At 71.7% G+C, this 111,466-nt stretch carries 104 protein-coding genes and 10 pseudogenes (1 of these 114 cut by a window edge); 63 read left to right on the top strand and 51 right to left on the bottom strand.

The features are described from left to right. The 10 genes from ACWC91_RS16585 to ACWC91_RS16540 all read right to left on the bottom strand — a co-directional run. Positions 1-639, bottom strand: the 5' portion of a protein-coding gene (locus ACWC91_RS16585) for a DUF2470 domain-containing protein (RefSeq protein WP_450641643.1). 87 nt of this gene lie to the left of the window's left edge; 639 of the gene's 726 nt are visible here — the first part of the coding sequence; its start codon is at positions 637-639; its stop codon lies beyond the left edge, outside the window. Between the two features lie 166 nt (positions 640-805). Beyond that, the gene (locus ACWC91_RS16580; RefSeq protein ID WP_225076680.1) at positions 806-1,654 is read right to left on the bottom strand and encodes a pentapeptide repeat-containing protein; all 849 of its coding nucleotides are present in this window, start codon (positions 1,652-1,654) and stop codon (positions 806-808) included. Between the two features lie 46 nt (positions 1,655-1,700). Continuing rightward, positions 1,701-2,540 carry an alpha/beta fold hydrolase gene (locus tag ACWC91_RS16575; protein ID WP_450641645.1) on the bottom strand — a complete coding sequence of 280 codons (840 nt, stop codon included), beginning with the start codon at positions 2,538-2,540 and terminating at the stop codon, positions 1,701-1,703. A gap of 60 nt (positions 2,541-2,600) precedes the next feature. Beyond that, positions 2,601-3,506 (bottom strand): RNA polymerase sigma factor SigJ, encoded by a 906-nt coding sequence (gene sigJ / locus ACWC91_RS16570; protein ID WP_225076682.1) that lies wholly within the window; start codon positions 3,504-3,506, stop codon positions 2,601-2,603. A 110-nt stretch (positions 3,507-3,616) separates the two neighbouring features. Continuing rightward, on the bottom strand, positions 3,617-4,918 hold the full coding sequence (locus tag ACWC91_RS16565; protein ID WP_450641647.1) for an alpha/beta fold hydrolase: 1,302 nt from the start codon (positions 4,916-4,918) through the stop codon (positions 3,617-3,619). A 108-nt stretch (positions 4,919-5,026) separates the two neighbouring features. Next, positions 5,027-6,067 (bottom strand): LacI family DNA-binding transcriptional regulator, encoded by a 1,041-nt coding sequence (locus ACWC91_RS16560; protein WP_225076684.1) that lies wholly within the window; start codon positions 6,065-6,067, stop codon positions 5,027-5,029. 333 nt (positions 6,068-6,400) lie between these two features. Beyond that, complete coding sequence (gene rhaS / locus ACWC91_RS16555) at positions 6,401-7,486, bottom strand: rhamnose ABC transporter substrate-binding protein (protein ID WP_450641649.1); 1,086 nt, start codon at positions 7,484-7,486, stop codon at positions 6,401-6,403. Positions 7,487-7,528: 42 nt separating this feature from the next. Then, positions 7,529-8,542 (bottom strand): ABC transporter permease, encoded by a 1,014-nt coding sequence (locus ACWC91_RS16550; RefSeq protein ID WP_450641650.1) that lies wholly within the window; start codon positions 8,540-8,542, stop codon positions 7,529-7,531. Next, the gene (locus ACWC91_RS16545) at positions 8,535-9,575 is read right to left on the bottom strand and encodes an ABC transporter permease (protein ID WP_450641652.1); all 1,041 of its coding nucleotides are present in this window, start codon (positions 9,573-9,575) and stop codon (positions 8,535-8,537) included. Before ACWC91_RS16545 ends, ACWC91_RS16550 begins: the two co-directional genes overlap by 8 nt. Beyond that, positions 9,572-11,086, bottom strand: a complete 1,515-nt coding sequence (locus ACWC91_RS16540) for a sugar ABC transporter ATP-binding protein (RefSeq protein WP_450641654.1) — start codon at positions 11,084-11,086, stop codon at positions 9,572-9,574. Before ACWC91_RS16540 ends, ACWC91_RS16545 begins: the two co-directional genes overlap by 4 nt. Positions 11,087-11,374: 288 nt before the next feature. Between ACWC91_RS16540 and rhaI the strand changes: the two genes are divergently transcribed. The 6 genes from rhaI (at position 11,375) to ACWC91_RS16510 (ending at position 19,188) form a co-directional block, all read left to right on the top strand. Beyond that, positions 11,375-12,535, top strand: coding sequence for an L-rhamnose isomerase (gene rhaI, locus ACWC91_RS16535; RefSeq protein WP_450641655.1), 1,161 nt, complete (start codon positions 11,375-11,377; stop codon positions 12,533-12,535). Between the two features lie 66 nt (positions 12,536-12,601). Then, positions 12,602-14,641, top strand: a complete 2,040-nt coding sequence (locus ACWC91_RS16530) for a bifunctional aldolase/short-chain dehydrogenase (RefSeq protein WP_376500366.1) — start codon at positions 12,602-12,604, stop codon at positions 14,639-14,641. Next, positions 14,638-16,101 carry a rhamnulokinase gene (locus tag ACWC91_RS16525; protein WP_450641657.1) on the top strand — a complete coding sequence of 488 codons (1,464 nt, stop codon included), beginning with the start codon at positions 14,638-14,640 and terminating at the stop codon, positions 16,099-16,101. Before ACWC91_RS16530 ends, ACWC91_RS16525 begins: the two co-directional genes overlap by 4 nt. A 155-nt stretch (positions 16,102-16,256) precedes the next feature. Next, positions 16,257-17,009, top strand: a complete 753-nt coding sequence (locus ACWC91_RS16520) for a (Fe-S)-binding protein (RefSeq protein ID WP_225076692.1) — start codon at positions 16,257-16,259, stop codon at positions 17,007-17,009. Then, positions 17,006-18,508 carry a lactate utilization protein B gene (locus ACWC91_RS16515; RefSeq protein ID WP_450641659.1) on the top strand — a complete coding sequence of 501 codons (1,503 nt, stop codon included), beginning with the start codon at positions 17,006-17,008 and terminating at the stop codon, positions 18,506-18,508. The genes ACWC91_RS16520 and ACWC91_RS16515 overlap by 4 nt, the downstream gene beginning before the upstream one ends. After that, on the top strand, positions 18,505-19,188 hold the full coding sequence (locus ACWC91_RS16510; protein ID WP_376500363.1) for a LutC/YkgG family protein: 684 nt from the start codon (positions 18,505-18,507) through the stop codon (positions 19,186-19,188). The genes ACWC91_RS16515 and ACWC91_RS16510 overlap by 4 nt, the downstream gene beginning before the upstream one ends. Positions 19,189-19,221: 33 nt before the next feature. Here ACWC91_RS16510 and ACWC91_RS16505 read toward each other — a convergent pair whose 3' ends face one another. Then, complete coding sequence (locus ACWC91_RS16505; protein ID WP_141355574.1) at positions 19,222-19,587, bottom strand: cupin domain-containing protein; 366 nt, start codon at positions 19,585-19,587, stop codon at positions 19,222-19,224. A 224-nt stretch (positions 19,588-19,811) separates the two neighbouring features. Between ACWC91_RS16505 and ACWC91_RS16500 the strand changes: the two genes are divergently transcribed. Next, the gene (locus tag ACWC91_RS16500) at positions 19,812-20,729 is read left to right on the top strand and encodes an aminoglycoside phosphotransferase family protein (RefSeq protein ID WP_450641661.1); all 918 of its coding nucleotides are present in this window, start codon (positions 19,812-19,814) and stop codon (positions 20,727-20,729) included. A 249-nt stretch (positions 20,730-20,978) separates the two neighbouring features. Here the strand turns inward: ACWC91_RS16500 and ACWC91_RS16495 are convergent, their stop codons facing one another. Beyond that, a complete protein-coding gene (locus ACWC91_RS16495; protein WP_450641662.1) occupies positions 20,979-21,659 on the bottom strand; it encodes an ABC transporter ATP-binding protein in 681 nt (226 codons plus the stop codon). After that, entirely contained in the window at positions 21,656-22,774 is a 1,119-nt protein-coding gene (locus ACWC91_RS16490) for an FtsX-like permease family protein (RefSeq protein WP_450641663.1), read from the bottom strand. Before ACWC91_RS16490 ends, ACWC91_RS16495 begins: the two co-directional genes overlap by 4 nt. Before the next feature lie 117 nt (positions 22,775-22,891). On the opposite strand from ACWC91_RS16490, the gene ACWC91_RS16485 reads away from it, so the two are divergent. Further along, positions 22,892-23,479, top strand: a complete 588-nt coding sequence (locus tag ACWC91_RS16485) for a TetR/AcrR family transcriptional regulator (RefSeq protein WP_225076699.1) — start codon at positions 22,892-22,894, stop codon at positions 23,477-23,479. 56 nt (positions 23,480-23,535) lie between these two features. Here ACWC91_RS16485 and ACWC91_RS16480 read toward each other — a convergent pair whose 3' ends face one another. Further along, positions 23,536-24,561: a cytochrome c oxidase assembly protein gene (locus tag ACWC91_RS16480; protein ID WP_450641664.1), complete on the bottom strand. Its 1,026-nt coding sequence runs from the start codon at positions 24,559-24,561 to the stop codon at positions 23,536-23,538. Positions 24,562-25,011: 450 nt separating this feature from the next. On the opposite strand from ACWC91_RS16480, the gene ACWC91_RS16475 reads away from it, so the two are divergent. The 6 genes from ACWC91_RS16475 to ACWC91_RS16450 all read left to right on the top strand — a co-directional run bounded on the left by ACWC91_RS16475 (position 25,012) and on the right by ACWC91_RS16450 (position 31,427). Then, entirely contained in the window at positions 25,012-26,805 is a 1,794-nt protein-coding gene (locus ACWC91_RS16475; RefSeq protein ID WP_450641666.1) for a bifunctional metallophosphatase/5'-nucleotidase, read from the top strand. Between the two features lie 418 nt (positions 26,806-27,223). Then, entirely contained in the window at positions 27,224-29,533 is a 2,310-nt protein-coding gene (locus ACWC91_RS16470; protein WP_450644753.1) for a heavy metal translocating P-type ATPase, read from the top strand. A gap of 143 nt (positions 29,534-29,676) precedes the next feature. Then, positions 29,677-29,934 (top strand): DUF1876 domain-containing protein, encoded by a 258-nt coding sequence (locus ACWC91_RS16465; protein WP_225076702.1) that lies wholly within the window; start codon positions 29,677-29,679, stop codon positions 29,932-29,934. Positions 29,935-30,104: 170 nt separating this feature from the next. Beyond that, positions 30,105-30,269 (top strand): hypothetical protein, encoded by a 165-nt coding sequence (locus ACWC91_RS16460; protein WP_225076703.1) that lies wholly within the window; start codon positions 30,105-30,107, stop codon positions 30,267-30,269. Next, the gene (locus ACWC91_RS16455; RefSeq protein WP_450644751.1) at positions 30,266-30,721 is read left to right on the top strand and encodes a cyclic nucleotide-binding domain-containing protein; all 456 of its coding nucleotides are present in this window, start codon (positions 30,266-30,268) and stop codon (positions 30,719-30,721) included. Before ACWC91_RS16460 ends, ACWC91_RS16455 begins: the two co-directional genes overlap by 4 nt. Before the next feature lie 40 nt (positions 30,722-30,761). Continuing rightward, the gene (locus tag ACWC91_RS16450; protein WP_225076705.1) at positions 30,762-31,427 is read left to right on the top strand and encodes a CBS domain-containing protein; all 666 of its coding nucleotides are present in this window, start codon (positions 30,762-30,764) and stop codon (positions 31,425-31,427) included. Positions 31,428-31,604: 177 nt separating this feature from the next. Here ACWC91_RS16450 and ACWC91_RS16445 read toward each other — a convergent pair whose 3' ends face one another. Beyond that, complete coding sequence (locus ACWC91_RS16445; protein WP_225076706.1) at positions 31,605-32,498, bottom strand: universal stress protein; 894 nt, start codon at positions 32,496-32,498, stop codon at positions 31,605-31,607. A 494-nt stretch (positions 32,499-32,992) separates the two neighbouring features. Here ACWC91_RS16445 and ACWC91_RS16440 point away from each other — a divergent pair, with 494 nt between their 5' ends. Next, entirely contained in the window at positions 32,993-33,574 is a 582-nt protein-coding gene (locus ACWC91_RS16440; protein ID WP_376500352.1) for an Rv1733c family protein, read from the top strand. A 3-nt stretch (positions 33,575-33,577) separates the two neighbouring features. Here the strand turns inward: ACWC91_RS16440 and ACWC91_RS16435 are convergent, their stop codons facing one another. Further along, a complete protein-coding gene (locus ACWC91_RS16435) occupies positions 33,578-34,705 on the bottom strand; it encodes a baeRF2 domain-containing protein (protein ID WP_450642690.1) in 1,128 nt (375 codons plus the stop codon). Between the two features lie 55 nt (positions 34,706-34,760). Further along, the gene (locus tag ACWC91_RS16430; RefSeq protein WP_450642692.1) at positions 34,761-34,973 is read right to left on the bottom strand and encodes a hypothetical protein; all 213 of its coding nucleotides are present in this window, start codon (positions 34,971-34,973) and stop codon (positions 34,761-34,763) included. 294 nt (positions 34,974-35,267) lie between these two features. Between ACWC91_RS16430 and ACWC91_RS16425 the strand changes: the two genes are divergently transcribed. Then, positions 35,268-36,008: a PP2C family protein-serine/threonine phosphatase gene (locus tag ACWC91_RS16425; protein ID WP_225076709.1), complete on the top strand. Its 741-nt coding sequence runs from the start codon at positions 35,268-35,270 to the stop codon at positions 36,006-36,008. A 28-nt stretch (positions 36,009-36,036) separates the two neighbouring features. Here ACWC91_RS16425 and ACWC91_RS16420 read toward each other — a convergent pair whose 3' ends face one another. Continuing rightward, positions 36,037-36,681, bottom strand: coding sequence for a protein-L-isoaspartate(D-aspartate) O-methyltransferase (locus ACWC91_RS16420; protein WP_281156086.1), 645 nt, complete (start codon positions 36,679-36,681; stop codon positions 36,037-36,039). Positions 36,682-36,790: 109 nt separating this feature from the next. Here ACWC91_RS16420 and polX point away from each other — a divergent pair, with 109 nt between their 5' ends. Beyond that, entirely contained in the window at positions 36,791-38,518 is a 1,728-nt protein-coding gene (gene polX, locus ACWC91_RS16415; protein ID WP_450642694.1) for a DNA polymerase/3'-5' exonuclease PolX, read from the top strand. A gap of 121 nt (positions 38,519-38,639) precedes the next feature. Here the strand turns inward: polX and ACWC91_RS16410 are convergent, their stop codons facing one another. Further along, positions 38,640-39,455: an SAM-dependent methyltransferase gene (locus ACWC91_RS16410; RefSeq protein ID WP_225076712.1), complete on the bottom strand. Its 816-nt coding sequence runs from the start codon at positions 39,453-39,455 to the stop codon at positions 38,640-38,642. 165 nt (positions 39,456-39,620) lie between these two features. Then, positions 39,621-41,084 carry a PucR family transcriptional regulator gene (locus ACWC91_RS16405; RefSeq protein ID WP_450642696.1) on the bottom strand — a complete coding sequence of 488 codons (1,464 nt, stop codon included), beginning with the start codon at positions 41,082-41,084 and terminating at the stop codon, positions 39,621-39,623. Between the two features lie 139 nt (positions 41,085-41,223). Between ACWC91_RS16405 and ACWC91_RS16400 the strand changes: the two genes are divergently transcribed. The 10 genes from ACWC91_RS16400 to ACWC91_RS16355 all read left to right on the top strand — a co-directional run bounded on the left by ACWC91_RS16400 (position 41,224) and on the right by ACWC91_RS16355 (position 51,269). Further along, the gene (locus ACWC91_RS16400) at positions 41,224-42,381 is read left to right on the top strand and encodes a CaiB/BaiF CoA transferase family protein (RefSeq protein ID WP_225076714.1); all 1,158 of its coding nucleotides are present in this window, start codon (positions 41,224-41,226) and stop codon (positions 42,379-42,381) included. Between the two features lie 21 nt (positions 42,382-42,402). Next, entirely contained in the window at positions 42,403-43,593 is a 1,191-nt protein-coding gene (locus tag ACWC91_RS16395; protein WP_225076715.1) for an acyl-CoA dehydrogenase family protein, read from the top strand. 201 nt (positions 43,594-43,794) lie between these two features. Then, positions 43,795-44,097 (top strand): urease subunit gamma, encoded by a 303-nt coding sequence (locus tag ACWC91_RS16390; protein WP_225076716.1) that lies wholly within the window; start codon positions 43,795-43,797, stop codon positions 44,095-44,097. Then, positions 44,094-44,414, top strand: a complete 321-nt coding sequence (gene ureB, locus ACWC91_RS16385; RefSeq protein ID WP_225076717.1) for an urease subunit beta — start codon at positions 44,094-44,096, stop codon at positions 44,412-44,414. Before ACWC91_RS16390 ends, ureB begins: the two co-directional genes overlap by 4 nt. 1 nt (position 44,415) lies before the next feature. Continuing rightward, the gene (locus ACWC91_RS16380) at positions 44,416-46,119 is read left to right on the top strand and encodes an urease subunit alpha (RefSeq protein ID WP_225076718.1); all 1,704 of its coding nucleotides are present in this window, start codon (positions 44,416-44,418) and stop codon (positions 46,117-46,119) included. Further along, on the top strand, positions 46,119-46,784 hold the full coding sequence (locus tag ACWC91_RS16375) for an urease accessory protein UreF (protein ID WP_225076719.1): 666 nt from the start codon (positions 46,119-46,121) through the stop codon (positions 46,782-46,784). Before ACWC91_RS16380 ends, ACWC91_RS16375 begins: the two co-directional genes overlap by 1 nt. Then, positions 46,777-47,502: an urease accessory protein UreG gene (gene ureG, locus ACWC91_RS16370; RefSeq protein ID WP_225076720.1), complete on the top strand. Its 726-nt coding sequence runs from the start codon at positions 46,777-46,779 to the stop codon at positions 47,500-47,502. The genes ACWC91_RS16375 and ureG overlap by 8 nt, the downstream gene beginning before the upstream one ends. Then, entirely contained in the window at positions 47,499-48,245 is a 747-nt protein-coding gene (locus ACWC91_RS16365; protein WP_225076721.1) for an urease accessory protein UreD, read from the top strand. The genes ureG and ACWC91_RS16365 overlap by 4 nt, the downstream gene beginning before the upstream one ends. Before the next feature lie 378 nt (positions 48,246-48,623). After that, the gene (locus ACWC91_RS16360; RefSeq protein WP_225076722.1) at positions 48,624-49,886 is read left to right on the top strand and encodes a MalY/PatB family protein; all 1,263 of its coding nucleotides are present in this window, start codon (positions 48,624-48,626) and stop codon (positions 49,884-49,886) included. A 261-nt stretch (positions 49,887-50,147) separates the two neighbouring features. Then, positions 50,148-51,269 (top strand): FAD-dependent oxidoreductase, encoded by a 1,122-nt coding sequence (locus ACWC91_RS16355; protein WP_225076723.1) that lies wholly within the window; start codon positions 50,148-50,150, stop codon positions 51,267-51,269. A 58-nt stretch (positions 51,270-51,327) separates the two neighbouring features. Here ACWC91_RS16355 and ACWC91_RS16350 read toward each other — a convergent pair whose 3' ends face one another. The 5 genes from ACWC91_RS16350 to ACWC91_RS16330 all read right to left on the bottom strand — a co-directional run bounded on the left by ACWC91_RS16350 (position 51,328) and on the right by ACWC91_RS16330 (position 56,490). Then, positions 51,328-51,951 (bottom strand): DUF305 domain-containing protein, encoded by a 624-nt coding sequence (locus tag ACWC91_RS16350; RefSeq protein ID WP_450642699.1) that lies wholly within the window; start codon positions 51,949-51,951, stop codon positions 51,328-51,330. A 102-nt stretch (positions 51,952-52,053) separates the two neighbouring features. Continuing rightward, positions 52,054-52,458 (bottom strand): DUF6153 family protein, encoded by a 405-nt coding sequence (locus ACWC91_RS16345; RefSeq protein ID WP_225076725.1) that lies wholly within the window; start codon positions 52,456-52,458, stop codon positions 52,054-52,056. 367 nt (positions 52,459-52,825) lie between these two features. After that, positions 52,826-55,099 carry a heavy metal translocating P-type ATPase gene (locus ACWC91_RS16340; protein ID WP_225076726.1) on the bottom strand — a complete coding sequence of 758 codons (2,274 nt, stop codon included), beginning with the start codon at positions 55,097-55,099 and terminating at the stop codon, positions 52,826-52,828. An 88-nt stretch (positions 55,100-55,187) separates the two neighbouring features. Beyond that, the gene (locus ACWC91_RS16335) at positions 55,188-55,460 is read right to left on the bottom strand and encodes a heavy-metal-associated domain-containing protein (protein ID WP_225076727.1); all 273 of its coding nucleotides are present in this window, start codon (positions 55,458-55,460) and stop codon (positions 55,188-55,190) included. Positions 55,461-55,770: 310 nt separating this feature from the next. Further along, positions 55,771-56,490, bottom strand: a complete 720-nt coding sequence (locus ACWC91_RS16330) for an FAD binding domain-containing protein (protein WP_450642700.1) — start codon at positions 56,488-56,490, stop codon at positions 55,771-55,773. Between the two features lie 427 nt (positions 56,491-56,917). Here ACWC91_RS16330 and ACWC91_RS16325 point away from each other — a divergent pair, with 427 nt between their 5' ends. Then, positions 56,918-57,952, top strand: a complete 1,035-nt coding sequence (locus ACWC91_RS16325; protein ID WP_450642701.1) for an alpha/beta hydrolase — start codon at positions 56,918-56,920, stop codon at positions 57,950-57,952. 112 nt (positions 57,953-58,064) lie between these two features. On the opposite strand, the gene ACWC91_RS16320 is transcribed toward ACWC91_RS16325, so the two are convergent. Continuing rightward, positions 58,065-58,715 carry a TetR/AcrR family transcriptional regulator C-terminal domain-containing protein gene (locus ACWC91_RS16320; RefSeq protein ID WP_225076730.1) on the bottom strand — a complete coding sequence of 217 codons (651 nt, stop codon included), beginning with the start codon at positions 58,713-58,715 and terminating at the stop codon, positions 58,065-58,067. Positions 58,716-58,788: 73 nt separating this feature from the next. Between ACWC91_RS16320 and ACWC91_RS16315 the strand changes: the two genes are divergently transcribed. The 9 genes and pseudogenes from ACWC91_RS16315 (at position 58,789) to ACWC91_RS16275 (ending at position 66,420) form a co-directional block, all read left to right on the top strand. Then, on the top strand, positions 58,789-60,174 hold the full coding sequence (locus ACWC91_RS16315) for an FAD-dependent oxidoreductase (RefSeq protein ID WP_450642702.1): 1,386 nt from the start codon (positions 58,789-58,791) through the stop codon (positions 60,172-60,174). Positions 60,175-60,269: 95 nt separating this feature from the next. After that, positions 60,270-60,516 (top strand): annotated as a pseudogene (locus tag ACWC91_RS16310) (hypothetical protein); the annotation flags it as partial. Positions 60,517-60,579: 63 nt separating this feature from the next. Further along, the gene (locus ACWC91_RS16305) at positions 60,580-62,163 is read left to right on the top strand and encodes an ABC transporter substrate-binding protein (protein ID WP_450642703.1); all 1,584 of its coding nucleotides are present in this window, start codon (positions 60,580-60,582) and stop codon (positions 62,161-62,163) included. Between the two features lie 20 nt (positions 62,164-62,183). Next, positions 62,184-63,152: an ABC transporter permease gene (locus ACWC91_RS16300; protein WP_225076858.1), complete on the top strand. Its 969-nt coding sequence runs from the start codon at positions 62,184-62,186 to the stop codon at positions 63,150-63,152. Continuing rightward, entirely contained in the window at positions 63,142-64,029 is an 888-nt protein-coding gene (locus ACWC91_RS16295; RefSeq protein WP_376500331.1) for an ABC transporter permease, read from the top strand. The genes ACWC91_RS16300 and ACWC91_RS16295 overlap by 11 nt, the downstream gene beginning before the upstream one ends. Then, on the top strand, positions 64,026-65,045 hold the full coding sequence (locus ACWC91_RS16290) for an ABC transporter ATP-binding protein (RefSeq protein ID WP_225076734.1): 1,020 nt from the start codon (positions 64,026-64,028) through the stop codon (positions 65,043-65,045). The genes ACWC91_RS16295 and ACWC91_RS16290 overlap by 4 nt, the downstream gene beginning before the upstream one ends. Then, complete coding sequence (locus tag ACWC91_RS16285; protein ID WP_376500327.1) at positions 65,038-65,709, top strand: ABC transporter ATP-binding protein; 672 nt, start codon at positions 65,038-65,040, stop codon at positions 65,707-65,709. Before ACWC91_RS16290 ends, ACWC91_RS16285 begins: the two co-directional genes overlap by 8 nt. A 98-nt stretch (positions 65,710-65,807) precedes the next feature. Next, positions 65,808-65,978, top strand: coding sequence for a hypothetical protein (locus ACWC91_RS16280; RefSeq protein WP_450642705.1), 171 nt, complete (start codon positions 65,808-65,810; stop codon positions 65,976-65,978). Between the two features lie 52 nt (positions 65,979-66,030). Then, positions 66,031-66,420, top strand: coding sequence for a roadblock/LC7 domain-containing protein (locus ACWC91_RS16275; RefSeq protein WP_225076737.1), 390 nt, complete (start codon positions 66,031-66,033; stop codon positions 66,418-66,420). Positions 66,421-66,689: 269 nt separating this feature from the next. Here the strand turns inward: ACWC91_RS16275 and ACWC91_RS16270 are convergent, their stop codons facing one another. After that, positions 66,690-67,307: a TOPRIM nucleotidyl transferase/hydrolase domain-containing protein gene (locus ACWC91_RS16270; RefSeq protein WP_225076738.1), complete on the bottom strand. Its 618-nt coding sequence runs from the start codon at positions 67,305-67,307 to the stop codon at positions 66,690-66,692. 702 nt (positions 67,308-68,009) lie between these two features. Between ACWC91_RS16270 and ACWC91_RS16265 the strand changes: the two genes are divergently transcribed. Both ACWC91_RS16265 and ACWC91_RS16260 read left to right on the top strand, forming a co-directional pair. Continuing rightward, entirely contained in the window at positions 68,010-68,690 is a 681-nt protein-coding gene (locus tag ACWC91_RS16265) for a hypothetical protein (protein WP_450725933.1), read from the top strand. 104 nt (positions 68,691-68,794) lie between these two features. Next, positions 68,795-69,286, top strand: coding sequence for a hypothetical protein (locus tag ACWC91_RS16260; protein ID WP_450642145.1), 492 nt, complete (start codon positions 68,795-68,797; stop codon positions 69,284-69,286). A 65-nt stretch (positions 69,287-69,351) separates the two neighbouring features. On the opposite strand, the gene ACWC91_RS16255 is transcribed toward ACWC91_RS16260, so the two are convergent. Then, positions 69,352-70,035 (bottom strand): PepSY domain-containing protein, encoded by a 684-nt coding sequence (locus ACWC91_RS16255; protein ID WP_450642147.1) that lies wholly within the window; start codon positions 70,033-70,035, stop codon positions 69,352-69,354. A 145-nt stretch (positions 70,036-70,180) separates the two neighbouring features. Between ACWC91_RS16255 and ACWC91_RS16250 the strand changes: the two genes are divergently transcribed. Both ACWC91_RS16250 and ACWC91_RS16245 read left to right on the top strand, forming a co-directional pair. Next, positions 70,181-70,867, top strand: coding sequence for a response regulator (locus ACWC91_RS16250; protein ID WP_225076742.1), 687 nt, complete (start codon positions 70,181-70,183; stop codon positions 70,865-70,867). After that, on the top strand, positions 70,860-72,317 hold the full coding sequence (locus tag ACWC91_RS16245; RefSeq protein ID WP_450642149.1) for a sensor histidine kinase: 1,458 nt from the start codon (positions 70,860-70,862) through the stop codon (positions 72,315-72,317). Before ACWC91_RS16250 ends, ACWC91_RS16245 begins: the two co-directional genes overlap by 8 nt. A 602-nt stretch (positions 72,318-72,919) precedes the next feature. On the opposite strand, the gene ACWC91_RS16240 is transcribed toward ACWC91_RS16245, so the two are convergent. Then, positions 72,920-73,516 carry a TetR family transcriptional regulator gene (locus ACWC91_RS16240; protein WP_225076744.1) on the bottom strand — a complete coding sequence of 199 codons (597 nt, stop codon included), beginning with the start codon at positions 73,514-73,516 and terminating at the stop codon, positions 72,920-72,922. A gap of 193 nt (positions 73,517-73,709) precedes the next feature. On the opposite strand from ACWC91_RS16240, the gene ACWC91_RS16235 reads away from it, so the two are divergent. The 3 genes from ACWC91_RS16235 (at position 73,710) to ACWC91_RS16225 (ending at position 77,922) form a co-directional block, all read left to right on the top strand. Continuing rightward, complete coding sequence (locus ACWC91_RS16235; protein WP_450642151.1) at positions 73,710-75,278, top strand: MDR family MFS transporter; 1,569 nt, start codon at positions 73,710-73,712, stop codon at positions 75,276-75,278. A 267-nt stretch (positions 75,279-75,545) separates the two neighbouring features. Continuing rightward, positions 75,546-77,147 (top strand): hypothetical protein, encoded by a 1,602-nt coding sequence (locus tag ACWC91_RS16230; protein ID WP_450642152.1) that lies wholly within the window; start codon positions 75,546-75,548, stop codon positions 77,145-77,147. A gap of 370 nt (positions 77,148-77,517) precedes the next feature. Beyond that, entirely contained in the window at positions 77,518-77,922 is a 405-nt protein-coding gene (locus tag ACWC91_RS16225) for a cupin domain-containing protein (protein ID WP_225076746.1), read from the top strand. Positions 77,923-78,015: 93 nt separating this feature from the next. On the opposite strand, the gene ACWC91_RS16220 is transcribed toward ACWC91_RS16225, so the two are convergent. Together ACWC91_RS16220 and ACWC91_RS16215 are read right to left on the bottom strand one after the other, a co-directional pair. Beyond that, entirely contained in the window at positions 78,016-79,131 is a 1,116-nt protein-coding gene (locus ACWC91_RS16220; protein ID WP_450642153.1) for a sensor histidine kinase, read from the bottom strand. Further along, complete coding sequence (locus ACWC91_RS16215) at positions 79,124-79,819, bottom strand: response regulator transcription factor (RefSeq protein ID WP_225076748.1); 696 nt, start codon at positions 79,817-79,819, stop codon at positions 79,124-79,126. The genes ACWC91_RS16220 and ACWC91_RS16215 overlap by 8 nt, the downstream gene beginning before the upstream one ends. 87 nt (positions 79,820-79,906) lie before the next feature. Between ACWC91_RS16215 and ACWC91_RS16210 the strand changes: the two genes are divergently transcribed. Beyond that, on the top strand, positions 79,907-80,974 hold the full coding sequence (locus ACWC91_RS16210) for an endonuclease/exonuclease/phosphatase family protein (RefSeq protein ID WP_281156422.1): 1,068 nt from the start codon (positions 79,907-79,909) through the stop codon (positions 80,972-80,974). 110 nt (positions 80,975-81,084) lie between these two features. On the opposite strand, the gene ACWC91_RS16205 is transcribed toward ACWC91_RS16210, so the two are convergent. Then, the gene (locus tag ACWC91_RS16205) at positions 81,085-81,462 is read right to left on the bottom strand and encodes a hypothetical protein (RefSeq protein WP_225076750.1); all 378 of its coding nucleotides are present in this window, start codon (positions 81,460-81,462) and stop codon (positions 81,085-81,087) included. A 386-nt stretch (positions 81,463-81,848) separates the two neighbouring features. Between ACWC91_RS16205 and ctaD the strand changes: the two genes are divergently transcribed. After that, complete coding sequence (gene ctaD / locus ACWC91_RS16200; RefSeq protein WP_450642156.1) at positions 81,849-83,546, top strand: aa3-type cytochrome oxidase subunit I; 1,698 nt, start codon at positions 81,849-81,851, stop codon at positions 83,544-83,546. 39 nt (positions 83,547-83,585) lie between these two features. After that, positions 83,586-83,939, top strand: a complete 354-nt coding sequence (locus tag ACWC91_RS16195; RefSeq protein ID WP_450642157.1) for a hypothetical protein — start codon at positions 83,586-83,588, stop codon at positions 83,937-83,939. An 18-nt stretch (positions 83,940-83,957) separates the two neighbouring features. On the opposite strand, the gene ACWC91_RS16190 is transcribed toward ACWC91_RS16195, so the two are convergent. Continuing rightward, entirely contained in the window at positions 83,958-84,500 is a 543-nt protein-coding gene (locus ACWC91_RS16190; protein ID WP_450642159.1) for a MarR family winged helix-turn-helix transcriptional regulator, read from the bottom strand. A 131-nt stretch (positions 84,501-84,631) separates the two neighbouring features. Between ACWC91_RS16190 and ACWC91_RS16185 the strand changes: the two genes are divergently transcribed. From ACWC91_RS16185 to ACWC91_RS16165, 5 genes are all read left to right on the top strand, one after another. After that, the gene (locus tag ACWC91_RS16185) at positions 84,632-84,907 is read left to right on the top strand and encodes an SHOCT domain-containing protein (RefSeq protein WP_225076754.1); all 276 of its coding nucleotides are present in this window, start codon (positions 84,632-84,634) and stop codon (positions 84,905-84,907) included. 455 nt (positions 84,908-85,362) lie between these two features. Further along, the gene (locus ACWC91_RS16180) at positions 85,363-85,653 is read left to right on the top strand and encodes a DUF1918 domain-containing protein (protein ID WP_450642161.1); all 291 of its coding nucleotides are present in this window, start codon (positions 85,363-85,365) and stop codon (positions 85,651-85,653) included. Further along, complete coding sequence (locus ACWC91_RS16175) at positions 85,637-86,515, top strand: universal stress protein (RefSeq protein ID WP_450642163.1); 879 nt, start codon at positions 85,637-85,639, stop codon at positions 86,513-86,515. Before ACWC91_RS16180 ends, ACWC91_RS16175 begins: the two co-directional genes overlap by 17 nt. A 30-nt stretch (positions 86,516-86,545) precedes the next feature. Continuing rightward, positions 86,546-87,535: an Acg family FMN-binding oxidoreductase gene (locus tag ACWC91_RS16170; protein ID WP_450642165.1), complete on the top strand. Its 990-nt coding sequence runs from the start codon at positions 86,546-86,548 to the stop codon at positions 87,533-87,535. Positions 87,536-87,565: 30 nt separating this feature from the next. Beyond that, positions 87,566-88,024, top strand: coding sequence for a CBS domain-containing protein (locus ACWC91_RS16165; protein ID WP_225076758.1), 459 nt, complete (start codon positions 87,566-87,568; stop codon positions 88,022-88,024). Positions 88,025-88,078: 54 nt separating this feature from the next. Here the strand turns inward: ACWC91_RS16165 and ACWC91_RS16160 are convergent, their stop codons facing one another. Both ACWC91_RS16160 and ACWC91_RS16155 read right to left on the bottom strand, forming a co-directional pair. Next, on the bottom strand, positions 88,079-88,696 hold the full coding sequence (locus ACWC91_RS16160) for a helix-turn-helix domain-containing protein (protein ID WP_450642167.1): 618 nt from the start codon (positions 88,694-88,696) through the stop codon (positions 88,079-88,081). 282 nt (positions 88,697-88,978) lie between these two features. Continuing rightward, positions 88,979-89,845, bottom strand: coding sequence for a universal stress protein (locus ACWC91_RS16155; protein WP_450642169.1), 867 nt, complete (start codon positions 89,843-89,845; stop codon positions 88,979-88,981). Between the two features lie 197 nt (positions 89,846-90,042). Between ACWC91_RS16155 and ACWC91_RS16150 the strand changes: the two genes are divergently transcribed. Then, complete coding sequence (locus ACWC91_RS16150; RefSeq protein WP_450642171.1) at positions 90,043-90,861, top strand: universal stress protein; 819 nt, start codon at positions 90,043-90,045, stop codon at positions 90,859-90,861. A gap of 25 nt (positions 90,862-90,886) precedes the next feature. Here the strand turns inward: ACWC91_RS16150 and ACWC91_RS16145 are convergent. The 6 genes and pseudogenes from ACWC91_RS16145 to ACWC91_RS16120 all read right to left on the bottom strand — a co-directional run. Then, positions 90,887-91,141 (bottom strand): annotated as a pseudogene (locus ACWC91_RS16145) (BON domain-containing protein); the annotation flags it as partial. 261 nt (positions 91,142-91,402) lie between these two features. Continuing rightward, complete coding sequence (locus tag ACWC91_RS16140; RefSeq protein WP_225076762.1) at positions 91,403-91,882, bottom strand: hydrogenase maturation protease; 480 nt, start codon at positions 91,880-91,882, stop codon at positions 91,403-91,405. Then, a complete protein-coding gene (locus ACWC91_RS16135) occupies positions 91,879-93,225 on the bottom strand; it encodes a Ni/Fe hydrogenase subunit alpha (protein WP_450642172.1) in 1,347 nt (448 codons plus the stop codon). Before ACWC91_RS16135 ends, ACWC91_RS16140 begins: the two co-directional genes overlap by 4 nt. Further along, the gene (locus tag ACWC91_RS16130) at positions 93,222-94,109 is read right to left on the bottom strand and encodes an NADH-quinone oxidoreductase subunit B family protein (protein WP_450642174.1); all 888 of its coding nucleotides are present in this window, start codon (positions 94,107-94,109) and stop codon (positions 93,222-93,224) included. Before ACWC91_RS16130 ends, ACWC91_RS16135 begins: the two co-directional genes overlap by 4 nt. A gap of 1 nt (position 94,110) precedes the next feature. Next, on the bottom strand, positions 94,111-94,929 hold the full coding sequence (locus tag ACWC91_RS16125) for an FAD/NAD(P)-binding protein (protein ID WP_281156430.1): 819 nt from the start codon (positions 94,927-94,929) through the stop codon (positions 94,111-94,113). Further along, positions 94,926-96,053 carry a 4Fe-4S dicluster domain-containing protein gene (locus ACWC91_RS16120; protein ID WP_450642187.1) on the bottom strand — a complete coding sequence of 376 codons (1,128 nt, stop codon included), beginning with the start codon at positions 96,051-96,053 and terminating at the stop codon, positions 94,926-94,928. Before ACWC91_RS16120 ends, ACWC91_RS16125 begins: the two co-directional genes overlap by 4 nt. On the opposite strand from ACWC91_RS16120, the pseudogene ACWC91_RS16115 reads away from it, so the two are divergent. The 3 pseudogenes from ACWC91_RS16115 to ACWC91_RS16105 form a co-directional block, all read left to right on the top strand. After that, positions 96,052-96,621, top strand: a pseudogene (locus ACWC91_RS16115) (hypothetical protein); the annotation flags it as partial. The gene ACWC91_RS16120 and the pseudogene ACWC91_RS16115 overlap by 2 nt on opposite strands. Before the next feature lie 63 nt (positions 96,622-96,684). After that, positions 96,685-96,910: pseudogene (locus tag ACWC91_RS16110) on the top strand (IS1380 family transposase); the annotation flags it as partial. A gap of 438 nt (positions 96,911-97,348) precedes the next feature. Continuing rightward, positions 97,349-97,693: pseudogene (locus ACWC91_RS16105) on the top strand (transposase); the annotation flags it as partial. Here ACWC91_RS16105 and ACWC91_RS16100 read toward each other — a convergent pair. Then, entirely contained in the window at positions 97,646-98,086 is a 441-nt protein-coding gene (locus tag ACWC91_RS16100) for a GNAT family N-acetyltransferase (RefSeq protein WP_225076861.1), read from the bottom strand. The pseudogene ACWC91_RS16105 and the gene ACWC91_RS16100 overlap by 48 nt on opposite strands. A gap of 594 nt (positions 98,087-98,680) precedes the next feature. Here ACWC91_RS16100 and ACWC91_RS16095 point away from each other — a divergent pair. Beyond that, entirely contained in the window at positions 98,681-100,147 is a 1,467-nt protein-coding gene (locus tag ACWC91_RS16095) for an ATP-binding SpoIIE family protein phosphatase (protein ID WP_450642175.1), read from the top strand. A 181-nt stretch (positions 100,148-100,328) separates the two neighbouring features. Here the strand turns inward: ACWC91_RS16095 and ACWC91_RS16090 are convergent, their stop codons facing one another. Next, positions 100,329-100,991, bottom strand: a complete 663-nt coding sequence (locus tag ACWC91_RS16090; RefSeq protein WP_450642176.1) for a PP2C family protein-serine/threonine phosphatase — start codon at positions 100,989-100,991, stop codon at positions 100,329-100,331. A gap of 69 nt (positions 100,992-101,060) precedes the next feature. Here ACWC91_RS16090 and ACWC91_RS16085 point away from each other — a divergent pair. Next, positions 101,061-101,306 (top strand): annotated as a pseudogene (locus ACWC91_RS16085) (protein kinase family protein); the annotation flags it as partial. A gap of 3 nt (positions 101,307-101,309) precedes the next feature. Beyond that, positions 101,310-101,597 (top strand): annotated as a pseudogene (locus tag ACWC91_RS16080) (winged helix-turn-helix domain-containing protein); the annotation flags it as partial. 59 nt (positions 101,598-101,656) lie between these two features. Here the strand turns inward: ACWC91_RS16080 and ACWC91_RS16075 are convergent. After that, on the bottom strand, positions 101,657-102,373 hold the full coding sequence (locus ACWC91_RS16075; protein ID WP_450642178.1) for an ABC transporter permease: 717 nt from the start codon (positions 102,371-102,373) through the stop codon (positions 101,657-101,659). A 212-nt stretch (positions 102,374-102,585) separates the two neighbouring features. Between ACWC91_RS16075 and ACWC91_RS16070 the strand changes: the two are divergent. From ACWC91_RS16070 to ACWC91_RS16060, 3 genes and pseudogenes are all read left to right on the top strand, one after another. Further along, positions 102,586-103,287, top strand: a pseudogene (locus ACWC91_RS16070) (mobilization protein); the annotation flags it as partial. A gap of 142 nt (positions 103,288-103,429) precedes the next feature. Beyond that, entirely contained in the window at positions 103,430-103,876 is a 447-nt protein-coding gene (locus ACWC91_RS16065; protein WP_450642189.1) for a hypothetical protein, read from the top strand. A gap of 453 nt (positions 103,877-104,329) precedes the next feature. Beyond that, a complete protein-coding gene (locus tag ACWC91_RS16060) occupies positions 104,330-104,650 on the top strand; it encodes a hypothetical protein (protein WP_450642179.1) in 321 nt (106 codons plus the stop codon). Positions 104,651-104,749: 99 nt separating this feature from the next. Here the strand turns inward: ACWC91_RS16060 and ACWC91_RS16055 are convergent, their stop codons facing one another. From ACWC91_RS16055 to ACWC91_RS16025, 7 genes and pseudogenes are all read right to left on the bottom strand, one after another. After that, positions 104,750-105,355, bottom strand: a complete 606-nt coding sequence (locus ACWC91_RS16055) for a hypothetical protein (protein WP_450642180.1) — start codon at positions 105,353-105,355, stop codon at positions 104,750-104,752. 231 nt (positions 105,356-105,586) lie between these two features. Beyond that, a pseudogene (locus tag ACWC91_RS16050) lies at positions 105,587-106,407 on the bottom strand (DUF317 domain-containing protein). Positions 106,408-106,422: 15 nt separating this feature from the next. Continuing rightward, positions 106,423-106,713 carry a hypothetical protein gene (locus ACWC91_RS16045; protein ID WP_450642181.1) on the bottom strand — a complete coding sequence of 97 codons (291 nt, stop codon included), beginning with the start codon at positions 106,711-106,713 and terminating at the stop codon, positions 106,423-106,425. 108 nt (positions 106,714-106,821) lie between these two features. Continuing rightward, positions 106,822-107,175: a DUF317 domain-containing protein gene (locus ACWC91_RS16040; RefSeq protein WP_450642182.1), complete on the bottom strand. Its 354-nt coding sequence runs from the start codon at positions 107,173-107,175 to the stop codon at positions 106,822-106,824. 269 nt (positions 107,176-107,444) lie between these two features. After that, the gene (locus tag ACWC91_RS16035) at positions 107,445-108,179 is read right to left on the bottom strand and encodes a transposase (protein WP_450642191.1); all 735 of its coding nucleotides are present in this window, start codon (positions 108,177-108,179) and stop codon (positions 107,445-107,447) included. Positions 108,180-108,264: 85 nt separating this feature from the next. Further along, complete coding sequence (locus ACWC91_RS16030; protein ID WP_450642184.1) at positions 108,265-109,032, bottom strand: hypothetical protein; 768 nt, start codon at positions 109,030-109,032, stop codon at positions 108,265-108,267. A gap of 61 nt (positions 109,033-109,093) precedes the next feature. Continuing rightward, a pseudogene (locus ACWC91_RS16025) lies at positions 109,094-110,333 on the bottom strand (IS110 family transposase). A 570-nt stretch (positions 110,334-110,903) separates the two neighbouring features. Between ACWC91_RS16025 and ACWC91_RS16020 the strand changes: the two are divergent. After that, positions 110,904-111,176, top strand: a complete 273-nt coding sequence (locus tag ACWC91_RS16020; RefSeq protein ID WP_450642185.1) for a YrhB domain-containing protein — start codon at positions 110,904-110,906, stop codon at positions 111,174-111,176. Positions 111,177-111,466 lie beyond the last annotated feature (290 nt).

The raw sequence follows: 111,466 nt of genomic DNA, 5'->3' as shown, positions 1-111,466 counted from the left end.
GGTGAGCGCGGCGAGGTCGTCGGCGGGCGCGTGGAACGGAAGCCGGACGTCGCCGTGGGTGCGGGCGCGCTCGATGCGCAGGGTCAGTGCGTGCCGGTCGACGGCGAGCGGCCGGACGCGCACCGCGCCGTGCAGGCTGTCGGGTCCGACCAGCCGGGTCAGCCGCTCCACCGCCTCGGGGTGGGCGTCGGCGAGGTGGGTGAGCAGGCCGGCCTCCGCCAGGGCGAGCGGGTCGGGCGCGGCGGTGGTGAACTCCTCGGCTCCGATGACGGCCGCGCCGCACGGCTGCCGCAGCACGATGCGCGTGGGGTGGAACGTCAGGTGCCGTGCCTCGGGGACGAGCCGGCCGGCGAGCCAGAGCCGGGCGCGGATCCGGTTGCGTACGGGGACGGGGGCGACGTCGGCGAACTCCAGGACGGCGGACGGCTCTCCGCGCGGCGCACGGATCGCGGCGGCGAGCAGGGCGCTGTCCTCGGGCACGTGCAGGATCACGCGGCCGTCGTCGCTCACGGTGTGGGCGCCCACGTACTCCTCCCGTCCGCCCTCCGCGGTCACCGCGCAGGACCAGGCGGCGGCGAGCAGGGACCGCGCCCGTTGTGCCGCCGCGGGCGCCGCCGTCCAGGTCTGGCTGTCGTCCATCCCTCAACCTCCTTCTTAGGTAAGGCTTGCCTAACCTATCGAAGATCGGAGAACGTGCCAACCAGGCGGGCCGCAACCAGCGGGCGCGGAGGACTTTGAAACGGCGCACGGCGCACGCTCCGGCGCGATACGGGCGGACCGGGCGCCGGTGCGGGACGGCGGCGGGTCAGTTCCGCGCCGTCCAGTGCGCGGGACGGGAGACCGATCCGGGCAGCCGGGTGCCGGCGCTCCCCCGCGCCGCGTCGGCCTGCGGCTGGGTGAGGAAGATCGCGCCGGTCAGATCGGCGTCGGCCAGATTCGCGTTCCGCAGGTCGGCGCCTATCAGGTCAGCGTCCCGCAGATCGGCTCCGGTGAGGTCCGCGGCGATCAGGAGGGCGCCCCGCAGACTGGCCCCGCGCAGGTCCGCGCCCTTCAGCCGGGCCCCGGCCAGGTCCGCGCCCCGCCGGTCCTTCGGCCTGCCCTTCCCACGCCGCACTCCGGCCCGGGCCAGCTCACTGGTGCGCAGCAGCAGGACGTTGACCTCCTCGCGGTGCGCACCGACGTCCAGCGCGGCCAGTTCCCCGGGCGGCAGGTGGGTGAGGTGCTCGGTACGCTCCAGCGCCCGGCGCAGCTCGTCGTGCACCGGGCGGGCGGCGCTCAGGGAGAGCGCCTCGGTCACGTACCACAGCAACTCGTGCAGCTGCCGCACCACCGGGAACACCTCGAACATCCGCCGGGCGTCCTCCCCGGACCCCGTGCGCCAGTCCCGTCCGCCGAAGACGACCTGCGAGACCTTCTGCCCCGCTCCGAAGCAGTCGTAGACCGTGCATCCGGTGAAACCCCGCTGCCGGAGCCGCGTGTGGATGCCGCACCGGTGGTCGTCCCGAAGGTTCGGGCACGGCTTCCCCGCGGGCTTGTCCAGGGCGAAGTCCGCAGAGGCGGCGAAGGGCAGCGCGACACAGCAGAGCCCGAAGCACCGCGCGCAGTCGCCGCGCAGTCCGCTCCGGTCGTGCCGGGTGTCTTTCCGATCTTGCATGTTGTTCAGCCTCATGAGCTTGGGGTACGGGGCCCGGACGGGCGGCTCAGCGCAGGAAGGCGGCGGTGGCCGCCACGAACCAGTCGGCTTCGTCGAGCCACGGGTAGTGCCCCGCGCCGGGCTGGACGACCAGTCCGGCGTGCGGGAAGAGCCCGGCGTACTCGGCCATGGCGGCGGGGGGCGAGTTCAGGTCGACCTCACCGGCGAGCACGAGCACCGGGGAGGTGAACCGGGCGAGCGCCGCCCGGGTGGCGTCCGGGTCGAAGGCGCCGTCGGCGGCGTACGCGGCCGCGGCCTCGCCGTTCTTCTGCTCGGCGTCGGCGGCGTCGAGGGCCCGGGCCGCCGCGTGCCAGCGGCCGTGGCGGAGCGGGGCCAGCGCCTGCCAGTGGGCGTCCGTCGCCCGGCCCGCCGTGATCTCCTCCAGCGCCGCGTACGCCGTCGCGAACCACGGCTCGCCCTCGCGCCGCCGTGCCGTCTCGCGCCGGACCTCCCCGGTGACCTCGATGCCGACGGCCAGGACGCTCGGCGTGATCAGCGCCAGCCTGCCGACGCGTTCGGGGTGGCGGGCCGCGTGGAGCGCCGCCAGGTTGGCGCCGGCGGAGTGCGCGAGGACGTCCACGCGCTCCACGCCCAGATGCCCGCGCAGCGCCTCGACGTCGTCGACGAGCCGGTCGCAGCGGTAGCTCGCGGGATCCCGCGGCACCGCCGACGCTCCGGTGCCCCGCAGATCCGGCAGTACCAGCCGCCGGTGCGCGGACAGCCCGCCGAGGTCACCGAGGTAGTCCGAGGCCCGCATGGGTCCGCCGGGCAGGCAGATCACCGGCGGGCCCTCTCCGAGGACACGGTAGGCGAGCGTCGTCGCGTCGTACGCGCGGTAGCCGGGCATGGCGACGACCCTGTCAGGGCCGTCGCCCGCCGGGCAACCGAATTCCCGGTCCGGGACCGCTCAGTCCTCCCGGGCGGCGGCCAGGTCCAGGTGCCCGAGCCGTTCGGGGTCGGCCAGGATGTAGATGTGGGTGATCCGGCCGCCGGAGACGACGACGCCCATGACCGACCGCGGCCCGCCCTCGGGGGCGTTGGCCACCCCGACCGAGCCGTTGACCAGCACCAGGCGGGCCGTCCCCGCGTACCGCGCGAAGGTGAGCGCCTGGGCGGCCACCGTCCTGGCCCCGTGGACCACCTTGGAGGCGGCCGCGCCGCGGACGAGCGCGCCGGAGTCGACGCGCAGCACCACGTCCGGGTGGAGGACGGCCACCAGCGCCTCGAAGTCGCCGCCGCGCGAGGCGGCGAGGAAGGCGTCGAGCACCTGCCTCTGCCGCGCGAGGTCGGCCTCGGCGGACGGGGTGGCGCCCTGCACCCGGCGGCGGGCGCGGCTGACGAGCTGCCGGGTCGCCGGGGCGCTGCGCTCCACGATCGGTGCGATGTCGTCGAAGGGCACCGCGAACAGGTCGTGCAGCACGAACGCCAGCCGCTCGTCGGGCTGAAGCGTCTCCAGGACGACGAGCAGGGCGAGCCCCACCGAGTCGGCGCGGACCGCCTCCTGCTCCGGGTCGGCCGGCGTCAGGGGCCGGATCACGGGGTCCGGCACGAAGGTGTCGTCGATCGGCTCCTCGCGGCGGGCGTTGCGTGCCCGCAGCAGGTCGAGGCAGACCCGGCCGGTCACGGTGGTGAGCCAGGCGCCGAGGTTCCGGATGGCGCCGGTGTCCGTGCGGGTGAGCTTCAGCCAGGTCTCCTGGACGGCGTCCTCGGCCTCGGGCACCGAGCCGAGCATGCGGTAGGCCACCGCCCGCAGCTGCCCGCGGTGCTCCTCGAAGCTCCGTGCCAGGACTTCCTCGTCAGCCACGCCGGACATGTCCTTCCCACCCCGTTCCCCGTACGCCGTTCCCCCGGAACGTCCCGAGCACCGAGCATCCTAGGGTGCTGGGTCGCGGACGCGGACCGGCCGGCGCCGCCGATGTCACGTCACACGTCGCCGCGGACGAGCCCGAGCAGCCGGTCCAGGACGCGGGGTCCGCCGGCCCGGACGCCGTCGTGCTCGAACTCGTCGGTGACCCAGGTGCGCAGGCCTCGGATCGCGCGGGCGGTGCCGAGGGCGTGGGCGGTGTCGACGTACATGTCGTCGTGGTACACGGCCGCGGCGACCGGGACCTCGTTGGCGGCCAGGCGGGCGGGGTCGTACAGGGGCCGCCAGTCGGTGCGGGCGGCGAGCAGGCCGGCGGTCTCGCGCAGCGGGCGCAGCGCCGGATCGCAGTCGAACATCCAGGGGTGCACGGTCTCGCCGGTGAACAGCACCGGCCCGTCCCCGGCGAGAGCCTTGGCGGCGTCGAACTGAGGGAACTCCGCGCGCACCCGCTCGGCGGACCAGGCGGTGGGGCGGGTGTCCTGGCCGTAGATCGCCTCGTGGACGAGGGCGTACAGCGGGTGGCCGGCGTACGACAGAAGGCCCTGCGCCTCCTCCTGGAAGGCGTCGGACAGTTCCAGGCCGTTCGGGGTGCGGACGAAGGCGTGCTCGAGGAGGAAGTGCAGGCGGTGGCTGCCGTCGCCGCCGCCGAGCATGATGCCGAGCGACTGGAAGGCCTCGACGGTCAGCCGGTAGCCGTTCGGGAGCACCACGTCGTGGGTGAGCAGGTGGTCGGCGATGCGGCGGGCGCGGTCGACGTCCTGCGGGTAGCGGGCGTAGTGGGCGGCGACCTTGCGCTCGATGCGCGGGTAGGCGGCCCGGTAGACGTCGTCGGCGTGGGCGTCGAGGGAGGGCAGGCCGCCGGTGATCAGGGCGGCGGCCATGCCCTCGGGGTGCGTCGACAGGTAGTTCACGGTGCAGAAGCCGCCGAAGCTCTGCCCGAGGACGGTCCAGGGCGCGCCGCCGGTCACCCCGGGACGGATCGCCTCGCAGTCGCGGACGATCGAGTCGGCGCGGAAGTGCGTGAGGTAGTCGGCCTGTTCGGCCGGGCCGCCGCGCAGCGGCAGGGTCTGGCGGTTGGCGGGCGTGGAGTGGCCGGTGCCGCGCTGGTCGAGGAGCAGGACCCGGTAGTCCTCCAGGGCCCGGCCCAACCAGGCCTGCCGTCCGATGAAACGGTTCGCCCCGAAGCCGGGACCGCCCTGGAGGTAGACCAGCCACGGGAGGTCCCGGCCGGCCTTGTCCCGTGCGACGGCCTCACGTGCGTAGAGCTCGATCGTCTCCCCGGACGGGTCGTCGTGGTCGAGCGGCACGGTGAAGGTGCGGTCGGTGAGGACGACGCCGGGGTGGCGGTAGCTGACGGTCAAGGGTTCTCCCGGGACGGAGGGTTTACGGCCGCGTCCCAGTTCAGCACATGTTCCTCCGCCGCCTGACCACGGGGATCAGGAATTCGTACTGCACACGCGGTGAACGAGTCACTGGGCGGCAGGTGGGCGCCCGGGCAGGCTGGAGCTGCGCACCACCAGCTCCGGCTGGAGCACCACCCGCCGGTGCTCGTGCACCGCCGGCGCTCCCGGCGCCTCGGTCTCCTCCAGCAGCAGCTCCGCCGCCAGGGCGCCCATGGTGACCGCGGGCTGGCGGACCGAAGTGAGCGGCACGGCCGCGGCGGCGGCGAACTCGATGTCGTCGTAGCCGACGATGGCGAGGTCGTCGGGGACACGGACCCCGGCCGCGTACATGGCCTGCAGCACGCCGAGGGCGAGCAGGTCGTTGGCGCAGAAGACGGCCGTGGGCCGGTCGGCGAGGCCGAGGAGGCGGGCGCCCGCGTCCCGTCCGGCGGCCACGTCGAGACGCTCGGTGGGCAACTCGCGCAGCGCGTCGGGGCCGAGACCGGCCTCGGCGAGCGTGTTCAGGGCGCCGGTACGGCGGTCGCGGACCTGGTTCAGGCCGGGCGGGCCGCTGACGTACGCGAGGGAGCGGTGCCCCGCGTCCACCAGGTGCCGTACCGCCAGCGCGCCGCCCGCCACGTCGTCCACGGAGACCGAGCACTCGGTGGCGCCCTCGGCGACCCGGTCGACCAGTACGAAGGGGATGCCGTGGCGGCGGAAGGCGGCGATGTTGCGGCCGGTGGCGTCGGCCGGGGTGAGCAGGACGCCGCGCACCCGCTGTTCGGCGAAGAGAGACAGGTACTCGGCCTCCTCCCCGGGACTCTGCGCGCTGTTGCAGACCATCACGCCGAGCCCGGCCGCGCGGGCCGCCCGTTCGGCGCCCCGGGCGACGTCCACGAAGAAGGGGTTGCCCATGTCGAGGACGAGCAGCCCCATGATCCGGCTGCGGCCCGCGCGCAGCTGGCGCGCGGACTCGCTGCGGACGTAGCCGAGCCGGTCGATCGCGGACTGCACCCGGACCCGGGTCTCGGTGGCGACGGTCTCCGGACGGTTGATGACGTTCGAGACCGTGCCCACGGAGACACCGGCGGCGCGTGCGACGTCCTTGATACCCACCGATGGGGCCATCGGGCGGAAACCTCCAGGGATGCGGGGGGCGGCGGGCGAGCCTTCACATTACCGTCATGGCCCCGCGCGTCCGAGCGGGTCGGAGGGGGGCCGGATGCGGGTCGGGCAAGGGGGAGGACCTCGTTGCGGGGGTTTCATCCCCTCCTCCGGGCGGGTGCCGCCCGGAGGCTAGTGCCGCGGCAGGCAACGTTTGCCCGTAAAGGAGCGGCGTCCGGTGCGTGCTCTCGGCGTGCCGGCCGGAAGTCCTCGTACTGGATGTACTTGGGCTTTCGGGCGGTGCGGCGAGAGTGCGTGCCGGGCGTCGCGACGGGGCGAACGTTGCCTGTCGGGGCACTAGAAGTCGAACTGGTCGATGTTCTTCGCGTCGAAGACGGTCGGCTTGCCGAGGTTGATCAGACCGTCCTCGCCGATCGTGTACGACCCCATGGCGCCGGCCTTGAAGGTCTCGCCCTCCTTGCCGGTGATCTGCCCGGAGGAGAGGGCGACCGCGGTGTACGCGGCCAGCTCGCCGAGCTTGGCCGGGTCCCACAGCTCGAAGGCCTCGACGGTGCCGTTCTTGACGTACTTGCGCATGTCGTTGGGGGTGCCGAGGCCGGTCAGCCTGACCTTGCCCTTGTACTTGGAGCCGGACAGGTACTGGGCGGCGGCCTTGATGCCGACGGTGGTCGGGGAGATGATCCCCTTCAGGTTCGGGTACTGCTGGAGCAGACCCTGGGTCTGCTGGAAGGACGCCTGCGCGTCGTCGTTGCCGTAGGCGATCTTGACCAGCCTGACGTCCTTGTACTTGGGATCCTCCAGCTCCCGCTTCATGTAGTCGATCCAGGTGTTCTGGTTCGCCGCGGTCTGCGCGGCGGACAGGATCGCGATCTCGCCCTTGTAGCCGATCTGCCGCGCGAGCAGTTGCACCTCGGTGCGGCCGAGGTCCTCGGCGGACGCCTGTGAGACGAAGGCGTTGCGGCAGTCGGGCTTGGTGTCGGAGTCGTAGGTGACGACCTTGATGCCGTTCCTCATGGCCTGCTTCAGCGCGGTGCACAGGGCGCCCGGGTCCTGCGCGGACACGGCCATCGCGTCGACCTGCTGCTGGGTGAGGGTGTTGACGTAGGAGACCTGGCCGGAGGTGTCGGTGGCGCTGGACGGTCCGACCTCCTTGTACTTCTCGCCCAGTTCCTCCAGGGCCTTCCTGCCGCCGTTGTCGGCGGAGGTGAAGTAGGGGTTGTTGACCTGCTTGGGCAGGAAGCCGACGGTCAGGCCCTTCTTGGCCGGGGCGTTCGGGTCGGCCTCGCCGGCCGAGGAGGCGGCCGCGCCGCCGTCCTTGCCCACGTCGTTCTTGGTGGTGCCGCCGCAGGCGGTGGCGGCCAGGGCGAGTGAGGTCGCGGCGGCGAGGGCCGCGCAGGTGCGGCGGATCGTCGGCTTGCGCATGGTGAACGTCCTTTACGAGGGTGGCGAGGTGGGCGGAGCGGTTTACGAAGTCGGCGTGGACGCCTGCGACTCGGGCGCCGGAGAGGCTCGGCGCCGGTCCCTGGCGACGGAGATCTGGCGTGCGACCCGCGGGCCGAGGACGGAGACGACGAGCAGCGCGCCGGTGACGACGATCTGCGACTGGGCGGAGACGTTCAGCAGGCTCATCACGTTCTGCGACGCGCCCAGCAGGAGGACACCGGCGACGGCGCCGCCGAGTGTGCCCTTCCCGCCGTCGAAGTCGATGCCGCCGAGCAACACCGCGGCGACGACGGAGAGTTCCAGCCCGGTGGCGTTGTCGTAGCGGGCGCTGGCGTAGTGCAGGGCCCAGAAGACGCCGGTCAGGGCGGACATGAAGCCGGTGGCGACGAACAGGACCAGCTTGTCGCGCTTGACCCGGACGCCGGCGAACCGGGCCGCCTCCTCGCCGGCGCCGATCGCGAACAGCGATCGTCCGAAGGGGGTGGCGTGCAGGGTGACCACGGCGATGGCCAGCAGGAGCAGGAACGGCAGGAACGCCTGCGGCAGGAAGGTGTTCCCGACCCGTCCGGCCGCGAAGTCCAGGTACGGGGTGGGGAAGTCGGTCACCGCGTCGGAACCCAGCACGATCTGTGCGATGCCCCGGTAGGCGGCGAGCGTGCCGATGGTCACCGCGAGGGACGGCAGTCCGAGCCTGGTCACCAGCAGGCCGTTGACCAGGCCGCACACCGCGCCGAGCAGCAGACACAGCGGGATGATCGTCTCGATCGCCATGCCCTGGTTCCACAGGGCGCCCATCACCGCGCCGGACAGACCCGCGGTGGAGGCCACCGACAGGTCGATCTCACCGGAGACCACGAGGAGGGTCATCGGCAGGGCGATCAGCGCGATCGGCAGGGTGTTGCCGATCAGGAACGACAGGTTGAGGGCGTTGCCGAAGCCGTCGACGAAGCCGAAGGAGAACAGCAGGACCACGACGAGCAGGGCACCGACGACGGTGTCCCAGCGCACGGCACGCGAGAGGTCGAAGTCAGCCATGGCGGGCGTTCCTCTTCTTCAGGGCCGACGCCACGCGCAGCGCGACGACGCGGTCGACCGCGATGGCGAGCAGGAGCAGCAGACCGTTGATCGCCAGCACCCAGACGGAGCTGACGCCGAGGGCGGGCAGCACACTGTTGACGGAGGTCAGCAGCAGAGTGCCGAGGGCCGCGCCGTACACGCTGCCGGAGCCGCCGGTGAAGACCACGCCGCCGACCACGACCGCGCTGACGACGGTGAGTTCGTATCCGCTGCCGGTGCCGGAGTCGACGTTGCCGAACCGGGCCAGGTACATCGCCCCGGCCAGACCGGCGAGGCCGCCGCAGAAGGTGTAGGCGGCCAGGACGCGCTTGCGCACCGGGATGCCGGCGAGCCGGGCGGCCTCCGGATTGGAGCCGAGCGCGTACAGCTCGCGGCCGCTGCCGTAGTGCTTGAGGTAGTACGCCGCCGCCACCAGGACGGCGAGGGCGATCAGCGCCGGGTACGGCACCGTCCCGATCCCGCCGGAGCCGAAGTCGACGAAACCGCCGGGCAGGTCGGCCGCGGTGATCTGGCGGGAGCCGACCCAGACGGAATCGACACCGCGGATGATGTAGAGCGTGCCGAGGGTGACGACGAGCGCGGGCACCTGGCCGAGGCTGACGAGGAGCCCGTTCAGCAGGCCGAAGCCGGTACCGAGGAGCACCGCCAGGATCACCGCCACCACGGGGTTGCCGCCGCCCTGCAGCCAGGTACCGACGGCGAAGGCGCTGATGCCGAGCGTGGAGCCGACCGACAGGTCGACGTTGCGGGTGATGACGACCAGGGACTGGCCGGTGGCGACCAGCACCAGGATGGTCGCGTTCAGCAGCAGGTCCTTGACGCCCTGCTCGGACAGGAACGCGCTGTTGCCCGCCTGGGCGACGGCGATCAGCGCCAGGAGGACGACCAGGATGGCGAGTTCGCGCATCCTGAACACGCGGTCGACCAGCCGGGTGCCACTGGATCGGTGCGCCTCGGCGGCGGAGGCGGGCTTGGGGGCGGTCGCGGTCACGCGGCCCTCCCCGTGGCTGCGGCCATCACGGCTTCCTCGGTGGCGTCGGAGCGGGGGATCTCGGCGGTCAGCCGGCCCTCGTGCATCACGAGCACCCGGTCGGCCATGCCGAGGATCTCGGGCAGGTCGGAGGAGATCATCAGGACGGCGACCCCGTCGGCGGCCAGTTGACCGAGCAGCCGGTGCACCTCGGCCTTGGTGCCGACGTCGATGCCGCGGGTCGGCTCGTCGACGATGAGCACCTTGGGACCGGTGGCGAGCCACTTGGCGAGGACGACCTTCTGCTGGTTGCCGCCGGAGAGCGTGGAGACGGTGTCGGCGATCCGGGCGTACTTGACCCGGAGCCTGACGGCCCAGTCCAGGGAGCGGCTGCGTTCCGCGCCGCGGTCCATCAGGCCGGCCCTCACCGTCGTACGGAGTCCGGTGAGGCCGATGTTGCGCTCGATGGACATGTTCATCACCAGGCCCTGGGCGCGCCGGTCCTCGGGGACCAGGGCCAGCCCGGCGGCCATCGCGGTGGACGGGGCGCCGTTGGTGAGCCGGCGTCCGTCGACCTCGACCTCGCCGGCGTCCCAGCGGTCGATGCCGAAGACGGCGCGGGCGACCTCCGTGCGCCCGGCGCCGACCAGTCCGGCGAGGCCCACGATCTCGCCGCGCCGCACGTCGAAGGAGACATCGGTGAAGACGCCCTCTCGGGTCAGCCGGCGCACGGTGAGCGCGACTTCGCCCGGTGCCACGTCCTGCTTGGGGTAGAGCGCGTCGAGGTCGCGGCCGACCATCCGCCGCACGAGGGCGTCCTCGGTCATGCCGTCCAGCGGCTCGACGGCGATCCGGACGCCGTCGCGCAGGGTCGTCACCCGCCGGCAGATCTCGAAGATCTCCTCCAGACGGTGCGAGACGAACAGCACCGCGGCGCCCTGGTCGCGCAGGGCGCGCACGACGTCGAAGAGGCGGGCGACCTCACTGCCGGTCAGGGCCGCGGTCGGCTCGTCCATGATCAGGACGCGGGCGTCGAAGGAGAGCGCCTTGGCGATCTCCACGATCTGCTGGTCGGCGATGGACAGTCCGCGTGCGGGACGGTCGGGGTCGAGGTCGACGCCGAGGCGTCCCATCAGGGCGCGGGTGGCCACGTGGGTGGCCTTGTGGTCGAGACGGCCCAGGGCCCGCCGGGGCCCGCGGCCCATGAAGATGTTCTCGGCGATCGACAGGTCGGGGAAGAGCGTCGGTTCCTGGTGGATGACGGCGATGCCGGCGTCGCGGGCGTCGCCCGGGCCGTGGAAGACGACGGGCTCGCCGTCGAGCAGCACCTGGCCGGCGTCGGGCCGGTGCACCCCGGCCAGGGTTTTGATGAGGGTCGACTTGCCCGCGCCGTTCTCCCCGGCGAGGGCGTGCACCTCTCCCGGAAGCAGCTCCAGGGACACGTTCCTGAGGGCACGCACCGCACCGAAGGACTTCGAGATGTCCCTGAGCGCCAGCACCGGGGCCGGACCCGTGTCGGACGGGTGAGTCATGGGGGCTCCTCGACGACGCCGGCGGAAGGGCCGCCCCGCGTCGTGAAAGGTTTCAACTCGGTTGCCGGGACGTTAGGCAAGGAGCCGACGGCACGTCAATGGGTGCGGATCGAAAACATCACGGGATCGAGGACCAATGGGATTACGGAGGGCCGCCCGCACCCGAAGGGTTGACACCCCCGTCGGCGACTCATAGCTTCCACTCCTGAATCGTTTCACGAGAGGCTGTCCAGATACCCGCCAAGGCCTGTCAGCAGACTTTCGACCCGACGTCACAGGAGCCCTGAAGTGACCGAGCTCGCCGCGGTGAAGGCCGCCCTCAAGACCCAGGCCGTCGAGACGCCGTCGTGGGCGTACGGGAACTCGGGGACCCGCTTCAAGGTGTTCGCGCAGGCGGGCGTGCCGCGTACGCCGTGGGAGAAGGTGGACGACGCGGCCCAGGTGCACGCCGTCACCGGCGTCGCGCCGGCCGTCGCGCTGCACATCCCGTGGGACAGGGTCGACGACTACGCGGCGCTCGCCCGGCACGCCGGGGACCGCGGTCTGAAGCTGGGCGCGATCAACTCCAACACCTTCCAGGACGACGACTACAAGCTCGGCAGCGTCTGCCATCCGGACGCGGCGGTGCGGCGCAAGGCGGTCGACCACCTGCTGGAGTGCGTCGACATCATGGACGCCACCGGATCGAGCGATCTGAAGCTCTGGTTCGCCGACGGCACGAACTACCCCGGCCAGGACGACGTGCGGGGACGGCAGGACCGGCTGGCTCAGGGGCTGGCCGAGGTGTACGAGCGGCTCGGCGAGGGGCAGCGGATGCTGCTGGAGTACAAGCTCTTCGAGCCGGCCTTCTACACCACGGACGTCCCGGACTGGGGAACGGCGTACGCATACTGCCTGAAGCTGGGACCGAAGGCGCGGGTCGTGGTGGACACCGGGCACCACGCCCCGGGCACGAACATCGAGTTCATCGTCGCCGCCCTGCTGCGGGAGGAGAGGCTCGGCGGGTTCGACTTCAACTCCCGGTTCTACGCCGACGACGACCTGATGGCGGGCGCGGCCGATCCCTTCCAGCTGTTCCGGATCATGTACGAGGTGGTGCGCGGGGGCGGGTTCACGTCCGAGGTCGCGTTCATGCTCGACCAGTGCCACAACGTCGAGGCGAAGATCCCGGCGATCATCCGGTCCGTGACGAACGTTCAGGAGGCGACGGCCAAGGCGTTGCTGGTGGACCGGACCGCGTTGTCCGCCGCACAGGACTCCGGGGATGTGCTCGAGGCCAACGCCGTGTTGATGGACGCCTACAACACGGACGTGCGGCCGTTGCTGCGCGAGGTGCGGGAGGAGATGGGACTGGACCCCGAGCCTCTTGCGGCGTATCGCCGGTCGGGGTGGGCGGAGAAGATCGTCGCCGATCGGGTGGGGGGCCGGCCGGCCGGGTGGGGGGCGTAGTTCCGGGAATCGTCCGCCGAATACGCCTCCTTGCCCTGCACTCCCCTCTCCTGAAGGGAACCCCGTATGTCACTTCACCCCGAAGCCACCGCCCTTCTCGCCCGGTCGCATCGGCTCGGCGCCGATCCCCGTAACACCAACTACGCGGGCGGCAACGCGTCCGCGAAGGGCACCGGCACCGATCCCGTCACCGGCGCCGACGTCGAGCTGATGTGGGTGAAGGGGTCCGGGGGCGACCTCGGGACACTCACCGGGGCCGGGCTCGCCGTGCTGCGGCTGGACCGGCTGCGCGCGCTGAAGGACGTCTATCCGGGTGTCGAGCGCGAGGACGAGATGGTCGCCGCGTTCGACTACTGCCTGCACGGCAGGGGAGGTGCGGCTCCCTCCATCGACACCGCCATGCACGGGCTGGTCGGCGCCCCGCACGTGGACCATCTGCACCCCGACTCCGGTATCGCCCTCGCCTGTGCCGCCGACGGGGAGAAGCTGACCGCCGAGTGCTTCGGGGACCGTGTGGTGTGGGTGCCGTGGCGGCGGCCCGGGTTCCAGCTGGGGCTGGACATCGCGGCGGTCAGGGAAGCCAATCCGCGGGCGATCGGCTGTGTGCTCGGCGGACACGGGATCACCGCGTGGGGCGCGGACTCCGAGGAATGCGAGCGCAACTCGCTGCACATCATCCGCACCGCCCGGGACTTCCTCGCCGAACGCGGGAAGCCCGAGCCGTTCGGGGCGGTCGTCGCGGGCTACGAGGCGCTGCCCGAGGACGAGCGGAAGGAACGGGCCGCCGCCCTGGCGCCCCACGTGCGCGCGATCGCCTCGCGGGACAGGGCCCAGGTCGGGCACTTCAGCGATGCGCGCGTCGTGCTCGACTTCCTCTCCCGTGCCCGGCATCCGCGGCTCGCCGCGCTCGGCACCTCCTGTCCCGACCACTTCCTGCGGACCAAGATCCGGCCCCTCGTGCTCGACCTGCCGCCGACGGCTCCGCCGGCGCAGGCGATCGCCCGGCTGAAGGAGCTGCATGCCGAGTACCGCGAGGAGTACACCGCCTACTACCGGAGGCACGCCCTGCCCGACTCCCCCGCGATGCGCGGCGCGGACCCGGCCATCGTGCTCGTGCCGGGCGTCGGCATGTTCTCCTTCGGCAAGGACAAGCAGACGGCCCGGGTGGCGGGCGAGTTCTACGTCAACGCCGTCAACGTCATGCGCGGCGCGGAGGCCGTGTCGGCTTACGCGCCGATCGAGGAGTCGGAGAAGTTCCGAATCGAGTACTGGGCGCTCGAGGAGGCCAAACTCCGGCGGATGCCCGCGCCGAAGCCCCTCGCGACACGCGTCGCACTCGTCACCGGCGCGGGCAGCGGCATCGGCAGGGCGATCGCGCGGCGGCTCGTCGACGAAGGCGCGTGCGTCGTGGTCGCCGACCTGAACGCTCGCAACGCCGCCGCCGTCGCCGAGGAACTGGGCGGACCCGACAAGGCGGTCGCCGTGACGGTGGACGTGACGGACGAGGAGCAGATCGCGGGTGCCTTCGAGGCGGCGCTGCTCGCCTTCGGCGGGGTGGACCTGGTCGTCAACAACGCCGGCATCTCGGTCTCCAAGCCGTTGCTGGAGACCTCGGCCGAGGACTGGGACCTCCAGCACGACATCATGGCGCGCGGGTCGTTCCTGGTCTCGCGGGAAGCGGCGCGGGTGATGATCGCGCAGGGACTGGGCGGCGACATCGTCTGCATCGCTTCCAAGAACGCCGTGTTCGCCGGGCCCAAGAACATCGCCTACTCGGCCGCCAAGGCCGACCAGGCGCATCAAGTGCGGCTGCTGGCAGCCGAGTTGGGTGAACACGGGATCCGGGTCAACGGGGTCAACCCGGACGGGGTCGTACGCGGCTCCGGGATCTTCGCGGGTGGCTGGGGCGCGCAGCGGGCCGCCGTGTACGGAGTGCCGGAGGAGAAGCTCGGCGAGTTCTACGCCCAGCGGACGCTGCTGAAGCGGGAGGTGCTGCCCGAGCACGTCGCGAACGCCGTCTTCGCGCTGACCGGCGGGGAGCTGACCCACACCACGGGGCTGCACGTCCCGGTCGACGCCGGCGTCGCGGCCGCCTTCCTGCGATGAGCCCGGGCGTGAAGGCGTACGCCGCCGTCGACCTCGGCGCGTCCAGCGGCCGGGTCATGGTCGGCCGGGTCGGCCGCGACCGGTTGGAGCTGACCGAGGCGCACCGCTTCCCCAACCGGCCGGTGCGGCTTCCCGAGGGTCTGCGCTGGGACGCGCTCAGCCTCTACGCCGGGGTGCTGGACGGGCTGCGGGCGGCGGGCCGGGTGGATTCCATCGGCATCGACGGCTGGGCCGTGGACTACGGCCTGCTCGACGCGGACGGCGCCCTGCTCGGCAATCCCGTCCATTACCGCGACGCGCGCACCGAGGGCGTGGCGCGGAAGGTCTGGGCGTCGATGCCGGCCGCCGAGCTGTACGCGGCGACCGGCATCCAGTACGCGCCCTTCAACACCCTGTACCAGCTGGCGGCGGCCCGCTCCTCTCCCCAACTCGCCACCGCACGACGTCTGCTGCTGCTCCCCGACCTGCTGACGTACTGGCTCACGGGCGAGCAGGGCACCGAACTCACCAACGCCTCGACCACCCAGCTCGTCGACCCGCGCACCCACGACTGGTCGTACGAGGTCGCGGCCCGGCTGGGCATCGACCTGGACCTGTTCGCGCCGCTGCGCCGGCCCGGGGATCCGGCGGGCGTGCTGCGGCCCGAGGTGCTGCGGGAGACCGGGCTGAGCGGGCCCGTGCCGGTGACGACCGTCGCCTCGCACGACACGGCGTCCGCCGTGGCCGCCGTGCCCGCCGTGCCCGCCGGCGGGGAACGCTTCGCGTACATCTGCACGGGCACCTGGTCGCTGGCCGGCCTGGAGCTGGACGCGCCGGTGCTCACCGAGGACAGCCGCGCCGCCAACTTCACCAACGAGCTCGGGCTCGACGGCACGGTCCGCTACTTGCGCAACATCATGGGGCTGTGGCTGCTCCAGGAGTGCGTACGGGCCTGGGGCGACCCGGACCTGGGCGAGCTGCTGCGAGAGGCTGCCGAGGTGCCCGCGCTCCGGTCGGTCGTGGACGCGGGCGACGCCGCCTTCCTCGCGCCGGGCCGGATGCCGGAGCGGATCGCGGCGGCCTGCCGGGCCTCCGGTCAGCCGGTGCCCCGCTCCCCCGCCGAGTTCGCCCGCTGCGTCCTCGACTCCCTCGCCCTCGCCCACCGCCGGGCGGTCGCCGAGGCGCGGCGGCTGGCCGACCGGCCCGTCGACGTCGTGCACATCGTGGGCGGGGGCGCCCGCAACGCCCTGCTGTGCCGGCTGACCGCCGACGCCTGCGGGCTGCCCGTGGTCGCCGGGCCGGCCGAGGCGGCGGCCCTCGGCAACGTCCTGGTGCAGGCCCGGACGCACGGACTCGTCGGCGACCGGGCCGGGATGCGGACCCTGCTCGCCCGGACACAGCCGCTCGTGCGGTACGAGCCGGGCGGCGACGCGGCGGCCTGGCGCGCGGCCGAGGACCGGCTCACCGCCGTCACGCCGTGAGCCGCCGCTTCGCCGGGCCGGGAGTCCGCGGTCCTCGCCACGCCGGAAACGGAGACTCCCGTCGGGCCCCTCGCCCGACTGCTCCCCCACTACGCTGAACTGCGTGTGGGAGGTGCCCCCATCACTCGTCCGCTGACCGACCACGAGGAGCCGCGATGCGTGTCGCTCTGTTCCTGACCTGCGTCAACGACACGCTCTATCCGGACACCGGGCGCGCGGTGGTGAGACTCCTGACCAGGCTGGGCGTGGAGGTGGACTTCCCGATGGCCCAGACCTGCTGCGGACAGGCGCACTACAACACCGGGTACCGGCGCGAGGCCGAGCCGCTGGCCCGGCGTTTCGCCGATGTCTTCCGGGACTACGAGGCGATCGTGACCCCGTCCGGTTCCTGCGGTGCGATGGTGCGGGAGCTGTATCCGCGCATGGGCGCGCGGGCACGGGCCGAGGGGCGCGGGGGCGGCCTCGCGGACACCCTGGCCCCGGTGGTGCCCAGGACGTACGAACTGACGGAGTTCCTGGTGGACGTGCTCGGGGTGACGGACGTGGGCGCGTACTACCCGCACACGGTGACCTATCACCCGACCTGCCACGGGCTGCGCAGCCTGGGCCTGGGCGACCGTCCGCTGCGGCTGCTGCGCGCGGTGAAGGGGCTGGAGCTGCTGGAGCTGCCGGGGGCCGAGGAGTGCTGCGGTTTCGGCGGCACCTTCGCGGTGAAGAACCCCGACGTCTCGGCGGCGATGGGCGCCGACAAGGTGCGCAACGCCGAGTCGACGGGCGCGGAGGTGCTGTGCGCGGGCGACAACTCGTGCCTGATGCACATCGGCGGCACGATGACCCGCCTCGGGACACGCATGCGGCCGGTGCACATTGCGGAGATCCTGGCCGGCACGGAGGAGGAGGCGGCATGAGCGCGACGTTCGTGGGAATGCCCGGCTCCCCGGCGTTCCCGGCGTTCCCCCGGGCCGCGCACGACGCCGTGCGCGACACCACCCTGCGCGGCAATCTGCGCCACGCCACCCACACCATCCGCGCCAAGCGGGCCGCGGCCGTGGCGGAGATGCCGGACTGGGCGGCGCTGCGTGCGGCGGGACGGCAGATCAAGGACCACACCCTGCGTCATCTGGACTGGTATCTGGTGCGGGTGGAGGAGGCGGTCACCGCGGCGGGCGGCACCGTCCACTGGGCCGCCGACGCCGACGAGGCCAACCGGATCGTGGCCGGACTGGTCAAGGCCACGGGCGAGAGCGAGGTCGTCAAGGTCAAGTCGATGGCCACCCAGGAGATCGGCCTCAACGAGGCCCTCGAGGCCGAGGGCATCCGGGCCTACGAGACCGATCTCGCCGAGCTGATCGTGCAGTTGGGCCACGACCGGCCCTCGCACATCCTCGTGCCCGCGATCCACCGCAACCGCGGCGAGATCCGGGACATCTTCCGCTCCGAGATGAGCCGGTGGGGCCGCCCGGCCCCCGAGGGCCTCACCGATACGCCCGCCGAACTCGCCGAGGCCGCGCGGCTGCACCTGCGGGAGAAGTTCCTGCGCGCCAAGGTCGGCATCTCCGGAGCCAACTTCGTCGTCGCCGAGACGGGCACGCTGGTGGTGGTGGAGTCCGAGGGGAACGGGCGGATGTGCCTGACCCTGCCCGAGACGCTGATCTCGGTCGTCGGCATCGAGAAGATCGTGCCCACCTGGCGCGACCTGGAAGTCTTCCTCCAGACGCTCCCCCGCTCCTCGACGGCCGAGCGGATGAACCCGTACACGTCCATGTGGACCGGCACCGCCGACGGCGACGGGCCCGGGACGTTCCACCTGGTGCTGCTGGACAACGGCCGCACCGACACCCTCGCCGACGAGGTCGGCCGCCAGGCCCTGCGCTGCATCCGCTGCTCGGCCTGCCTGAACGTCTGCCCGGTCTACGAGCGGGCCGGCGGGCACGCCTACGGCTCGGTCTACCCCGGCCCGATCGGCGCCATCCTCAGCCCCCAACTGCGCGGCACGGCAAGCGAGATCGACGCCTCCCTGCCGTACGCGTCCTCACTGTGCGGCGCCTGCTACGAGGTGTGCCCGGTGGCCATCGACATCCCCGAGGTGCTGGTCCACCTGCGCGAACGTGTCGTCGAGGGGGGCCCGGCCACGCGCGCGGGCAACAAGGTGCTCCTCAAACCGGCCAAGGGGCACGCCGCCGAGCGCGCGGCCATGCGCGCGGCCCGCTGGGCCCTGACCCGCCCCGGTGCGCTGCGCGGGGGCCAGCGGCTCGCCTCCCGCACCCGCCGCTTCCACCCCCGCACCCTGCCCGGCCCCGGCCGGACCTGGACCGGCACCCGCGATCTGCCGCCGGTGCCGGCGGAGCCGTTCCGCGACTGGTGGCAGCGCACGCACGGCGGACCCGGCGGAAAGGACGCGAAGTGAGCAGCAGGGACCGGATCCTGGGCCGGGTGCGGCGCGCCCTTGCGGACGTGCCGCCGGACGACGCTCCCCCACCAGTGCCCGGACGGCCCGGGAGGCACCCCCGGTACGAGCGGGAGGTCTCCCGCGACTATCTGCGGCAGCACGGTGACCGGAGCACCGGGGAGACGGTGGACCTGCTCGCCGAGAACCTCACCGACTACCGGGCGATCGTGCACCGCTGCGACGCGGAGGAGCTGCCCCGGCTGATCGCCCACCTGCTCGGCGAACGGGGCTCGAACACCGTCCTGGTGCCGCCCGGACTGGAGCAGGGCTGGCTGACCGCCATCGAGGTCACCCTGGTCGCGGACCGGCCGGACAGCACCCCGCACGAACTCGACCGCGTCGACAGCGTCGTCACCGGCTGCGCTGTCGCCGTCGCCGAGACCGGCACCCTCGTCCTGGACGGATCCCCCGACCAGGGCCGGCGCCGGATCACGCTCGTCCCCGACCACCACATCTGTGTGGTGCGCGTCCCGGGCCAGGTCGTCTCCTCCGTGCCGCAGGCACTGGAGCGCCTCGACCCGGCCCGGCCGCTGACCTGGATCTCCGGCCCCTCCGCCACCAGTGACATCGAACTGGACCGGGTGGAGGGCGTGCACGGGCCGCGCACCCTGGAGGTGGTGCTGGTGAGCGGTGAGTGACGCCGTCCGGCCATGTCCTGTCCGTCCCGGCGTCTACACCCCGCCCGGCTTCGCGTACCGCTGTGCCATGGGCCCCGCGAAGTCGTACAGCACGACCTGCTCGTCGCCCACGACCCAGGCGTCGTGTCCGGGCGAGCAGACGAAGGCGTCGCCCGGACCCACCTCGGCCTCGCCGCCGTCGTCCATGGCCAGGTGCATGCGGCCCTGTACGACATAGCTGTTGTGGTGGACCAGGCAGCTGCGCGTCCCGGCGATCGGGCCGACCGACTCGGACCAGCGCCAGCCCGGTTCGAAGGTGGCCACGGCGAAGTCGAGTCCCGTGAGGTGGACGGCTTCGAGGTGGCCCCGTGGGAAGTCGCGCCGCTCGTCCGGCTTCTCGACCGTCTTCACTTCCAGCATGACGGTGATCTCCCTTGCCGTTGATCCCTGCGGCCGGGGCCGGTCTCCGTCCCCGCGCGAGGCGCACGGTACCGGCGGGGGCCGAGCCCCGCGCTCTCATCGTCTCCCCGCCGAATGGCCCTCGCCATTCGGCTCCCGCGGACGGGCACGGCTCCGGGACGGGTCCGGGCCGCCGGGCGAAAAGAGTTGACCGGACCACGGGACACCTCGTTCGATGGCTGCCCATGTGTGCCGACACCCTGTGCCGGGATCAGCCGGACTTCGACGACTCACTCGTACGGCGGCTGATCGCCGCTCAGTTCCCGCGGTGGGCCGGGCTTCCCGTCCGGCGGGTCGGCTCCGCCGGCACCTCCAACGTCATGTACCGGCTCGGCGAGGACATGGTCGTACGGCTGCCCCGCACCGCCGGGGCCGCCGGGGACGTCGAGAAGGAGCACACCTGGCTGCCCCGGCTCGCGCCGTCGCTGCCGCTCGCCGTGCCCGCACCGCTGGGCATGGGCGCGCCGGACGAGGGCTGCCCTTGGCCCTGGTCCGTCTACCGGTGGATCGACGGGGAGATCCCGGCCGCCGGCGCCGTCGCCGAACCGCGCCGGCTGGCGACGGACCTGGCGCGGTTCGTCACCGCGCTGCACCGGATCGATCCCGCGGACGGACCGCCCTCCTACCGCGCCGAACCCCTGGCCGCGCGGGACGCCGCGACCCGCGAGGCCATCGCCGCGGTGCGGGGCGCCGTCGACCCGGACGCGGCCGAGGCCGCCTGGGACGAGGCACTGCGGGCACCGGATCCGGACGGGCCGCCGGTGTGGATCCACGCCGATCTGCAACCCGGGAACATGCTGCTGGCCGGGGACCGGCTGTGCGCGGTGATCGACTTCGGCTGCCTCGGTCTGGGGGACCCCGCCGTCGATCTCCTCGCGGCGTGGTACGTGGTGCCGGACACCGCACGGCCGCTCTTCCGCACCGCCGTGAACGTGGACGACGCGACGTGGGCACGGGGACGCGGCTGGGCCCTGTCGGTCGCGCTCGTGGAACTGTCGTACTACCGCGACAGCAACCCCTTCATGGCCCGCGTCGCCCGGCACGTCATCGCCGAAATCCTGCTCGACCACCATGCCGCGCGGGCCGGCTGCCGGCCGCGGTGACGGCGGTGTCGGCGTCCCGCCGGGGCACAGCTCCGTCCGGACCGCCGTCCGAGACGTGGTCCGGACGGCGCGGCGGCGCCGGGCCGTCCGCGGGCGCTGCCGCGGGTCCAATCCAACGGCAGCGGCGCGGGCGTCCGCTCCGGGTGACCGCTCCCACCGTGTGCGAAGGGCCCGGCCCCGTCCGCCGGAAGCCGGGTCGGCGCCCCGGATCCTGAAGGGGCTGGTGACACGGTGGTCAGCGGCGGCTTCTCAGGCCGCCGACCGAGAGCCGGCCCGCAGGGCGGCCATGTCGACGATGCGGTCTGCCGCCTCCTCCACCACCGGGTCGTGGGTGGCGACCACGGTGACACAGCCGTACCGGTGCGTCGTCTCGGCGAGCAGGGCGACGATGCCGGCCGCTCGTTCACGGTCGACCGCGGCCGTGGGTTCGTCGACGAGCAGCAGTTCCGGTTCGAGCAGAAGGGCGCGGGCGATCGCGATGCGCTGCCGCTCCCCGCCGGACAGCTCGTCGGCGCGATGCCGCAGCCGGTGCGCCAGGCCGACTTCCGCGAGCAGTTCCTCGGCGCGTGCCCGGACGGCGCGCCGTGAGCGGCCGGCGACGGACGCGGCGGCGAGCATCTGTTCGAGCGCGGTGAGGCCGCTGATCAGGTTGCCGCTCTGGAACACGTAGCCGACGCGGTCGCGGCGCAGGCGGGCCTGTTCGGCCGAGGTCAGCCGGGCCAAGTCGCTGCCACCCAGCAGCACCTGCCCCGAGTCGGGCCGCAGCAGCGCCCCTGCGACCGCGAGCAGCGTGGACTTGCCCGACCCGGACGGGCCGACCAGTGCGGTCAGGGCCGCGGGCGCGAAGGCGGCGGTCAGGTCGCGCAGGGCGGTGGTACGGGACTCTCCGCGGCCCAAGGTCACGGTGACATCGCGCAGTTCGAGGCTCATCGGCCGGCTCCCAGCATGGTCATCGGGTCGACGGTGGTGACTTTGCGGAGCGTGACGGCGGTACCGGCGAGCCCGACGAGCCCGACGGTGGCCATGGTGGCGGTGAGGGAGGCACCGGGGAGGCTGAACGGCACCTCGGTGCCGACCAGCAGTCCCAGACCGGCGGCGAGCGCCGCCCCGATCGCCGTGCCGGCGCCGACGACGACCGCGGCCTGGGCGAGGGTGTGGCCCAGCAGCCGGAGCCGGGAGGCGCCCATGGCGCGCAGCAGCGCCAGTTCGGGCCGCCGTTGCACGGTCCATACGGCGAAGAAGGCGCCGACGACGAGCGGGGCGATGGCGTACAGGAACGCCTGGATGGAGGTCATGGTCACGCGCTCGCCCGTGTAGCCGGGCGCGGCGGCGTAGGCGTCCGCCACAGCGAGCGTGCGGGTGCCCAGCGCCCGGTCGGCGGCGGCCAGGTCCGCATCCGGGCCGGCCTTCACAGCGACGGCGCTGTACTGCTGCGGTGGTTCGGCGGTGGAGATCCGGGCACCGGGTGTGGCGAACCGGATCCGCTGCCAGGTCTCTACGGGCAGATAGGCGACGGGCACGTGGCCGTAGGAGGAGCGGCCCGTGGTTCCGGTGACCTTCAGGCCGATGCCCAGGCGGTCGACGTTGAGGGTGTCGCCGACGCGCACGCCGTCCTTGACCAGTTGCCGCGAGACGACGATGCCGGACGGGGAGCCGGCCGAGAGGCCGGCGCCGGAGGTGGTACCGGGGTCGAGGAAGGAGCCGGGTTCGACGCCGAAGGCGGCGAAGTCGACCTCGACCTTGCGGTCCGTGGTGCCGCGGGCGATGGAGACGCCCAGCGGGGTGGCGTCGACGCCCTCCCGGGCGCGCCAGCCGTCCAGGTCGGCACGGCCGACCAGACTGCGGGCGAACTGGTCGGAGTCGGCACCACGGGCGAAAGCGAGGTGGGTGGCGGGGAGCCTGCGCAGCGCGGAGATCGTGTCGTCGCCGAGTCCGGTGGTGAAACCGGTGACGACGCCGACGAGCGCGGCGACCAGGACCACGACGCTACCCATGAGGAGAAAGCGGCCACGGGCCGCCTTCAGTTCAAGCAGGGCCAAGTACACGGGGCATGCCTTCCGGGCAATCTTAGGGACATGATGTCGCCAAGATAGATGATGGCGACGCAGTGTCCCCAAGTGGGGGTGTCCGCGGTGTCCGTCAGGGCTTCTACACTGGCCTGCGTGCCCAAGATCCGTGCCGCCTCCGTCGCCGACCACCGGGCCCAGCAGCGCAGGGCACTGGTCGCCGCCGCACGGCAACTGCTCCAGGAGGGCGACGCCTCGGCGGTCACCTTCGCAGCGGTGGCGGCACGTACGGGGCTGGCGCGCAACAGCGTCTACAAGTACTTCGCCGACCGCGGCGAACTGCTGGCGGAGGTCGTGCGCGAGGCGACGCCCCGCTGGACGGTCCGCATCCGGGAGGAGATGGCCGAGGCACGTACGCCCGTCGAACGCGTGGCGGCCTATGTGCGCGCGCAGCTGATCCTGGTACGGGACGGGGAGCACCGGATCGCCCAGGCCCTGGCGGGCGACCGTGACGCGGCCGTCCTGAGAGAGGGTGCGGCCGAGGCGCATGCGCGGATCCTCGAACCCCTGATCACCACACTGGCCGAGCTGGGCGACGACGACCCGCACCGCACGGCACGCCTGCTGCAAGGCCTGGTGAACGCTGCGACGACGGCCCTGGAATCGGGCGACGACTTCGACGCGGTGACACGACGCGCGGTCCTGCTCGCCACGGGCGCCGTGGCCGCCCTGGCCGAGGCGTAGGCCCCGCCCCTCGGCGGAGGACCGGGGCCGCGGACTCCTCGGCGGGTGGAACGGGGTCAGCCGGTGCCGCGCTGCCGCCTGATCCTGTCGGCCACCTCGTTCTGCTCGGTCTCCCACCAGGGGCGGACGAGCGCGGGCGCGGACGCCGGCACCTGTTCGCCTGCTTGCCGGGACGGTACGGCGACGCGGGCGAGTTCCTGGTCGAGGCGGCGGTCGAGGGCGGCGTTCTGGACGCGTTCGGCGCGCGCCCACTGCACCAGGATCGCCAGGATGAAGGGGAGCGCGACCAGTTCGGCGATGCTGAGCATCGCGCCGCCGCCGATCTGCTGGTCGTGGTGGACGTCCGTGGCCCAGGAGGGCGCGTGGTACTGGTACCAGGCCCCCGCGATCAGCGTCCCGTGGGTCATCACCACGACGCCCGGCACCGCGTCGACGATGCCGTCCAGGAACACCAGCGCGGCCCGCACCGGATGGGTGCACCAGGACGGCAGCGCCCGCTCGTGGGTGAGCACCGGGACGACGAACAGACAGCCCGCGGTGAGCAGATGCAGGTACATCAGCTCGTGCAGCCAGCCGACGCGCAGCGCGGTGGCGAAGTACGGCGTGAAGTACACGACGAGCTCGCTGGCGAGCACGAGGGCCGTACTGACCAGGGGAAAGGTGAGCACCCGCACCAGCCGCCCGGCCATCGCCCTGCGGACCCGCTCCGCCCTGCCCTCCGGCAGCGCCTCCACGGCGAGCCGCAGCGGGTCGCCGAGAGCCAGGCCGAGGGGCGCGACCAGGTCGAGCAGGATGTTCTGCACGGCGGCGGGCCAGAACAGGACGTGGTCGTACACGGCCAGCGCCGACATCGTGGCCACCACCAGCGTGCCCAGTCCGAGCAGCGCGAAGGCGGCGGTACGGGCGGGCGGCCAGCTCCTGCCGCGTCTGCGCAGCCGCAGCACGCCCCAGCCGTACAGTCCGGCCAGGACGGCCACCACGGCCAGCGCCGGGACGTCGGCCTGCCACGAGGACAGCAGACGACCGAGGGTCGGCTCGGCGAGTTGCCCGGCCGACAGTTCGGTCACCGCCTCAGGAATCATGCGTATCGCTCTCCATCAGCCCACAGGGGACGAGTCGGTTCATGTCCCCTGCGGACGGTAGTCGCCGGCGGCCGCTCCCGGGACGGCGGGGTGAGGGCGTCCGGCGCGTCGCGTCAACACGGCACCACGGCCCGGGACGGACCGCCCAACCGGCCGAACCGCCTGGAAGCCGGACATCCCGGGGGTGCGACACGGGCCGGGCGGGCCGCCCCCGAGGGCGTCGTCGCGCCCCCTGGCCGGGAGACGACTTCTCACGGATTCCTCACCGTGGCCTTACCGCGACGATCCGCCTCCGGCATCCGTGCGAATCACTCAAAATCGCCCTGAACTGCAAACGTCCGCCAGATGGAAACCTCACCGTAACCACGAAGTTCCTGACAACTACGCGCGTTGACTCTAGGCTGCGGCCTGCTGCCCCCACTCTTTTTCCAGTCACATCAGGAAGGCACCATGTCGCCTACCCACTCCCGCCGCCCGGCTCCGCGAAGAGCCCTCGTCGCGGCTCTCGCCGCGGCCGCCACGCTGGCCACCGCCGGCGCCCTCGTCGCGGCCAACCCCGCGCAGGCCGGCTCCGACGCCAACTCGGCCCCCTTGAAGGACCTCCAGCTCCTTGCCATCAACGACTTCCACGGCAACCTGGAGCCGCCGGCCGGATCCTCCGGCCGGGTCACCGAGCGGCAGGCCGACGGCACCACGAAGGACATCGACGCCGGCGGCGTGGAGTACCTGGCGAGCAGCCTGCGCACCGCGCGCAAGGGCCACGACCGGTCGCTGACCGTCGCCGCCGGCGACATAGTCGGCGCCAGCCCGCTGCTGTCCGGCCTCTTCCACGACGAGCCGACCGTCGAGGCGATGAACAAGCTCGGCCTGGACGTCACGGGCGTGGGCAACCACGAGTTCGACGAGGGCAAGGACGAGCTGCTCCGCCTCCAGAACGGCGGCTGCCACCCGGTCGACGGCTGTTACGACAAGGGGCGCAAGTTCAAGGGCGCCGACTACCCGATCCTGTCGGCCAACGTGATCAACGAGAAGACCGGCAAGCCGCTTCTCAAGCCGTACGTCGTCCAGAACGTCAAGGGCGCGAAGGTCGGCTTCATCGGCGTCACCCTCAAGGGCACCCCAGACGTCGTCACGGCCGCGGGCGTCAAGGGACTGAAGTTCCTCGACGAGGCCGAGACGATCAACAAGTACACCAAGGAACTCCAGCAGCAGGGCGTCCACGCGATCGTCGCGCTCGTCCACGAGGGCGGGTTCCCGGCTTCCTCGGCGTACAACTACGACTGCGACGCGGGCGGCAGCACCGGGCTGAGCGGTCCCATCGTGGACATCGCCAAGAAGGTCGCGCCGGAGGTCGACGCCCTCGTCACCGGCCACACCCACAACGCGTACGTCTGCTCCATCCCGGACCCGGCGGGCCACCCCCGTCTGGTGACGAGCGCCGCCTCCTACGGCCGGCTCTTCACCGAGCTGAACATGAAGTACGACCCGCGCACCGAGGACATCGTCCGCGCCACGGTCAAGGGCTCCAACCGCGTCGTCGACCGGACCCAGTCCAAGGCGGCCGACCTGACGCAGCTGCTCGACTACTGGCAGACCCTGGCCGCGCCGGTCGCCAACAAGCCGGTCGGGTACATCACCAAGGACGTCACCCGCAGCGGTGCCGTCGAGTCGCCCCTGGGCGACCTGATCGCGGACGCGCAGCTGGCGCACGCCAAGTCCCTGGACAGCCGTGCCGTCGTGGCGCTGATGAACCCGGGCGGCATCCGTGCCGACCTGGTCTACGCCGCCTCCGGCAAGGAGGGCGACGGCGTGGTGACCTTCGGCGAGGGCTTCGCGGTGCAGCCCTTCAGCAACACGGTCAACCTCAAGAACCTGACCGGCGCGCAGCTGATCACCGTACTGAAGCAGCAGGTCAGCGGCAGCAACGCCGCCGCCCCGAAGTACCTTCAGATCTCCTCCGGCCTCACCTACACCCTGGACCTGACCAAGACGGGCGCCGACCGCGTCGTCGAGGACTCCATCAGGCTGGACGGCAAGGCGATCGACCCCAGCGCCACCTACCGCGTCGCCATGAACTCCTTCCTGGCCGACGGCGGTGACGGCTTCACCGAGTTCGCCAAGGGCACCGACCAGCTCGTCGGCAGCGACGACCTGGCCGCCCTGGTCGACTACCTGACGGGGAACACCTCGGCCGCCGCGCCGTACGCGCCGACCGCAGCCGACCGGGTCACCGTCGTCAAGTAGGCGACGATCCGACCGATCGGACGAGGGCGGGCCTTGGACTAGGCCCGCCCTCGCGTGTGTCCGCGGGCGGCGCGGCGCACCGGCCGACGTCGGCGGGGGCGGCGCCCGCCCCATGGCCCGGAGCTCGGCGCGGCAGGGCCCGGAGGGGCCCCGGACAGTGCCGTTCGGCCCTGGCTCCGGCTGCCGGCCGGGCGGAGACTGGGAGGGACCGACGTACGGGACCGCGCGCGGCCGGGACGTGGCGTCCGGCCTGCGTCCGCAACAGGAGGTACGCCATGACGGGAGCCGTCGCCGGACCCGCCCGCCTCACCGCGTGGGCGGCCACGGTGCTCCCCCGCCGCCCCGCCTCGCTGCCGAGCCTCGCGCGGCGGCTCCCGTGAGCGCTCCGGCCGGGAGCCGCGGCACCGCAGGCAGGTCGCTGCGCCGCCTGGCCAGGGCACTGACCCCGACCACCGCCGAGTTCCAGCCCGTGCTCCTGGCCGTCACCGCCTCGGCCCTGATCGCCGGAGGCGTCTCCTGGCTGGCCGGGAACACCGGGCTGGCCGACGTGTGCTGGGGGCTCGGCACCGTCGCCGCCGTCGTGCCCGCACTGGGCTGGGTCGTGGCCGCGCTCCGCCAGGGCCGTACGGGCGTGGACCTGATCGCGGTACTGGCGCTCGGCGGCACCCTGGCGGTCGGCGAGTTCCTCGCCGGCGCGCTCATCGCGCTGATGCTCGCCACGGGCCGCACCCTGGAGGCCGCGGCCGAGCGACGTGCCTCCCACGACCTGGTCGCCCTGCTGGAGCACGCGCCGCGCACGGCCCGCCGCCGTACCGGGACCGTCGTTCGCACGGTGCCGCTCTCCGAGGTCGGCGTCGGCGACCTGCTGGTGGTGGGCCCGGGCGAGGTCGTCCCCGTGGACGGCAGGGTGGTGGACGCCCTGGCCGTGCTCGACGAGTCGGTGCTCACCGGGGAGGCCACGCCCGTCGAGCGTGCGCGGGGTCAGGAGGTGCGCAGCGGTGTGGTCAACGCGGGCGACGCCTTCGAGCTGCGGGCCGCGGCGACCGATCAGGACAGCACGTACGCCGAGATCGTGCGGCTGGCCCGGCAGGCGGGCGCGGAGACGGCCCCCTTGGTCCGCCTGGCCGACCGCTACGCGGCCTGGTTCCTGCCGCTGTCCGTGGCGACCGCCGGACTGGCCTGGCTGCTCAGCGGGTCCGCGGTGCGGGCGGTGGCGGTCCTCGTGGTCGCCACGCCGTGCCCCCTGCTGCTCGCCGCTCCGGTCGCGATCGTCTCCGGCCTGTCCCGGGCCTCCCGGCTCGGCGTGGTGGTCCGTGACGGCGGCGCCCTGGAGAACCTGGGGCGGGCACGTACGCTGCTGCTCGACAAGACCGGCACGCTCACCGGCGGCCGGCCGCGCGTGGTCGACGTGACCGCGGCGCCCGGCTGGAAGCCCGCAGACGTACTGCACCTGGCGGCGACCCTCGACCAGTACTCGCCGCACGTCCTGGCGCGGGCCATCGTCGACGCGGCGCACGAGCGCGGACTGGACCCGGGCGTGGCGCTGGAGGTGTCGGAGGAGGCCGGCCGGGGGATCTCCGGCGTCGTCGGCGAGCGCGGGGCGACCATCGGCCGGCTGCCCGCGGGTACGGAGGCTCCCGCGTGGGCCCGGGCGGTCGAGAACCGGGCGATGCTGGACGGCGCCGCGGTGGCCTGGCTCACGGTCGAGGGCCGGCCCGTCGGTGCCGTGCTCCTGCGCGACCCGGTGCGGCACGACGCCCCACGGACGCTGCGCCGGCTGCGCACTGCGGGCATCGAACGGATCGTCATGCTCACCGGGGACCGGCCCGAGCCCGCCCGTGAGGCCGCCGCCGTCCTCGGACTCGACGGCGTGCGCGCCGAACTCTCCCCGGCCGGCAAGGTGGCCGCGGTCCGCGCGGAGCAGGAGCGCGCGGTCACCGTGATGGTGGGGGACGGCGTCAACGACGCACCGGCGCTCGCCGCCGCGGACGTCGGTGTGGCGATGGGCGCACGCGGATCCACCGCCTCCTCCGAGGCTGCCGACATCGTCCTGACCACCGACCGCCTGGACCGGCTGGCCGACGCGGCCGCGGTCGCGGTGCGCGCACGGCGCATCGCGGTGCAGAGCGCCCTCGGGGGCATGCTGATGTCCCTGGCCGCCATGGCCGCGGCCGCCTTCGGGCTGCTGCCGCCCGCGGTGGGCGCCCTGCTCCAGGAGGGGATCGACGTCGTGGTGATCCTCAACGCGCTGCGCGCCCTGCGCACGGACCGGGCGGCCCAGCCGGCGCTCGAACCCTCCACTCAGGCCCTCATCGAGCGCTTCGCCGCCGAGCACGACGACCTTCAGGACGTCCTGGAGGCGGTGCGCTCGGCCGCGGCCCGGCTCGCCGAACGCCCCGGCCCGGACGCCCTGGCGTCGGTGCGCGAGGTGCACCGGCTGCTCACCGAACGGCTGCTGCCCCACGAGTACGCCGAAGAACACCAGCTCTACCCGGCGCTGATGCCCGCACTCGGCGGCCCCGAGGCGACCGCCACCATGAGCCGGGCCCACGCCGAGATCGAACGGCTCTCGCGGCGCGTCGCCACGCACCTCACGCTGGCCGACACCGAGGGCACCCTGGCACCCGAGCAGTCCGAGGACCTGCTCGCGTGCCTCTACGGCCTGCACACGGTGCTGCGCCTGCACTTCGCGCAGGAGGAGGAGAACTACTTCTCGCTCGCCCCGTGAACCCCGGCCCCGGCCGCCGTCCGGCCACCGGCTCAGGCGCGGCCCCGGAGCGGGCCTTTCGGCTCTGGCGCGGCCGCGGGCGTGCGCGCAAGGTGAGAAGTGGCGGGACAGTCTCGTACGGAACTCGCACGGAAGTGGTCACGATGGAAGCCAAGCAGTGGACCGTGCAGATCTACATCACCGAGGACGGCGACGACACCCACGCACGTGCCGTCCTCAGCACCCGCGACACGTCGACGGTCACCGGTCGGGGCGTGGCCCGGCGCAACCCCATCGACCGTCCGATTCCCGAGATCGGGGACGAACTCGCCGTCAGCAGGGCCCTGGAGGACCTCGCGATCCGGCTGCACGACGTGGCCTCAGACGACATCGTCGAGCTGGCCGGTCCCGCGACCGCCTGACGGACGTCCCCGCGGCGTGCGACGACGGCCCGCCGGGCGCCATTTGGGGCCGAAGGGCCCCCCGGCGGGCCCGAGCGGCCCGTGGCGGCGCGGGCCGTACGGGACCAGGCTGGATACAGCAGCGCGGCGGCGTCCCGGAGCGGGACGACTGCCATCCCGGAGGGGGGACGTTGCCGGACAGCCCCACCACCGCGGGCCTGGCCAGGAGCGGACTCGACGCCCTGTTCGGGCCCCTCGGCGGGCCCGGCCGCACGGTCGCCGGGCCCACCGGCACGCCGCACGACGAACCCGCCGACCGAGCGAGGCGGCAGGAACGAGAGGAGCCGGAGCGATGACCTCCACCACCACCCGGGCCGCGGCCCTTCCGGCCGAGCACCGTGCGCGGCTCATGCGGTTCGCCCGCGAGACCTCCTTCGACATGGGGGCCCGTCTGTTCCAGGAGGGCCGGCACGCCGACCGGTTCTGGATCATCCGGACCGGCACCGTCGCCCTCGACCTGCACGTCCCGGGCCGGAGCGCCGCCGTCATCGAATCGCTGGGCCACGGCGAACTGGTCGGCTGGTCCTGGCACTTCCCGCCCCATGTCTGGCAGCTGGGCGCCGAGGCCACGAGCCCGGTGCGGGCCTACGAGTTCGACGCCGAGGCCGTGCGCAAGGTGTGCGGGGAGGATCCCGAGTTCGGTCGCGCCGTCGCCGTCTGGGTCGGCGGAGTGGTCGCCCACCGGCTGCAGGCGGCCCGCATCCGGCTGCTCGACCTGTACGCCCCCTACGGCAGCGGGGGCAGGTGAATCCGCCCGCACCCGCATCCGACGTCCCGAGGAGGAGACCGTGCACGGCAGCCCGCACATCGTGAGCGACGTCATGACGCACACCGTCGTGGCCGTGGGCCGTGACGCCCCGTTCAAGGAGATGATCAACCTGATGGCGCAGTGGAAGGTCAGTGCCCTTCCGGTGCTGGCGGGCGAGGGACGCGTGATCGGTGTCGTGTCCGAGGCCGACCTGCTGCCCAAGGAGGAGTTCCGGGACAGCGACCCCGACCGGTTCACCCAGCTGCGCCGGCTGCCCGACCTGGCCAAGGCGGGCGCGGTGACGGCCGAGGAGCTGATGACGTCGCCGGCGGTCACCGTCCACTCCGACGCCACGCTCGCCGAGGCCGCGCGCATCATGGCCCAGCGCCGGGTCAAGCGGCTGCCCGTCGTCAACGGCGAGGGAATGCTGGAGGGCATGGTCAGCCGGGGCGACCTGCTGAAGGTGTTCCTGCGGTCGGACGACGACCTCGCCGAGGAGGTCCGCCGGGAGATCGTCTCCTACCTCTTCCCCGCGCCGCTCGAACCGATCCACGTCGGCGTCCGCGACGGCGTGGTCACGCTCACCGGCCGGATCCGGGACACCTCGCTGGTGCCCGTGGCCGCCCGTCTGGTGCGGGCCGTCGAGGGAGTCGTCGACGTCGAGTGCGACCTGACGAACGGTCCGGCGCTGACCGAACCGCGCTGAGCGCATCGCGCCGTCGCCGTCGCCTCCTCGGCGGCGGCCGGTGAAGCCCGCGGGTCGTGGACACGGCCCCACCGTCCGCGTCGTGGACACGGCCCCACCGTCCGCGTCGTGGACACGGCCCCACGGTCCGCGGGGCCACATCGGTCGTGGCGGTCGTCCCCTGCCTGTCAGGGCCTGTCAGTCGTGGGGCACGAGCACGACCGGGCGGGTGACGTGGTGGACGAGGGCGTGCGCGACCGGACCCGCGTGCGCGATCACGGGATACTTCCTGCGGCGGCCCACCACCAGCAGGCCCGACCCGCTCACGGCGCGCGGCAGAACGTGGGCCGGGCGGCCCTCGTACAGGGTCTCGGTCACGTACACGGCGGGGAACTTCTGCCGCCAGGGCTCCAGCAGCGCGGCGAGTTCCCGTTCCGCCTCCTGCCGGAGCGATCCCCGGGTCCGCGCGTCCGGCAGCCCGTGGGTCAGCGGCACGTGCCAGGCGTGCACCACGCGCAGGGGCGCCCTGCGCAGTTCGGCGGCGCGGAACGCGAAGTCCAGCAGGTCGTCACAGGGGCCGTCGGTGTCGACGGCGACCGCCACGTCACGGTGCGCGGTCCGCGTCGAGGGACGTCCGAAGACGTCCGGCAGATGTTCGCTCTCCGCGGTCTCGCCCGCCCGTACGAGGACGACGGGCCGCTCGGCGTGCACGGCGGTCGCCATGGCCACCGAGCCCAGGACGAAGCCGCCGACCGCGCCGAGCCCCTGGCTGCCGATGACCAGCAGTTCGGCGTCCTCCGCCTCGTCGAGCAGCGCGGGACCCGGCTGCCGGCGCACCTGCTCGCCGGACAGGTCCAGCCGCGGGTACGACTCGCTGAGCTGGGCGACCGTGTCCCGCAGCATCCGACGCGCACGGGACTGCGGCACCCGCACCTCGGGCAGGTCCGCTCTCCCCGCGGTGTCGGGCAGGCCTTCCCAGGCGTGCACCAGCCGGAGCGGCAGCCCTCGCCGGAGGGCTTCCCTGGCCGCCCAGTGGGCCGCGGCGAGGCTCTCGCGCGAGCCGTCCAGGCCGGCCACGACAGGTCTCAGCATGACGGTCACCTTCCCTGTACCCCGCGCCTGCCTCTCCCCCTGTTCTCCCCCGCGGGTGCGCGGTCGGCGTCACACCGGCCGCGCACCGCGGGTGCGGCGGATCGCCCCTGCTCAGGCGTGCCGCACCGGGATGGCCCTGGTGCCCGTCTTCTCCTCCGGGACCGGGACCGTGATGGTCAGGACGCCGTTCTCGCACTGCTTGTACTCAGCACTCGGTACTCGGCGTACTCGGTACTCGGCGCTCTCTTCCAGTCTCGCGCGTTCGAGCCGCGGCGGCTGTGGGCCGACCGGCCCGGTGCGTGCCGGACGGTGGGCCCGAGGTCCCGCCCCGGCGGGGACGAACGGCCGGTGTGACCGCGTCGGGCGGCCCCAGGACGGCGGCCCGCGAGGCTGTCACGCTGGGATGGAGGAAGCCGTGCGGGCGACCGTCCGCTCGGCGCGTCGGGGGTGGTCGGAGGACCCGGGGGGTGGTCGAAGGGCCGAAGGGAGCAGCGATGAGGGCGAACAAACCCGTCCGGCGTCCGCTGTGGCGGTGGCGGAGCAACCCGATGCGCCGGCGCGAGGACGTGATCGAGGGCTGGGTCCTGCTGGCCACCTGTGCCGTCGTCGCGGTGGGCGCTCCCCTGGCGGGCGTGGTCGTCGGACAGGCGACGGCGGACGGCCTCGCCCGGCAGCAGGTGGAGCGGCACCCGGCCACCGCCGTCCTGGTCCGCTCGGCTCAGCCCGGCGGCGACAGTGTGACGACGCCGGACGACCGGGTCGTGGGCACCGTCCGCTGGACGGCTCCGGACGGTACCCGGCACGAGGACCGGACCCTGGTCGCGCCCACCCTCGCGGCGGGCGACCGGATCGCGGTGTGGACCGATCAGCACCACCGGGTCACACCCCCGCCCCTGACCCCGTCCGAGGCCGCGTCGCAGGCGGCCGCCACGGGCGCGTTGGTGTCGCTCGCCCTCGCGGGTGCCGCCGGCGGCGGATGCTGCGCGGTCCGCGCCGCGCTCGACCGGCGCCGCGCCCGCGCCTGGGAAGCGGAGTGGCGCAGGGTCGGACCGCAGTGGGGCCGCGCGGCACGCTGACGATCACAGCCGTCGCGCCCCTGGTGCGCCGGGGCCGTTCCGGGGCAGCGGGTAGCGCAGCAGGACGCCCACGCCCTCGTGCAGCCGCAACTCCCGCTCGGGCACCAGGACCAGTTCCGCCCTCGTGCCGACCAGCGCCCGGGTCAGCGCCGCGTCGGCGCGCTCCGCACGCACGTCCTGTACACCGTAGGAGCGCAACTCCTCTTCAGTCATGGCGAGTTGGCCGGGTTCCGGGCCGACCCACAGGCGCAGCGGCGACTCGGGGTGGTTGTTGAGGAACAGAGCCTTCACCCGGCCCCGTTGCAGGGCCGACACGGCGGCGGAAAGCCCCTCGGCGGTCGCTCCGCCGTGCGCCCGCTGGGCCAGGAAGACGTCCAGCAGGCCCCGGTCGTGCGCGGCCATGCGTCCGCTGAAGAGACCTTCGAGCCGCTGCTCCAGCAGGGCCCGCCCCGGCACCGACTCGCCCGTGCCCTCCACCGTGGTGACATGTCCGCGCAGGGGCGGGGGGAGCCGGTTGACGAGGATTCCGCGGGCCCAGACGTCTCCCGCGACGACCACCGCCTCGCAGTCGGTGCGCCGTGCGTGGCCTTCCAGTTCGCGGCCGATCACCTGGGCCGCCCGCGGCCAGTCGCCCACCGGGATCTCCTCGTGCATGCGGTGCCCGGGCGCGACCTTGGTCAGCGGCCAGATGCCGGCCTCGGCGTCGACGCGCACGGTGCCGGTCGCGTCCGTGGAGTGACGTCCGCCGTAGCGGACGTGCACCGCCAGGTACGGGATCCCGGGCGCGTGCTGGACGATCAGCGGCATGGTGTCCGGCAGCGTTCCGAAGTGCGCCGTGTCCCGTGTGGGCGGCAGCGGCAGCTCGTCCAGCAGGGCCGCGTGGCCGTGCGCGGTGAACACCGCCTGCCCGTGCGGGCCGGGCACCTCCGTGTCGCTGCCCACCAGGTCGGCCACCGCGGTGATGGTGTTCCGGTCCGCCCCCTCGGACATCAGGGCGTCCCGCAGATGCCGCCACCGCAGTGCTATGGCCGTGTCGGGGTCCGCGACGGCGCTGTCGCGGGAGGTGTCCAGATACACCGACGCGAACGGACCGGACTGCTTGTACAGAGGTTCGAGGAAGGAAAGTCTCATGGTCGCTCCCGGCTGCCCCGTCGCCCCGCGCCCACCCGTGCGGGCGGCGCGGGGTCTACAGTCCCTGGGCGAGCAGGAGCTCGTGGGCGAGGCGCGCTCCCTGGGCCGCCTCCCTGGGCGGGTTGTCCTGTGACGGGATGTTCTCCAGACCGCGGGCGAGCGCCCGTACGGCCTCCGCCAGCGTCGCCGTCTGTGCTTCCAGCCGACTCAGCCGGGCCTCCAGCTCGGGCGCGGCACCGGTTGCTGCGGCTGTGTGATTCTGCTTCATGTCCCGGGTCCTCACGGGTGCGGCAGGCCGGGGTCGGGGTCGGGCTTGTGCCGCGGAGCGGCAGGACGGGCCTCTTCGCCGACGGCCCGACGTTCGAAGTCGCTCGCGGCAACCTCCTGGCAAGCTCCCGGCCGGCTCGCCAGTCACCCACCTGGTCAGTCTCGCACCGATCCGACCGGCCTGCCGCCCCACACCGGGGACCGGGCTGCCCGGGCTGCACCGGCCGGCCGGCCACACGACAATGGTCTCGGCGCACGATCCGCCCCGACGCGCAGGGGAAGGCGGTGACCTGTGATGACGTACGTCGCTGTGAGTGCGCTGAGCCATCCGGGACTGATCCGCGAGCACAACGAGGACAGCCTGGTCGCCGGGCCGTGGACCCTGTGCGCCACGATGACCGAGAATCCGCAGACGCTGGTGTTCCCCCTCGGGACGCCCCTCGTCGTCGCGGTCGCCGACGGGATCGGCGGCCAGCCCGGAGGCCACGTGGCCAGTGCCCTGGTGGTCCGGCTGCTCGCTCAGGCCGGGCCCGGCCTGACCGACGAGGACGGCGTCCGCGAGGTGCTGCACGCCTGCAACCGCCGGGTGTACGCGGCCGCGGAAGGCGACGGACCGGCCACGATGGGCACCACCGTCGCGGGCGCCGTCGTCCTGCCCGGATCGCTGCTGGCGTTCAACGTGGGCGACAGCCGGATCTTCGCCGCGCCCCGGGACGGGCTGCTCCAGGTCAGCGTGGACGACAACCCTCCGCCCCCGCCGGGGCAGCGCACGACGTCGCTCCTGACCCAGGCCCTGGGCGGCGGCCTGAGGTACCACGCCGTCACCCCCCATGTGACGGCCTGTCCCCTCGCCCCGGGCGACCGGTACCTGATCTGCACCGACGGTCTGACCGACCCGGTGCCGAACGACGTCCTGGACGACCTGCTGCGGGAGTTCGACGACGGCCGGGCGGCCTTCGAACTGTGGAAGGCAGCCATCGAGGCCGGCGGGCCCGACAACATCACGCTCGCCGTGGTGCGGGTCGTGGAGCAGTGACCTCCCGTCGGCCCCGCGGTCCAAGGGCTCAGGAGGAGAAGCCGTACCGCCCTCGCAGGCGTACGAAGCACGCGGGTGTGAGGGTCCGCCGCGGCTCAAGTCCCCGCGCGGTGCGCAGGAAGGACACGACCTGCTCCCGGCCGCCGGACCCGATGGGCTGCACGAGACGCCCGCCCGGACGCAGCTGCGCGACCAGCGGCGCGGGTACCTCCGGGAAGGCGGCGGACACGACGACCGCGTCGTAGGGAGCGCGGTCCGGCACCCCGCCGCTGCCGTCCCCGACGCGCAGCTCGACGTTCCGCAGGCCCTGACCGGCGAGGTTGCGCCGTGCCTGCTCCGCGATGTCCGGCCGCATCTCGACGGTCACGACGTCGGTGACCAGTGCGGCGAGCAGCGCGGTCTGGAAGCCGAGTCCGGTACCGATCTCCAGGACGTGCTCGTCCCCGCTCAGGCCGAGGCCGTCGATCATCATGGCGGAGAGCGAGGGCTGGGTGGTCACCTGTCCGTGGCCGATCGGAAGGGGCACGTCGCGGTAGGCGTCCGCGCGGTGGACGGCGGGCACGAACGCCGCCCGGGGCGTCGCGCGCAGGGCCCGGAGCAGCCGTTCGTCTCCGACGCCGGCCGCGCGGGCGGCCCGCACGAGAGCCTCGGCCGGCTGGGCGGCTTCGGACATGGCGCTTCTTTCCCTGCAAGGCCGGAGGGTGAGCGGGCCGTCGGGCTCGCCCCCCGCAGTCATCGTCGCACCTGGCCCGCCGGACGGGTCGGTTCCTAGACTGGGAGACGTGGTTCGGGCCAACGAGGAGGTCGAGGCGCTCCTCCAGGAGTACGCGGACCTCATCGCCATCACCGGAGGCGACGCGTTCAAGGCGCGGGCCTACGAGAAGGCCGCCCGCGCGATCGGCGGCCACCCCGCCGACGTCTCCCGCCTCGATGTCGCGGGTCTGAAGGAGATCCCGGGCGTGGGCAGGTCGATCGCCGAGAAGGTCGTCGAGTATCTCCGCACCGGCAACGTCACGGTGGTGGAGGAGACGCGGGCCAGGATTCCGGCGGGGGTACGGCAGTTGATCACCATTCCCACCCTCGGGCCCAGGAAGGCGATGACCCTCTACGAGGACCTGCACATCTCCTCGGTGGCCGAGCTGGCCGACGCGATCAAGGCGGAGAAGCTGCGCGATCTGAAGGGCTTCGGGAAGAGGACCGAGGAGAACATCCTGCACGGCATCGCCCTGATGCAGCAGGCCGGGGAGCGGATCCTGCTGGGCACCGCCATGGAGTCCGCCGAGGAGATCGTCGCCGAACTCTCCCGGATCACCGGGTGTGCGCAGTGCGCGTACGCGGGGTCGCTGCGCCGCATGAGGGAGACCATCGGGGACATCGACGTCCTCGTCGCCGCCGACCGGTCGGCGCCCTTCATGGACGCGCTCACCGAACTTCCCTCCACCGCCGAGGTCGTCGCGCACGGCGCGAAGAAGACCTCGATCCGTACCGTCACGGGCGTCCAGGTCGACCTGCGCGTGGTGCGACCGGACTCCTGGGGCGCCGGGATGCAGTACTTCACCGGCTCCAAGGCGCACAACATCCGCACCCGGACCATCGCCGTCCACCTGGGGTTGAAGCTCTCCGAGTACGGCCTGTTCGACGCGGAGAGCGGAGAGCGGGTCGCCTCCCGCTCGGAGGACGAGGTGTACGCGAGGCTCGGCCTGCCGTGGATCCCGCCCACGCTGCGCGAGGACCGGGGCGAGATCGAGGCCGGCCTGCGCGGCGAGCTGCCCGAGGTGGTCACGGAGGACGACGTCCGGGGTGACCTGCACACCCACACCGACCTCACCGACGGTCTCGCCCCGCTGGAGGAGATGGTGGCCGCGGCCGCCGACCGCGGCTACGCGTACTACGCGGTCACCGACCACGCGCCCGGCCTCGCCATGCAGCGCATGACCGAGGAGAAGATCCTCGCCCAGCGCGAGCGGGTGCGGTCACTGGACGGCCGGCACCACGGGATGCGGCTGCTGCACGGCACCGAGCTCAACATCGGCCCGGACGGGGACGTGGACTGGCCCGGCGAGTTCCTCGCGGGCTTCGACATCTGCGTGGCCTCGGTGCACTCGCACTTCGGGCTCGACCGCGAGGCGATGACCCGGCGGCTCGTGCGCGCCTGCGAGAACCCCCACGTCCATGTCATCGGCCACCCGACCACCCGTCTGATCGGCAGGCGGCCGGGCATCGACGCCGACCTCGACGAGGTGTTCGCCGCCTGCGCCCGCACCGGCACGGCACTGGAGATCAACGGCCAGCCGGACCGCCTCGACCTGGGCGACGAGGACATCCTGCGGGCCAGGAGCCACGGCGCGAAGTTCGCCGTCGACTCCGACGCCCACTCCCTCCTCCACCTCGCCTACCTGCGCTACGGAATCGGCACGGCCCAACGCGGATGGCTGACCCCGGACGATGTGATCAACACCTGGCCGCTGCGGCGGCTGCGCCGCTTCCTGCGCAAGGACCGGGCCGCCTGAGGTTCACCCGAGGCGGCGCTCCGCTTCGGCCCTGATCTCCCCCGGGCCCAACGGGCGCGGCCGTGACCGAACCGCCGGAGCGGGTGCTTCGGTCACGGCCGCGGGACGGCTCGTACGGGTGTCACGGCTTGCGCGCGAGGCCCCCGTGCTCGGCGACGGGCGCCGCGGCGGGTGCCTCGGGGTCCGGACGCCAGTGCGGAACCGAGACGACCCCGGGCTCCACGAACTCCAGTCCGTCGAAGAACGCCGTGATCTGGTCGACGGTGCGCAGGTTGTACGGGATGGCGCCGCTCTTGTTGTAGCCCTCCTGGGCCGCTTCGAAGTCCGGGTCGGTGCCCAGGGAACCGTCGTTGATGGAGAGGTAGCTGCCGGACGGCAGTGCGTCCAGCAGCCGGGAGACGATGGAGCGCGCCTGGTCGTAATCGGCCACGTGGCCAAGGATGTTGCTGAGGATGAGGGCGATCGGACGGCTGAAGTCCAGCGTGTCGGCGGCGGCCGCGAGGATGCGGTCCGGGTCCAGCACGTTGGCGTCGACGTAGGCGGTCGCCCCCTCCGGGGTGGAGTAGAGCAGGGCGCGCGCGTGGGCCAGGACCATCGGGTCGTTGTCGACGTAGACGATCCGGGCCTCGGGGGCGATGCGCTGGGCGACCTCGTGCGTGTTGTCGGCCGTCGGCAGGCCGGTGCCGATGTCGAGGAACTGCCGGATGCCCGCCTCGGCGACCAGGTAGGCGATGTTGCGGCGCAGGAAGCCGCGGCTGCTGCGGGCGATGGTGACGATGCCGGGGAAGACGGCGGTGTAGGCGTCACCGGCCTCCTCGTCGACGGCGTAGTTGTCCTTGCCACCCAGCCAGTAGTTCCAGATCCGAGCCGAGTGCGGCACCGTCGTGTCGATCTTCTGGTGCGCCGCCGGGTCGGGGCTCGTCGCGGGGTGGGTCATGGGTACCGTCCGTTCTCCGTCTCGCGGGTTGTCCAACGACAAACTACGTTCCGAAAGCCCTGCTGTGCACGCCAGTTCACGTTTCCGCCGGTGGTTTTCCCGAAAGAGCGCGGCCTCGGCGGCGGGCCGGCACCCACGACCGCGCGCGGGACGTCCCGGCCGTCCCTACGCCATGCCGCGGCGACGCAGGAGCAGCCACAGTTCCGCGGTGACGTCCGGGTCGGTGAGATCCACGCCGAGCAGCGCCTGGCAGCGCGAGACGCGGTGCCGGAGCGTGTTGCGGTGGACGCCGAGCGCGCGGGAGGCCGCCTCCCACTGGCCGTGATGGCGCAGGTAGCCGACGAGGGCCTGGCGCAGGACATCGGTCAGCCGGTCGCAGGCGGCGGCCGTGCGCGCGGCCGGATCGCCGCCGTACGGTCCCGTCGAGGGGCGGGCGAGCAGCCGGGTTCCCGGGGCGAGGTCCGCCAGCGTCGCGGCGGCGACCGCGCGGACGGCCGGTGCCCGCCCGACCGGGACCACCTCCGTCAGGACGGCCGCGGCGTCGGCGTCCGCCCGCCGCACCGCGTCCTCCAGGCACGCGGTCGGGGGATGGTCCGCGGGGACCAGGAACCAGGCCGCTCGGTCGTCCGTCCGGACGGCGATCGCCTCCGGGCACCAGCGGCGGACCACTCCGGTGAGGATGTCGCTCGCCCGGCCCCTCATCGCCAGGACGCGGACGTGGTCCGACGGGCTCGGTGCCCGTACCGCGCCCGCGAGCCTCCGCGCGGCGTCCAGGTGCCCGAAGTCGACCAGCAGTCCGACGCAGCGCTCTCCTTCGTCGGCCACGGATTCGGCACGCGAACCGCGCACCGCGTCCAGGCTCAGCAACGCCGACGCCGTCAGCACGGCTCTGCGCCTCGTGGGATCCAGCGGCGCCGAGGTGCCGACCGCGAGGAACCCCGCGGCCCGCTCGTGCCCGGCCAGCGGGAACACGATCACCGCTCCCGACCCGGTCGCGAACGAGGCGGCGGAGTGCGCTCCGGCGCCCTCCAGCCGCACGATCTCCCCGCGTACCCGCGCTGCCTGCTCGGCGGCTCCGGCGGGGAACACCTGGTCCACCTCGCCCGCCGGTGTGTAGGCCGCCGCCCAGGCATCGAGCGACCGGCCGAGGGTGCGCAGGACCGTGGCGACCGGGTCGGCGGAGGCGGCCGCGTCGACGAGCGCCCGCTGCGTCGCCAGGACGTCCTTGAGGTGCTGCTCGGCCGTGCGGGAGACGGCGGCCCAGTAGGCCTTCGTGATGCGCAGGAACGGCGTGGGCGGCGGAACGGTGAGCAGGCACAGTCCCAGCTTCCGGCAGGCCGCCAGGAGCGGCGCCGGAACCTCCGTGTGCACCGGGCCGAGGCCGAGGGCCAGCGCGGTCAGCTCGGCCTCGACCAGGCGGCCGACGTACCGTTCGCAGCCGAGCTTGTTCCGGGGCAGGGACAGGCCCGTCGTCAGCAGCAGCTCCCCGCCGTTCAGATAGCCGGTCGGGTCGAGCAGTTCGCTGATGTGCACGGCCGACACCTCCCGCGTCGAGGCGGCGAACCCCTCGGCCGGCGCGAGATCCGTACCGAGGACCCGGCACAGAGAGGCCACCGTCGGAACCGTCACGGGTGCTCCTGCGCGAGAACCGTCACGAGTGCTCCTGTGCGATCTGTCCAATACGGGCCCTGCGAGGTGCAGTTTATCCAATGAGAGATCCGCGCCTTCTCCGTACGGTCGTCCCGTCCCGAGCGAACGGAGAATGGTCATGCCCGTCGATCCGCCCGCGGCGCCGCTCCACGGCCTGGTCGTCGCCGACTTCAGCCGTGTCCTGGCCGGCCCGCTGGCCTCGGTGATGCTGGCGGACCTGGGGGCCACCGTCATCAAGGTGGAGCGCCCGGGCTCCGGCGACGACACCCGTGCCTGGGGTCCGCCGTGGACGGACAACACCAGCAGCTACTTCGAGTGCGCCAACCGCTCGAAGCGGTCCGTGACCCTCGACCTGTCCGACCCGGAGGACCTCCGGCTGGCCCGGACACTGGCCGGGCGGGCCGACGTCCTGGTGGAGAACTTCAAGGACGGCGCACTCGCCGCTCGGGGACTCGACTACGAATCCGTCCGCCGCACGAACCCGGGCGTCGTGTACTGCTCGGTGACCGGCTTCGGCCGCCACGGCGGCGCGGCACTGGCGGGCTACGACTTCCTCGTCCAGGCGCTGGGCGGTCTGATGAGCATCACCGGCGACCCCGAGGGTGACCCGCAGAAGGTGGGCGTGGCCCTGGTCGACGTGCTGACCGCAAAGGACGCGGCCATCGGCATCCTGGCGGCGCTGCGGGCCCGCGAGCGGAGCGGGCAGGGCCAGCGGGTGGAGGTCAACCTCCTGTCCAGCCTGCTGGGTTCGCTGGCGAACCAGGCCTCGGCGTATCTGGCCACCGGCCGCGCCCCGGCACGGATGGGCAACGCGCACCCGTCCATCGCCCCGTACGAGACACTGCGCTGCGCGGACGGCCTGCTGGCCATGGCGTGCGGGAACGACGGGCAGTTCCGCCGGCTGGCCGAGGTGCTGCACGCGCCGGACCTGGCCGACGACGAACGCTTCGCGACCAACCCGGCCCGTGTGCGCAACCGCCGCGAGCTCGTCCCGGCGCTCGAGGAACACCTGACGCGCGAGACCGTCGAGACCTGGATCGAGCGGTGCACCGCGGTCGGTGTTCCGGCCGGACGGGTCGGCACCGTCGCCGACGGCATCGCCCTGGCCGAGTCGCTCGGCCTCGAACCGACCGTCCGGGTCGGCCCCTCGTCGCCGCCTCAGATCCGGCACCCCGTCACCTACTCGGCCACCCCGGTCACCGGCTACCGGCCGCCGCCCCGTCTCGGCGAGCACAGCGACGACGTACGCCGCTGGCTCACCGACCCGACCCACTGATCCGCCACAGGAGAAGACCGCATGAACGCACCGGCCAAACTGCCCCCGCTCGACCCCCGCGACCCCGCCGGCCTGCACGACCTGCTCACCCCCGAGGAGAAGGCGGTGGCCGCCTCGGTGCGCCAGCTCTGCGGCCAGCGCGTCGACCCCTTCGTGGCGGACTGGTTCGAGCAGGGCGCCATCCCCGACATCCGCGGCCTGGCCAAGGAGCTCGGCGCGCTGGGCGTGCTCGGCATGCACCTGGAGGGCTACGGCTGCGCGGGCATGTCGGCCACCGAGTACGGCGTGGCCTGCCTCGAACTGGAGGCCTCCGACTCCGGTATCCGCTCGCTGGTCTCCGTGCAGGGCTCGCTGGCGATGTTCGCCGTCTGGAAGTGGGGCACCGAGGAGCAGAAGCGGCAGTGGCTGCCGTCCATGGCCGCCGGTGAGGCGATCGGCTGCTTCGGCCTCACCGAGCCCGACGTCGGCTCCGACCCCGGCAGCATGCGCACCCGGGCGCGGCGCGACGGCGACGACTGGGTCCTCGACGGCCGCAAGATGTGGATCACCAACGGCAGCGTGGCCGACGTGGCCGTGGTCTGGGCCGGGACCGACGAGGGGGTGCGCGGCTTCGTGGTGCCCACCGACTCCCCGGGCTTCTCGGCCCCGGAGATCAAGCACAAGCTGTCCCTGCGCGCCTCGGTCACCAGCGAGCTGGTCCTGGACGGGGTGCGCCTTCCCGCGGACGCCGTGCTCCCCGGGGTCCGGGGTCTGAAGGGCCCGCTCGGCTGCCTCAACGAGGCCCGCTACGGCATCGTCTGGGGAGCGATGGGCGCGGCCCGGTCGTCGCTGTACGCCGCCCAGTCCTACGCGGTGGAGCGGACCCAGTTCGGCAAGCCGATCGGGGCGTTCCAGCTGACCCAGCAGAAGCTGGCCGACATGTACCTCGAGTACACCAAGGGCGTGCTCCTGGCGCTGCACCTGGGCCGGCGCAAGGACGCCGGCACGCTGCGGCCCGAGCAGGTGAGCCTGGGCAAGCTCAACAACGTGCGCGAGGCACTGGACATCTGCCGCACCGCCCGCACGGTCCTCGGGGCGAACGGCATCTCCCTGGAATATCCCGTCATCCGGCACATGAACAACCTGGAGTCCGTGCTGACCTACGAGGGCACCGTCGAGATGCACACGCTCGTCGTCGGGCAGGCAGTCACGGGACACGCGGCGTTCCGGTGAGCGCGGGCGGAGGCGGTCCTTCCACCACTCCCTCCATGACCAAAATTTGTCTGCTTTGCCCGTATAAGACGGGTCATAAGGATAGAAAGGGACTTATCGCGGTGCGGTGAAAGTTGCCACAGCGGCATCGGGCGGCCTATAAGAGGAGCATGACCGGAGTGATTCCGGAATTCGGGCAACTGCCCGCTACGGAGGATTCCCATGCTTCTGACTCCGTCCGACACGGAGAAATTGCTGCTGAGCGTCGCCGGAATGGTCGCCCGTGACCGGCGGGAGCGCGGCGTGCTCCTCAATTACCCCGAGGCCGTCGCGCTCCTTTCCTGCTGGGCGATGGAGCGGGCCCGCGAGGGCGCCCTCGTCAGCGATCTGATGGCCGAGGGGCGCACCGTCCTCACCCGCGCCGAAGTACTCGAAGGCGTCCCCGAGATGCTGCACGACGTCCAGGTCGAGGCGACCTTCCCGGACGGGCGCAAGCTCGTCACGATCACCTCGCCGATCCCGTGATCCCCGGCGAGATCCGGACCGGTTCCGGCGTACTGCACATCAATGAGAACCGCGCACGGCTTCAGATGACCGTGGTGAATGACGGCGACCGCCCCATTCAGCTCGGATCACATCTGCATTTCCCCGACGCGAATCCCTCACTTTCTTTCGACCGGTCTCTTGCCGAGGGTTTCCGGCTCGATATTCCCTCCGGCACGTCCCTGCGTTTCGAGCCCGGAGTCGGCGTCGAGGTCACCCTCGTCGAACTGGGCGGCCGCCGGGAGGTGCCCGGCATCGTCGTGCCCGGCACCCGGACCGCACGAACGGACGACATGTGACATGGCAGAACTGACCCGCGCGGCCTACGCGTCGCTCTACGGGCCCACCACCGGCGACCGCGTCCGCCTCGCCGACACCGACCTGTGGATCGAGGTCGAGGAGGACCGCTGCTTCGGCGGCGACGAGTCCGTGTTCGGCGGTGGCAAGTCCCTGCGCGAATCCATGGGCCAGGCCACCGCCTCACGCGCCGACGGCGCCCTCGACCTCGTCATCACCAACGCCGTCGTCCTCGACCACTGGGGCGTCGTCAAGGCGGACGTCGGTGTCCGGGCGGGCAGGATCGTGGCGCTCGGACGCTCCGGCAACCCCGACATCAGCGACGGTGTCCACCCCGACCTGGTGATCGGACCCGGCACCGACGTGGTGTCCGGCGAGGGCCGCATCCTCACCGCCGGAGCCGTCGACACCCACGTCCACTTCCTGATGCCCGAGGCCCTGCACGAGGCCCTGGCCACCGGCACCACCACCGTCATCGGCGGCGGCACCGGCGCCACCGAGGGGTCCAAGGCCACCACGGTCACCCCCGGCCCGTGGAACCTCGCGATGATGCACCGCTCGCTGGACCGGGTGCCGCTCAACGTCATGCTGTTCGGCAAGGGTTCGACCGTCGGCGAGGACGGTCTGCGCGAAGCGGCGCTCGGCGGCGCCGGCGGCTACAAGGTCCACGAGGACTGGGGCGCGACGCCCGCCGCCATCGACGCCGCGCTGAAGGCCGCCGACGCCCACGGCCTCCAGGTCGCCCTGCACGCCGACAGCCTCAACGAGGCCGGCTACGTCGAAGGCACCCTCGCCGCCATCGCCGGACGCGGTATCCACGTCTTCCACGCGGAGGGCGCGGGCGGCGGCCACGCACCCGACATCATCACCGTCGCCTCCCACCCCAACATCCTTCCGGCGTCGACCAATCCGACGCTTCCGCACACCGTCAACACCGTCGCCGAGCACCTCGACATGCTGATGGTGTGCCACCATCTGAACCCGCGGGTGCCGGAGGACCTGGCCTTCGCGGAGTCCCGCATCCGCGCGACCACCATCGCCGCCGAGGACGTCCTGCACGACATCGGCGCCCTGTCCATCACCTCCTCCGACGCCCAGGCCATGGGGCGCATCGGTGAGGTCGTCTGCCGCACCTGGCAGGTCGCCCACACCATGAAGCGGCGCTTCGGCGACCGGGGCGGCGAACTTCCCGCCGACAACGAGCGCGCCCGCCGCTACGTCGCCAAGTACACGATCTGCCCCGCCGTCGCCCACGGCATCGACCACGTCGTCGGCTCCGTCGAGCCGGGCAAGCTCGCCGACCTGGTGCTGTGGGACCCGGCCTTCTTCGGCATCCGCCCGGCCGCAGTGATCAAGGGCGGCATGGTGGTGTACGCGCCGCTCGGCGACCCCAATGCCGCGATCCCCACCACCCAGCCCGTCCTGCTGCGGCCCACCGCCGCGGCCGGCGCCGCCCCGCACCTGTCGGTCAGCTTCGTCGCCCCGGCGGCCCTGGAGGACGGCCTGGCCGAACGTCTCGGCCTTGTACGGGAGTTGGTGGCCGTGCGGCCCACCCGCCACCTCACCAAGGCGGACCTGCCGAACAACACGGCGCTGCCGGACATCGACGTCGACCCGGAGACGTTCGCCATCCGGATCGACGGCGAGCTCGTCGAGCCCTCCCCCGCCACCGAACTGCCGCTCGCCCAGCGGTACGCGATGTTCTGATGCCGGGCCTGGCACCCCTGCTGCTGGGCGACGGCCGGCTCCCGGTCGGCGCGTACACCTACAGCGCCGGACTGGAACCGGCCGTCGCGGCGGGCCTCACCCGCGACGACGTGCCCGCGCTGCTGCGCGCCCGGCTGCGCACCGCGGCCGTCACCGAGGCCGCCGCGGCCGTCCTGGCCCTGCGGGCCGCCCGGGCGGACCCGGTGGACTACGAACCCGTGCAGCGGGCCCTCGCCGCCCGCACCCCGGCGGCGCCGCTGCGGGAGGCGTCGGCGACGCTCGGCCGCGGGGTGCACCGGCTCGCGCGGCGGCTGGCCCCGGACCACCCGGCCGTCACCGCGCTGTCGTCGATCCGCCCGCGCCCGCTGCGGCCGGTCACGCTCGGCGCGCTCGGAGCCGTCATGGACGTCTCCGAGGAGGAGTTGGCGCACGGCGTGATCTACGACGAACTCCAGACGATCACCTCGGCGGCCCTGAAGCTGCTGCCCGGCGACCCCCTCGACACGGTCGCCTGGATCCTCGCCGCCGAGCCGGACGCCACGGCCGCGGCGCACGAGGCCCTCGCGGTACGGAACCCGGCCGCACTGCCTGCCCGTACCCCCCTGCTCACCGAACAGTGGGCACTCGAACACGCACGCCGAGAACGGAGACTCTTCCTTGCCTGACCAGCAGCCCGACCAGCACCACCACCGGCCGTCCGGCACCCCGCGCGCCCCGCGCGCCCTGCGACTCGGCGTCGCGGGCCCCGTCGGCACCGGCAAGAGCTCGATCCTGGCCACGCTGTGCCGTGAGCTGGCCGGCGAACTCGCCATGGCCGTCGTCACCAACGACATCTACACCGACGAGGACGCCCGCTTCCTGCGCTCGGCCGGTGTGCTGCCGACGGAGCGCATCCGCGCGGTGGAGACGGGCGCGTGCCCGCACACCGCGATCCGCGACGACGTCAGCGCCAACCTCGACGCGGTCGAGGACCTGGAGGAGGCGTTCGGGCCGCTGGACCTGGTGCTCGTGGAGAGCGGCGGCGACAACCTCACCGCGACCTTCAGCCCGGCCCTGGCCGACGCCCAGCTGTTCTGCATCGACGTCGCGGGCGGCGGCGACGTGGCACGCAAGGGCGGCCCCGGCATCACCGGCGCCGACCTGCTGATCGTCAACAAGACCGATCTGGCGCCGCATGTCGAGGTCGACGTGGACGCCATGGTCGCCGACGCCCAAAACGCCCGGGGCGGTCTGCCGGTCCTCGCGCTGTCCAGGAAGGACCCGGCCTCGATCGCCGAACTCGCCGACTGGGTACGCTCGTTGCTCGCGCGCCACCGGGCCGGCACCCATGTCCCCACCGACCCGGGACCGATGGCACCGCACAGCCACAGCCACGACTCGTGACCGGGGGCACGGTGGCCCGCGGCGAGCCGGCCGACCCCACGGTCGTCGCCGTGGAGCGGGAGGGCGCCGGCCGCCAGCTCGTCCGCGAACTGCGCCCCGGCGCCTTCCTCGCCCCCCGCCCCCTGCTGCCGGCCCCCGACCGGATACGGATCGCCCTGGTCGGCACCCGGGCCGGTCTGCTCGCGGGCGACGACCTGCTGCTGCGCATCTCGGTCGGCCCCGGGGCCCGCCTGGAACTGATCGAGTCGTCCGGCCTGGTCGCCTACGACCACCGCGGCGGCACCTCACGGTGGCGGGCCCGGGTCGACATCGCCGAGGACGGCGAACTGGTCTGGGACGGCAAGCCGTTCGTGGTCGGCGACGGCGCCCGGGTGGAACGCTCGATGGACGTCGCGCTGGCGGCCGGGGCCCGGATGCTGTGGCGGGACACCCTGGTCCTGGGGCGTTCCGGCGAGCGGGGCGGCAGCGTACGGGCGACCGCACACGTCACCCACGACGGGCACGACCTGCTGGTCGAGGACCTGGACCTGACGGAGCCGGACCTGCGCGAACTCCCGGGCATCCTCGGCCCCCACCGCGTCATCGGCTCGGTCACCTGCCTCGGCTCCCGTCCCCGCGGACCGCACCACCCGTACCGCATGGAGCTGGCCGGACCGGGGGCGCAGGTGCGGCTGCTGGACACGGTGGCACCGGCGATCGAGGCGGAGCTGGCGGCCGTCTGGGCGAGCTGGCGGAGCCGCTGACACCTACCGCCGTAGGTCCTGTCGTCAGATTCCCGTCGTCGCCCGAAGGGCGGCTCCGCGGCGTCTGGCGCGTGCTCTCGGCGTGCCGGGCGGAAGTCCTCGTACTGGACGTACTTGGGCTTTCGCCCGGTGGGGCGGGAGTGCGTGCCAGGCGTCGCGGGGCAGGCGGGAATTTGACGACAGGGCCCGGCCGTACGGCCCGCGGGGCCGGCCCCACCGGCGGCCGGTCCGGCAGCCACCCGCACGGTTCCGCGTGACGGCGGGGGCCGGCACCCCTCGATGACCTGCTGACCGGCACACGGGGGCCGGGGTACCGTCCAGCCAGACGACCACACCGCACCGCCGAGGCCCGGTCCGCCCGGGCGAGGGGAGCACCGCATGAGCGAGTCCACCCACCAGGCAGTCGCCGGGCCCGACGACGGCGGCCGGACCGATCCGCTCGTCCAGTTGTCCATGGAGCAGTTGCGGCAGCGGTCCAGCATGAAGTGGCGCGCGCACCCGGAGGACGTACTGCCGCTGTGGGTGGCGGAGATGGACGTCCCCCTGGCACCCGCGGTCGCCGACACCCTGCACCGGGCCGTCGCGCTGGGAGACACCGGATACCCCCACGGCACCGGCTACGCCGAGGCCCTCGCCGCCTTCGCCGCCACGCGATGGGGGTGGGACGGCCTGCGCGTGGAGAACACGGCGCTCGTGCCCGACGTGATGATGGGCATCGTCGAGATCCTCCGCCTCGTCACCGGCCCCGGCGACGCGGTCGTCGTCTGCTCACCCGTCTACCCTCCGTTCTACGCGTTCGTCACGCACGACGGCCGGGAGGTCGTCGAAGCCCGTCTCGGCCCCGACCTGCGCATCGACCTCGCCGGCCTCGAGGACGCCTTCATACGCGCACGGCGGAACGGCCGCCGCGCGGCGTTCCTGATGAGCAACCCGCACAACCCGACCGGTGTCGTCCACACCCGCGCGGAACTCGAGGCGATCGCCGCGCTCGCCCGCAGACACGGTGTCCGGGTGGTCTCCGACGAGATCCACGCCCCGCTGGTGCTGCCCGGCGCCGTCTTCACGCCCTTCCTCTGCGTTCCCGGCTCGGAGAACGGCTTCGCGCTGACCTCCGCGTCCAAGGCCTGGAACCTGGCCGGCCTCAAGGCCGCCGTGGCCATCGCCGGCACCGAGGCCGCGGAGGACCTGCGCCGGATGCCCGAGGAGGTCGGCCACGGCCCCAGCCATCTGGGCATCCTCGCCCACACGGCGGCGTTCCGCGACGCGGGCGACTGGCTCGACGAGCTGCTGCTCGGGCTCGACGCCAACCGGAGCCTGCTGGGCGAACTGGTGAAGGAGCACCTCCCGGACGTGGGGTACGTCCCGCCCCAGGGCACCTACCTCGCCTGGCTGGACTGCACAGGCCTGGGACTGCACGACGACCGTCCCACCGACGGACCCGGCGTCGTGAGCGACCTCGCCGGACCGGCGAAGCTGTTCCTGGACGAGGCTCGCGTCGCCCTCAGCTCCGGACACGTCTTCGGCAGCGGCGGCGCGGGATGCGTACGCCTCAACTTCGCGACCTCACCGGCGATCCTGCGTCAAGCACTCACGCGCATGGGCCGCGCGGTGGCAGGCCTCGGGCGGGCACCCCGCCCCTGACGCCGCCGGCAGCCCCCGGAGTCGACCCCCAGCCGCTCCGCCAGGCGCTGCACGCCCTGGCGCGTCCGGTGCGTGTGCAGGTGGTCGGGCTGCCGCGGAAGTACGGCCCGGCGACCGCCACCCCGGTCATGGCCGGACGTGAACTGCGGGCCGTCGGCCCATTGCTCCTGGCGAATGCGCTGTATACGGTGTGTGCACTGCATCCAATGGGAGCGGGGAACACGGACGGCCGCAGTGGCACAGATGAAAGGGGCTCATCCCATGCACGCTTCCGGCAAAGCCGACCACTATGACGTCCTCGTCGTCGGCGGGGGCGCCGCCGGCTCCGCCGCCGCCTGGCAGCTGACGAAGCGCGGCCACCGCGTCTGCCTGCTGGAACGGTTCGCACCCGGTCACCGGGCCGGCAGCTCGCACGGCAGGTCGCGGCTGCTGCGGCTGACCTACACGGATCCTCTGTACGCGCGGATGGCCGCCGAGGCGCTGCGCATGTGGCACCGGCTCGAGTCCGAGAGCGGCGTCGACCTGATCGCCACCGTGGGGGCCGTGGACGGCGGCCGCGCGGAGCGTCTGGAGCAGGCCGCCGTCGCGCTGGCCGGTGAGGGAGCCGACTACGAGGTGTTCACCGAGCACCAGGCGCGGTCGCGCTGGCCGCAGCTCGCCCTGCCGGGTGACGTGCTGTTCCACCCGGACGCCGCCCGCGTCGACCCCGACGCGACGCTCCCGGCGCTCCAGCACCTCGCCGCCCGTTCCGGCTGCCGGATCCTGTACGACACGCCGGTGACCGCGCTGGAGACGGACGCGGACGGAGTCCGTGCCCGCACGCCCGCGGGCACGTTCACCGCACCCGTCGCGGTCGTCACCGTCGGCCCGTGGACGAGCCGGCTGCTCGACGGTCTCGTCACGCTGCCGGAGCTGACGGTGACCCAAGAGCAGGTCTTCCACCTGCCGCAGCGCGATCCGGACGCCGCCTGGCCCGCCTTCAGCTTTCAGCACGAGGACGGAGGCATCGTCTACGGCATGCCCACGGCCGACGAGGGCGTCAAGGTCGCCGAACACCTCGGCGGGCGGGTCGTGGACCCGGAGACCCGGGACGGGATCGTGGACGCCGCCGCCCGCGGCCGGGTCCTGGCGTTCGCGGCGGAGCGGCTGCCCGGTCTGGAACCGGTCGTCTCCACGGAGACGACCTGCCTCTACACCAGCACGGCCGACGAGGACTTCCTGCTGGACCGGGTGGGCCCGCTGGTCGTCGGCACGGCCTGCTCCGGGCACGGCTTCAAGTTCACGCCGCTGCTGGGCCGTATGCTCGCCGACCTCGCGGAGGGCGGCACCGAGCCCCACCCGCGCTTCCGGCTCCCCTCCCCCGCACCGGCCGACCGCGCCTGACCTTCACGGGAACCCGGAGGCGGGCCACCGGCCTCCGGGTTCCCGTCGGCTTGAACGATCAGCTCTTGCCGAGGAGCTCGTTCATCTCCTCGATCTCGGCGTTCTGCGCGGTGATGATGTCGTCGGCCGTCTTCCTGGCCGGCCCGTAACGGCCGTTGGCCTTCTCGGTCGTGGCCATCTCCACGGCGCCCTCGTGGTGCTCGGCCATCATGGTCAGGAACATCCTGTCGAAGTCCGCACCGGACGCCTTCGCCAGCTTGTCCATGTCCTGACCGTCCATCATCCCGGGCATGCCCGCGTGACCGGAGTGGTCCATACCCGGCATGGCGGAGGGCACCTTCGCGCCCCAGGACTCCAGCCAGCCGGACATCGTCTCGATCTCCGGGTCCTGGGCCTTCTCGATGCGGGCGGCCAGGTCCTTGACCTCGGCGGAGGACGCCCGGGTGGCGGCCGTCCGCGCCATCAGGACGGCCTGCTGGTGGTGCGGGATCATGCCCTGGGCGAAGGACACGTCCGCGTCGTTGTGGGCGCCGGCCGTGCGCTCGGCGCTCGCCGCCGAGGACGACGTCCGCGTGTCGGCGCCGCTTCCGGAGTCGCTGCCGCAGGCGGCGAGAGCGAGGGCGGCGGTCACGGCCGTCGTGACGAGCGCGGCACGGCGGACGAGGGAACGGGTGCTGGTCATGCTGGTACTCCTGCGATGCGCGAAGGATGCTGCGCCGGTGGGGCGCGGGACATGGCGGAATGCCGCGGCGGCCCTCAGGGGCGGGCGCGGCCAGGCCTTGTCCTAGATCCGCAGGACTTGCAGTTCGGCCGGCGTGGGCGGCGCGCGTCCGCCCTCCCCGGCGGCGGCAAAGGACCCGTGCCCGCCGAAGGCGAGCGGGACCGGACCCGCGGGGTCGGGCATCAGGGCGGGAAGAACCGGGCCCGCGGCAAGGGCTCCGGACGCACACGTCGAGTCCGCGTGACGGACGTGCCCGCCACCGCCGCCGTGGCAGACGGACTCGTCGCCGCCCGTCGCCATGCCCATGTGCGCCGAGGCGGCGGAGGCGTGACGAGCGCCGACGGCTGCCGCACCGCCCGGCGCGAGGGCGTGCATCCCCAACAGCCCGGCCAGCAGCCCGAGCACCAGCAGCGCCCGCCACCGCCCCACTGGCGGTCGCTCACGGCGCTGTCGTGCACGGGCTGTCACGGCTCTCATCCTACGGACACCCGGCAGCCGCACTGAGGCGGCCGTGTTCCCGAGGGCTCCGTCCGGCCGATGTGCGCGGCCAGGGCCTGAAGCAGGGCCACGGCGGCTATGCGCGTCACCGGATGGGCGACTCCCTTGCGAAGCACGGCCCATGAGGCCGACGAGACGGGCGGGGCCGGTGGATGCGTCATCATCGGGTCCCTTCGGTCGACGAGGGGTGAGCCGAGGGCGTCCGTCGCCCCCGGAGGGACGGCGGACGCCCTGCCGCGATGCCCGCTCACGGCTCCCGGCTCCCGGCCCCCGGCTCCCGGCTCCCGGCTCCCGGCCCCCGGCCCCCGGCCCCCGGCCCCCGGCCCCCGGCGGGAGGTCAGTGGCCGATGGCCCGGAAACGGCGCAGGCGCAGGCTGTTGCCGACCACGAAGACCGAGGAGAAGGCCATCGCGGCGCCCGCGATCATCGGGTTGAGCAGTCCGGCCGCGGCCAGCGGAAGCGCGGCGACGTTGTAGGCGAAGGCCCAGAAGAGGTTGGAGCGGATGGTGCCCAGCGTCCTGCGGGCGAGACGTATGGCGTCGGCCGCGACCCGGAGGTCTCCGCGGACCAGGGTCAGGTCGCCGGCCTCGATCGCGGCGTCCGTGCCGGTGCCCATCGCCAGACCCAGATCGGCCTGGGCGAGTGCCGCCGCGTCGTTGACGCCGTCGCCGACCATGGCGACCGAACGCCCCTCGCCCTGAAGGCGCTTGACGACGTCGACCTTGTCCTGCGGCAGGACCTCGGCGATGACGTGCTCGGGTGCGATGCCCGTCTCCGCCGCGACGGCCTCGGCGACGGCCCGGTTGTCGCCGGTGAGCAGCACGGGGGTCAGGCCGAGGACGCGCAGCCGGCGGATGGCCTCGGGGCTGGTCTCCTTGACCGCGTCGGCGACTTCGAGCACGGCACGCGCCTCGCCGTCCCAGGCGACCGCGACGGCCGTACGACCGGCCGCCTCGGCGGCCTCCTTGGCGCGTCGCAGGCCGTCGGGCAGGGACATCGCCCACTCGGCCAGCAACTGCTCGCGCCCGACGAGGACGGCGTGCCCCTCGACGACTCCCTGGACACCGAGTCCGGCGATGTTGGCGAAGTCCTCCGGGACCGGCAGGGTGCCCACGCGGTCCGCGGCTCCGGTGGCGACCGCTTGGGCGATCGGGTGCTCGGACGCGTGTTCCAGGGCGCCGGCGAGCCGCAGGACGTCCGTCTCGTCGGTGCCGTCGGCCGGGTGCACGGCCAGCAGGGTCATCCGGCCGGTGGTGACGGTGCCGGTCTTGTCCAGGACCACGGTGTCGACCTTGCGCGTGCTCTCCAGGACCTCGGGACCCTTGATGAGGATGCCCAGTTGCGCGCCGCGCCCGGTGCCGACCATGAGGGCGGTCGGTGTGGCGAGCCCCAGGGCGCACGGGCAGGCGATGATCAGGACGGCGACCGCGGCGGTGAAGGCGGCGGTCAGTCCCGCGCCGTCGACGAGCCAGAAGCCGAGCGTGGCCAGGGCCAGCGCGATGACGACGGGAACGAAGACTCCGGAGATCCTGTCGGCGAGCCGCTGCGCCGCGGCCTTGCCGTTCTGGGCGTCCTCCACCAGCTTGGCCATCCGGGCGAGTTGGGTGTCGGAGCCGACCCGGGTGGCCTCGACGACCAGCCGTCCGCCCGCGTTCAGGGTGGCGCCGGTGACGGCGTCCCCGACCGCGACCTCGACCGGGACGGACTCGCCGGTGAGCATCGAGGCGTCCACGGCGGAGGCGCCGTCGACGACGGTGCCGTCGGTGGCGATCTTCTCGCCGGGACGGACGAGGAAGCGATCGCCGACCTTCAACTCCGTTACGGATATGCGTTCTTCGCGCTCACCGCGGAGAACGGTGACCTCCTTGGCACCCAGCTCCAGCAGGGCCCTGAGCGCCGCGCCGGCCTTGCGCTTGGACCGGGCTTCGAAGTAGCGGCCGGCGAGGATGAACGCGGTCACGCCGGCCGCGGCCTCCAGGTAGATGTTCCCGGCGCCGTCGCTGCGGGCGATGGTCAGCTCGAAGGGGTGGGTCATGCCGGGCATGCCCGCGGTGCCGAAGAACAGCGCCCACACCGACCACAGGAACGCCGCCGAGGTGCCGACGGAGATCAGCGTGTCCATGGTGGCGGCGCCATGACGGGCGTTGGTCCAGGCGGCCCTGTGGAACGGCCAGGCGGCGTACGTCACCACGGGGGCCGCCAGGGTCAGGGACAGCCACTGCCAGTACTCGAACTGGAGGGGCGGGATCATCGCCATCGCGATCACCGGCACGGCGAGCACGACCGCGGTGGTCAACCGCTGCCGGAGCGGCTGGAGTTCGTCGGGGCCCTCCCCCGCCGGGCCTGCCGAGCGGTCGGCCCGCTCCGGCTCGGCACGGAGGGGCTCGGGTTCGCGCGCGGTGTACCCGGTGGCCTCGACCGTGGCGATCAGGTCGGTCACGGCGACGTCCTCGCGGAAGGTGACTTTCGCCTTCTCGGTGGCGTAGTTGACGGTCGCCTCGACGCCGTCCATGCGGTTGAGCTTCTTCTCGATGCGGGCGGCGCACGAGGCGCAGGTCATGCCGCCGATGGCGAGTTCTACCTCGGCGGCACCGGACGTGGTGGTGGTCATGTCTGTTCCTCGCAGCTCACGGTCACGGCGGGTGCGGATGGCGGGAGGGGCGGGGCCGGGGCCGGGACGCCTCCCCGGTGACGTGCGGTCAGGTGCCGACGCGGCCGGCGTAGTCGTAGCCGGCCTCGTCCACGGTCTCGGCGAGCAGCGACTCGAACGTCGCGTCGGGGGCGGTGGCGGTCGTCACCGTGACGAGCCCCGTGCCGATCTCTACCTCCACGGCGATGACGTCGTCGAGCGCGCCCACGGCCTTGGCGACGACCCCCTGGCAGTGGGCGCTGCCGACACCGTCCACCTTGTAGACGGTCCTGATCCGGGCGTCGGTGTGGCAGCTTCCCTCGGGCGTGCAGCAGCCGGACATCGTTTCCTCCTCGTCTCATCGGATACCCCATGGGGGTATCCGGCACGCGTTCATGTATACCCCCCACCCGTATTCGAGGCAAGGGCTCATCCCCTCCGAATCAATACCCCGCGGGGGTATCTGACGTGCGTCGAGCCGCCTAGGAACGTCCACTGGCGAGACCGACGGCAGGGCGCGGCAGAGCGCGGTGGGAACGCGGTGGGAGAAGGAGACGGTGAAGCGCCGGGCCCGTCCGTCCCGGGACGGACGTGGACGTACGCCTGGCCCCGCCGGACGGCCGGGGCCAGGCGCGAGCCGCCTACTCAGTCACTCAGTGCGCGCCACGCCCGCCCAGCAGGCCGGCGATCTGTGAGCGGACGACTTCCCACGTGGCGGCGGGCAGCTCACCGAGGGCCGTCCCGCGCAACCCGCTCAGGACCTCTTCCACGTCGGTGGCGCGCAGGGCACTTCCGCCGAGCACGTCGTAGCCGTCGCGGACGGCGACCCTCAGTCGGTCGCCGTCGTCGTCGGCATGCACCGCCGAGGCGACCACGAGGGGCGGCGGTCCGCCCGCCTCGCCGTCCAGCTTGCGGTAGGCGCAGGCGACCGGCTCGCGCCAACGGAGGCTGAGCAGGACGGGCCGCTTGGCCACCACCTCGGACAGATCGGCCTCACGGACGCCGTCGGGCTCCAGCACCGTAGCCCGGGCGTCCAGGACGAGCGCGGCGGGCAGCAGGCAGCGCAGCGTACTGCCGACGAGGTTGCCGCCGACCGTCGCCGTCCGCCGCACGGCACCGGTGCCCACCGTGGCGGCCGCCAGCCGCAGCACGTCGGGAACCCGCTCGTCGATCCGGTTCAGGACCACGGCGCCGCCCAGGGTCCGCCGCCCCACGACGTTGGCCTCCGGCAATTCGCGCAAGGACATGGCCAGTTCGGGGAATCCGTCGCGCTGCCAGGTGGCCCAGACGAGGGTCGCCCCGCCGATCGGGACGGCGCCCTCGGCCAGGCACTCCCGTGCTTCGGACACGGACGTGGGCAGACGCAACAGCACAGCGACCGACCTGCCTTCCTGGGACGCCGGACGAAGGCGGCGGGCAGTGCCGCTGCCGCGGCTCCCTGCCCGTCGGCAGGCAGTCTTGTCGACCGGGCGGGGGCGCGCACAGGGCTCACACGAGCACGCGTGCGCCGGCAGCCGCGCCGCGTCGCGCGTCCCGCCTCACAGTCACCGGCCCGACCGGTCTGATCGGCCCGATCTCCCGGCGTCGGCCGTTCGCCGCGAACTCGATGGGCACACGATGTGCGCTTACGATGGGCACATCGGCTCGTAGGGCTTGAACGAGGGCCTTGAACCTTGGACAAGGACTCATTTCCCAGGGCCCGGGCGTTCAGTGGCACCGGCGCTTGCCGGCCGGGCGCCCTACGCCGCTCGGCACGCGCGTCTCAGCATGCGCTTCCCAGCATCGCCAAGGAGCATTGCCATGGCTGCTCAGTCCGCCTCAATCGTCCTGGAGCGCCCGGCGCAGGAACTCGCCGACGCGACCTCGAAGCACCCCTTCCTGTACGAGATGGAACCCGCCCAAGCACGCAGGGTCCTCGACGACCTTCAGGCCGCTCCGGTCGACAAACTGCCGGTCGACGAGGAGTGGATCACCGTACCGGCCGCTGTGGGCGACGTACGGGTGCGCATCGTCAAGCCGCAGGGCGTCACCGGGACGCTGCCCGTCGTGGTGTACATGCACGGCGGCGGCTGGGTGCTGGGCAACGCCGGCACCCACGACCGGCTGGTGCGGGAGCTGGCGGTCGGCGCCCGTACCGCCGTGGCCTTCGTGGAGTACACGCCTTCCCCGGAGGCGCGCTACCCCGTGGCCATCGAACAGGGCTACGCCACGGCGCAGTGGATCACGCGTGAGGGAGAGTCCATGGGGCTGGACGCCCGGCGCATGGCGGTGGCCGGCGAGTCGGTCGGCGGGAACATGACGGCGGCGCTCGCCCTGATGGCCAAGGAGCGCGGCGACGTCAGGTTCGTGCACCAGTCGATGTACTACCCGGTCACGGACGCGGCGATGGACACCGACTCCTACGACCAGTTCGCCACCGGCTACTACCTCAGCCGCAAGCTGATGGAGTGGTTCTGGGACGCCTACACCACCGACCCGGAACAGCGCGCTGAGATCACCGCGTCCCCCAACCGTGCGACCCCCGAGCAGCTCAACGAACTGCCCCCCGCCCTGCTGGTCGTCGACGAGGCGGACGTGCTGCGCGACGAGGGCGAGGCGTACGCCGCCAAGCTGCGCGCCGCCGGCGTCCCGGTCACCACGGTGCGCTACGACGGCACGGTGCACGACTTCATGATGCTCAACTCGCTCAGCCAGTCCAAGGCCACCCGGGCGGCCATCGACCAGGCCGTCACGTTCCTGCGCGAAGCCCTCGGAACGGCTGACACCCCCGGAACGGCTCAGGAGCTTTCCTCCGGGAGCCCTGACTCCGGTCGGCGCGGGTTCCGGCGCGGGTGAGGAGCGGGCGACGTCGCCACGTCCCGAACCGCGGAGGTCGGGACCCGGCGTCCCGCGAGCGGCGGCGCGCACGCGACCGCGCCGCCGGGACTCACCGTCCTACGCGCCGTCCTCAGTCGATTCCGTACCGCGTGGCGATGCCGTCGATCACGAGTTCCAGTCCCTCCGCGAAGTGCTGCTCGTAGTCCGCGAAGATCTCCGTGCCCGCGGCAGCGGACAGCGGGAAGTCCGCCATCATCTTGGCGCGTTCGCCGATGTCGAAGCCCTCGCGCCGTTCGTCGGGCAGCGGCTCGACGCCCTGCTCCTCGGTGACGAAGCCGAGCGTGTAGAGATACGTGGTCGTAGTCGCGCGCACCGCCTGGGCGAGAGTGAAGCCGGCGGCCGTGAACAGACGCAGGTTGTCCTCCATCTGCTCGGCGTGCTCCATGCCGGTGAAGCGTGAGCCGCTGAAGACCTTCGCGCCGTCGCGGTAGCCGCGCAGCGCCTCGCGCAGACCGCGGTTGGACTTGCGCAGCCGTTCCCGCCAGGTGTCCGCAGGGTCGAGAGGGGTCCCCGCGATCATCCGGCGGTACATCTCCGTGGCCATCTCGTCGAGCAGGGCCTGCTTGTCCTTGAAGTGCCAGTACAGGGCGGGTGCCTTGACGCCCAGCTCGCGGCCGATGGCGCTCAGCGTCAGGCCCGCCAGGCCCACCTCGTTCAGCAGGGCCAGGGCGGCGTCCGCGACCCGCTTGCGGTCGAGAGGCAGGCGTGGTTCCGAGTTCACGCTTGACAGCTTAACGGCGTTAAGTCCATCGTCGTGACGGACCCCACTTAACGACGTTAAGGAGTATCGGCGCATGACCGCACAGGTGGACGTACTGATCGTGGGCGCGGGCCCCAGCGGACTGACCCTCGGTATCGATCTGGCCCGGCGAGGGGTGGACGCGCTCGTCGTCGAGCGGGCCGACGGGCTGTTTCCCGGCTCGCGGGGCAAGGGGATCCAGCCGCGCACCCTGGAGGTCTTCGACGACCTCGGCGTCCTGGACGCGATCCGCGCGGCCGGCGGCACCTACCCGGTCGGGGTGATCTGGCAGAACGGGCGCCGGACGGGCGAACACCGGATGTTCGACCCGGTGCAGGCGACCGAGGACTCGCCGTACGCGGAAGGGTGGATGGTGCCGCAGTGGCGTACCCAGCGGATCCTGCTGGCACGGCTGGAGGAGATGGGCGGGCGGGTCGTCTTCGGCCGGGAGGTCGTCGGCCTCGCTCAGGACGAGGACGGGGTGACCGTGCGCTTCGCCTCCGGCGCCGCTCTGACGGCGAGGTACGTGGTCGCCGCCGACGGGGGCCGCTCGACGGTGCGCCGGGCGTTGGGCATCGGCATGACGGGCGAGACGGTCGATCCGAGCCCGATGCTGGTGGCTGACGCCCGCATCACCGGTCTGGACCGCGACAACTGGCACATCTTCCCGGCCGGCAGGGAGGGCGACGGCTTCATGGCGATCTGCCCGCTCGCGGGTACGGAGGACTTCCAGGTCGTGGCCGGGTTCCCGGAAGGCACCGTGGTGGACCTGTCCCTCGACGGCATTCGCAAGGTCGTCGCCGCCCGTTCGCATCTCGCCCCGGAGGACGTGACCGAGGTGCGGTGGGCCTCGGACTTCCGCCCCCGGGCGGCCCTGGCGGACCGCTTCCGTGAGGGCCGGGTCTTCCTCGCCGGGGACGCCGCTCACATCCACTCGCCGGCCGGTGGCCAGGGCCTCAACACCAGCGTGCAGGACGCCTGCAACCTGGGCTGGAAGCTGGGCGCGGTGCTGCGGGACGGTGTGCCCGACTCCCTCCTCGACACCTACGAGGAGGAACGGCGCCCGATCGCCGCCGACATGCTCGCGCTGTCGACGAGCGTTCACCGCGGCGAGACCCGCCGCGGCGGGGCGACCCGCCAACTCGGCCTCGGCTACCGGGCCTCCTCCCTCACGGAGGAGACCCGCCGGTCCCCGGGCCCCGTGCGGGCGGGCGACCGAGCGCCGGACGGGACGGTGGGCGGGATCCGGCTGTTCGACGCGTTCCGGGGACCGCACTGGACCCTGCTGACGGCGGACGGGGACACGGCGCACCAGGGGTACGGCGCGGGGGTGTTCCTCATCCGCCCGGACGGCTACGTGGGCTGGGCGGGAGAGAGCACTCAGGGACTGGCGGAGTACGCGAGGCGCGTGGGGGCCGAGGGCGCGCACCGGATCCCGTAGCGAGCAGGACCGGACGCGTCCCCCGTATGTGGGAGCAGGCGGCCTCAAGGCTGATGACGTCGGCGTCGAGGTCGTCGACGGCCGCGAGGCCGGACGGCGTGTACGACGTCCACTCCCCCGCGTCCCGAGCGCCGAGGAGACCGCCGACCTCCTGCGCACCGGTCTGGAGGCCATCCCCGCCGAAGGCCGTGGGTCGACCCCGACCAAGCCGATCAGGTGGCAGGCGGCCCGGCCGGATGGTGCACCGTACCCCGCGCCCACCCGCCTCCGCACCTCCGCGTCCGCGAAGCGCCTGGTCAGCCGGACCGTTGGGGTGAACTCACACATCCGACCCCCGGGTGACCGGAGGCCCTATTGCGACTACTATGCAAAAGCATTTGGCCAGCATTAAGGATGTGAGGGTTCATGACCGTCCGACGGATACGGGCAGCCGCAGCGGTGGCGACACTCGTGGGAGCCGCCGCTTGCTCGGCCCCGGGGGGCGGTGCGGGCAGCGAGAGTGCGGCCGGCTCCGTCGTGGTCGGCGTGGCCTCCGAGCCGGACACCCTCAGTCCTCTTCTCGGCTACGGCAAGGACGGCAACTCCAAGATCTTCGACGGTCTGCTCGCCCGGGACGCCGACATGAAGCTGCGGCCGGCACTGGCGAGTTCGCTGCCCCAGGTGGGCGACGGCGGGCTCACCTACACCTACGCCCTGCGCGACGGCGTGAAGTTCAGCGACGGCAAGCCGCTGACCGCCGCCGATGTGGTCTTCACCTACCGGACGATCCTCGACGCGAAGACCAACAACACCGCCCGGAGCGAGCTGGACGCCATCAAGGAGGTGCGGGCCGACGGTGACGACAAGGTCGTCTTCACGCTCAAGTACCCGTACGCGCCGTTCGCGGGGCGCACGGTCCTGCCCATCGTCCCCCAGCACATCGCCGGGGGGCAGAACCCCAACACCGGCTCCTTCAACACAAAGCCGGTCGGCACCGGACCGTACGTCCTCACCGGCTGGAGCAAGGGCGAGAAGCTCACCTTCAAGGCCAACCCCGGCTACTGGGGCGGCGAGCCGAAGGTGAAGAAGGTGACGATCGCGATCGTCAAGGACGACGACGTGCGCGCCACCCGGCTGCGCTCGGGCGACCTCGACGGCGCGGTCCTGCCGCCCAACCTGGCCGCCACGTTCAAGGGCGACAAGACGAAGACGACGTACGACGCGAAGTCCTACGACTTCCGGGCTGTCACCCTCCCCCAGCGGAACAGGGTCACCGGCGACCGGGCGATCCGCCAGGCGCTGGACGCCGCCGTGGACCGCGAGGCCATGGTCGACAAGATCCTCGACGGGGCAGGACGCCCGGCCTATGGACCGCTGCCGAGCGACGACCCCTGGTTCGCGGAGGGCATCGAGCGACCGCAGGACCTGGCGAAGGCCAAGCGGACGCTGGATCAGGCGGGTTGGAAGGCCGGCAGCGGCGGCATCCGCGCGAGGAACGGTCTGCGGGCCTCCTTCACGCTCCTCTACCCCTCCGGCGACAAGGTCCGCCAGGACCACGCCCTCGCCTACGCCTCCGACGCCAAGAAGGCGGGCATCGAGGTGAAGGTGGAGAGCGCCACCTGGGAGGTGATCGAGCCACGGATGAGGAACGACGCCGTCCTCGCCGGACTCGACAGCAGCGGCGACCCCGACTTCGGCCTGTTCACCCTGCTGCACTCCTCCCTGGCCGGCGACGGCTTCAACAACATGGGCCACTTCGCCAACCCGGCCGTGGACAAGGCCCTCGACACCGGCCGCCGCAGCCAGGACACCGGCACCCGCCGGGCCGCGTACGACACGGTGCAGCGCGAACTCGTGAAGGACCCCGGCTACACCTTCCTCACCCACATCGACCACCTCTACGTGCTGGCCGACCGCTGGGACGGCCTGACCACGCAGGTCGAGCCGCACGAGCACGGCTTCGCCAGCGGCCCGTGGTGGAACCTCCAGGACTGGCAGCCGAAGAAGTGACCTCCCCGCTCTGGGCGGCGATGGCGCGTCTGGTGGCGCGGCGGCTGCTGTTCGCCGCCCCCGTCCTCCTCGTCGTCACCTTCGGCGTGTTCGCCATCGCCGCCGCCTCCCCCTTCGACCCGGTCAAGGCGTACGCGGGTACGGCGGCGCTCCGTGCCGACGGACAGACCCTCGAACGGCTGCGCGCCAACCTGGGCGTGGACCAGCCGTTCACCTCTCGCTGGTGGCACTGGCTGACCTCCGCCCTCTCCGGCGACCTCGGCGAGTCGAGCGTGATGCGGCAGCCGGTCACCCAGGTGATCGGTGAGCGGCTTGTGTGGTCCGCGCTGCTGTGCGCGGTCGCCTTCGCGGCGGCCGTGCTGGCGGGCACCGTGCTCGGCGTCCTCGCCGCCCGCCGGCCGGGATCCCTGCTCGACCGGGTCGTCACGTCACTCGCCTACTCCTTGGAGGCGGCGCCGGTCTTCTGGCTCGCCCTGCTGGCGATCTGGCTGTTCGCCCTCCAACTGGGCGTGCTCCCGGCCGGCGGGCTCACCGACACCGCGAGCGAACGGGTCACCACAGGGCAGGTGACCGGACATCTCGTGCTGCCGGCCGGGGTGCTCGCCGTCTCCCAACTGCCCTGGTTCACGCTCTACGTGCGCCAAGGCGTGGGCGACGCGCTGGCGGAGGACCCCGTACGCGGAGCCCGGGCCCGCGGGTTGAACGAGCGCACGGTGCTGATCGGCCACGCCCTTCGCTCGGGCCTGCTGCCGGTGCTCACCCTGGTCGGCTCCCGCGTGCCCGAACTCATCACCGGTGCCCTGCTGGTGGAGAGCGTCTTCAGCTGGCCGGGCATCGCCGCGGCGACCGTGGAGGCGGCCACCTCCGTCGACTTCCCGCTGCTCGCCGCGCTGACCACGCTGGCCACGGCCGCCGTCCTCGTCGGCAACCTGCTCGCGGACCTGCTCTACGGACTCTTCGACCCGAGGGTGAAGTTCAGTGACATGTGACGTTCCCGCCTCCCGGGACACCGTCTGGCGTTCGTACGGGACGAGGCGCCGCTCCACCCGCGCACTGCGGGTGCGCGGTTCCGCCGTGCTGGTCGCCGCGACCGTCCTCGCCGTCCTCGTCGTGCCACCGCTGGTCCAACTCGACCAGCAGGCCGTCGATCTGACCGCCAAGCTGCTGCGACCGAGCTGGGCCCACCCCTTCGGCACCGACGACCTCGGCCGTGACCTGCTGCTGCGCTGCGTCTACGGACTGCGCGTCTCCCTGCTCGTCGGAGTGGCCGCGGCTGTGACGGCCACCGTCGTCGGTACCGCCGTCGGAGCCACCGCCGGTGCGCTGGGCGGTTGGGTCGACCGCGGGATCATGCGGATCGTGGACACGGTCTCGTCCGTGCCCCACCTGCTGCTCGGCATCTTCATCGTCGCCATGTTCCGGCCGGGTGTCTGGCCGGTGATCGTCTCGGTCGCGCTCACCCACTGGCTGTCGACCGCCCGGATCGTCCGCGCCGAAGTCCTCTCCCTGCGCTCACGCCCGTACATCGACGCCGCCGTCTCCGGCGGCGCGTCCAGGTGGCGGGTGACCGTGCGGCACCTGCTGCCCGCCGTGCTGCCCCAGGCCGCGCTCGCCGCGGCGCTGATGGTGCCGCACGCCATGTGGCACGAATCGGCGCTGTCCTTCCTCGGGCTCGGACTGCCCACGCACATGGCGAGCCTGGGCACCCTCATCCAGGGCGCGCGGGGCTCGCTGCTGGCCGGACAGTGGTGGCCGACCCTCTTCCCCGGCCTGTTCGTCATCGTCCCGACCCTCGCCATCGCCGGACTCGCCGGAACCTGGCGGGAACGGATCAACCCCCGCCGCCGATCGGAGCTGATGCTGTGACCGAGCGATCGCCCGTGCTGTCGGTGCGCGGACTGTCGGTGCGCTTCCTCATGCCCGGCGGGCGCCGTGTCGCCGCCGTCACCGACGCTCACTTCGACGTCGCGGCCGGCGAGTGCCTGGCCCTGATCGGCGAGAGCGGCTGCGGCAAGTCCGTCCTCGCCTCCGCCCTGCTGGGGCTGCTTCCCGGCAACGCCGAGGCAGCCGGGGAGGCGAGGCTCGGCGGCCTCGACCTGCTCTCGGCCGACGAACGGACCCTCGCAAGGACGGTACGGGGCCGGCTGGTCGGGCTCATACCGCAGAGCCCGGCCGCCCATCTCACGCCCGTGCGCACCATCCGCTCCCAGCTGGAGGAGACGGTCGCCGCACTGACCGGGGTCCGCGGCCACGCGGCCGTACGCTCCGCCGCGCGGGCGGCCGCCGAACGCGCCGCGTTCCCCGCGGATCACCTGGACCGCCACCCGCACGAGCTGTCCGGCGGCCTGGCCCAGCGCGCCGCCACCGCCCTGGCCCTCGTCGGTGACGCGCCGCTGCTGCTCGCCGACGAACCGACCACCGGGCTCGACCGTGACCTGGCGGACCGCACGGTCGACGAACTGCGACGCCACCTCGACCACCCGGACAAGCCGGACGCCGCGGGGCGCGGCCTGCTGATGATCACGCACGACCTGGCCGCGGCCGAACGGATCGCCGACCGGATCGCCGTCATGTACGCGGGCCGGATCGTCGAACTGGCCGACGCGGAGGTGTTCTTCGGCGCGCGCGGCCCCCGCCATCCCTACAGCCGCGGCCTGCTCCAGGCCCTCCCCGACAGGGCCTTCACCGCCATCCCCGGCCTGCCGCCCGAACTCGGTGCCCTCCCCGAGGGCTGCGCCTTCGCCGCCCGTTGCGACCGGGCCGACGACGCCTGCGCCGTACCGCCGCCGACAGCCGGCAGGGTCGCCTGCCACCACCCCCACCCCGCCTCGGCAACCGGCGGGGAAGCATCCCAGGGAGCATCGGAGGACGTGCATGCTTGAACTGCGCGCCATCACCGCGGGCTACGACCGGCGGAATCCGGCGGTACTGGATGTCTCACTGACCGTCGCGCCCGGTGAAGCGGTCGGCCTGCTCGGCCCCAGCGGCTGCGGCAAGTCCACGCTCGCCCGGGTCGCTGCCCTGCTGCACCGTCCCGACTCCGGCACCGTACTGCTGGACGGCGAGTCCGTACGAGGGTGGCGCCACCGCGCCCCGCGCCCGCTGCGCACCGCCTTCGGCGTGGTCTTCCAGCAGCCCCGTCTCTCCGCGGACCCGCGTCTGACGCTCACCGACCTGATCGCCGAGCCCTTGCGGGCCACCGGCCGACGCGACGAGGTGCGGGAGCGCGTCACCGAACTCGCCGGAAGGGCCGGTCTGACCCCCGACCTGCTCGGCAGACGACCGCACGAGGTCAGCGACGGCCAGCTCCAACGCGCCTGCCTGGCCCGGGCCCTCGTCCTGAGCCCCCGCTGGCTGATCTGCGACGAGATGACCGCGATGCTCGACGCCTCCACGACGGCCGCCCTGGTCGCGGTCGTCGAGGACTACCGCGCCGCCACGGGCGCGGGCCTCCTCGCCGTCGGCCACGACCGCGCCCTGCTCCACCGCTGGTGCGACCGCACCGTCCACTGGGACACGCTGTCGGCCGCCGGCCGGGCGCACTAGGCGTCGTTGATCCGGGCCCGGAACGTCCCGCCTGCCTCCGACCGCTCGCTGCCCCGACGCAGCCCCGGAACACATCGCCCGCACCGAACGGACAGCGTGTGAGCCCCGACCCGCTGCCGGACACGGCTCCGTTCACCCCGCCCGCGCTCACCGTCCGTCGGCCAGGCACCGGCCCCGCGCTGCCCGAGCCGCCCGACGACCTCGCAGACCACCAACCCGACCTGCTCCTTCTGCGCCGGGTCCACGCGGGCCTCAAAGCCCTGTCCTGACCCAACCGCGTACGTGCAGCATCAGTTCACAGCCCACCCCCCAGGAGCGCCGATGCCCACCGTCCACCAGCCCGAACCGCTCGTCGAAGTCCTGACCGCTCTGCGTGAGCAGGTGATGGGAGTGAACGAGACGGTCATCTCCACCGTCGACGGCCTGCTGGTCGCCGCCGACACCGATGCCGTCCAGCCGGAATCCATCGCCGCGCTCTCCGCCGCCACGCACAGCCTCGGCCAGCGCATGGTGCACGAGGCCGGGGGCGGGGTGCTGCGTGACGTGGCCACGCGGAGCGCCGGACGGCACGTCGTCATCCAGGCCATCGGCGAACGCGCCCTGCTGACCGTCCTCGGCGACGACGGACTCGACCTCGCCGGTCTCCAGCGCGAGATCCACTCCACCGTGGAGCAACTGGCGAAGATCCTCGAAGCCGACGCACCAGCCTGACCACACCGCCCACGCCGGCCGGCCGGGAGCGGTGCGCGCGGACGGGACGCCTCAAGAGGCGTCGGACGGCGATGCGTCCACCGACGGGCCGGCGGCGCGGGCCGGCCTGCCGGCTGCACGTTCCGACCGCGCCGCTCGGAGACCCACTGGGCTTCGGCGGTCCCGGACGGCTGGCATCAGGACGTCACGATCGCGCGGGCCTTCCCGCTGTGGATCAGGTCGGAGAGCGCGGAAAGCGTCTCCTCGAGGTCCGTGGTGGGGTCCGGCGGTCAGAGGCTGGAGAGCAGGCGGTCGAGTGGGGCTGGAACCCGGTCGGGGTCAAGGGCCTCGACGAGGACGCGGCCGTAGTGGATCTTGCGTCCCTTCTTCGTTCCGAGGAAGCGCCTGAACTGCTGCTGCGGGGCGCGGCCCCGCTGTGCGGGCTGGCGCAGGAAGGTATGCAGGGCACGCAGGTCGCCTTCCGCCCGGACGAGCTCCTCCACCCGTGTCACGCCCAGCACGCGGATGAGCTCGTCCTCCAGATCCGCCGCGCAGACGAAGAAGCCTTGCTGTGACGCACCGACCCGTTCGAATCCGCGCGCGTAGTAGGGACGCTCCGCCTCGTCGCACAGTCCCGTGAGGCGGAGGTCGAGACCGGGCGAACCGAGGAGCCGGGCGTAGCGCCCGACGCTCATCGCACCGCCGATCGGCAGGACGCAGACCCCTTCGGCCGCCAGGTCCCGGCCACGGCTCTCCGCCAGCGCGTCGACCGCCGCGACGTCGCTCGGCCCTTCGAGCAGGACGGCCGCCCGGACGGACAGCCGCGCGGCCAGCTCGTGCGCGAGGTCGCCGGAACCACCCGCCGCCCACGCGGTGACCGCGTCCCGGAACGCCCCCATGTCAGCCATGAGACGAGTCTCGGCCCGTTCCGGCCACAACGCGAGGGAATTTCCGCGGGCGCGCCGTCCACGTTGTCGGCCTGTTCGGTGACAGCGCATGAGGGCGGGGCCTCTGACGGGTGACGTGATCCGGCTGTGACGACGGCCGGCCGCGGTGCACGCGGGCAAGGGGACTTGAGATGCGGCGCTGATCGGGTCCGTCGATCCCGCTCCGGTAGGCACCCGACCCTCAGGCCGGCCCACGGGCCCGCGCGGCGACCCGCGCGGCATGTCCCAGCCAGTGCCGCGGCAGCACGCCGGACGGTCCACAGCCGAGCCCGGGGGTGAGGGGTCGTCACAGGCTCGGCTTCGGGCGCCCTGACCACAGCACGGCGCCCGGTCCACGCCGTGGTCCGTCCGGGACCCACCCGTCCCGGTACGCCTGGACCTTTTCGGACGTAATTTCCAGTCGACTCGCTGCCGCACGGGTGAGCAGATGTCAGAGATCACCTTGAAGGCCTAGTCGATCACCGACACGCCCAGCTTTCAAAGCGGATTGACGTGTCGTCAGCAGCCGGTGAATGGCGCGGGCGGGTGCCCTGGGTACCCCGTTCGGCTCCATGTCACCGCCCCCTCCCAATGGCCCGAAATGACAGCCAGTGAGGCTTTCATTACGTTCATTCACATGCCGACTGCCAAAGCCGGCCACTTTGAGACAGGAGCAAAAGCGACATGACCATGACCCGATCACATGCCGTCGCCGCGGCTGTCGCCGCCGCTGCAGCACTCGTCGCGACCGGCATCACCTACGCCACGGCCGCCACCGAGCCGGTGGCCCAGACAGTCCCGGCCGTCGTCAAGCAGGCGCCCGCTCCGGCCCACGCCCCGATGGACGGCATGTCCGGACAGGGACAGGGGCAGGGACAGGGCGGCGAGCGCGGCGGCGGGGGCGGCGGGGGCGGCCGCGGCGGCTACGAGGGCGGCGGCGAGCGCGGTGGCGGGGGCGGCCGCGGCGGCAACGAGCGCGGCGGCGAGCGCGGCGGCGAGCGCGGCGAGCGCGGCCGCCACCGCGAGGTGGGCAGGATCTTCATCAACGAGCGGTCGTACTCCGCCCGCCCGGACGGCTGCATCACCGTGGTCAGCGGCCTGGGCTCCAAGAGCCTCAACATCCGCAACGACAGCCGCAGGGGCGTCGAGGTCTTCCGCGGGGCGACCTGCGACAACGGCGCTCCCATCGCCACGGTCGGCCCGTGCAGCGAAGCCAACGGCGTGAAGCCCGGGAGAGTCCACGGGGGCGTGCGCGTCAAGGACGGAGTGGTCGCCAGCTTCCGGGTGGTCGGTCACCGCAAGGGCGACTTCGACGACTTCGGCGACTTCGGCGACTTCGGCGACTTCGACGACTTCGGCTTCTAGAGCCGGCCCGTGATGCGCATGGCATAGAACCCCGGCCCGCCGTAATCGGGCCGGGGTTCCGGCCTCAGAGCATCCGGTGCAGCTTCCCGCCCAGGACACACGGGATGAGCGCCATGGACAACCACCTGGTGGAGGACGCGAGCGACGACGACTACGTCATGGACATCCTTGACATCACATGCACACCCGCGTTGCCGCGACTTGGACACCAAGTCCGCTGGGAAATGCACAGCCACCTCAAGGAGACGGTCGACCTGACCCAGGTCACCTGCAGGGTGATCATGAAGATCGGCCCTATGAAAATACTGGACAAAAGCTACACATTGCCCGATCTGCTGGCAAGCATGGGCACGAGCCTGACGGGTGACGCCCAACCGCCCGCCGGGCCGTGGCAGCAGACCTGGAACCTCCGGATCCCCCAGACGGTGCCGGTGGCCAGGCACCGGCTCCACCTGCGGGCCCGCACAGGAGACGCGAAGAACTTCCTCGCCCTGGGCATTCCCGTCGTCTTCAGCCACAGATGGACCACGACCAGCGACAACGTCGGCGCACCGTACCGTCCCGGATTCGACAGAGACCTCAGCTGGTCACTGTGACCCGTAGTGTCGGGATGTCCCTGGCCATGTCCCTCGGCCACGCGTTCGCCGGCAGCGACGGCTGCTCAGTCGTCCTCGTGGTCGTCGTCCGCGCCGTGGCCGCGCGAGTGGGCCGGACCGGTGTGCGTGGCGGTGACCTTGCCGGTCCGCGCGTCGACGACGACCTCGTGTGCGGCGCCCTGTTCGTCGGTGACACCGATGTGCCAGGCCACCGTCCTGTCGTGGTGGTCGTCGAGCTCGGCCGAGGTCGCGGTGCCCGGCACCTTGTCGAGCGCCGTGTCCACTGCCTGGCCCAGGCCCGCCCTGGCGGACTTGGCGAGCGCGGCGTCGTCGGGGTCGGCCGTGTCCCCGACACGGCCGGCCCTGCCGACCATGACCTCGCCGTCGACGGCGTTCACCGTGACCACGTGCTCGATGCCCTTGGCGTCGACGATGTCGACCTCCCAGACGGCCCGGCCCCGCCGTCCGTCCGACTCGACTTCGGTGACGGTGCCCGGAAGGGACGTGGTGGCCGCGTCGGCCGCCTGCTTCAGGCCCACCCTGGCGCTCCCGGCGAGCCTGCCGTCGTGATCGGAGCCGTCGTGCGTGTCGGAGGTGGTGCCCGCGGTCGCATGCGCGCCGCCGTGGTCGTCGCCGGCGAGGGCGACGGCGGATGCGGCGACGGCTCCGCCCAGTACGACGGTGGCCGCGACGACCGCGGAGACGGTGCGGCGGCGACCGGCCAGGGAGCGCTTGAGCGCCTTCATCATGAGGTGGTCCTTTCTTTCGGGCCGCGGCTGGGCCGCGTGGCTGCCGGGGTGCCGGCCTGACACGGACCACCGTGCCCCGGCCACCCTGAAGCCCCGCTGAAGCAACCTGAAGACCGCTTCAGGAAGACCTGGGACCCTGGTGGGCATGCGCCTGCTGATCGTGGAGGACGAGAAACGTCTCGCCACCGCCCTCGCCCGCGGCCTGGCCGCCGAGGGATTCGCCGTGGACCTGGCCCACGACGGCCTCACCGGACTGCACATGACGCAGGAGCAGGACTACGACCTGATCGTGCTCGACATCATGCTGCCCGGGCTGAACGGGTACCGGATCTGCGCCCAGTTACGGGCGACCGGGGACGACACACCGATCCTGATGCTGACCGCGAAGGACGGCGAGTACGACGAGGCGGAGGGTCTGGACACCGGCGCGGACGACTACCTCACCAAGCCGTTCTCCTACGTGGTGTTGCAGGCCCGCATCCGGGCCCTGCTGCGCCGCCGCACGCGCGGGGGCTCTCCGGTACTGCGGATCGGCGACTTGACCGTCGACCCCGCCGCCCGACGCGTGGAGCGGGCCGGAGCGGACGTCACGCTGACCGCGAAGGAGTTCGCGGTCCTGGAGCACCTCGCCCTGCGTGCCGGGCAGGTCGTCTCCAAGACGGACATCCTCGATCACGTCTGGGACTTCGCCTACGACGGCGACCCCAACATCGTCGAGGTCTACATCAGCGCGCTGCGCCGCAAGATCGACGTGCCGTTCGGGCGACGCTCCATCACCACGGTGCGCGGGGCCGGATACCGGCTGGAAGCCGACCGGGGCCGCGATGCCTAGGCCCTTCGCCTCGGTACGGGCACGCGCGGCGCTCGCGGCCACGCTGGTCGTGTCCGTCGCGCTGGTCGCCGCGGGTATCGCCGTCGTCGCCGTGCTGCGTCACAACCTCGTCGACCGGGCGAGCCTGCAGTCGGAGGTCACCGCGCGTACGGTGGCGGGTTCCCAGGCCGCGCTGAACGGGAGTTTCGGCTCGCTGGACCTGCCCGACGACGACGGTCGCCTCGTGCAGCTCGTCGACTCCTCGGGCAAGGTCCTGGCCGCGAGTGACGACCTGCACGAACGCGGCCCGGTCACGGACTACGCCCCCGCTCCGGCTCCCAGGAGCACCTCGTCGTCGAGGCATTCCTCCGGCGACGATGACGACGGGGACGACGACCACGGCCACGACGCCGCTCCGGTCAGGGGCAAGGTCGGCACGGACGTGGACCGTGAGACGGTCGCCGTGAAACTGGGTGACGAGATCCACGACTACGCCTTCGCCGCCGTGCAGGGAACCACCTACGACGGCCGCACCTACACCGTCTACGCCGCCACCTCGCTCGAGGACTCACAGGCCACCCTCGGCCAGGTCACCCGGTCGATGCTGAAAGGCCTGCCGTTCCTGCTCGCCGTCGTGGCGGCGGTGACCTGGCTGGTCACCCGCAGGGCGCTGCGGCCGGTCGAGGGCATCCGCGCGAAGATGGCCGAGATCACCGACAGCGGCGACCTGGCGCGTCGGGTGCCCGAGCCCGCCTCCCGCGACGAGATCGCGCGGCTCGCCCGCACCACCAACGAGACCCTGGCCGCGCTGGAGCAGTCGGTGGAACGTCAGCACCGCTTCGTCGCCGACGCGTCCCACGAACTGCGCAGCCCCATCGCTTCCTTGCGCACCCAGCTGGAAGTCTCCCACCAGCACCCGGAGTTGCTGAACACGACCGATCTGCTCCACGACGTCGTACGCCTCCAGCACCTGGCCGCCGACCTGCTGCTGCTCGCCCGCCTCGACGCCGGGGAGCGCCCGGCCGACGCCTTGGTGGATCTCGCCGCTCTGGTGCGGGAGGAGGTGACGCAGCGGGCCTCCACCGACCGCTTCGCCCCCGCCGTCAGCGTCGACGACGCCGGACTGGAGGTGAAGGGCAGCCGGACCCAGCTCTCCCGCGTGCTCGGCAACCTGCTCGACAACGCCCAGCGGCACGCCGCCTCCGCGGTCACCATGACCGTAAGGGCGGCCGGGGACGCGACCGTGCTGAGCGTCGCCGACGACGGTCACGGTGTCGCCCCGGCCGACCGTGAGCGCGTCTTCGAACGCTTCGTCCGCCTCGACGAGGCTCGCGGCCGCGACGACGGCGGCGCGGGTCTCGGCCTGGCCATCGCACGCGACGTCGTCGAGCGCCACGGCGGGACACTCACCCTCACCGACGCACCCGGCGGTGGCGCGCTCTTCCAGGTCCGACTCCCCCGCGCCCGCTGACAGCCCGGCAGGACCCGGCGACCTTGCCGGGCGGCAGCCGGCGGTTCCGGGGCATCTCCGGGGCATTTCCGGGGCAGGGTTTGCTCTCACACGAACGGGGTCGGTCAGGCCGTCCGCGCGTGGCCCGGGCCTGCGCCGCGTGCGGGAGCGCCTCGGCCGTACGGCCTGGGTCCCCGAGCCACGGCCAGTTCGGCCACGCGGCCGGTGAACCCCGCCTGATCCGAGGGCAGCACCACAGGACCGGGCAGCGGTCCCGGCGATACGGCCCCGGGTCGCGGGCCGGCCCCGCGCGGCGGCGCACTGACCCCGACGGCGACCCCGGTGGCTGTCCGGCCGGCGCCGCACTGGTCGCGCCGGCCGCGGTGGTGGTGGCCACGGTGTCGGGGACGGGAGCCACCGGCAGGACGGCCCTGGCCGTGCCCGCCGCCCAACGGGCCCGTGCACGCAAGTGGTTCCCCGGCGGGATCCTCTTCGCCTACTTCGGAGAGCAGCACGCTGAGCGTGTCCCAGCTGGTGGGCGTTGAGGCGCGGCTGCGCCGGCTGCCGGGCCGGCGCGGTTCCGCCGGCCCGGCGACGGCAGGGGCCACCGGCCCAAGGGCGCGTCAGACGAAGGGGCGCGCCATGCGGTTCATCGTGTCGACGACGAGCTCACGCGGGTCCTCGGTGAGATCGCCGTCGATCCATCGGCGCATCGAGATGCGCAGCGCGACGAGGAAGGCCGACGCCATGACCCGGGCGTCGAGAGCGGTGTCCGCGTCCCGGGTGGGACTGCGCTCGACGATCGCCTCGGTGAGGCTCGCCTCCAGTCCCGCGTGATTGGCGAGTTGACGGGCCAGGAGCGCGGGGTGGCGCAGCGCGAGCCGGGTGCGTACGAGTATCTCCCACTCCTGGGCGCCGCTCTCCGGCAGGCGGTCCAGGACGGTGGCGCACAGGGCGGCCCAGGGGCTCTCCTCGGGCGGGCGGGCGCGAAAGGCCGCGACCAGTTCCTCGAGGTAGCGCTCGTCGCCCCACAGGACGGCGTCCTCCTTGGTGGCGAAGTAGTTGGAGAACGTCCGGCGTGAGATGCCCACCGCGTCGGCCACCTCTTCCACGGTGACCGCGTCGAATCCGCGCTCCACGGTCAGGCGCAGGGCGGCCTCGTGGACTGCCTGCCGGGTGGCGGCCTTCTTGCGTTCGCGTAGTCCCGCTGTGTGCTCCATGGTGCCGCCATCCTATGAGAGCGGCAACGACATTGCGCAGTGCGCAAAATTGCGCAGTGCGCATGTATTCTGAGCCGGTCGGCATCCCGGTCGTGTCCGGACCGCGTTGACGGACGGCCGTCGCGGCCGTCCTCCCGCCGGCCCCGACCTTGTCCTCGTCGGCCTTGTTCTCTCTTCATCCGGAGGTTTGCGCGTGAGTGCGCATACAGCGGTAACCGGGGGCCCGGACGGCTCCGCGACCATGGACCACAAGCACGTGCTGCGAGCACTGAGCGGGCTGTTGACGGTGCTGTTCGCCGCGATGCTCAGTTCGACCGTGGTCTCGGTCGCGCTGCCGCAGATCATCGGCTCGTTGAACGGGACGCAGTCGCAGTACACCTGGGTGGTCACCGCGACCCTTCTGGCCTCCACCGCATCGACGCCGATCTGGGGCAAGCTGGCCGACCTGTTCAGCAAGAAGCTCCTGCTCCAGACGTCGATCGCGATCTTCGTAGTGGGCTCCCTGGGCGCCGGCTTCTCCCAGAACACCGGTCAGCTCATCGGCTTCCGCGCGGTGCAGGGCCTGGGCATGGGCGCACTGCAGGTCCTGGTGCAGGTCGTCATCGCCGCGATGGTCAGCCCCAGGGAGCGCGGCCGCTACAACGGCTACCTCGGCGCGGTCATGGCGGTGTCCACCGTCGGCGGCCCGCTGCTCGGCGGGGCGATCACCGATGTCTCCTGGCTGGGCTGGCGCTGGTGCTTCTTCATCGCGCTGCCGTTCACGGTCGTCGCCTCCTTCATCCTCAAGCGCACCCTGCACCTTCAGGACGTCCGGCGTCCGGACACCAAGGTCGACTACTGGGGAGCCTCGCTCATCGCGGCCGGCGTCAGCCTCCTGCTGCTGTGGGTGACGTTCGTCGACAACTCGTTCGCCTGGCTGTCCTGGCAGACCGCCGCCATGGTGGCAGGCGCCGTCGCGCTGCTGGGCGCGGCCCTGTGGGTCGAGTCCCGGGTCGCCGAGCCGGTCATACCGCTGCACATCATCAAGCGGCGTGACCCCGCCCTGGCCATCATCGCGAGCCTCGCGGTCGGCATGGCGATGTTCGGCGGGGCGGTCTTCCTCGGCCAGTACTTCCAGATCGGACGCGGCTACTCGCCCACCGAAGCCGGCCTGCTCACCATGCCGTTGATGGCCGGGGTACTCGTCTCCTCCACGGTGGCCGGCCGGTTCGTCTCCAGCACCGGCAAGCCCAAGCCCGTCGTCCTGATCGGTGTCGTCGTCCTGGCGCTCGGCTTCCTGGGCCTGTCCATGATCGACCACGAGACGTCTCTCGTCGCGGTGTCGGCCGGCATGGCCGCGGTCGGCGTCGGCGTCGGAATGTCCATGCAGAACCTGGTCCTCGTCCTGCAGAACAGCGTCCCGCTCAAGGAACTCGGCGCGGCCAGCGGAGCCATCACCTTCTTCCGCTCCCTCGGCGGCACGATCGGCGTCTCGGTGCTCGGGGCCGTACTGGCCGGCACCGTGAGCACGAAGATCACCGAAGGTCTGGCCGGACTCGGCATCGACGCCGGCACGGGCGGCGGCGGAGGATCCACCTTGAACATCAACGCGATGCCGGCCCCGGTCCAGGAGGTCGTACGCACCGCCTACGGAGACGCCACCGGCCACATCTTCCTGATCTCCGCGATCATCGCCATGGTCGGTGTGGTCGCCGCGCTGTTCCTCACCCCGATCACCTTGCGCGACAGCGTCGACCTGCCGGGCCCAGAGACTGGCGACTGAGACCGGACGAGGCGATCCACCGCCCGGCCGCCAGCCGCCGGCACTCGGAGGCTTCTCGCAGGACACCTGCCCAGTGGGCCTCCGCAGAGGCCCGGTCAGAGGGACGCGCCGGGCTCGACCACTGGGCCCCAACCGCCGATTTGGGTCCTGGGATAGGCCTCTGAGCCCTGTCCGTGGGCCCGGGTATCGTCGCTACGGTTCGGTCCCCGGCGGGTGTACGGCCCGGCCCCCGGTGACCGGACCGAGCAGGCCACGACGAGGTGACGCGTGAACCGCAGCGACCGAATACGCCGAGGAGTACGCACGAGCACGGGGCAGACAGCAGTCGAGTACCTGGGAGTGCTGGGGCTCGTCACCCTCGTGGTCGGCGCGATCGTCGGCACCGTCATCGGGGGCGGCATCTCCAGTTCCGCACATCAGCAGATCTGCCGGGTCGTGGAGATGGCAGGCGGCAGCGACTGCGCCGACGACAACGATGTCACCAGCGGCGACGGGCAGTCCGATCCCGGCGAACCCGTCGAGCCCGCCGCCGCCCCCGGTGGAGAGACCGGCGAGCCCGGCGGCGAGTCCGGTGACAAGCCCGACGGCAGCAAGGGGAACGCACTTCCCGATCTGTGCTTCGAGCCGCGGGAACGGGCATCGAAGTCGTCGGTCTCCGTTCCGGGTAACGGCCCCGTCAGCACGGCCGCCGCCTGGGGCTACTCCTGGCTGGTCAACTTCGTCATCGACAAGGTCAACAACGAGAAGAACAAGGAGAAGCGGGTCCAGGAGGCGCTTGCGGACCTCGCCTACTGCCTCCCCGACTACAACATCGTCATCGCGCAGCCGCACGAGGGCAATCTGCAGCAGATGGACGGTGCGGCGCTGATCGAGACCGTCAGCATCAGCGGCACGACGTACCGCGTCTATGCCTTCAAGACCGGCACGTTCACCTGGGCGGACGACGCCGACCTCGGATGGAAGAACCGCGGGTTCCACGGCGTGTTCGACGTCAGCGAGGACCGCCGCACCGTCACGTTCGAAGAGCCGCCCCGCCCCAGGCGGAAGGAGGGCTGGAAGCCCGGTGACGAGGGTTGCGAGACCGAGGGGGAAGAACTGCCCGACCGGAGCCGGTACTACAACACGTACTCCCCGTTGGACAACGAGGCGTCGGCTCAGGCCGTCCGGATGCTCGTGAACGACATGCGCCGCTGCTTCCCCGACTACAACGTGGTCGCGATGCACTCGGAGCAGTCGTCGCACTGGGTCGAGCAGCCGGACTCGTTCGTCCATCACGGCAGGTACCGGCTGAACTCCAACGAGTACCACGCTGACGAGGAGGGGGACGACATCGACTCGGGCCGGGCCGTGTTCGACGTCTACGTCTTCGACAAGGGCACGTTCAGTAACGACGGCGACGGCGGCTACACCAACTGGGCCTTCTACGGCGACTTCACCCGCGACGGCAGACAGGTGACCTTCGAGCAGCCGGAACCCGCCGACCTGGACGCCGATTCCATCCCCACCGGAACGGGCGCGGTCAACTTCAACGACGGGACGCCGAAGTACAGGGACGGCGGTCCGTACCCGGGTACCGACTACTCCGGCGATGTGCCGGGCGACGGCGCCGAGTTGATCCATTCACTGATCGACGAGTACAGCCGCGGCTTTCCCGGCACGAACATCATCGCGGTGAAGTCGTTCAACGACCTCTCCTTCTCGGGGGTGTCCGGCCTCGAACACCTTGCGGTGGTGCACGGTGTCGACGTGTTCTCCATCGACCGGGGAACCATCTCCAACAACGGTGACGGCGGCTGGCAGAACTGGGGCTTCGCCGGCAACTTCGAACGCGCCGAGGGCTCGAAGGAGGTGACCTTCAGCAACCGCTGAGGGCCGAACGAGCGCCGTGACGAGGGTGGCGGGCAGGTATCACGACCGTACGACCCGCACGGCCTAATCGCGCCGGGGGCAGTACAGCGGTGCCAGGTCGGCGTCTTCCTTGGTGACGAGACGGATCCGCGTCTTGTCGATCTTTGAGCCTCATGTAGCCGATACCTGCCCTTTTCATTCCGGCACGTTGCCGGCACGGGGCGTGACCCCGTGCGGTGCCAGGTGACGGTACAGGCGGGTCCGGGAAGTTCACCCCTCCCGGAGCGCAAGGTAAGACTGCACGCCGGAGGCCATCCGTTCACGTCGGCGCGACCTAACGTCGGTCGACGCAGCACCGGGAACACCCACCAGTGACGAAGAGGAACTCCGGATGACCACCATCATCAAGGCCGCGTCGGTCCCCCTGCTCCACCGCGGTGGATCCGTCGTGACGACGCCGCTGATCACAACGCCCTCGGCAGGCGGCGAGAACCGCATCACCAGCGGGATGAGCGTGTACCCGGTCGGCTCCGGGGCGCCGCTGCACTCCCACAACTGCGACGAGCACGTGACGGTCCTGGAGGGCGAGGCGGAGGAGTGGGTCCAGGGCGAGGTGACGAAGCTGGAGCGGTTCGACACCACCTACATCCCCTCCCCCGTCCCCCACTTGTTCCGCAACACGGGCGACCGCCCGCTGCGGATCCTGTGGGTGTACTCGTCCGGGCACGTCACACGGACGTTCACCGCGACGGGCCGGACGGTGGAACATCTGTCGGCCGAGGACCAGATGGGCTGAGGCCGCCCCAGCGCTACTGATGTGGATGTCGAGTTCGGCGGCGACTCGTTCCTCGCCTCGCGAGACGCCGGCTGCGGTGCCGGGGGTGATTCGTTACCTGCCGGAGTGCGGTTCCGTCGCGGGCAGTTCCACGGTGACGCGGATCCCGCCGGCGGAGCGCGGGGTGAGGGTCAGTGTTCCGTCGTGTGCCTGGGTGATGGTTCTGACGATGGCCAGGCCGAGGCCGACGCCCGCGTGGTCGGTGTGTACGCGCTCGGTGCCGCGCTGGAACGGTTCGGTGAGTGTCGAGACCAGCTCTGGGGTGAGCTTCTCGCCGGTGTTTTCGACAGTGAGCACCACGGTCTTGGGGCGGACGCTGATATCGACCCACACGGTGCCCTGCGCGGGCAGGTTGTGGACGATCGCGTTGTGCACGAGGTTCGTGGTCAGCTGCAGCAGGAGCGCTTGCGATCCGATCGTGGGGGCGATGTCGCCGCGGGTCTCGATGGTGACGTCACGCTTTTCCGCGAGAGGGAGGAGGATTTCGGTGGCTTCTTCCGCCATGAGGGACAGGTCGACGTGTTCTCGGGTGAAGGACCGCTGGTCAGCGCGGCTGAGCAGAAGCAATGCCTCGGTGAGGCCGATCGCTCGGGTGTTGACGGCGTGGAGGCGGTCGATGACTTCACCGACGTCGTGGTTCGGATCGGTGCGGGCCACGTCGAGAAGCGCCTTCGAGATCGCCAGCGGGGTGCGCAACTCGTGCGAGGCGTTGGCTGCGAATCTCCGCTGTTCGGCGACGTGTGCTTCGAGCCGTGCCAGCATCGTGTCGAAGGCGTCGGCGAGTTCGCTGAACTCGTCCTTGCGGCCCGGCAGTCGGATCCGGTGGGAGAGCGAACCGGTCGAGGCCAGGCGGGTGGCGCCCGTGATGCGAGCCAGCGGGCCGAGCATCCGGCCGGCGAGCATCCACCCGCCCACGAGGCCGAACACCAACAGGAATGCCAGCACCGCGGCCGCCCTCGGAGCGAAGACGTGCAGGAGGTTGGACCGGACGGGAAACACCGCGTTGGTGGCCGTGCCGGTGGAGCCGGGGACGATGAGCGCACGAGCGGGGACGTAGCGCAGGAGGAACACCCACACCGCAGCGAGCAGCAGGACGCCGGCAAGCATGAGGAATCCGGCATAGCTGAGGGTGAGTTTGAGGCGAACGCTCAACCCGGGTGCTCTATCCACGCTCGCCTCCCTCGTGACCGGTCTCCGGTTGCGTGTCGATGCGGTAGCCGACGCCTGGCACGGTGGCGATGATCCAGGGTTCTCCGAGACGCTTGCGCAATGACGAGACGGTGATGCGTACGGCGTTGGTGAACGGGTCGGCGTTCCCGTCCCACGCGCGTTCCAGGAGTTCCTCGGCGCTGACGACACCGCCCTCGGCGGCGACGAGGACTTCGAGCACTGCGAACTGCTTCCTGGTCAGCGCGACATAGCGGCCGCCCCGGTAGACCTCTCTGCGGAACGGGTCGAGGCGCAGACCCGCGATCTCTCGCACGGGAGGCCTGCTGTGGGCGCGCCTGCGGTCGAGGGCTCTGAGCCTGAGCGCGAGCTCCTGGAGTTCGAACGGCTTGGTGAGGTAGTCGTCGGCGCCGAGTCCGAACCCCGTGGCCTTGTCGTCGAGACGGTCGGCCGCGGTCAGCATGAGGATCGGCATGCCGCTCCCGGAGGCGACGATGCTTTTGGCGATCTCGTCACCGGACGGTCCGGGGATGTCTCGGTCGAGGACGGCGATGTCGTAGGCGTTGACGCTCAGCAGTTCCAGAGCGGTGTCGCCGTCGCCCGCGATGTCCGCCGCGATCGCTTCCAGGCGCAGGCCGTCGCGGATGGCCTCTGCCAGGTAGGGCTCGTCCTCGACAATCAATACACGCATGCTGTTGAGGCTACGAGCCGGCGCATATCGTCGGCATATCGAAAATCACATACGCGCCGGCAACACCGCGCCGCCTTCACTGGCGGTATGCGTCACACCTCACCATCAGCACGGACAAGGAGCCGCCGGGATACCGGCGCCGGCACCTGGCGCGGGGGCATCCGCCGGGCGATCCGCGTCTGCTCCCGGCCGGGGCCCTGGAAACGCGGCCTGGTGCTCGCGGCGGCGGCGCTGCTGCTCGGCCTGCTCATGCTGCTGCACGCGCAGATCACGGACCGCGGAGGCCTCGGCAGCCTGGTGGAGACCTTCCTGCCGTGGTTCGGCCTGTTCATCCCCGTACTGCTGATCGGGGCGCTGTGGCGTCGTTCCGCCTCCGCGGTGGCCGCGCTGCTGCTGCCGGCCGTGATGTGGCTGAACCTCTTCGGCGGGCTGCTCGGCGACAGGTCGCGCCCGGGCGGCGACCTCACCGTGGCCGAGCAGAACGTCAACGCCGACAACCCCGACCCGGCCGGCACCGCCCGTGGCCTGGCCGCCTCCGGTGCGGACGTGCTGGCCTTGGTGGAGCTGACGCCGGAGGCCACGGGCACGTACGAGAAGGAGCTGGCGAAGGCGTACCCGTACCACACGGTGCAGGGCACGGTCGGGCTGTGGAGCAAGCTGCCACTGTCGGAGACCCGGCCGGTCGACATCAAGACGGACTACGGGCCGCTGGCGGACACCAAGCCGGTCGACATCAAGTTGACCTACACCCGGGCGCTGCGCACCACGGTGGCCACGGACCACGGGCCGCTGACGGTGTATGTGGCCCACCTGGGGTCCGTACGGCTGATGCCCAGGAACGGCTACTGGACGATCTCACGGGACAGAGGCGCGCAGGCGCTCGGCGAGGCCATCGCCGCCGATCCGAGTGAGCGGGTGGTGCTGCTCGGCGACCTGAACGGCACCACGGACGACCGCGCGCTCGCCGGCATCACCTCACAGATGCACTCGGCCCAGGACGCGGCCGGGAACGGCTTCGGCTTCACCTGGCCGGCAAGGTTCCCGGTGGTGCGGATCGACCAGATCCTGGTCAGAGGCGTGGAGCCCGAGAGCTCGTGGGTGCTGCCGGCCACCGGCGGCGACCACCTGCCGGTGGCGGCCGGAATCAGCTGGTGAACACCGCGTTAGGGCCGGCTCTCCGCCTGCTTCGGATGGCATTTGTCCGCTCGTCCAGCGTCCCGACGACGAGCCAGGAGGTGAAGCCGGGGTCCCGTGGTTCGGTGTCGTCACTCGATCCAACGGGCGGCGGCCTCATACGTGGTGGCGGGGGTGCTGTTGAACGCGATGGCCGCATCGGGTGCGTGCCGCCGGACCAGGTTGACCACTTGCTCAAGGAGTTCAACTTGATCGTCTGAGTGCCGCAGGCCACCGCCGACGGTGACGCACTCCCACGGATGGGCTCGCAGCGCGTTCCTGACGACCGCTTCCACGTCGTCACTTCCGTCAAGGCCGATGAGGCAGGTCTCGACGCCCACGCCGTGTTCGGCGAACTTGGTCAGTCCCGCCTCGATCGCCTTGGCCACCGGCTCGGGGTCCCACGGCCCGGGCACCCGGTACGGATCAAACCCGATGACGAGCACGCGGGGTGAAGCAGTGGTGTCCATGTCTGGACGATACGGGTCGGACGCCCCGCGAATCACGAGATGATGCCCAAGTCGCGTGACACGCCGATCCAACTGTCTGGCTCCGTGTGAAGCACTGAGCCGATGACGGGCCCCGTCACGTCATCGGCTCAGTCGTGTGCCCCGGTCCGGGAGCGCGCCTGCGTCCCGCCCTTCGCCGGGGACGCCGTGGCCGTCCCGCAACGCACCGCCGGCCCTTGGAACGCGGACGCCCTTCGAGCTTCTGGAACGCGGACACCCTCCGGACTCCTGAACGCGGACACCCTCCGGATTTATTTCTCTCGCGAGCGAGATATCTTGGCAGAGGCCGGGCCGCTCGGTGCGTCAGCACCGCACGCCCGGAGATCTCGCACGCATGGAGGATTGCCGTGGCCCTGCCCGCTCTGTCACCGCCCGCTTCGTCGCCGCAGGCGACTCCTCCCGGACGACGCCGCCTACCGGGCCGAGCCGCCGTCACGTGGCTGACCACTACCGACCACAAGAGGATCGGCACGCTCTACCTGGTCACCTCGTTCGCGTTCTTCTGCTTCGGTGGCCTGATGGCACTGCTCATGCGTGCCGAGCTGGCCCGTCCCGGTCTGCAGCTCATCTCGAACGAGCAGTTCAACCAGGCCTTCACGATGCACGGCACCGTGATGCTGTTCATGTTCGCGACGCCGATCTTCTCCGGCTTCGCGAACTGGATCATGCCGCTCCAGATCGGCGCACCCGACGTCGCGTTCCCGCGACTGAACATGTTGGCCTACTGGCTGTACCTGCTCGGCTCGCTGATCGCGGTCGGCGGCTTCCTCACCCCGCAGGGCGCCGCCGACTTCGGCTGGACCGCCTACAGCCCGCTGTCCGACACGGTCCACTCACCGGGGATCGGCAACGACTTGTGGATCATGGGCCTGGCGATGCAGGGCTTCGGCACCATCCTCGGCTCGGTCAACTTCATCACCACGATCGTCTGCATGCGCGCCCCGGGCATGACCATGTTCCGCATGCCGATCTTCACCTGGAACGTGCTGCTCACCAGTGTGCTGGTCCTGCTCGCCTTCCCGGTGCTCGCCGCCGCGCTCCTCGCGCTCGAGTTCGACCGGAAGTTCGGGGCACAGATCTTCGCCCCGTCCAACGGCGGGGCACTGCTCTGGCAGCACCTCTTCTGGTTCTTCGGCCACCCGGAGGTCTACATCCTGACGCTGCCGTTCTTCGGCATCGTGTCCGAGGTCGTCCCCGTCTTCTCCCGCAAGCCGCTCTTCGGCTACATGGGGCTGGTCGGCGCGACCATCGCGATCGCGGGTCTGTCGGTGACGGTGTGGGCGCACCACATGTATGTGACGGGTGGTGTGCTGCTGCCGTTCTTCTCCTTCATGACCTTCCTGATCGCGGTCCCGACCGGCGTGAAGTTCTTCAACTGGCTCGGCACCATGTGGAAGGGGTCCCTGAGCTTCGAGACGCCGATGCTCTGGTCCATGGGCTTCATGGTCACCTTCCTGTTCGGTGGCCTGACCGGCGTGATCCTGGCCTCACCGCCACTGGACTTCCACGTCACGGACTCGTACTTCGTGGTGGCGCACTTCCACTACGTGGTCTTCGGCACCGTGGTGTTCGCGATGTTCGCCGGCTTCCACTTCTGGTGGCCGAAGTTCACCGGCAGGATGCTCGACGAACGCCTGGGCAAGATCACGTTCTGGACGCTGTTCATCGGCTTCCACGGCACCTTCCTGGTCCAGCACTGGCTGGGCGTCGAGGGGATGCCGCGCCGGTACGCCGACTACCTGGCGGCCGACGGCTTCACCGCCCTGAACACGGTCTCCACGATCTCCTCGTTCCTGCTCGGCATGTCGATCCTGCCGTTCTTCCACAACGTCTGGAGGACGGCCAGGTACGGCGAGAAGATCACCGTCAACGACCCATGGGGCTGGGGCCGTTCGCTGGAGTGGGCGACGTCCTGTCCCCCGCCCCGCCACAACTTCGAAAAGCTGCCGCGCATACGAAGCGAGTCACCCGCCTTCGACCTCTCCCATCCCGGGATCGCCGTCACCGTCGAAGAGGAGCGGACGACCGCCGGCGGCCGCCGCTGAGCAGACCGGTCCACCCGTTCACACGTTCAGGAGCCGTCCATGGACGCACGTCATGAAGCCGCCCTCGGCATGCACCGGATCGAGGGCTACCTCTACCGGGAGGCCAACCGCCGGGAGGCGCACCGCAAAGCGCGGGACTTCGCCTGGGAGCTGCCCGGGCTCACCACGGACCAGCGCCTCGTGATCGAGGAAGCGTACGCCCGAGAGCAGGTGGAGAACGCCCGCGAGGTCACCCGCCGGATCGCGGAACGCATACAGCAGATCGAGGCTCAGTACGAGGCCCGCCACCGCCGCTTCACACGGGAGACGGCCGTCGCTCTGGCCGTGGTCACCATGGGGCTGATCGGGCTCTGCGTCGCGGTGATCCTCGGAACGGCGGCGGGATCGGCCTGACGCCACTCGGCCGTTCGCTCAGCAGGCGTCCGCCTCCAGGGACACCAGGAGCTTGCGCAGGGCCTCCGCCATCCCCGCGCGTTCCTCCGGTTCCAGCACGGAGAGCACATCCCGTTCCAGGGCGAAGTGCCGTTCCACCAGGCGGTCGAAACTCACCCGGCCCTCCTCCGTCAGACTGACCAGAGTGCTTCTGCCGTCGACAGGGGAGGGTCCGCGCTCGATCCAGCCCTCCCGCTCCAGCCTGTTGAGCCTGCCCGTCAGGCCGGCGGAGGAGACGATCAGCGCTTGGCGCAGCTGCCCGGGCGTCAGCGCGTAGGGAGGGCCGCCGCGGCGCAGCGCCTGCAGCAGGTCGAAGTCCCCGACATTGGCGATGGGCATGCCGCCCGGGCGGCGCAGTTGCGTCGCGAACCGCTCTTCCAGCAGCCGAGCCGCACGCAGCAGGCGGGCGACCACCTGGCTGGACGACACGTCCAGTTCCGGCCACTCGCTCCGCCACTCGGCCAGCATCACGTCCACGCTGTCGCCCGCGCCATCGGCTTCGATCTCGTCGTCCCTGCCCATCTCGGGTCCAGCCTATCGGTCGTGGTCGTCGCCGCTGAGGGACGCCGACACCCGCGTGGCAGTGGGGCCGAAGAGCCCTGGCGCCGCCTCCGGGAGTGAGGGAAGGTGGGAAGAGGAGGCCTCCCTGGGAGGTGGGCACAGTGTGGTATTGGCATGGCGGTGGCTGGGTCTGGATGGCCTTCATGCCCCTGGTGTGGATCGTGCTGCTGGGCCTCTTGGTGGGGCTCGTGGTCCGCCTCACGCGGCCCCCCACGGATCGCGGCGGTGGGCAAGGCCCGGGGCAGCCGCCACGAGAGACACCCGAGGAGATCCTCGACCGCCGCTTCGCCTCCGGTGAAATCGACGCCGACACCTACACCGAGGCGCGCAAACGCCTCGCCGCCCACAGGCCGACGGCCGAGCCATAGCGGTGTGAGCGGGACGTGCGCTCGCGCAGCGGCTGCACGCCTCGCGCATCCGGCTGCTCGACGTCTACGCGTCCTTCGGCAGCGGAGGCCTGGCGTGGCCGTACAGGTGCCTGGCCCTCCCGAGGAATTCGAGGAGGAGAGCATCCGCTGCGGGCTGCTGCGCACGCCCTGATCCGGTTCCCACTGGTTCGGTCCCCGGCCCCTGAACCGGTGACCGCCTCGGTGCGAGCCGATGTCGAAGCCCGTCTGGGCACGGGACGTCGCGCCGCGCCCCCGGACGTGGCGGTGCCCCCACCCCTCCGCGCTGCCGGTCCGCGCGCGGTGACAGGCGCGTACGGCGGAGGGCCGGCAGGCCCGTCGCGGGGACCAATGGCCCCTGGCAGGTCCCACGTGCCAGGGCCTTCCATGGAATCGGCGGCACCTCTCCGCACCACCGCAGGGAGGAGGCGAGGGCGATGTCCGCTCCCGCACCAGCGAAGAACGACGACCGGGCCGTACCGAGTACCGGCTCCGAAGGCGGCGGCACCTGGATGCGCGCCCGCGTCGGCGACGAGATCGTCGTACGCGGAACCGCAGCCGGGGTCATCGCCCGGGACGGCGAGATCGTCGGTCTCCGCCATCCGGACGGCGGCCCGCCTTACGACGTGCGCTGGGCCGACAGCGGACGGGTGACCCTGTACTTCCCCGGCCCTGATGCGTACATCAGGCATTTGGTGACCGGAGGCGACCATGTCCCGGCCCGGTGACCGCCGCCCGATCGTGGTGGGCGTCGATCCTGATCCGGCCCACCGGATGGCAGTGGCCTGGGCCGCCGACGAGGCCGCCCGCCGGCGGTTGCCGTTGCGCCCGGTCCACGTCGAGGGCGTGCCGACCAGGGGCTACCGGAAGCCGGACGTCCCGCCGTCGTGGGAGGAATGGAACGAGGCGCTGCACAAGGCCGGGAAGAAGGTGCTCGAGGAGGTCACGGACTTCGTCGTCGCCCGGCACCCGCAACTCGAGGTGGACGCCCTGCTCGCGGAGGGCGACCCAGTGTGGGTGCTGCGCGAGCAGAGCCGCGACGCCACCGCCGTCGTGCTGGGATCACAGCACCTGAGCCGGAGGCAGGAGGCGTTCGGCTCCGCGTCGGTCGCCCTCCCGGTGATGGCCCATACGCACTGTCCCCTGGTGGTCGTCCCCGAAGCGGAACACATCACCCAGGACCCCGCGTACTACGTCGTCGGCGTCGACGGCAGCGAACACTCCGCTGCCGCGGTCGACATGGCGTTCGAGGAGGCGGCCCTGCGCGGCGCCGAACTGCGAGCCGTCTTCGCCTGGGAGCAGGGGCCGCTCAGGATCTTCGACACGTACGAGCCGCAGCAGGAGTGCCGCCGGCTGCTCTCCGAGATCGTGGCGGGCCGCCACGCCCGCTTCCCCGAGGTGGACCTGCGCCACGAGGTGGTGGTCGGGCATCCCGTCCAGGTGCTCACGGATGCCTCGGCGCATGCACTGGGCCTGGTGGTGGGGACCCGAGGCCGGGGAGGCTTCACCGGCATGCTGCTGGGCTCGGTCAGCCAGGGCGTGCTGCACCACGCCGGCTGCCCTGTCATCGCCGTCCCGGCACACGGGTAGGCGGCCGGGCCGTCACGAAGGGAAGCCACCGTGCCCGCAGAACCTCCCGACGTGAACACCGTCGAGGCACTCGTCGCGGACGCCGCCGCGGCGCCCTCGCTGCACAACGCGCAACCCTGGGCCTTCCGTTATCTGCGGGACACCGGCGTCCTGCGTCTGTACGCCGACCCGGGGCGCGCACTCCCGCGAACAGACCCCGTGAACCGCGGCCTGCGCATGGGGTGCGGCGCCGCGCTCCTCAACCTGCGTGTGGCCGCCGCCGCGGCGGGGCTGGCGCCGGTCGTCCGGTTGCTGCCCGACCCGACCCACCAGGACTTCCTCGCCGAGGTGGATCTGTGCGGCACCGGAGCACCCGACGGGGCGCTCGCCCGCCTGGCCCCTGCGATCGGCCGCCGTCACTCCAGCCGCCTTCCCTTCCGTGACGAAGCACTCCCGGCCGCCGTGCGGGAGAGGCTGTACGAAGCGGCCCGCGCCGAGGGGGCCGAGCTGTCGTTCCCCGGTGCCTGGCACGTGCAGGCGATCCTGGAGCTGGTGCGGGATGCCGAGGGCAGGGAGGCTCTCACCCCGGAAGTACGCGGGGAGACGGAGCGCTGGACGCACACGGAGCCGTCAGGTACCCCGGGGGCGGCCGACGGCATTCCCGGCGAGGCGTTCGGTCCGCGCCAACGCGGTACCTCGGCCCCGGTGCGTGACTTCGCCGCCGGCCGTCCGATGCCCGGGCGAAGCTGGGCGGCCTTCGAGAAGAACCCGAACATCGCCCTGCTGGGTACGGCCCACGATGAGCCCGTGGACTGGCTCCGCGCCGGTCAGGCACTGGAGCGGGTCCTGCTCCGGGCCACCACGGACGGGCTGGTCGCCTCGGTCACTTCCCAGCCCCTGGAGTGGCCGGAGATCCGGTGGGCCGTCCGCGATCCTGTCTCGGCCGTGGCCCACGTCCAGATGGTGATCCGGCTCGGCTACGGCCCCGAAGGCCACGCGAGCCCACGGCGGCCGGTGGCCGATCTGCTCGACGTCCTGTGACGGACCCACCGGAGCGTGAGGAGCGGTCGCATGAAGGTTTCCGAGCTGATGACTGCTCCGGCGGTGTGCGTACCGCCGCACGTCTCCCTGGCCGAGGTGTCCCGACGGATGGCCGAGTACGCCGTCGGATCCGTCCTCGTGGTCGAGGACGGGACACTGCGCGGCATAGTCACCGACCGCGACCTGGCCGTACGGGGCATGGGCGGCGGCCTGGGAACGGAGGCCCGCGTGGAGGCGGTCATGTCACGACGCGTCGCCACGATCGAAGCAGCCGACGACCTCCAGATGGCCTACCGGTCCTTCCGTCGCACGGGGGTCCGCCGGCTTCCGGTGCTGGATGCGGGGCGGGTGGTCGGCATGCTGACCATCGACGACCTTTTTCTCGAGGTCTTCCGGCGACTCGCCGACCTGCTGGGTCCGGTCGCCTGGAGCGTCCTGCAGGAGCCGCCCGGGCCTCCCTCGGAAACGGTGTCCCCGCATGAGCCCTGACTTCGCGGACCTCGGCCTCCGAGGGGCCGGCCGAGCCACCGCCCGAGTGAAAGATCAAAGGCCGTGGATCCGGCGGCCGCTGATCTCTGCCGGGACGACGCGGATCCACAAACTTCGGAGACCGCCGGCCCACGGCTCGCTGCCGGGCTGCTCAGCGAGGCGTTGGGCTTCAGGATCGGTGACGTGCTCGGCGGTGCCGGCGATCAGGACGCTCCAGCCGACGCTCCGGCTCTCGTCGACGTGATCGGCCTGGAAGGAGACCTCGCCGCCGGGTTCGGCAACCGCGGCACCTCGGGGATCCGTGCGGTAAACGACCGTCATGCCGTCAACCACGTAGTTGACCGGGAAGACGCCGGGCCCCGGATGGGCGGGCAACGCGATACGCCCGATCCCGTGGGTGCCGAGCCGCTCCCAGCATTCCTTGGTGGTGAGCTTCATGAGCACAGGGTGCCGAGCCGCTCCGCCCTGGCCTGCGGGCGCGTCGCTTCGGCCTTCGAGCAACTCCTGGTAGGTCATCCCGAGCGCGGCGGCGACCCGCAGGAGGCCACCGGGGTCGAAGTCGTCCCCGGACTCGATCAGGTGCCGGAAGTAGCGCGGCGACATGCCTGCCTGGCCCGCCAACTCCTCCTCCGTGAAACCGAGATGCGCAAGCCGCACCTCGATGCGACGCATGAGATCACGGTCAGTCCGACCTGCGGTGTCCTCATTCACGGTCTCCTCCCCGAACCGATGGGGCAGTGAATCTCGCAGTCGTTGGCTCGAGTCCGGGTTGTCCGCTCCGACAATCATCCTGATATCTGACGATGATCCTGATACCTAAGGATATCTTCTGGTGGTCCTCGTCGACGAGCGCCGCGTTGTCACCGGGCGGCGTTGATCGTCACGCTGTTGAGGCTGAAACAGCGTCGCGGTATGGGTCCCGCGCACCGTGCCCGCCACGCGCGAAGGCTGGGCTCAGCCATGAGGAACGACGGCGACAGGGCAGCGTCCGTGATGAATGGCGGCCTGTGCCACAGGCCCGAGATGGGGCGCCAGGCCGGCACGATGCCGACGCCGGCCCAATACCAGCACGGCGGCTCCCTCGCCGGCCTCCACGACGGCCTTGGCGGGACTGACGAGACGGATGCTGTCGGCCACGTCCACCTGTGGGTACTTCTCCCGCCACGAGTGCAGCTCTCCGCTCAGCTGCTCGTGCGCACCCCGCGTCATGTCTTCGCTGATGTGGTGGTCCACTCCCCAGGGCACACGTGCGTGGAGCGGCACGCTGCGACCGTGGACGGCGAGGAGGGGGACACCCCTGGCCGCCGCGGTGTGGAAGGCGAAGTCGAGCAGGTCGTCCGAGGATCCGTGCAGTTTCAGGGCCACGACGACACGGCTCACCGGCGTCGGTGTCCTCCGCTCAGGGCGCTCGGCGCGCACCAGCACCACGGGCCGCTCGGCCCGCGCCACGACAGGCATGCTGACGTCCCCCAGGAAGTAGCTCTCGACAGGCTCGAGCCCCCGGGAACCGAGGACGAGCATCTCCGACTCCGAGGCCGCTTGGAGGAGGGCGTGCTGGGCGTCGTCGGCGACCAGGTTCCCGACGACTGACAGGTCCGGATGGCGCGCTTGCAGCTCCGCCTGCGCCGTATGGACGAGACGCTTCGCCCAGTAGTTCTGATCGACTTCGGCGGGGACCCGGGTTGGTTCCGGTGCCAGCAGCGGCCACGCGTGCAGCAGCCGCAGCGCGAGCTTGCGTCTCACTGCTTCGTCCGCGGCCCAGCGGGCAGCGGCCAGACTCTCGGGCGAGCCGTCGAGGCCTGCGGTGACGACTGGTGGCATGGCGGCGGCCTCCGTCTCGTAAGAAGCTGGAGAGGACGGTGAACGGGTCCGGCCGAGTGTCGGTCGGGACGTCGCCTGCATACCGGGCGCGAGGGGCTTCTCCCATTCGAGGATCCCCCGACCCCGACCGCGACGCACGCGGACCCGCGCAGAAGCGATCGGAGCCGTGGAATCCGCCACGAGAGGAGAAGGGCGCGGTGAGGATTCCCCTGGTGGTGGGCGTGGACGGATCCAAGTCGAGCCTGGAGGCAGTCGGATGGGCGGCCGCCGAGGCGGACCGGCACGGGATCCCGCTCCATCTCCTGCACGCGGCGGCCGGTGAGCAGGAAGCGTCCGGCGTGATCAGCGCTGCCTCAGCGCGTGCCAGGCAGGATGCTCCCGCGGTGCGGTTGTCCAGCGAGGTCTCGCACGGGGACGCGGCCTCCGCACTGGTCGACAAGGGACGCGATGCCTTCGCGCTGGTGCTGGGGTCCAGGGGGCACGGGGACCTTTCCGGCATGCTCCTGGGCTCGGTCGGCCTCGCCGTGGCAGCGCGTGCCGACTGCCCGGTCGTCGTCGTCCGCGGCGGCCCGGAGCATCGCGCCGCCCGGTTCGGGAATGTCGTCGTGGGAGTCGAGGACGGGGAGGGCAGCGGCACGGCGGTGGACTTCGCGTTGCGCGAGGCCCATGTGCGGGGCTGTCGACTTGTGGCGGTACACGCCTGGAGCGCACCGTCCGGTGCCTGTACGACACCGCGGGCCCCGTCGTGGTTCCTGGAAGCCCACCGGCGTCCGCCTGCGCAGGTGCTCGACGACGCCCTGCGCCGCCCTGCCGAAAGGTATCGGAACGCCTCGGTGAGCCGGCGACTGATCGAGAAACCGGCGCGCCGTGCCCTGTTGGAGGCCGCGGCGACGGCGGATCTGCTGGTCGTGGGCGCCCGGCGGCGGCTCGGGCACTCGGGCTTGCAGCTGGGCCTGATCAATCACGCGCTGCTGCATCACGCGCCGTGTCCCGTCGCTGTCGTGCCGCACATGTGACCGCCACGGGACGAGAGACGGACCGTCACCGGCCCTCGTCCATGCGCTGGGCAAGGTTCCCGGAGACCGACACGACGCCGTCGACGCCACGGCACAACTGCTCGATGACGGGAATCGGACTCCTGGACCCCACGGTGCCGGCGAGGGTGACCCGCCCGTGGCGCACTTCCGCGGTCACGTCCCGTGGATCGAGCCCCAGGGTGCGCCGCAGCAGATCCGCGGTGATCTCGTCGCGGTTGACCTCGTCGCGGCGCAGGAAGATCCGCAGCAGATCACCACGGCCCTGGCGTGAGAGTGGAAGGGCGGAAGTCCGTTGACGGGTTGGGTGGGCGCAGCGTGCTCGCCGCGGACATCCGGCACCACGGTCCTGATGCTCGGGGCGCTGCCCGGACGCATGCGCCCCGAGGACGGCGACCCGGATGATCTTGATGGTCGTGTCGCGGGAGGTGGTGCCCAGACGGAGAACGCGGCCGGTTCCGCACCCGCGCTGCAGGGGACGGCCGTCGGATACTTCGGCGGGGTCCTCATTGCCACCGGCCCCTCAGGCCCCCCGGTTCTGTTCGTGGGCCTGTCGTACGGAGGCGGCGGCGCGGTCGATCAGCTCGGGGAGCGCTGATCGCACCGCTTCGCTCAGGCCCGTGCCGAGTTCGATGTCGGCGACTTCCACGGCGTGCACCACGAGCGTCGGCGGCAGTTGGCCGAGGGCCTCGGCCAGCGCGAGGCACTCTCCGAGGCCGAGCGCATGCGTGCTCGCCGTACCCGCTGTGCGGCCGGTCGCCTCCGCCGCCGTCAGAGTGCGCAATTTCCCCGGCCGGGCCGACCCGGCTCGGAGGGCTTCCAGCACGACCACCGTGTCCGCGTCGTGCCACAGGTCGAGCATGCGCGCGGGTTCGCCGTCGCTGACGGCCAGGACGGTGCCGTCGGGAACGCGGCCCCGCAACGCCTCCACCGCTGCCGGGCCGACTCCGTCGTCACCGCGCAGCGTGTTGCCCACGCCGATCACCACGACCCGGCCGCTCATGGGCGTTCCACGGTCACGTCGAGGAAGTGGGCGGCGCAGGAGATGCAGGGATCGTGATTGCGAATGGTCCGTTCGCACAGGTGGGTGAGCTCCTCGTCGCCGGCGACGGGCCCGGCCGTGTCGAGGCGCGCCTGGACGGCCCGGCGCACGTCCTCCTCGATGGCGGTCTGGTTCTGGGCGGTGGGCGGGACGATGCGGGCCTCGGTGAGCGTGCCGTCGTCCGTGAGGGCGTAGCGGTGGTACAGCAGGCCGCGGGGCGCCTCGGTGGCCCCGGCGCCGACGCCCTGGCGGGGCGGGACCTCGATGGCCGGCCGGGGAGGTCGTTCGTATCCGTCGATGATCCGCAGGGCCTCCTCGACGGCCTGGACCACCTCGACGGCGCGTACGACGATGCTCCGGAAGGGGTTGTCGCAGATGGCGCCGGTCAGCGGGTCGCCCAGGCCGGCGTCCCGCGCCGCCTCGGCGGCCACGGAGTGCAGCCACCGGCCGTTGATCGCGTAGCGGGCCAGCGGGCCGGTCAGATAGCGGCGGCCGTCCAGAGTGGCGGTCAGAGCGGTGGAATGCGGTACCTGCCCTTCCTGGACGTGCTGTTCGAAGCCGGCCAGGGGGAACTCTCGCAGCACCGGGCCCAGGCCAAGTGCGGCCATGACCGCCGGTGTTCCGGAGTCGATGGCGTACCTGCCGGGGTCACGCAGTGCGAACAGGTCGTGGTCGCACACGGCGTCGGGAAAGTCGAACGCCGCGACCCAGCGGACGGTCTCCAGCGCATCCTCCCGGGCCTGCAGCAGCCGTGCCGCCAGCGGACGGAGTTCGTCCGGTGCCGGCGTGCGGTAGAAGCCGCCGACCCGGACGTTGACGGGATGGATGGGGCGGCCGCCGAGCTGTTCGAGGATCGCGTTGCCGGTCTGCTTGATCCTCAGGCCGCGCTCGACGGCGGCTCGCTGGTCGCGGGCCAGCTGCACGACGTCGGCTCGCCCGAGGAAGTCCGGGGCGTGCAGCAGGTGGATGTGGAGGGTGTGGCTCTCGATCCACTCGCCGCAGTACAGGAGGCGGCGCAGTTCCGCCAAGGGGCCGTCCACCGTGACGCCGCAGGCGTTCTCGATCGCCTGGCAGGCGCTCATCTGGTAGGCGACCGGGCAGATGCCGCAGATGCGGGCGGTGATGTCGGGGGGTTCGGTGTGGCCCCGGCCGGTCAGGAAGGCCTCGAAGAAGCGTGGCGGTTCGTAGATGCGCAGCCGCGTCTCCGTGACGGTGCCCTCCTGGATGCGCAGGTGAAGGGCCGCTTCGCCTTCCACCCTGGCCAGCGCGTCAAGGCGCAGGACGCGGGTTCCGCGATGGTTCATGCGGGCCTTTCCGGGCGGGTTTCGCGGGTTTCTCTCCCGGCGCGAGGGCTGTGCTGCTCCTCGGCCGCGAGGTCGGGTACGGGGGCATATTCCGGCGACGCGGCGTTGAAGGTGCGGAAGACACGCTGGATGTCCTGCTCGCTCATCCCGTCGTGGCGCAGCTGCGCGACCATGGAGCGCAGGTTGGGCCGGCTCGTGGGTCCGAAGCAGCCGTAGCACCCGCGTCCGTAGGCGGGGCAGATGGCTCCGCACCCGGCCTGCGTGACCGGGCCCAGACAGGGGGTGCCGTGGGCCACGGTGACGCAGGTGGTCCCGCGCCTCTTGCACTCGAAGCAGACACTGTGGCTCGGGACCTGGGGCTTGCGTCCGGCCAGGAAGGCGGTGATGACTTCGAGGAGCTGGCGGCGGTCGATGGGGCAGCCGCGCAGTTCGAAGTCGACCGGGACATGGGCCGAGATCGGTGTCGAGGTCTCCAGCGTGGCGATGTACTCCGGATGGGCGTAGACCGCGGCGAGGAACTCGTCGACGTCGGCGAAGTCGCGCAGCGCCTGGATGCCGCCCGCGGTGGCGCAGGCTCCGATGGTCACCAGATACCGGGAGGCACGGCGTATGCGCTGGATCCGCTCGGCGTCCTCGGCGGTGGTGATCGATCCTTCGACCAGGGAGAGGTCGTACGGCCCCCGGCCGTCCAGCCGCGCGCGTTCCCCGCCGGCGCCCTCGACCGGGGTCATCTCCACGAAGTGGTCGATGCGTACGCGTTCGGTGAGGCCGAGGAGTTCGTCCTCGCAGTCGAGCAGGGTCAGTTGACAGCCGTCGCAGGAGGCGAACTTCCACACGGCGAGCGCCGGCCGTGGATCGGTGGCCGGTCCGAGCTCGGTGACCATGTCACAACTCCCTCACGAGGAGCAGGTGTGCCACGCGGTCGTAGCCGACGACCGGCCCGTCGCGGCACAGCAGGAGCGGGCCGAGCTGGCAGTGGCCGCAATGACCGGTGGCGCAGCGCATGTTGCGTTCCAAGGACACCTGAACGCGCTGTGGGGACAGGCCCCGGACCAGGAGGGCGCGTGCGGTGTGCCGCATCATCACCTCGGGCCCGCACACGAACGCGCGGGTCCGTTCGGGGCGCAGGTCGAGGCGGTCGAGGAGCGTGGTGACCACGCCCACCGCACCGTGCCGGCCGGGCCCGGGGCGGTCGACGGTCACCTCCACCCGGGCGCGGCCGCGCCAGCTCTCGATCTCTTCCCGGTAGACCAGATCGGCAGGGGTACGGGCGCCCACCAGGACCGTGAGCCGCCCGTAGACGTCCGGCCGGTCCAGGACCGCGTGTACGACCGGCCGCAGCGGGGCCAGCCCGATGCCGCCGGCGATCACCAGCACATCGTGGCCGGCTGCTGCTTCGAGGTCCCAGCCGTTGCCGTATGGCCCGCTGAGCCCGACGCTTTCCCCCGGGCGCAGCCGGTACAGGGCGGTCGAGACCGCGCCGACCGCACGCACGGTGTGCACGAGCCCCCCATGACGGCCACGCAGGGCACTGGCCGAGACGGGCACCTCGCCGACCCCGAAGGCGTAGATCATCGCGAACTGCCCGGGAGAGAAGGGCGCGAGTGCTCCTGCGGCCGGTATCAACTCGATCGACCGGGTGTCGCCGGTCTCGGCCCGGATGTCGGCGACGCGGTACGGCAGCGGGGGCAGCAGGGTGGTCATCGCTCCTCCGACTCCGACGGCGGTACGCCGGACTGCGTCCAGTCGTGCAGAGCGGCGGCTTCCTCGGTGATGTCGATGCCGACCGGGCACCACACAATGCACCGTCCGCAGCCCACGCAGCCGGACGAGCCGAACTGGTCGTACCAGGTGCCGAGTTTGTGGGTCATCCACTGCCGGTAGCGGCTGCGCGCCGAGGCGCGGACCGGGCCGCCGTTCAGATGGGAGAAGTCCAGGTCGAAGCAGGAGTCCCACAGCCGCCACCGCTCAGCGTGGTCGCCGGTGAGGTCCGTGACGTCCTCGGTGGTGGTGCAGAAGCAGGTGGGGCAGACCATGGTGCAGTTGCCGCAGGTCAGGCACCGCCCGGCGACGTCGTCCCAGCGGGGGGCATCGAGCGTGCCGGCCATCAGCTCCCGCAGGTCGGCTTCGGGCATGCTCCGTCCCATGCGGGTCGCGGCGGCCGCGACGTCTGCGCGCGCCGCTTCCCGGGTTTCCGGGTCGGCCGGACGCGCGGGCAGTTCGGCCAGGATCTCCTCGCCTTCCTGGCTGCCGCCGCGGATCCAGAAGCGGTGCCCGCCCTCGTCGGCCACTTCGGTCATGACCAGGTCGTAGCCGGGACCGGCAGCGGGCCCGGTGCCCATCGAGACGCAGAAGCAGGTGGCGCCGGGCTCCGTGCACTCGACCACGATCAGCAGCGCCCCGGAGCGCCGCCCCTCGTAGACGGGGTCGCGGTACGTCCCACCGGTCAGCACCCGGTCCTGGATGGCGATGGCCCGAAGATCGCAGGGGCGCACCCCCAGGAAGGCGTATCGAGGCGGTGCGGCCTGCTCGGCCGTGACGACCAGCTCGCCCTCGACCCGATCGGCGCTCCACTCCCGCACCCGCGGCGGATGCAGGAACGGCTTCCACGACTGGGGACCCGCCGCGTTCGCGAAGGCAGCGCCGTCCGGCCGCTCCCGCAGCCGATACCGCCCGGCCTCCAACTCCACGCCCCACCCGTACGGCAGCTCGTCGGCCGACCGCAGTTCGGCCAGCACGATCGCACCGTCCCGCACAGTGGGGCCGATCACGGTGAATCCTCGCCGGACCAGCACGTCCAGGAGCGCGGCCATACCGTCCTTGCCCATGACACGCCCGTCGGACGCGAGGGCCGGGGAGACGTTCACTGCGGCGTCGGCATCCACGACCGACCTCCTTCGGCACTGCGGACGGCGCATGAGACCCGCCGCCCTTCGAGGCCTACAACCGCAGCATTCCGGCCACGCCGGCGTGCCGACAGAGCCATGCGGGCAAGCCCATGGGGTCCATTGGGCCATTGGTCCTGTTGACCTCGACCGACGATCACCACCCTCGGGGGTGCGGTGGGAGGACGTACGTGCGGCCCTCCCTACCCCACTCCCCGTACTCGGGTGTCAGACCGGCGTCCATCGCCCGCAGGCAGGGGCGGCCGATGTGCGCGAAGACCAGTCGGCCGATCCGGTTCCGTTCCGCTTCCGCGCCGACATCGCGCACGAGGCCGTGGACCGGCACGCGGCATCGGCCCACGCGAAGGCGGTCGCGCTGCGCTGTGTCGCGCGGGACGACTCCGTGAGCTGCGTGACCTACGGGGACCTGGCGCGTGCCACGGCACGGTTCTCCAACGTGCTCCGTACGCTCGGGACCGGCCTGGGCGACCGGGTGGTGACGCTGCTGGGACGGTGCCCCGAGCTGTACACCGTGGTCCTCGGCACACTGAAGAACACCAGTGTCCTGTGCCCGGGCATGCGGCTGATCGTCCACAGGGAAAGGCCGCGCCCGGAGCCCGTCGACGATCACGGGACGTGGACGGCGCGCCCCACCTGTTTCGCCATGAAACACCACAAGCCGGCCGATTGCCGAGCTGGAGCTCCGCCACCATCTGCGGGCCCGGGCCGATGACCGCCGACACTTACCTGACCATCGATCAGAACCCCGTCCCTCTGCCGCCCGGACCGGCCCGCTTCATCGGTTCTGCGTTGAGTGGGCCATCTGAGTGTCGTACTGGTGTTGGCACAGGTAGTGTGGCGGCAGTTCGCCTTGCTCTGCCGGGCGGATGGTGTGCCGGGAAGTCTGGTCGGCGATGGACCCGTCGTGGTCCGAACCAGCCGCTGCCGTCCCGATGGAGTCTCACGATGTCGCCCCAGGAACCTTCTTCTTCGTCCCCGTCCGAGTCCTGGGATTCAGCGATCTGGCAGGTTCTCGCCAGCTTCGACACGTACGCCCGCATTCGTAACTCACGTAAGGGCATCCTGCCTGCCACCCGTGTCACCCCGCAGGACGCGGATCGCGCCTTCGGTGCTCTTCAGATGTCCATCGAACGGCTCCGGAAGCTCAAACGGCAGTAACGCTTGGCTCCTCTTCGACCAAGTGGTGCGGGTGGGCCTGCGGGTCATCGGCGTCGCGAGACTTGGACGCCGGCTACGACTCGGACAAGACCCGCACCGAACTCGCCGCCCGCAACCTGCGCGGCCGTATCGCGCACAAGGGCGAGAGGGCGCCGATCCAGGCCAGTCAGCGGTGGCATGTTGAGCGCACGCACGCCTGGCAGAACGCCTTCCATCGCCTCGCCCGCTGCTACGAGCGCCGCGTGGCCGTCATCAACGCCTTCTTCGACCTCGCCGACACGGACATCACTGTTCGTAACCTGATCCGTCGAGCCTGGACCGCCCGCCGCTGGGACAGTCGGCCCACGCGCCGCCGCTCAGCACCTCGCCCCTTGTGCCTCCTGCTCGCCGGCGGCAACTTGTGATGACCGCGCGGGCAATGCCTTTTCGTAGCACACCGACAACGGATCCTGTTCGTGCGGCGGGTAGTTCGGGATCCTGCGGTACCCCGCCCGCTCGTACAGGCGCATCGCAGCGGGCTGCCGGACTCCCGTCTCCAAGAGCATCGACCGGCCCCCGAGCCCCAGGGCGAGCTGCTCGGCCTCTGCCAGCAGCATGTCAGCGACCCCCCTTCCCCGGACAGCCGGGGACACGAACATCCGTTTCAGCTCACATATCTCCGGACCAACCGGCTGCACAGCACAACACCCCACCACCTGGTCGTTCGTTCGAGCCAGTAGATACCGGGCTTCCGGAGCCAAGGGAGCCGGCTGGACATCGGGGGGAAGCTCGTACACAGGAATCAGCTCCGCCGTCATCGCATCGACCAATGAGCGCAGACCCGGGTCATCGGCCATACAGGGAGAAACCATGAACACCGCGCCACCTTCACATAGTCCTACGCTCTCCCGCTACAGCCGGATCACAGGCCGCTCACTGAATACGCCGGCGCCAACGTTCGATCACAGTACGTAACGGCATCGCGGGATCCGAACGTGAAGGACAACAAGAATGATGCGTCCTGCAGCCAACCTATTTGCGCGGCCTCCAAGGCCATGAGTGATCGGCTGACGTTTGGGCTTGGGATCGTGCGGTGCAGCGAGTTCTCTCAAGTCATTCGCGACCATGGCCTGAGCGAGGCGTCCGGCGACGGCCAAAGCTTCCGGCCACGCGGTTGACTGGAGATACTCTGCGTCGGTGTCGTTGGGCGCCTCGGCCGCAGCGGCGTTGAGCGCGATACCGACGGCCTTTCTCTCTGGCGACAGGAGCTGGTCGATGCGGCATGCCCACGCTTCTCCGCAAACTCGGGGATGGCATCGAGGGCCTCGGCCCGGTCGAGGTTCCGCGCAGACCTGTATCGACTGGCAGCACCACATGAGCCCTGCTACACCAGAGAGATGGGGAGGTCTGGCGTGCCTCGTGATCCGGTCAAGGGGCTGACCGCGCTCCTTGCTGCAGGAGCAGTCCCGCTCGCCGTCTGCCTGCTCCTGCTGCCCGTCCGAGCGATCCTGTCCGACACCAACGCGGTCCTGATCCTGATGTTGGTCGTCGCGGCGGTGGCAGCTCTCGGCAACCGTGGGGCCGCGGCCCTCACGGCCCTGTCCGCCGCTGTGTGGTACGTCTACTTCTTCACCACTCCGTACGAAAGCTTCACCCGCTTCAACAACTCGGACGACATCGTCACCGCCGGGTTGCTGCTCGTCGTCGGCCTTGCGGTCTCTCATCTGGCTCGCCGCTACAGCCGCGAGCGCTCCATCGCTACTACGCTGCAGCGCGGCCTGCTGCCCCGGGTGCTGCCGGACACCAGCACCGTCCGGGTGGCGTGCCGCTACGTGCCGGCCGAGGCCGAGGTCGGCGGGGACTGGTTCGATGTGATCCCTCTCCCGGGCCACCGCACCGCGCTGGTGGTCGGGGACGTGGTCGGCCACGGCCTGCGCTCCGCGGTCACCATGGGTCGGCTGCGCACCGCGGTCCGTAATTTCTCCACCCTTGACCTGCCGCCCGACGAGCTACTGGCCCGCCTTGACGACGTGGTGAGTCAGATGGATGCGGAGGCGGGCACCTGCGAGGATGGGACCGCTGGGGCTACGTGCCTGTATGCGATCTACGACCCGGTCTCCCGCATCTGCGCGATGGCAAGAGCCGGTCACTTTCCGCCCGCCATCGTCTATCCGGACGGCCGCGCGGAGCTTCTCGACCTGCCCGCAGGCCCTCCGCTTGGCGTGGGCGGCCTGCGCTTTGAGGCCATCGAGCGGCAGCTGCCGGACGACACGCAGGTCGTGCTCTACACCGACGGGCTCATCGAGGACCGACAACGCGACGTCGGGGCCGGCCTGAAGCTGCTGTGCGACACGCTCTCCGGCGCGGGGATCGACCCGGAGGAGACATGCCAGACGGTCCTGGAGGCGGTGCGACCCGCCCGTCCAGTCGATGACGCCGCGCTCCTGATCGCTCGCACCCATGCGTTTCCGCATGACCGTATCGCCGAATGGGACATCCCGGCCCTTCCCGCCGCGGTGCCCGACCTGCGCGCCGAGGTGTTCGCGAAGCTGGCCGACTGGAATCTGGGGGAGACGGCATTCGCTACCGAACTGATCCTCAGCGAGCTGGTCACCAATGCCATCCGCTACGGGGCGCCCCCTCTCCACCTGCGCCTTCTGCGCGACACCAGCCTCGTTGTGGAGGTCAGTGACGGCAGCAGCACCTCCCCGCACCTGCGCTACGCAGCGGCGATGGACGAAGGCGGTCGCGGAATCTTCCTCGTCTCCCAGTTCGCCGAGCGGTGGGGAACCCGCTTCACTCCCACCGGGAAGATCGTGTGGGCCGAGCAGTCAGCCCCATCGGTTCCCGTCGCCCCCGTCCTGGCATCGGCTGCATGACCGGGCCCGACTGCCCGAGCCGACGGCCTACTGCCCTGGCCAGCCTCCGGCTGTGCGGCTGCGCCGCCGTTCTACAGCACGCCAAGCTGTTGTAGCAGGCAGGTGTTTGTTGCTGAAGAGCGCGAAGTGGGTAGTCAACTCCGCCAGCACTGCGCCGGCCTGCAAGAACGGCTCCAGTTCGTCAGTGCACAGGGACGTCACAGTGCAATGCAGCAAATCCTCTGCGGACCGTCGTCACCGTCTCGCGAAGGAGTCGAAGCTCGTGCACCCGCCGGTCCGCTTCGATGGGGAACTGGCTGTGGGTGCGTTGAAGGGCGATCACGGCGGCGTCGTCGGCCAGGTGGCCGCCGACGTGCGCGAGCAGGTCGGCGCGCAGGCTGCGGATCAGTGCCGAGGGGCTCTCGTGCGCCCAGGCTGCGGCGCGTTCCGCCAACGGGTAGAAGACGCCCCGGACGTCACGGGCCTCGATGACGCCGTCGGTGTGCAGCAGCAGCACATCCCTCGGCTCCAGGGTGAAGGTATCGACATGGTAGTCGGGGCGGGAGGCCAGCTCGCCCAGGCCCAGCGGCGGCGCGGGCCGACCGACGGGCAGCGCGGTGGCCTTCCCGTCGCGCAGCAGCAACGGTGGCGGGTGCCCGCACGTGACCATCTGCGCTCGCGGGTCCTTGTCGGGGATGTCGATGACGGCAGCGGTGATGAAGCACTCCCCGGCCGTCTCCGCCTCGGCGGGCTCGGCCAGGTTCCAGCACACGCTGTGCTCCAGGTAGGCCACGAGACCAGGCAGCGTAGCCTCGCGGTGCGCGGCCTCCCGGAAGGCGCCCAGCAACAGGGCGGCGTCGCTCATCGCGGTCAGGCCCTTGCCCCGCACATCGCCGATGATCAGCCGGGTGCCCGTGGGGGCGCGGACGGCCGCATACAGGTCGCCGCCGATCAGTGCCTGCTCCTGCGCCGCGCGCTGCGCAGTGACCGCAGTCTGCGCGAGTTCGTGGACGCCGGCGCACCGCTGGGGTCGGGCATCGGCGGGAAAACGGTCCTGCTGGATGTCGAGGGAACCCGGGTCTTCGTCAAGCAGGTACGGCTGACCGAGTTGGAGCGACGGCCGGAGCATGTTCACTCCACCGCGAATCTGTTCCGACTCCCGACCTTCTGTCACTACGGGGAGCGGGCCCCGGAGCCCCACTCGCTCGCCAGGCTGCTCGGAATCGGACGGGCCACGGTGCTGACGCTGCTCGACACACCCAAGAGCAGGACGCAGCTCGTCGCCCTGACCGGGCAGCGGCTCGGTTCCGTGGGCCGGCATCTCAAGGTGCTGCTCGACGCGGGGCTGGCGCAGCGGCGCCGGGCGGGGCGGTCGGCGCTCTACTACCGGACCGCCGCGACCGACGCGCTCGTCCGGGCGCAACACGGGCGGGGACCGGCGGCGGACGGCCGGAGCACAGAGCCGTCATAACGCTCCGCCCCCGAGCCGGACCTGGTGCGCGGACGGCCGGTCCGCCGCCGGCCGCGCGCTCACTCCACCTCGGTCGGCGTCCCCGCCCCGCTTCGTTGCGCGGCACGGGCCGGCAGGGCCGTCGAGACGAAGGCCAGGAGCACGGCTGTCGCGATGACGGCAAGACACGGCACGAGTGGTGCGTACGGTGTCGCGGCGCCGGTCATGCCCAGGCTGTACGCGGTCAGGGTCGCGCAGGCCACCGCCGCTCCCAGAGCGATCGCGAGCAGGGTGACCGTGAGCGTCTCCCAGCGGAGCATCGTGCGCAGTTGGCGGCCGGTCGTGCCGATCGTGCGCAGGAGAGCGAACTCGCGGCGCCGGGCGGACGTCGACATCACGAGGGTATTGACCACGGCGATCGCGGTGAAGGCGATCACGAGTCCCATCGCGATGTAGTTGACCTGGGCCTGAGCGCCTTCCTTGGTGCGGCGTGCCGCTGCCACGGCGGTGCGGTCCAGGACGTGGACCGTGGGGAAGGGTCGCAGGGCGGCGGTGAGCGCCGACCGGCTCGGCGCCCCGGCCACCAGGACCGACGAGGAGAGCGGCTGGTCGACATGTGCCGCCACCAACCGGTGCGGGAGCAGCAGATCGCCGAAGCCCAGCCCGCGTTCGTAGACGGCGGACACCTTGAGGTCCTTCTTGACTCCGTCGCCGAGTGTGAGGGTGATGTGGTCGCCGACCTGCGCGTGCCAGGTACGGGCCGCCAGGTCGCTGAGCGCCACCGTTCCGTCGCCCATCGCGGCGCCCCAGCGCTGCACTACCGCCGTTCGATCCTGGTGGCCGCGCGGTGGAAGGTACGTGCTCGGGACCTGCCCGACCGCACCGCGACGCTGGATCAGTGGGCCGAGCAACTGCACGCCTGGTCTCGTGTGCCAGCGAGGCTTCCTGGAAGAAGCCCACGCGGCTGGGGGCGTCGTCGTTGTCGGCACGGGCGAGGGCCCGTTCGGCGCGATTGGAACTGCGAGAAGCTGCATGGGCGTTCGAGCGCGCCTCCCGGTCCCATGTCCGTGCCGAGCGGGGACACGACCGGGCCCTGCGGCAGGCCGCCCACGACCTCGTCTACGGCGGCCCGGCCCTCGGCCGCGGCGAAGACGGAGCAACCACGGCCATGGCGATCGACATGCTCTTCTTCCTCATCACCGCCGCCGCCCGCTGGCACGCCAAGAAGAACCACGCCCAGCAGGCTGCCGCAGCGCACCGGGCCGCCGAGCACCTGCGCTCCGCCTACCAGGCCGCAGCAGCAGCGCCGCTTGGCGCCCTGTACCAGCGGGGACGGCACCTCAACCGCACGCTGCGACAGCGGCAGACGGCCATGCTGCGTGAAGCAGTGCCGGAGCTGGCCGAGTAGATCCTCGCCGAGCCAGGCTGGTACGCACTCGCTGCCACTCTCGCCGACGCAGAAGCCGCCGGCCACGACCCTGCGGCTCTGCTCACCGAAGCGGCGGGGCAATGCGAACTCGACACGGCCGCGTCGATCAGCGACGTCCTCGTGTGGCGCCTGCGCCGGGCCGCGGACCTGCCCGCTGACACGACCGGCAGAGCGCACGACGAAAGCGCGGCAGAACGTTTCACGCACCAGCCCAGGCAGCGTGGTTCCCGTCTGGTGTCACGCTCCCACTCAGAAGACGCGCCGACCAGGGATCGGCGATAGGCCGGATCACGGCCTTGCGGCATCGCGACGCACCAGGCCGACTGCTGCCTGGTCACGACTGTGGACTTTGTGAATTGAAGCAGGTCCGGGGGTTAAGAAATGATCATGACGCGTGCAGAACGAGACGAGGGAGGACGTCAGGGTGTTTCACCGGATACGCCGCCGGCGAGCGGCGGAGACCAGCGAGCTGCAGCACCGCAGCTACGAGGCATACCAGCGGATGGCCGGCCAGGTTCCACCGGAGGTCGAACGGCTGCGGGCCGCGCAGCAGCCCGCTGAACCAGCACCAGCGGTGGACGACTTCCTTCCTCCTGAGCTGCGGGTGCCGAGCCACGACCAGCTCGCCGGCCGGATGATGCCCTGGACGCAGCCGGTCGTCCTCGACGGCGAGGTCGTTGCCTGCGCCGAGTGCGGCGTGTACCGGGACTGGCTCATCCTCTCCACCCGCGACCAGATCTGGCTGCGCTGCCGCCAGGGGCACCAGCAGCGGGAGACCCGCCTCGACACCGCCTGGTACAACCGGAACGCCGGCCCCGCGGACGCGCACCACGAGACGTTCGAGGACTGCCTGCGGCACCTCGGCCACTGACCGCCATCCCTACGACCCCACGGGCCCACGGGCCCGCGCTGCCCAACCGTTGCCCAGTAGCAAAGGGGTCAGCTCCGCCATGCACGTTCGCGTCGCCACCACCGCCCTCGGCCTCACCGCCGTCACCGTCCTCGCCTGCCCGCCTGCTCCACCAACACCAGCGAGGCGAAGCCCGTCCACTCATCCCCCGCCCACACCGGGCAGCCGGCCGACGCCGCCCAGAACGACACTCCACTGTCCTCGGAGGTACTGGAGACCCGCCTGCTCGATGAGCACAACCTCGGCAGCGGCTACACCCGCGCGCCCGAGCGGCCCTCTCAGCACGACGATGTCACAGTCCTCGGCTGCCCCGCTCTCAACGCCCTGGGCGGCGACGCAGTCACCGGAGGATCGTTGGACTTCCCCCGGCAGGCGAAGGCCACCTTCACTTACGCTGGCAGCAGCAACTCGGAGGTGACCGAGGCGCTGTACAGCGATACGTCAAGCAAGCTGTCCACCGGCATGGGGCAGATCTTCGATGCCATGACCGGCTGCCCGGAGTACCAGGTCCTCGTCGGCGGCTCCGTCATCGGCATAGCCACGCAGAAGATGGCCCCGCCCCGGCTCGGTGATGAGCAGTGGAGCCAGCTGTTGACCTTCTCCGGCAGCGGCCCGGACACGGTGGTGAAGCAGACCGCGGTCCGCGACGGCAGCGTGCTTCTGATCGTCTCTGGGTCGCCCGCCCTCGTCGACCGGCACCTCGACAAGGCCCTCGCGAAGGCCACACGGCGCTGACATCCACGCACCCCGGGACGCCCCCGACCAGAGTGACGGTCGGGGGCGTCGTCGTACCGTGGCCATGGGGCCCGCCTGCCGGGCTGGCGTCCGGGCCGGTCAGCCTCGCAGCGAGCCGCGCTGGACTTCGTAGGCCCAGCCCCGTGGGACAGGGCTTCCCTCATCAAGGCACAGGGCCTCGTATGCGCCGCACACGAGTCGGAACGCAGCATCCTCGGCCGCTACAAGATCAACCCTGTACGGCCCGGCTGCATACACCGGCCGGCGTTCGCCGCCGTCCCGTTCCCATTCCAGCCGGTGGTTGAACGCCGCGGAAAGGTCGTCGTCCGGCTTCCGGTCTTTGGCCTTCCGCACGTGCGGCTGCTGCAGGTTGCCGATCCCCATGGCGTACTCGTCGAAGTACTCGATCACGTCCCGTGCCTTCTTGCCGCCCGGCACTGCACGGTCGAAATCGGTAAGCGCCTCGCTCAACAGGTGCTGCGCTGCCTCGGTCTTCAGATGCTTGCGGGTCATCTCGACGCCGCGCGGAACCTGGCGCAGGGCCATCACCGTGTACGGGGCGTCAATGATCGCGCGGTCGGGGTCTCCCTCGTTGAGCAGCCGATGAATTTCGAGGGACACCTTTCGGTGAGCCATCCAGGCGGACGAATGACCGATATTGGCGCCGTGCTCAGTCGGCCGCCATGTGCTCGTGGCCTCGCTCATTCCCCGAACCCCCCTGTAAGCGTGGGTAGAACAGGTCAGATTACGGTGCCGGCCGTTCGGGATGAATTGGTTTTCCTGATGCCCCGTGAGGACCTCGAAAACGTCCCACGTGCTGATATGCGCGATGCCCGACCGCCCCCGTAGGGGTGACCGGGCTTCGTGGTGTCGGACGGGCGGAAGGCAGCCGGGCCCTGGTGACGGATCTCGGGTCTGGGCCGAAGGCTGCGGCCGTCAGTCGGCTGGGGCGCGCAGGAGCCGATCCCTGGTGCTCTCGGGAAGCACTCGTCGCAGGACCGGTGCGGTGGAGCTGAGGGAGGCGGCAAACGCGGCGACGAGGTCGTGCGGCACGCTGGCGGCGAACGACGCGGCCCACAAGCAGGGGGCGCCCATTGACGGCTCAGCCCATGCTGCCACCCAGCCGGGCCCGCCTCGCCGCCCTCGGTCACCAGGGCGCGCGGGTCGGCGTCCTGGATCAGGGGCGGCACCTCACCGAGGCTGAGGTGAGAGGTGAAGGTCGGGTCCACCGCTCCCGCGTGCGGCTGGTCGATGTCGCGGAGCCAGCCGTGCGCGGCGGCGGCGTCGAGGACCTGCTCGGGACCGGCGAGCGGCGCGGCGGGCTGATCGCGGGCGTCGAGCGCGACGAGGAAGTCGACGAGAACTTCTCCGGGGACGTCGGGGGTGAAGTAGGCGGACCACTGCGCGACCGGCGTGGTGACGTCCTCGCGGGCGGAGACTTGCCAGGCGATCGGCAGCTCGCCCAGGTGAAACGGCTCGTCCGGCAGCACCCACTGCGCGCAACGGAGTGTGTCGGGGCTGATGTGCAGGACGGTGCTGCGCAGGACCTGGCGGTCCTCCGGCGCCTCGTCCGGCTCCTGTCGTCCTCGGATGATCGTCAGGCTCGTCCAGCCGAGGCCGGCGAGCGTGTCGGCGACGGCGTCGTAGAGCCGTCCGTCGTCACCGGCCAAGTGCCGTGGGCCGACCCAGTACGCGGTCTGGGCGCTGGCCGGGGTGGACGGGTCGAGCGGGAAGTTGGGGTTCAGGGGCGCCTCCAAGGGGCTGGGGGGAATCTACTTGCCGTCAGCGGTGCGGCGGGGACGGCGCGGGGGCGCCTGCACGGGCGCCTGCCAGGCCAGGGCGACGGCAACCTCGGGCGGTAGATAGCCGAGCTGGGTGTCCGCATCCCGTCCTTCGGCGAGGTAGACGACGGGCCGTCCGGTCTCGTCCGTGGCCTGGATGACCTGTTCGAGGCGGTGCGCCATGGGGAAGAACGGATTCATCGCCTGCCGCACTGGGCTGCCGCGGTCGAAGGCGGACAAGAGGTCGATGAGATCGCCGACCGTCATCTCAGGGTGTGCCACGGACAGACTCCTTACGTGGGGGAAACGGCAGGTGGGGTGGCGGCCGGCGGACCGCCCGCGGCGGGAGCGCCCCCGTCGGTTGGGGGCATCCGGCCTGAGTCCTTGGTGCTAGACGCGCCGGGCGGTCACCAGCACGCAAGCGACGGCGGCGGCGACGATCTCGGCCGGTGTCTCAGTGTCGAAGGACACCTGGTAGCCGCGCACCTTGGCCGTGCCGGTGACAGCGATCTTCCAGCCCTCGCCGTCGGTGCCTGGGCGACCGAGCGGGAACCAGCCGAGATAGAAGCGCCCATCCTTGCTGTTGACGTGTACGTCCGCCCGGTCATCCACGACGACATTGAAGTCGTCCACAGAGAACTGGTCCATGACGAGCGTGGGCTGGCCCGGGCCAAGTTGCCACTCGCGCAGACGCAGCGCCTCGACGGTGGTGGAGAATCCAGGGCTCGCGGGAGCCACGGTCACGAGACATCACCTCTCTGACCTGACCTGGTGTTTTCCGGGAAGGCCGTCTACGTTGACATGGCCCTGACGTATCGGCCAGTCTTTCGCTGATCTTCCCTGTCTGCCCCCGGCGAACTGCCACGCCTACTCACTTGTGGGATCTCAGACGGCGTGGCCAAATCTCGCGGCCGTTGGCCAACCCGTGGCCGACTGGCCACGGATCTGAGACTCCCTAAGCGCTGTCCCGTAAATGATCTACGGCATGCTGGTTGACCAGCGTTGTTTCCCGGTCATCCGGCGAGGGTGAGGTTGTGCAGGCGGGCGATGCCGAGCATGGCATGGTGGACGCCGTCGCCTTTGAGGCGGCAGTCGCGGAGGATCTTCCAGGTCTTCATGCGGGCGAAGGCGTGCTCGACGCGGGCGCGGACTTTGCGGTGCGAACGGTTGTGCTCTTCTTTCCGGTCCGGGAGTTCGGCTTGGCCGCGTTCGCGGCGGTGCGGGATGACCAGGCCGGTGCCGCGGTAGCCGCCGTCCGCGATGACCGTCGTCTTGCCGACGGCGGTCTTGGCGCCGGACAGCTCCCATGCCTTGCAGTCGTTGCGGTTGCCGGGCAGGGGCCGGCCGACGGCGACGACGAGCCGGGTGCCGGCGTCGATGACGACCTGGTGGTTGGTGGAGTACCGGTAGTTCTTCGACTGCTCGGCGATGGTGTGGTCGCGGGTGGGGACCAGGGTGCCGTCCACGATCAGCACGGTGTCCTTGCGGAACCGCTTGCGCTGCTGGAGCGCGAGCGAGGGTGCGAGGTGGTTGATGATGCGGTCCGCGGCCGACTTCGACACCCCGAACAGCGGCGCCAGCTGCCGCAGGGTGAGGTTGGTCCGCCAGTACGCGGCGACCAGCAGGACCCGGTCCTCCAGCGGCAGGCTCCAGGGCCGGCCCTTGCGGACCGGGTCGGCGCCCTCCCGCCGCAGCGCGTTGATCAGCTTGCCGAACTGACGCGGGCTCAGCCCGGTGAACGGGGCTATCCAGACACCTCACGGCGCCAAGCCGTCAAGTCAGGACAGCGGGCACGAGCTCACTGTTCGATTTCGAGGGCCCTGCCGGTGATCATCAGAAAGCGTCCTTGGTGTGGCCTCGGGCGAAGTCCCATGGGGCGGGTACATTGGCGGCCGCGTACTCGTCTGCGATGCCGAAGACGCTCCCGCATCCTGGGCATTCCGCCTGGCCGAACAGGTGCGTCAGGCCCCAGGCGAGCCGTTGCTGGCCATCCCGTACGGCCGACTCGTGCAACATCCTCCCGGCGCCGGTCAGCTCGTGCGGGACGGCCGGCCGGAGCGGGACCTGGTGGACATCCCCCAGATTCCAGTCCCGGATCGAGGAGTAGCAACCGTAGTCGCCGACGGCGATCGTCACCGGTGCGTCGCAGTGCGGACAGGCGACAGTGACGAAGGAATCAGCAAAGTCGTCCAGGGCCTCGAACCACAAGATCTGACCGTCGAACGCGAGCATGGCCCGCAGCCGGCTCAGGTAGATCTTTCCGTCCAGGCCAGACCGCAGCCGGGCGGCTGCCATGGCGCGAAGGTCGGCCAAGGTCGCGGCACAGCGGGCGACTCCCTCGTCGGCGCCGTGATGTTGAAGGAGGCCACTCGCTATGGCTCCTGCCAGATCGAGCGCCCAGTCCCCGGCGTCCTCGGTCTTCGCGATGTCCGCCAGCTGCGGCAGTGCGGCGATGCTCGCCGGGGTGATCGTCCCCTGGTGGCACAAACGCCCCCAAAGCCCGTCGATGGCCTCCTGGTCACGACCGATGGCTCGGTCCAGCAGCCCGGGTATCGCGTGTGCCGGACCGTAGGCGTCGTGGAGTGTGGACCAGTCGATCATCCGGTGATTCAAGCACGCTGCGGAGCGATCTCCAGGGGCGGTGAGTCGTGAGCGGGATCACTTACGCCACCGCCAACGCTGGGGCCTGCGGCGCCGGGAACGCGGTGTGCTCATCGAACAGGCGGCGGTTCTTGAGGCAGTGGTGGAGCTGGCCTAGCATCCGGTTGAACAGATTGCGCTGGCCAGCGGCGTGCCAGTCTCCGTGGTCGTCACGTCGCCGCCGGTAGTGGGCTTTGGCACCGGGCGAGGCGGTGATCGCTGAGAACGCCCAGAGGTAGCCGGCGTGGTTGAGCCGGTTGTTCTTCACCCATCGTCTGGTGATGCTGGATTTCTTGCCGGAGGCCCGGGTGACGGGTGAGGCGCCCGCGTAGGCCTTCAAGCCGCGGGCGTCCGCGAAGCGGGCGCGGTCGTCTCCGATTTCGGCCAGCACCCGGGCGGCAAGCTGGATACCGAGGCCGGGGAAGCTGAGGATAATTTCGGAGTCCGGGTGCTGCGGGAACGCCTCGTCGACGGCCTGGGCGAGGTCGGCGGCGGCGGTGCAGGCGGCCGTGAGCTGTCCGAGTAGGGCGAGCGTCTGCTTGCCGAGCGCATCCTCGACAAGCTCGGGCTGACGGGCCCAGTCGGTGCGGAATGCCTCGCGCAGCCGCCCGACGTCCGCCTCGATGCCGCGCTTGCGGCCCGCACGCTTGAGAGCCGCCGTGATCTGGATGCGAGTCAGGCTCGCGGCCTTGGCCGGTGTCGGCGCGAGCTTCATCAGCTCGCGGGCCTCCGGTCGGCACAAGCCGTTGTCCCACTTGGCGAAGGCCTCCAGAGCGGCGGGGGAGTACTCGCGCAGCAGCGAGCGAAGCTGGTTGGCGACCTGCTGCCTGTTCCAGACCGCGTCCTGCTGAGCGCGGGCCAGTACGGCGATGGCGCGGGCCAGGTCGCTGTCGTTCGGCAGCGGCCGGTGGGCATGCATATCCGTACGCAGGATGTTCGCCAGGACCAGGGCGTCGCCGGGGTCGGACTTCTTGCGGGATACCGCGTGCCGGTCGCGGTAGCGGGCGGCAGCCATCGGGTTGATCGCGAACACCTTCCGCTTGCCTGCCCGCAGCACCGCGACCAGCAGACCGCGGGAGGTCTCGATCGCAACCGGGATCGAGGTCTCCTCCGTTGTCGCCGTACTCGGCGAGCAGGTCCATCAGGCTCCTGTAGCCTGCCGCGTCGTCGGTGATGTGTCGCTTCGCAAGTAGCTGGCCGGTGTCGTCGACCAAGGCAACGTCGTGTGTCCTCTCGGCCCAGTCGATGCCGCAGTAGATCAACTCTTTCCTCCCCAGAGGTGCGGTGTTTGCGCTGGTTGCGAGCGCATGCGGGCCACGCAGCGACCTAATTCCAGGACTCGACCATCCGGTCGGTCCGCCACCTCACTAGCCGTTCGTGGCACCAGCGCACCCCACGGGCCCCGGTCTCCTCGGGAGCTCTGACGGCTCTGGAGTATCAGGAGGTCACCGTGCGGCGGGCTCGCACCACCAACACCAACGAGTGATCAAGCGGCCAGTGTTGACGGTGGCGACCTCGAAGACACCGAGCGCCGCCGCTCTGGATAAAGGGATCGAGTGCCCAGACGGCTCCAGGCGTACGTTCGGTGCCCGCGAGACTGCCACCACCTGCACTGTGGAAGGCTGGGATGAGCGAAGGGCATCGGTCCCCGGCGCTCGAAGGGACTGGTGGCTACCCCCGGTTCCCACGGCCCGTTACCAAGGAATTAGGACGGCTCCGACGCCGTGATCACACCAGCCACAGCAAGATGATCACATGGGTGCCTGCGAGGTGCCGAACAGCAGCAGTCGGCCGTAAGGTCGCTCCGGATCAGTGACACCGATGGGATACACGTGCTGCAGCGAGCGGAAGCCCTGCGCCTCGCGGTTTCGTTCCTGGAACGCAGCCAACGCGATGACGAACCACCCCTTGCCGTCGATGCAGAACGCGTCCGAGAGAGCAACGGCCTCCTGATCGCTCCCTACAACTCCGTGCAGTACCTCACCTCGCGCGATGTGAGGGACCAACTGCTGGACTGCTGGCCCATCCTTGTCGACCTCAGCAGCGGAGACGTACGGTTCGGCACCCTCGACGAACGGCATCTCTGGAAGAGCCCAGGCACCTGACACGCCCAACCGCACGCACATACGGGACAGCCCTTAGCTGTCCCGTCTCATCGGAGCTGGCAGGTTCTCAAGGAACCGGGTCGGATTCTCAAAGGGAATGTCACTGAGGGCTCGATTCTCACGGCGCCTGTCAGTTCCGTCACTCGGGAGAGTTACTGAGGTTTTCGGGTTGTCGTCGGGTGGTGACGGTTCATGTGAACCGTTCCGGGTTTGATCGAGACTCTAGGGTGTGACTGTGACCTGGGGTTTCGTGGTTTCGAGGTAGTAGTTGGTCTCGTATTCGGCGGGTG

Source organism: Streptomyces sp. NPDC001204, from assembly GCF_053598035.1.
The sequence above is the reverse complement of the archived record's forward strand: the minus strand, read 5'-3'. Positions and strand labels throughout refer to the sequence as shown.

What these genes read in the sequence shown, in the direction of transcription:
- ACWC91_RS16190 (WP_450642159.1), bottom strand. Translation starts at nt 84,500, where the DNA reads ATGGGCAGGGACGACGAGATCGAAGCCGATGGCGCGGGCGACAGCGTG.
- ACWC91_RS16420 (WP_281156086.1), bottom strand. Translation starts at nt 36,681, where the DNA reads ATGTCCGAAGCCGCCCAGCCGGCCGAGGCTCTCGTGCGGGCCGCCCGC.
- ACWC91_RS16440 (WP_376500352.1), top strand. Translation starts at nt 32,993, where the DNA reads ATGAGGGCGAACAAACCCGTCCGGCGTCCGCTGTGGCGGTGGCGGAGC.
- ACWC91_RS16305 (WP_450642703.1), top strand. Translation starts at nt 60,580, where the DNA reads ATGACCGTCCGACGGATACGGGCAGCCGCAGCGGTGGCGACACTCGTG.
- ACWC91_RS16075 (WP_450642178.1), bottom strand. Translation starts at nt 102,373, where the DNA reads ATGGGCGACGGAACGGTGGCGCTCAGCGACCTGGCGGCCCGTACCTGG.
- ACWC91_RS16260 (WP_450642145.1), top strand. Translation starts at nt 68,795, where the DNA reads ATGAGCGCCATGGACAACCACCTGGTGGAGGACGCGAGCGACGACGAC.
- ACWC91_RS16265 (WP_450725933.1), top strand. Translation starts at nt 68,010, where the DNA reads ATGACCATGACCCGATCACATGCCGTCGCCGCGGCTGTCGCCGCCGCT.
- ACWC91_RS16480 (WP_450641664.1), bottom strand. Translation starts at nt 24,561, where the DNA reads ATGATTCCTGAGGCGGTGACCGAACTGTCGGCCGGGCAACTCGCCGAG.
- ACWC91_RS16125 (WP_281156430.1), bottom strand. Translation starts at nt 94,929, where the DNA reads ATGACCACCCTGCTGCCCCCGCTGCCGTACCGCGTCGCCGACATCCGG.
- ACWC91_RS16255 (WP_450642147.1), bottom strand. Translation starts at nt 70,035, where the DNA reads ATGATGAAGGCGCTCAAGCGCTCCCTGGCCGGTCGCCGCCGCACCGTC.
- ACWC91_RS16435 (WP_450642690.1), bottom strand. Translation starts at nt 34,705, where the DNA reads ATGAGACTTTCCTTCCTCGAACCTCTGTACAAGCAGTCCGGTCCGTTC.
- ACWC91_RS16355 (WP_225076723.1), top strand. Translation starts at nt 50,148, where the DNA reads ATGCACGCTTCCGGCAAAGCCGACCACTATGACGTCCTCGTCGTCGGC.
- ACWC91_RS16445 (WP_225076706.1), bottom strand. Translation starts at nt 32,498, where the DNA reads ATGCTGAGACCTGTCGTGGCCGGCCTGGACGGCTCGCGCGAGAGCCTC.
- ACWC91_RS16575 (WP_450641645.1), bottom strand. Translation starts at nt 2,540, where the DNA reads ATGCCCGGCTACCGCGCGTACGACGCGACGACGCTCGCCTACCGTGTC.
- ACWC91_RS16425 (WP_225076709.1), top strand. Translation starts at nt 35,268, where the DNA reads ATGACGTACGTCGCTGTGAGTGCGCTGAGCCATCCGGGACTGATCCGC.
- ACWC91_RS16250 (WP_225076742.1), top strand. Translation starts at nt 70,181, where the DNA reads ATGCGCCTGCTGATCGTGGAGGACGAGAAACGTCTCGCCACCGCCCTC.
- ACWC91_RS16520 (WP_225076692.1), top strand. Translation starts at nt 16,257, where the DNA reads ATGCGTGTCGCTCTGTTCCTGACCTGCGTCAACGACACGCTCTATCCG.
- ACWC91_RS16175 (WP_450642163.1), top strand. Translation starts at nt 85,637, where the DNA reads ATGTCCCGGCCCGGTGACCGCCGCCCGATCGTGGTGGGCGTCGATCCT.
- ACWC91_RS16550 (WP_450641650.1), bottom strand. Translation starts at nt 8,542, where the DNA reads ATGGCTGACTTCGACCTCTCGCGTGCCGTGCGCTGGGACACCGTCGTC.
- ACWC91_RS16560 (WP_225076684.1), bottom strand. Translation starts at nt 6,067, where the DNA reads ATGGCCCCATCGGTGGGTATCAAGGACGTCGCACGCGCCGCCGGTGTC.
- ACWC91_RS16090 (WP_450642176.1), bottom strand. Translation starts at nt 100,991, where the DNA reads ATGAGCGACGCCGCCCTGTTGCTGGGCGCCTTCCGGGAGGCCGCGCAC.
- ACWC91_RS16360 (WP_225076722.1), top strand. Translation starts at nt 48,624, where the DNA reads ATGAGCGAGTCCACCCACCAGGCAGTCGCCGGGCCCGACGACGGCGGC.
- ACWC91_RS16240 (WP_225076744.1), bottom strand. Translation starts at nt 73,516, where the DNA reads ATGGAGCACACAGCGGGACTACGCGAACGCAAGAAGGCCGCCACCCGG.
- ACWC91_RS16225 (WP_225076746.1), top strand. Translation starts at nt 77,518, where the DNA reads ATGACCACCATCATCAAGGCCGCGTCGGTCCCCCTGCTCCACCGCGGT.
- ACWC91_RS16525 (WP_450641657.1), top strand. Translation starts at nt 14,638, where the DNA reads ATGAGCCCGGGCGTGAAGGCGTACGCCGCCGTCGACCTCGGCGCGTCC.
- ACWC91_RS16340 (WP_225076726.1), bottom strand. Translation starts at nt 55,099, where the DNA reads ATGACCACCACCACGTCCGGTGCCGCCGAGGTAGAACTCGCCATCGGC.
- ACWC91_RS16350 (WP_450642699.1), bottom strand. Translation starts at nt 51,951, where the DNA reads ATGACCAGCACCCGTTCCCTCGTCCGCCGTGCCGCGCTCGTCACGACG.
- ACWC91_RS16475 (WP_450641666.1), top strand. Translation starts at nt 25,012, where the DNA reads ATGTCGCCTACCCACTCCCGCCGCCCGGCTCCGCGAAGAGCCCTCGTC.
- ACWC91_RS16500 (WP_450641661.1), top strand. Translation starts at nt 19,812, where the DNA reads ATGTGTGCCGACACCCTGTGCCGGGATCAGCCGGACTTCGACGACTCA.
- ACWC91_RS16055 (WP_450642180.1), bottom strand. Translation starts at nt 105,355, where the DNA reads ATGAGCGAGGCCACGAGCACATGGCGGCCGACTGAGCACGGCGCCAAT.
- rhaS (WP_450641649.1), bottom strand. Translation starts at nt 7,486, where the DNA reads ATGCGCAAGCCGACGATCCGCCGCACCTGCGCGGCCCTCGCCGCCGCG.
- ACWC91_RS16155 (WP_450642169.1), bottom strand. Translation starts at nt 89,845, where the DNA reads ATGCCACCAGTCGTCACCGCAGGCCTCGACGGCTCGCCCGAGAGTCTG.
- ACWC91_RS16335 (WP_225076727.1), bottom strand. Translation starts at nt 55,460, where the DNA reads ATGTCCGGCTGCTGCACGCCCGAGGGAAGCTGCCACACCGACGCCCGG.
- ACWC91_RS16270 (WP_225076738.1), bottom strand. Translation starts at nt 67,307, where the DNA reads ATGGCTGACATGGGGGCGTTCCGGGACGCGGTCACCGCGTGGGCGGCG.
- ACWC91_RS16140 (WP_225076762.1), bottom strand. Translation starts at nt 91,882, where the DNA reads ATGAGCGGCCGGGTCGTGGTGATCGGCGTGGGCAACACGCTGCGCGGT.
- ACWC91_RS16400 (WP_225076714.1), top strand. Translation starts at nt 41,224, where the DNA reads ATGCCCGTCGATCCGCCCGCGGCGCCGCTCCACGGCCTGGTCGTCGCC.
- ACWC91_RS16325 (WP_450642701.1), top strand. Translation starts at nt 56,918, where the DNA reads ATGGCTGCTCAGTCCGCCTCAATCGTCCTGGAGCGCCCGGCGCAGGAA.
- sigJ (WP_225076682.1), bottom strand. Translation starts at nt 3,506, where the DNA reads ATGTCCGGCGTGGCTGACGAGGAAGTCCTGGCACGGAGCTTCGAGGAG.
- ACWC91_RS16030 (WP_450642184.1), bottom strand. Translation starts at nt 109,032, where the DNA reads ATGATCGACTGGTCCACACTCCACGACGCCTACGGTCCGGCACACGCG.
- ACWC91_RS16275 (WP_225076737.1), top strand. Translation starts at nt 66,031, where the DNA reads ATGCCCACCGTCCACCAGCCCGAACCGCTCGTCGAAGTCCTGACCGCT.
- ACWC91_RS16100 (WP_225076861.1), bottom strand. Translation starts at nt 98,086, where the DNA reads ATGACGGCGGAGCTGATTCCTGTGTACGAGCTTCCCCCCGATGTCCAG.
- ACWC91_RS16540 (WP_450641654.1), bottom strand. Translation starts at nt 11,086, where the DNA reads ATGACTCACCCGTCCGACACGGGTCCGGCCCCGGTGCTGGCGCTCAGG.
- ACWC91_RS16580 (WP_225076680.1), bottom strand. Translation starts at nt 1,654, where the DNA reads ATGCAAGATCGGAAAGACACCCGGCACGACCGGAGCGGACTGCGCGGC.
- ACWC91_RS16245 (WP_450642149.1), top strand. Translation starts at nt 70,860, where the DNA reads ATGCCTAGGCCCTTCGCCTCGGTACGGGCACGCGCGGCGCTCGCGGCC.
- ACWC91_RS16215 (WP_225076748.1), bottom strand. Translation starts at nt 79,819, where the DNA reads ATGCGTGTATTGATTGTCGAGGACGAGCCCTACCTGGCAGAGGCCATC.
- ACWC91_RS16120 (WP_450642187.1), bottom strand. Translation starts at nt 96,053, where the DNA reads ATGGGCAAGGACGGTATGGCCGCGCTCCTGGACGTGCTGGTCCGGCGA.
- ACWC91_RS16180 (WP_450642161.1), top strand. Translation starts at nt 85,363, where the DNA reads ATGTCCGCTCCCGCACCAGCGAAGAACGACGACCGGGCCGTACCGAGT.
- ACWC91_RS16410 (WP_225076712.1), bottom strand. Translation starts at nt 39,455, where the DNA reads ATGACCCACCCCGCGACGAGCCCCGACCCGGCGGCGCACCAGAAGATC.
- ACWC91_RS16465 (WP_225076702.1), top strand. Translation starts at nt 29,677, where the DNA reads ATGGAAGCCAAGCAGTGGACCGTGCAGATCTACATCACCGAGGACGGC.
- ACWC91_RS16315 (WP_450642702.1), top strand. Translation starts at nt 58,789, where the DNA reads ATGACCGCACAGGTGGACGTACTGATCGTGGGCGCGGGCCCCAGCGGA.
- ACWC91_RS16430 (WP_450642692.1), bottom strand. Translation starts at nt 34,973, where the DNA reads ATGAAGCAGAATCACACAGCCGCAGCAACCGGTGCCGCGCCCGAGCTG.
- ACWC91_RS16390 (WP_225076716.1), top strand. Translation starts at nt 43,795, where the DNA reads ATGCTTCTGACTCCGTCCGACACGGAGAAATTGCTGCTGAGCGTCGCC.
- ACWC91_RS16515 (WP_450641659.1), top strand. Translation starts at nt 17,006, where the DNA reads ATGAGCGCGACGTTCGTGGGAATGCCCGGCTCCCCGGCGTTCCCGGCG.
- ACWC91_RS16285 (WP_376500327.1), top strand. Translation starts at nt 65,038, where the DNA reads ATGCTTGAACTGCGCGCCATCACCGCGGGCTACGACCGGCGGAATCCG.
- ACWC91_RS16210 (WP_281156422.1), top strand. Translation starts at nt 79,907, where the DNA reads ATGCGTCACACCTCACCATCAGCACGGACAAGGAGCCGCCGGGATACC.
- ACWC91_RS16160 (WP_450642167.1), bottom strand. Translation starts at nt 88,696, where the DNA reads ATGCGTCGCATCGAGGTGCGGCTTGCGCATCTCGGTTTCACGGAGGAG.
- ACWC91_RS16300 (WP_225076858.1), top strand. Translation starts at nt 62,184, where the DNA reads ATGGCGCGTCTGGTGGCGCGGCGGCTGCTGTTCGCCGCCCCCGTCCTC.
- ACWC91_RS16195 (WP_450642157.1), top strand. Translation starts at nt 83,586, where the DNA reads ATGGACGCACGTCATGAAGCCGCCCTCGGCATGCACCGGATCGAGGGC.
- ACWC91_RS16380 (WP_225076718.1), top strand. Translation starts at nt 44,416, where the DNA reads ATGGCAGAACTGACCCGCGCGGCCTACGCGTCGCTCTACGGGCCCACC.
- ACWC91_RS16455 (WP_450644751.1), top strand. Translation starts at nt 30,266, where the DNA reads ATGACCTCCACCACCACCCGGGCCGCGGCCCTTCCGGCCGAGCACCGT.
- ACWC91_RS16165 (WP_225076758.1), top strand. Translation starts at nt 87,566, where the DNA reads ATGAAGGTTTCCGAGCTGATGACTGCTCCGGCGGTGTGCGTACCGCCG.
- ACWC91_RS16495 (WP_450641662.1), bottom strand. Translation starts at nt 21,659, where the DNA reads ATGAGCCTCGAACTGCGCGATGTCACCGTGACCTTGGGCCGCGGAGAG.
- ACWC91_RS16130 (WP_450642174.1), bottom strand. Translation starts at nt 94,109, where the DNA reads ATGGTCACCGAGCTCGGACCGGCCACCGATCCACGGCCGGCGCTCGCC.
- ACWC91_RS16505 (WP_141355574.1), bottom strand. Translation starts at nt 19,587, where the DNA reads ATGCTGGAAGTGAAGACGGTCGAGAAGCCGGACGAGCGGCGCGACTTC.
- ACWC91_RS16205 (WP_225076750.1), bottom strand. Translation starts at nt 81,462, where the DNA reads ATGGACACCACTGCTTCACCCCGCGTGCTCGTCATCGGGTTTGATCCG.
- ACWC91_RS16395 (WP_225076715.1), top strand. Translation starts at nt 42,403, where the DNA reads ATGAACGCACCGGCCAAACTGCCCCCGCTCGACCCCCGCGACCCCGCC.
- ACWC91_RS16135 (WP_450642172.1), bottom strand. Translation starts at nt 93,225, where the DNA reads ATGAACCATCGCGGAACCCGCGTCCTGCGCCTTGACGCGCTGGCCAGG.
- ACWC91_RS16530 (WP_376500366.1), top strand. Translation starts at nt 12,602, where the DNA reads ATGTCACTTCACCCCGAAGCCACCGCCCTTCTCGCCCGGTCGCATCGG.
- ACWC91_RS16375 (WP_225076719.1), top strand. Translation starts at nt 46,119, where the DNA reads ATGCCGGGCCTGGCACCCCTGCTGCTGGGCGACGGCCGGCTCCCGGTC.